The following is a 98,429-nucleotide window of genomic DNA, read 5'->3' on the forward strand; positions in this document are numbered from 1 at the left end:
AAAGACGTTGCTGAGTCCAAAGAAGACTTCTAAATCCCATAAGGGCTGCTACGGCAGCCCTTATTTGTTTCTGCCTTACTCCATTTTCTTTTAAACAGGTTATCCGCTATGCCTGCCGAATCTACTTCCCGCCGCAGTCCTTATTCCCGCTTATTAGACAAAGCCACTCGTATCCTGGCGATGCGCGATCACAGTGAACAAGAACTTCGCCGTAAACTCGCGACACAGCCTACGTTTCCCGGAAAACCAAGATCTGAAGAAGACCCATTCACACCTGAAGATATCGAAAAAGTCATTGCCTGGTGTTATGAACACCGCTGGTTGGACGATGCTCAATTTGCCTCACGTTTTATCGCAAGCCGCAGCCGCAAAGGTTATGGCCCGCAACGTATCCGCCAGGAATTGCAGGGCAAAGGTATCGCGCGTGATCTGAGCGAAGCCGCAATGGAAAATTGCGAAATAGACTGGCAAGAGATGGCTCGAGACATTGCCGAGCGAAAATTTGGCGAGCAACTTCCGACAGAATGGAAAGAGCGAGCTAAAGTGCAGCGTTATCTTCAGTATCGTGGCTTCTATATGGAAGACATCCAGGCTGTTTATTCTTGATATACCCTTCATACTTAAAGTTGCCTCGGCGTTAGCTTCACTCGTTCACCCGAATCACTTACTGGAGTAAGCTCATCGGGATTTTCTCGCTTGCCGCCTTGACGCAACTTTAATTATTTTGGGTATAAAAACCGAAATTTTTCCGATTAGGCATACACGGGATTTTACTTCCCTCATAAGAAAACTTATCTTATTCCCACTTTTTCCAGGTAAACAGGTCAAGACCAAAGCAACAAAATTGGCTATGACCGGTTTGCTAACTCCTCGTTAGCTTGATTTCAGGATAATTATGAGCAAGAGCACCGCTGAGATCCGTCAGGCGTTTCTCGATTTTTTCCATAGTAAAGGTCACCAGGTTGTAGCGAGTAGCTCCCTGGTTCCGAATAACGATCCTACTTTGCTGTTTACCAATGCCGGGATGAATCAGTTCAAGGATGTTTTCCTTGGTCTCGACAAGCGTAACTATTCCCGTGCAACAACGTCTCAACGTTGTGTCCGCGCCGGTGGTAAGCACAATGATCTGGAAAACGTCGGTTACACTGCCCGTCACCATACTTTCTTTGAAATGCTGGGTAACTTCAGCTTCGGTGATTACTTCAAACATGATGCCATTAACTTCGCATGGGAATTATTGACCGGCGAACAGTGGTTTAATCTGCCAAAAGATCGTCTTTGGGTCACTGTTTACGAGACTGACGACGAAGCGTTTGAAATCTGGGAAAAAGAAGTTGGTGTGCCACGCGAGCGCATTATTCGCATTGGCGATAATAAAGGTGCTGCATATGCATCTGACAACTTCTGGCAAATGGGTGATACCGGCCCATGCGGCCCATGTACCGAAATCTTTTTCGACCACGGCGACCATATTTGGGGCGGCCCTCCGGGCAGCCCGGAAGAAGATGGCGACCGCTATATCGAGATCTGGAACCTGGTCTTCATGCAGTTCAACCGTCAGCAGGATGGCACAATGCTGCCATTGCCTAAGCCGTCGGTTGATACCGGTATGGGTCTGGAGCGTATTGCTGCTGTTCTGCAACACGTTAACTCCAACTATGAAATCGACTTGTTCAGCAAGCTGATTCAGTCTGTTGCCAAAGTGACTGGTGCAACCGACCTGACCAGCAAATCGCTGCGTGTTATTGCTGACCATATTCGTTCTTGCGCATTCCTTGTTTCTGATGGCGTTACTCCGTCGAACGAAGGCCGTGGCTACGTGCTACGCCGCATCATTCGTCGTGCAATCCGTCATGGCAACATGTTGGGTGCGAAAGAAACCTTCTTCTACAAACTGGTTGGCCCATTAGTAGAAGTCATGGGTGCAGCGGGTGAAGAACTGCATCGTCAGCAAGCGCTGGTTGAACAAGTTCTGAAAACCGAAGAAGAGCAGTTTGCACGTACGCTTGAGCGTGGCCTGGCATTGCTGGATGAAGAACTGGCTAATCTGAAGGGTGATACTCTGGATGGCGAAACCGCTTTCCGTCTGTATGACACCTACGGTTTCCCGGTTGACCTGACGGCGGATGTTTGCCGTGAGCGTAACCTGAAAGTTGATGAAGCAGGCTTTGAAGCTGCGATGGAAGAACAACGCCGTCGTGCGCGTGAGTCCAGCGGTTTCAGCGCTGACTACAACAATATGATCCGCGTTGATTCAGCCACAGCGTTTAAAGGTTACGACCACACTGATTTAACTGCTAAAGTCACCGCGCTATTTGTTGATGGCAAAGCTGTTGAACAAATTACTGCCGGTCAAGAAGCTGTTGTGGTGCTCAATGAGACCCCATTCTATGCGGAGTCTGGCGGCCAGGTCGGTGATAAAGGCGCGATTAAGGGTAACGGCATAGACTTTGCTGTTAACGATACGCAGAAATATGGTCAGGCGATCGGTCATCTGGGCAAGCTCGTTTCTGGTGTTGTGAAAGTGGGCGATAGCGTAAAAGCTGAAGTTGATGAAGAGCGCCGTTCGCGTATTCGTCTGAACCACTCTGCAACTCACTTGCTGCACGCAGCACTGCGTCAGGTACTTGGCACGCATGTCGCGCAGAAAGGTTCTTTGGTTAACGATAAAGGCCTGCGTTTTGACTTCTCTCATTTTGAGGGAATGAAACCTGCAGAAGTGCGTGCGGTTGAAGATATCGTCAATGCGCAGATTCGTCGCAACCTGCCAATCGAAACCAACGTCATGGATCTGGAAGCTGCTAAAGCTAAAGGTGCAATGGCGCTGTTTGGTGAGAAATATGATGACCATGTGCGCGTGCTCAGCATGGGTGATTTCTCAACTGAACTGTGTGGTGGTATTCACGCAAATCGCACTGGTGATATTGGCCTGTTCCGTATTGTTGCGGAATCCGGTACTGCTGCGGGCGTACGTCGTATCGAAGCTGTGACAGGTGAAGGTGCGTTGGCAAACCTGCATGCGCAGAGCGAACAACTACAGGATATTGCTCAACTGCTTAAAGGTGACAGCCTGAACCTGAACGAGAAAGTGCGTTCGGTACTGGAGCGTACCCGTCAGCTTGAAAAAGAGTTGCAGCAGTTGAAAGAACAGCAGGCTGTGCAGGAAAGTGCAAACCTTTCCAGCAAAGCTGTCGATGTAAAAGGCGTGAAACTCCTCGTGAGTGAGCTCGCCAACGTCGAACCGAAGATGTTGCGTACTATGGTTGATGATCTGAAAAATCAGCTGGGTTCGGCAATCATCGTTCTGGCGACGGTATCAGAAGGTAAAGTTTCTCTGATTGTGGGTGTCTCTAAAGATGTGACCGACCGTGTGAAAGCGGGGGAGCTGATTGGGGTTATCGCTCAGCAAGTCGGAGGCAAAGGGGGCGGTCGTCCAGATATGGCTCAGGCAGGTGGTACAGACACGGCGGCATTGCCTGGTGCTCTGGCCGGTGTTGAAGCCTGGGTCGCGGCTAAGCTCTAAGTAAAAAAATAAAGTGCAGACAGACGCCATAACTCATTCAGGTTATGGCGTCTTCTTAATCTGCACACACTCAATAATGATAAAGTCAGGTTAAAGTTGCGTATATCGGCTAGACTTAGTCATAACAGAAGGTAATGTCGTGGTCATTGACAGTTTATGTGTTTGTCACCACTTACTTTTTGGCGTATATGATGGAGAATGCCGGGATACAGAGAGACCCGACTCTTTTAATCTTTCAAGGAGCAAAGAATGCTGATTCTAACTCGTCGAGTTGGTGAGACCCTCATGATTGGGGATGAGGTGACCGTGACAGTGCTTGGGGTAAAAGGTAACCAGGTTCGTATTGGTGTTAATGCCCCTAAGGAAGTTTCTGTTCACCGTGAAGAGATCTACCAACGTATCCAGGCTGAAAAATCGCAACAAACGAGTTACTAAAGTTACTGCGTCTCGCTAATCACTAGCGAGACGCTTCCTTTAGCGCACCATTTTCTTCGCTTTATCCCGCAATACTCCCTTCATTTCTCGTTATCACCATAATTTCTTATTCATCCCGAATGCTTTCATTTTGCTATTACCCTTATCCTGTCTGTTGATAAAACACTCTTTTTGCTGTCAATTCGGCCTGATTGTGCGTGAAGTGTGCAATTGATTATTAGTTGGGAAAAATTGTTTGACTTATAAGTGCAGGAAAGTAATATGTGCGCCACGCAGTGCCGATGAGCAGAAACAAGTTCAACGGTACACCTCGAAAGAGGCGTGTGGTGAGGTGGCCGAGAGGCTGAAGGCGCTCCCCTGCTAAGGGAGTATGCGGTCAAAAGCTGCATCCGGGGTTCGAATCCCCGCCTCACCGCCATTTTGCACCCATAGCTCAGCTGGATAGAGTACTCGGCTACGAACCGAGCGGTCGGAAGTTCGAATCTTCCTGGGTGCACCATTCTTCCTACTACCATTTTGCGACGGTAGTGTTCCAAAGAAAGTTAATTTCTTAAGGAGCGACAGGGAGAAAACGTTGCTTTAGCAACGGCCCGTTTGGGCAAGCACCGTGAGTAACTCTCCGGATGCACCATCTAGTTTGATGTTGTTTAGAACAACAAACAGCATTAAGTCAGCAGTAAAAGAAGTAATCCTGTGCACCCATAGCTCAGCTGGATAGAGTACTCGGCTACGAACCGAGCGGTCGGAAGTTCGAATCTTCCTGGGTGCACCATTCTTCTTCGATATTGTAGTAAGTTCAACGACATTGAATCAGCAGTAAAGTAATACCCCGATGCACCCATAGCTCAGCTGGATAGAGTACTCGGCTACGAACCGAGCGGTCGGAAGTTCGAATCTTCCTGGGTGCACCATTCTTCTTCGATGTTACGGCAAGTTCAGTAATATCGAGTCAGAAGTCAAAAGCAGTAACCCGATGCACCCATAGCTCAGCTGGATAGAGTACTCGGCTACGAACCGAGCGGTCGGAAGTTCGAATCTTCCTGGGTGCACCATATTTCCTCCAAATACCAGTAATGGTAGCGCTTCAGAGAAATTCGATTTCTCAGCAAGCACAAGGGAAGATAACGTTGCTTCAGCAACGGCCCGAAGGGTGAGCCTTCGGCGAGTAATCTTCCTGGGTGCACCATCTTTTCCAAGTTTTACCTCCTGAATTTCAAAAACAAAATCCCCTATAGCGCCATATTTACCCATTAGTCACCTTCTGAACTATCTCAATTACAAATAAGCGACAATATTATTGGTTTACGATAAAGTAACGCCTCAATATTGAGTGATGTGAGGGATGAGATGTACGAACGTTACGAAGGTCTAATTTTCGATATGGACGGAACCATCCTCGATACCGAACCTACACATCGCAAGGCGTGGCGTGAGACGCTGGCAGGCTATGGCATGCAATTCGATGAACAAGCAATGGTTGCGTTGAATGGTTCACCTACCTGGCGTATTGCACAGGCAATTATCGAACTCAATCGTGCAGATCTTGACCCTCATCGCCTGGCGCAAGAAAAGACGCAAGCCGTGAGAGCTATGCTTCTTGATACTGTGCGCCCACTTCCCCTCATTGATATTGTCAAATCCTGGCATGGGCGTCGCCCAATGGCTGTAGGTACGGGCAGTGAAAGCGATATCGCCGAAGCGCTGCTCAACCATTTAGGCTTACGGCAGTATTTCTCTGCTGTTGTTGCCGCAGACCATGTCAAAAATCACAAACCCGCTCCCGATACTTTTTTGCTGTGCGCTGAATTAATGGGCGTCGCACCAAATAAATGTGTGGTGTTTGAAGATGCAGATTTTGGCCTGGAAGCTGCAAGAGCGGCGGGAATGGATGGCGTGGACGTCCGTTTGCTGTGAGTGAAGGACTATCACTTTTTTCATTATTTACCAGTAGCTTTCTAAGCGCTACGTTATTGCCAGGAAGTTCCGAAGTGGTGCTGGTAGCACTATTAGTTGCAGGCTCTGGCCCAACCTGGCTACTCATCTTAATAGCAACAATGGGTAATAGCCTTGGCGGCTTAACTAACGTTATTCTGGGGCGCTTTTTTCCATTGCGGGAACAATCGCGCTGGTATGGGAAAGCAACTGGCTGGCTGGTACGTTTCGGCCCGGCAACATTATTACTCAGTTGGCTGCCTGTAGTAGGCGATCTACTGTGCCTGTTAGCTGGCTTATTACGAATGAACTGGGGACCGGTAATCTTTTTTTTATGCCTTGGTAAAGCGCTTCGCTATATCGTTGTAGCGGCTGCAACGGTACAGGGCATCGCGTGGTGGCACTAATTGCATGGACTGAAATACCCGTTATCTTTCAAGCTGCAGGTGTGTTGGCTGCAATCGCAAACCCAGTTACTTACTCAAGTAAGCTCCTGGGCATTTGCTCTCTTGCCGCCTTCCTGCAGCTCGAAATCTAAAGGGTATAATTATCATCGCCATTTAAAACAATTATGCTTAATAAAAATGAATTCGACAGGCGGGAGGTCAATTTGATCCCGAACGTATCACAGGCGCTGGCCTGGCTGGAACAGCATCCTCAGGCAGTTAAAGGTATTTGTCGTGGTCTTGAGCGTGAAACGCTGCGAGTCACACCAGATGGTCAGTTGGCAACAACAGGCCACCCGGAAAGCCTTGGTTCAGCGCTGACACACAAATGGATTACTACTGATTTCGCGGAAGCGCTACTGGAGTTTATTACTCCAGTTGATGGTGATATCGACCATATGCTGACATTCATGCGCGATCTCCATCGCCATACAGCCCGTGAACTGGGTGATGAGCGTATGTGGCCGCTTAGCATGCCGTGTTATATCAACGATGGTCAGAATATCGAACTGGCGCAGTATGGCTCGTCCAACAACGGGCGTTTTAAAACGTTATACCGTGAAGGTTTGAAAAACCGTTACGGTGCGTTGATGCAGACTATTTCGGGCGTGCACTACAACTTTTCGCTGCCGCTAGAGTTCTGGAAGGCGCGTCTGGGTGTTGAAGATGCTGAAAGCGGCAAGGAAGCGATTTCCGCCGGGTACTTCCGCCTGATTCGTAACTATTACCGTTTTGGTTGGGTTATCCCATATTTGTTCGGAGCATCGCCGGCGATTTGCTCCTCCTTCCTGCAAGGGAAAGAGAGTGCACTGCCATTTGAAAAGACCGAATGTGGCATGAATTACCTGCCATATGCGACTTCATTGCGACTGAGCGACCTGGGCTACACCAATAAATCCCAGAGTAACCTTGGTATTACGTTTAATAATCTGGAGACTTATGTCGCCGGGTTGAAGCGAGCGATTAAAACGCCATCGGAAGAGTATGCGCAGATGGGCGTTGAGAAAGATGGCAAGCGCCTTCAAATCAACACCAACGTGCTGCAAATTGAAAATGAACTCTATGCACCTATTCGCCCTAAACGCGTTACAGGGCCTGGCGAGTCGCCTTCTGATGCATTGATGCGCGGCGGGATTGAATATATTGAAGTGCGTTCACTTGATATCAATCCGTTCTCACCAATTGGTGTTGATGAGCAGCAGGTTCGTTTCCTCGACCTGTTCATGATTTGGTGTGTGCTGGCAGATGCGCCTGAAATGAGCAGCGACGAATTGCTTTGCACCCGCACAAACTGGAATCGTGTGATTCTGGAAGGGCGCAAACCGGGCCTGACGCTGGGTATCGGTTGTGAAACTGCTCAGCATCCGTTGGCTAAAGTGGGCAAAGATTTGTTCACAGATTTACGCCGTGTTGCCGAAACGCTCGATGGCATCGCCGGGAATAGTGAATATCAGGATGTGTGTGACCAACTGGTTGCCTGCTTCGACGATCCAGAATTAACGTACTCAGCACGTATTCTGCGGTCTATGATTGATAATGGTATCGGCGGTACAGGTCTTGCCCTTGCTGAGCAATATCGTCAGATTTTGGTACAAGAGCCGCTGGAGATTTTGACAGAAGACGTGTTGCAGAAAGAACATGATGCTTCCTGGCAACGCCAGCGTGATATCGAAGCGAGTGATACCGAGCCGTTTGATGTGTGGCTTGAGAAACACGCTTAGTAGAAAAGAAAAAGGCCACAATCAGTGTGGCCAAAATATACATCTCTGAATCAGGGATGATGATAACAAATGCGCGTCTTTCATATACTCAGAGTAGTGTGAGAAAGAATGGTTCATTTTATTTTTAAAAAAATCACTTATCGGAGGTGATCAGATGCCGTTGTTGGATAGCTTCACAGTTGACCATACCCGCATGGGCGCACCAGCAGTGCGTGTAGCGAAAACGATGAATACGCCTCATGGCGATACTATCACTGTATTTGATCTGCGTTTTTGCATCCCGAACAAGGAAGTGATGCCAGAAAAAGGGATTCATACTCTTGAACACCTGTTTGCTGGTTTTATGCGTGACCACCTGAATGGGAATGGCGTAGAGATTATTGATATTTCGCCAATGGGCTGCCGTACGGGCTTCTACATGAGCTTGATTGGTGTACCTGAAGAGACTCGCGTTGCTGATGCATGGAAAGCGGCAATGGAAGATGTGCTGAAGGTGAAAGAGCAAAACCAGATCCCTGAGCTGAATGTTTACCAGTGTGGCACTTACCACATGCACTCGCTGCAAGAAGCACAGGATATCGCACGTCATATCCTTGAGCATGGTGTGAGCGTAAACAGCAATGAAGAGCTGGCTCTGCCGAAAGAGACGCTCAAAGAGCTGCATATTTAGTCTTGCTGGACTGTGAGTTAAAAGTAAAAAGGGGCCAATCGGCCCCTTTAGTATTTCTGACTTAGTGCGCTCCGCCACCACCACCACCGGCACCAAACGGTGGTCTGGCAAACCAGATTAAACCCAGCAATAGAATAAATATTCCTGCAGAAACCCAGAAAATCTCATTGGCTGAGATAATCAGCCCCTGATTGGTAATCTGCTGCGCAATATAGCCAGAGGCTTGTTGCGGTGACATCCCCAGATTTTCCAGTTTTGAATACATCTCCTGCGCATTTGGGTTAAACGGTGAAACGGACTCCGTTAACTGCGCGTGGTGTAACGCCTCGCGGTTAGTCCAGAGCGTCGTGGTTATCGACGTACCAATCGAACCAGCAAGGGTTCGGGTAAAGTTCGACAAACTCGATGCAGCGGCCATACGCTCAGGCGGCAACCCGGAAAGCGTAATTGTCGTCAGTGGCATAAAGAAACATGCCACAGCGAAGCCCTGAATAAACTGCGGCCAGGCCGATGCGCCGAAATCCATTCCCGGCTCGAAGGTATATGCACGCCAGTAGAAACAGACGGCGTACATAATAAAGCTGAATGTCACCAGCCTTCGCATATCGAGCTTATGAGCAAAACGCCCGATAATCGGCGACAGCAGCACAGGAAGAAGCCCGACCGGTGCCGATGCCAGACCTGCCCAGGTTGCCGTGTAGCCATATACCTCCTGCAATAGCTGCGGCAGTAACACAATTGCGCCGAAGTAGAGCATGTAGGCGAGACTGATACACAAGCAACCAATGGTGAAGTTTCGCGACTTAAACAACGACAAGTCGACTATCGGGTTGTCGTCCGTTAGCTCCCAGACAATCAAGAAACTTATCGTCACCACCGCGACGATTGTCAGAACAACCACTTCTGTTGAGTTAAACCAATCCAGCTCTTTACCGCGGTCGAGCATGATTTGCAGGCTACCAATACCCACCACCAACAGCGCAAGGCCGATGGCATCAATACGGCGCTGCTCGGTTTTGGTTTCACGACCACGCAAGGTTTGCATCGTCAGCAGAACGACCAGCGCACCGATTGGCACGTTGATAAAGAAGATCCAACCCCAGTGGTAGTTATCACTGATAAAACCACCGAGAATTGGCCCACAAATCGGTGCCACGATGACTGTCATCGACCACAGCGCCAGCGCGATACTTCGCTTAGCAGGCGGGTAGTTATTGAGCAGCAGACTTTGCGACAGCGGAATCAACGGCCCGGCAACGATCCCCTGGATAACGCGGAAGAAGATCAGCATCTCCAGACTTTTGGACACGCCGCAAGCCCATGAAGCCAGCACGAACAGAATCGTCGACCACATAAACAACTTCACTTCACCAAAGCGCTTAGCAAGCCACCCGGTGATAGGAATTGAGATGGCGTTGGCCACCCCAAATGAAGTGATAACCCAGGTCCCCTGGCTCAGAGATGAGCCAAGGTTACCGGCAATGGTCGGAATGGCCACGTTGGCGATGGTAGAATCCAGCACCTGCATAAAGGTCGCCAATGACAAGGCGATGGTCATGATGACCAGCGGTGCCCCTTCTAGCGGTTTTTGTTGTGCCATACAACCTCCGCTTTGTTAACCCGCATTGGCCTGGATGATGTTATTAATCAGCTCATTAGCAGGTGCCAGGTTAAGTTCGCGTGCGTTACTTTCATACACCGGAGAGTGACGCGTCTCGTTAGCCAGAATACTGCCTTCACGGTTGCTGGTATCCACGGTAACTAATGTGGATAGGCCAATACGTAGTGGATGTTCTTGAAGTTGCTTCGCATCAAGCTCAATACGTACTGGCAGGCGCTGAACGACTTTGATCCAGTTGCCGGTAGCGTTTTGTGCCGGGAGCAGTGAAAACGCGCTGCCGGTGCCCATGTCCAGGCCTACGACCTTGCCAGTGTATTCAATTTTGTCGCCGTAAATATCACTGACAACCGTTGCAGGTTGGCCGATACGTATATGCGCAAGCTGCGTCTCTTTAAAGTTCGCATCTACCCACAAACCACTTGCTGGCACGATAGCCATCAGAGGAGTTGTTGGGCTAATTTGCGCACCAACCTGAACAACGCGGCGTGAAACATAGCCGGTCATTGGGCTGACAATTTTGGTGCGGGCTAGCGCCATCCATGCGTTACGCAACTCGGCAGCCGCTTGTTTAACACTTGGCTGTTCTTCGAGTTTGCTACCCAGAACCATGGCCTGGTTTGCATTGTATTGTTGAATGGCAACATCCAGTTGCGCTTGAGCCGTCGCGACGGCATCTCGGGCGTGTTGCAATTCTTCACGGCCAATCAGGTTTGCGTTACCTAAAGGTACGCGGCGATTAAGGTCGCTTTGAGCTTGAGCAAGCGAAGTCTTTTGCAGCGCAATATTGGCCTGCAACTGCTTACTGTTAATCATTAACTGACGTGTCTGGCGCACGCTTGAAGCCAACACGGTTTGTGCCTGCTCAAAAGCTTGCTCAGCGTCAGCCTGGTCTAACGTCACCAGAACATCGCCCTGTTTAACGAAGTCGGTATTTTCAGCCCAAACTTTGGTTACGCTTCCGGAAACCTGGGACATTATCTGTACCTGATTACCGGCCACATACGCATCATCCGTATTTTCGTAGTGACGTAACACCAAAAACCAATAAATCCCATATGCCACAGCAATAATTACAAACAGCAGGGTCAACACAAGTAAGGCACCTTTACGTTTGCCTTTCTTGTTACCCGGCTGTTGCGGGGTTTGAGTCTCCGCATGTGCGCTCATGCTTATCTCCACACTTTTTTATTATAGTGATCGGCTGAGCCGACCTGTTAGACCCAACAGGCCAGCAAGGTAAGTTGCTGGCCTGTCGGTATTCATCTTTTTTGGGGTATTACGATTTCACGCGATGACAGCACTTAGCGCACGGCTTCAAGTACAGTCTGGTTTTCGTCCATTTCATCAAGGCGGGTCAGCAGTTTGCGGGTAATATTTTCCAACTGCTCTTTCTCCGTACCGCTCAGCGCAGACCACAGCTCATGCAGGCAGTGGTGTTGCGGCGGTAACACCTGACGTATGAATTCCTGACCTTTTTCGGTCAAATGCAGATGCAGGCAGCGGCGATCGTTATCGCTTTCACGGCGTTCGATCCAGCCACGCTTTTCAAGCTCATCGGCAATACGGGTCGCATTGGTACGGGAAGAACCCAAAGCACAGCTCAATTCTGAAGGCTGAATACTGTGGCTTTCCTGTGATTCAAGAGTGATCAACGCCATAAATAGCGTCTCGTTAATGCCCTGAGCTTTCAGCATTTTATTGCGGTTTTCCAAAAGCTTGCCCTGCATGTGCATGCACAGGCGCGTCAGCAGAACTTCCTGATATGGGAATTCCTCGTAGCGTTTGGCGCGAAATTTTAGCATTTGTTCAATGGGCGTAAACGAACTATCCATTTTGGCATAACCTCATTAGTTGCGGTCGATATAATAACGATGGTGACAAATAAAGTAAATGTATTGTTTATACGTTTTTTATCGTCAGACGGTGATCACCATCATGAGTTTCCAGGTTAATCCATAACCCAGAGCACTTAATAACGTCGGGATAATAATGCTGCGAGTCTTGTAATAACTCAGCCCGAGAATGATAAAGCCCATTAACGTCGGGACCAGACGCTGCGCATCGTGCATGATCTCAGGCACACTTGAGACCACCAGCAGAGCGCAAATTGACGCGATACCAATGCTATCGAGCAGTACGCCAGTCGCACCACGTTTGGCTGGGCGTGTCGAATTTGCCCTAATACGCAGAGGTAAATAGCGGAATAGATAGTTGGCAAGCCCGACCAGCAGACCCAGCAAAAGTACTTGTGTACTCATCCCGGTTCTCCTTGATAAAACGCCTGAATCAGTGCAGCCAGACAGCCACAGACAATGCCTGCGAGAATGGCCGCTGGAATCGAAACCAGCGTGACGCCCAACAGCGCGCCAGCAAGCGATGCGGTAACAGTCCAGGATTGCTTACGCTGGAATGACGCCAGCAAGAAGCTCAGGAATAGGGCAGGCAGCATAAAGCCTAACGCTGCTTCTACCGCCGGAAATTTATCCAGCAAACCATTACCAGACCATGAACCTAACGCGGTGCCCAATATCCATGAAAACCACGAACTGAATGCGATGCCGATCATCCAGTTTTCGCTCCAGCGACGATTATCACGGACCAGTTTCGCTGTTGCAGCAGCAAACACTTCGTCGGTCAGGCCAAAGGCCCAAATCGCGGTTTTAGGTTTACTTAGCTGGCGAGTGATTCGTTGGCGCAGGGAAGGGCCGTATAAGACGTGGCGCACATCCATTGCCATTACTGTTAATGCTGCAACCCAGAGTGAGCTACCCGCAGCCAGTAATGCGGTAATAACAAACTGGCTAGCGCCTGCATAAATAATGCAGGAGAAAAATAGACTTTCGAATGGGGTAAATCCTAGCTTTGTGGCATTCAGCCCAAACGCAAATGCTACCGGGATATAACTGATGACAATCGGTAAACTGTCTTTCAGCCCTTCAGCCCAGGTAGCATCGTTTTGATTATTATTTAATGGAACTTCTGCAGGACTATCCATATTAACTATTTATCTATTTCTGACGTTAATGTCACTCGAATGAACAAACAGGGATAACCTTAACAGACTGGTACGACCCTTAATACCCTAAATTATTCAAGGGGAATGTAAAGGATTAGTGCCATCACGGCTGACGGTGATAGCCACGCCACCACACTACTAAATTTAGTAGGGCGATGATGGCACCTGCCGCGCAAACGCCATTCCATCCAGCATGTTGATAAGCACTGGCAGAAATAACTGAACCTGCGGCACCACCAATAAAGTAGCTAGTCATGTAACCGGCTGTCAGGCGATTTCGTGCATCCGGCATCATGCGATAAATAACGGTTTGATTAGTGATATGTACACCCTGAACCGTTAAATCCAGCACCAGAATCCCGACGATAAGTGCTATCACAGAGAACTGACCCATGGCGACAGCAATCCACGACAGCAGTAGCAGCACCAGGCCAATTGTGGTGGTGAGATGCGCTTTGCCTTTGTCGGCAAACCCGCCAGCTGGACGAGCGCCCAGCGCACCCGCGGCACCCGCCAGGCCGAACAGGCCAATCGTAGCTTCAGAGAAGTTAAACGGTGGCGAAGCCAATAAAAATGCCATCGACGTCCACAGAATGCTGAAGTTGGCAAACGTCAGGCAGCCCAACAGAGCACGCGTTCGCAGCAGCGGGTTTTTGATAAAAAGGCCGAATACGGAAGAGAGTAATTGGGGATAATTCAGATGCGTTTCAGTCTTCACTTTCGGCAAGCCGCGCCACAGGGCTAAAGCCATCAAAACCATGAGAACACTGGCAACCCAGTAAACGGTACGCCATCCGCCGAGACTCGCCAACAACCCTGCAATGGTTCGTGCCAGTAAGATGCCGAGCAGCAGCCCGCTCATAATCGTGCCGACGACTTTGCCGCGTTTTTCTGGCTCGGCGAGCGTGGCCGCCAACGGCACCAGAATTTGTGCGACCACCGAGAACAAACCGGTTAGCGCGGTGCCTAGAATCATCACCCACAACGTCTGGCTCAGTGCGGTGATCACCATGCCGCCTGCGGCAAGCAGCGTCATAAACACAATCAAACTGCGGCGTTCAAACATATCGCCCAGTGGCACCAAAAGCAGCAAGCCTGCCGCGTAGCCCAGCTGCGCGGCGGTAACAATAAATCCGGCCTGGTTAATCGACAGGGAAAACGCATTGGCGATGGTATCGAGCAGCGGTTGCGCGTAGTAGTTGCTGGCAACGGCCAGACCCGTGGCGATAGACATCAGGACGATGAGCGCGGGGCTGAGTCCGTGGTGAGTATTTTTCATTCTTATTCTTCGGTTGGTAATGACAGGTCGCGAATGATAGCGAAAATTGAGGCTAGCAGGGGTTAGATTGTGCGGTAGGAAATTGGCGGGTGATGTGCATCTCCCGCCATAACAAGTTTTACTTCGTCGCTAATGCTTCTTTCACCCAGCCATCAAACTGTGCCTGGTGCGCTTTAATCCAGCCATCAACGTGACCCTGAATATCCGCTTCTGAGGATTTACCGTTATGCATCATCGCATTCTCGGCATTGATATCCGCCAGCGGCAGTTTCATCAGGCTAAACAGTTTCGCCGCCTGCGGGTTTTTCTCGGCCCAGGCCTTGTTTGCCACGATATGCATGGTGTTCACCGGGAAACCATAGTTCGCGCCGTTCGGCAGCTTAGTGTCGATATTCTTTTGCTCACCCGGCAAGGACGAGAACGGCACCTGCAACCACACCACATCTTTCCCAGGTTTGAGCACATCGCTCACCCAGTATGGCGTCCAGGTGTAATACAGTACCGGTTTGCCTTCTTTGTAACGCGCAATGGTATCCGCCATCATCGCTGAATAATTACCGTGGCTAACCGTTACCGTATCGGCCAGCTTATAGGCTTCGTTCTGATGGTTAATCACCGCTTCACAACCCCAACCCGGCGTACAACCCATCATGTCGGCTTTGCCATCGTCGTTGCTGTCGAACAGTTTGGCAATCTTCGGATCTTTTAACTGCTCAACGTTGGTAATGTGGTATTTATCTGCGGTCTTTTTATCAATGAGATAACCCTGCGCCGCACCGGTCACATACGTGCCTTCGCGATAAAACTTGTTACTGCCACCCGCAGCGGCATACATATCGTCATGCAGTGGCTGCCAGTTCACTGCGGTAAATGTGGCATCGCCGGAAGCAATCGAGGTGTAACCCACGTTGTAATCCACTTCGCTTGCCGTGTTTACGGTGTAACCCAGTTTTTCAAGGGCACGGCTGACAAGCTGTGTCTGGAAGGATTCTTCAGAAATGGTGCTTTGAATTGGCTGAACCGTAATGCCTTTACCCGGCAAGTCAGCGGCAAAAGTGCTGGTGGTAACGAGTGTGGCAAGAGCTGTCGCGAAAAGAGTCGTGTGTCGCATCGTTATTCCTGTTTTGGTGGTGGGCGTGAGGCGGCACGAATGCCGCCATCATGTTTATTTGATGAAGGGACGGGTCAAAAGACCAATTGGGCCGGTATTGAACCAGCGGCGGTTGCCACGGCTGCGCGAATCGCGGCCAATGGACTGAGTTAAGCGGTCGAGAATAATGGCCAGTATAACGATGCCGACGCCACCGACGGTCGCAAGACCCATATCGAGGCGGCCAATACCGCGCAGAACCATCTGGCCCAGACCACCAACGGCAATCATCGAGGCGATAACCACCATCGAAAGTGCCAGCATCAGTGTCTGGTTAACGCCCGCCATAATGGTCGGCATCGCCAGCGGTAACTGAACCTTGAACAACATCTGGCGCGGGCTTGCGCCAAACGAACGCGAGGCTTCAATTAGATCTTCCGGCACCTGCTTAATACCCAGAATCGTCAGGCGCACAATTGGCGGTAGGGCAAAGATAATCGTCACCACCACGCCAGGCACGTTACCGATACCGAACAACATTACGATTGGCACCAGATAAACAAACGCTGGGGTGGTTTGCATCGCATCCAATAATGGGCGAATTATTTTTGCTGCCCGTTCGCTGCGTGCCAGCCAAATCCCCAGCGGCAGGCCGATTATCATGCAGAACATCAGGGCCGTCAGCACCAGCGCCAGCGTCACCATAGCTTGTGACCAGGCACCAATCGCGCCAATCGCCACCAGTGAAATCAACGTTGCGATACCCATACCCAGGCTCGACATCTGCCAGGCAATCAGCGCAAACAGGATGATGGCAACTGGTGCAGGCATCCCCAGCAAGAAGTGCTGGAAGCCACTGAGGATGTAATCCACCGGCACGCGAATCCCCTGGAACACCGGGCGGAAGTGCGTCACCACCCAGTCGATACCGTGAGTTACCCAGCTATCGAGCGGGATCAGCGTCTTATGAAACGGATCGAGAATATTAAAATGTTCAGGTGCTGGAGCAGGGGCTGAATTCAGCCAGTCTGCACTGCTACTTGCAGCAGGCGTGGATGCCGCCTGGCTTCCCCACGCATCAGCAGTTGCAGCGGCATGGTTGGTTGTTGTGTCGGCAGCCGCACTGCCGGTATCCCACGGATTTGCTTCACTCATTGACTTACCCCTTCACGATCTAACGCCTGGAGTAGCACCCCTTTTGAGATGATACCCACGTACTGACTCTCTTCCCCAATAACCGGAACCGCGCACGGAGCCTGGCCGACATGGGTGAGCAACTCGCTCAGAGATGTATCAGCGGAAACTGCCGCTGGCGTTTCGAGGTAAGCGGTGTCCAGACCCTCGCCCGCAGCGAGTGCGGCTTTAAGAGAGTCGGTCGAGACAATACCGAGGAATTTTTGCCCGCGTTCGATGACATAACCGAATTCACGGTCTTCATCTTGCAGCAATTTCAGCGCAGAACGAGGGCCAAAACCGGCGGTTTTACGCAACAGACCAGCAGGGCTTCGGCGCGCAATATCTTTAGCGCTAAATACCTGACTAATATCCACACCGCGGAAGAAGGTGCGTACATAATCATTTGCCGGATTATTGAGGATTTCATCCGGTGTACCGACCTGTATTACTTCACCACCTTGCATAATGGCAATTCGGTCACCAATACGCATTGCTTCATCTAAATCGTGGGAAATAAATACAATGGTACGTTGGTGTTTAGCCTGTAATTTAATTAATTCATCCTGCATTTCAGTACGAATTAATGGATCGAGTGCGGAGAAGGCTTCATCCATCAATAATATATCTGGATTAATTGCCAATGCACGGGCTAAACCAACACGTTGGCGCATACCGCCAGAAAGCTCATCAGGATAAGCGTGGGAATAATTTTCAAGCCCTACCTGACGCAACGCATCCAGCGCTTTTTCCTGACGCTCTTTCAACGGAATTCCCGCTAATTCCATGCCAAAGGAAGTGTTATTTAACACTGTCATATGAGGCATCAAAGCAAATGACTGGAATACCATGGAGATCTTACTTTTGCGAACCTCGCGGAGTTCTGATTCTGATATTTTGGCGATATCAACGCCATCAATCAGTACCTGCCCACGGGTTGGTTCAATCAGGCGATTGAGAAGGCGAACCATGGTGGATTTACCGGAACCCGATAACCCCATGATGACAAAAATCTCGCCTTCTTCAATTGCCAGACTGGCGTCTTTTACGCCAAGCGACAGCCCTGTTTTTTCCAGTAGTTCAGCTTTTGAAATACCCTTTTCAATATATTTAAATGCGCGCTGTGGGTGCTCACCAAATACCTTATATAAATTCTTCACTTCAAGTTTAATTGCCATGCAATAAAGTTATTCCTGTATTTATATATTTATACACAATTCCTGATGGAAATATTCACTGCATATACCCTAACATACTCAGAATCTGAGACAACCCTCGATTTTCGATATATCGAATATCCACGCGGCTTGGGTGGGCAGAATTTCCCATGAGTAAAGGGCTGAGGGCAAATCAGAGAAAGATGATATTTTTTGTAAGCGAAGGCGAAATTTGCCTGAATAGCACGATATTCAGGCAAAAATGTAAACAGCAATTTTGTAGTATTTAATTAAAATATCAACGCCAGAAATGTGCGGTTTATTTGGCATAAATTACGTTAAGAAACCAAAATAATTCGAGTTGAGGGAAGGCGACAAAGCCGCAAGTCCCCAGGAGCATAGATAACTATGTGACTGGGGTGCGCGGGTGCAGTCAACGCACCTGCGGCTCGAAGTATGAAGGTTTTAAAAATCCCAATCTTCATCGATTGTTTCCACCGCTTTCCCCATTACATACGATGAGCCAGAACCCGAGAAAAAGTCATGGTTCTCGTCCGCATTGGGGGAGAGTGCTGCCAGTATCGCTGGGTTCACCTCTGCCATTTCAGGCGGGAATAGCGCGTTGTAACCCAGGTTCATTAACGCCTTATTCGCGTTGTAGCAAAGAAAGGCTTTCACCTCTTCCTGCCAACCCACATCACCGTATAGCGCATCGGTATAAGCGACTTCGTTATCGTAAAGATCCATCAGCAAATCAAGGGCAAAGTTTTGCAGTTCGGTCTGGCGCTCAATGCTTTGCTGCGCCAGCACTTTCTGGAATTTGTAACCGATATAATAACCGTGCACCGCTTCGTCGCGAATAATCAGGCGAATCAGGTCAGCCGTGTTAGTTAATTTGCCACGGCTCGACCAGTACATTGGTAAATAAAAGCCAGAATAGAAGAGGAAAGACTCCAGAAATACGCTGGCGATTTTCTTCTTCAACGGATCATTGGCGTGGTAATGAGCGAGGATAATTTGCGCCTTACGTTGTAGCGGCGGGTTTTCTTCGCTCCACGCATACGCCGCATCAACATCTTTAGTCTGGCAAAGCGTTGAGAAAATCGAGCTATAGGAGCGGGCGTGCACCGCTTCCATAAAGCTCACGTTAGACAAAACGGCTTCTTCATGCGGCGTAATCGCATCATTCATTAATACCGGCGCACCAACTGTATTCTGAATAGTGTCCAGTAGCGTCAATCCGGTAAACACGCGGATAGTCAGTTGCTGTTCTTCATCGCTGAGCGATTGCCAGGCCGGAATATCATTCGACAGTGGGATTTTCTCCGGCAACCAGAAATTGCTGGTCAGGCGATTCCACACTTCGAGATCTTTCTCATCCTCGATATTGTTCCAGTTGATGGCACTTACGCGGGTTAACTGAGTCATGTTTTCTCCTTATAAAGCGCAGGACACACAGCCCTGCACCTCCGTTCCATCCAGTGCCATCTGGCGCAAGCGAATGTAGTAGAGCGTCTTGATGCCTTTTTTCCAGGCATAAATCTGCGCTTTATTAATGTCACGAGTGGTGGCGGTATCGCGGAAAAACAGCGTCAGCGATAAACCTTGATCAACGTGGCGAGTGGCTTGCGCATAGGTGTCGATAATTTTTTCCGGGCCGATATCGTACGCATCCTGGTAAAACTCCAGGTTGTCGTTAGTCATAAACGGAGCCGGATAATAAACGCGCCCGATTTTGCCTTCTTTGCGAATCTCAATACGCGACACTATCGGGTGGATGCTTGATGTTGCGTGGTTGATATAAGAGATCGAACCCGTCGGTGGGATAGCCTGCAAATTCTGGTTATACAGGCCGTATTCCATCACGTCGTCACGCAACTGTTGCCACTCTTCGCGGGTGGGAATAGCGACCCCAGCTTTGGCAAATAACGCGCGCACCTTCTCGGTTTTTGGCTGCCATGTTTCGTGCAGATACTGGCGGAAATATTCGCCATTCGCATAACGTGATTGCTCGAAACCAGCGAAGCGCTGTTTGCGTTCTCGTGCCAGTAAATTGGATGTGCGTACTGCATGCCAGGTCACGGTATAAAAATAGAAATTGGTAAAATCCAGACCTTCTGGCGAACCGTAAGCAATACCTTCGCGCGCCAGATAACCGTGCAGATTCATCTGCCCGAGGCCGATGGCATGTGACGCGGCGTTTCCTGCTTCAATCGACGGAACTGAGCGAATGTGGCTCATATCGGAAACCGCCGTCAGCCCGCGAATTGCGACTTCGATAGTCTGGCCAAAATCGGGGGAATCCATGGTATGGGCGATATTCAGTGAGCCGAGATTGCAGGAAATATCTTTGCCTGTTTGTTGGTAATCGAGGTTTTCGTCGTAAGTAGAAGGGCTATTAACCTGCAAGATTTCTGAACACAGGTTGCTCATATTAATACGCCCGGCAATCGGGTTTGCGCGATTTACCGTGTCTTCAAACATGATGTACGGGTAACCAGACTCAAACTGGATCTCGGCCAGTGTCTGGAAGAAATCACGCGCATTAATAAAGGTTTTGCGAATACGCTCGTCCGACAGCATTTCTTCGTAAAGTTCACTGACGGCAATATCACCAAATGGCTTGCCGTAAAGACGCTCGACATCATAAGGCGAGAACAACGCCATCGGCTGGTTATCTTTCGCCAACTGGAAAGTGATATCCGGGATCACCACGCCAAGCGAGAGCGATTTGATGCGAATTTTTTCATCAGCATTTTCGCGCTTGGTGTCGAGAAAACGCAAAATATCGGGATGATGGGCGTGAAGATAAACCGCCCCCGCGCCCTGGCGCGCACCGAGCTGGTTGGCGTACGAAAATGCATCTTCCAGCATTTTCATCACCGGAATAACACCGGACGACTGGTTTTCGATGCGTTTAATCGGCGCGCCAACTTCACGCAAATTCGACAGCAGGAAAGCTACACCTCCGCCACGTTTCGAAAGCTGCAATGCGGAATTTACCGCACGGCCAATCGACTCCATATTGTCTTCAATTCGCAGTAAGAAGCAGGACACCAGTTCGCCGCGCTGCATTTTCCCGCAGTTCAGAAAAGTGGGCGTGGCAGGCTGGAATCGGCCGCTGAGCATCTCATCCATCAATTGCGTGGCGAGGTTTTCGTTACCCTGTGCCAGTGTTAACGCCACCATGCACACACGGTCCGGGAAATGTTCCAGATATTCTTTACCGTCGTAAGATTTCAGTGTGTAGCTGGTGTAATACTTCCATGCGCCGAGGAACGTTTTGAACTGGAAACCGCTGTTGAGCGCCTTCTCAAACAACGTGACAACAAAACGGCTGTCATAGCGTTGTAGCACGGCATTGTCGTAATAACCTTCTGCCACCAGGTAGTCGAGGCGAGCTTGCTGGTGGGGAAACTGGCGCGAACGGGGTAGCACATGTTGTTTATGGAATTGCTCTACCGCCAGCTTATCTTTCTCAAACTGGATATGGCCTGCGGAATCATAAAGATTCAACATGGCGTTGAGTGCGTGATAATCCGCGCTTTCCGTCGCCATTACGCTGATAGCTTCTGTCGTTGCCAAAATTCTTTGACTCCCTTACGCACGTTTTCAATATCTTGCTCGGTGCCGAGTAACTCAAAACGATAGAGATACGGTACCTGGCATTTCTGGGCTATCACGTCACCCGCCCGGCAAAATCCGTCGCCGAAATTACGATTACCGCTGGCAATCACACCGCGCAGTAACGAGCGATTCGTCGGATTATTTAAAAATCGAATCACCTGGGCCGGTACGGCACCGGCAATTCCACCACCGCCATAGCTGGGCACTATCAAAATATAAGGTTCTGTCACTTCCAGCCGCTGTTTGAAATCCAGCGGAATGCGCAGCGCGGGTAATTCCAGGCGTTCGACAAAACGCAGAGTATTTTCCGAGGTGCTTGAGAAGTAGACGAGTTTGCTCATGCAGTGGCTCGTAAGCGCAGGCGGTTGATCATATCCGGCCGGAATCCGCTCCAGCTCTCTTGTTCAGTGACCACAACAGGCAACTGGCGAAAACCTTTTTCCCGTAAATCATCAGCGGCTTCCGGGTGTAAATCGAGGTTAATCAGCTCAAAATCAAACCCACGGCTTTCCATTGCCCGCTTAGTGGCATGGCACTGAACACAGTCATTTCGAGTGTATATGGTAATGCGCATGATTCTTATTCTCTCTGTTGTTGAGAATATGAATACTAGATGTGGGTAATAAAATAATCAACCATACAAGATATAGTATTTTTGAATAAGGATAGAAAAGGTGATGAGCGGGGCGGGTTGCGGGAAAAAAGAATTTTTAGGGTGGATTAGCGCTAGCGAATCCACCACTATGGTGCGGGCGTCGCTGCGCCAATCCGACCAGAAAAAACTACATACGCATACTGATCGCCAGGCGGTTGAACGCATTCATCAGACTTGCAGTGAAAGTAAGATCGCTAATCTCTTGTGCGGTGAAGAATTGCAGTAGTGGCTGATAAACCGCATCTTCCGCGCCTTCAGTGATAAGAGTGATGGCTTCGGCCCAGGCTAATGCCGCGCGCTCTTTTTCACTGAAGTGATTACTCACTTTCCAGCCCGCCAATGCATCTAGCTTGGCCTGGTCTACGCCATCTTTGCGCAGTGCTTTTGAGTGCATCTCGAGGCAATAGGCGCAGCCGTTAATTTGCGAGACGCGCAGGAAAACAAGTTCAATCAGGGTCGAGCCGAGTGAGCTCGACTCCAGACCTTTCAGTGCCTGAAGCATTGGCTTGAATACGGCTGGGGAAAGGTCGTAGTAAGGCTGGCGTAGTTCAATCATGGGGTAATCCTCGTGTTGGTGTGAGGGCAATTTAACACTATGATGGACTACTAAAGAGAGCCATAAATTAACTAATAAAGCAGGCCATAATGGCAAAGTCGATTGAACCCGTAGTGAGTGCTCACCATTCGATTCCGCGTTACCAGCAAATCGCGAGGCAGCTTAAGCAGGCTATCAGTGATGGTGAGCTGGTTGCCGGAAGCCGCTTGCCATCAAGTCGCACCATGGCGCTGGAACTTGGAGTGGCCCGGGCAACCGTGGAAAATGCCTACGGGGAGCTGGTTGCACAAGGGTGGCTGGAAAGACGCGGCCAGGCAGGGACCTTTGTCAGCTTGTCGGTGACGAAAGGCGCAAATAACCCCGAGACGACAACCAGCCAACCGCAAGGTACGCCACGTCCATTCCAGGTGGGTTTACCCGCGCTGGATGCATTCCCGCGCGCATTGTGGGCGCGAATTATGGGGCGGCGCTTACGTCTGCAAACACGCTACGATCTAGTGTTACCTGAAGCAAACGGGGAGTCGACATTACGCCAGGCCATTGCCGATTATTTACGTTTCTCACGCAGCATCGACTGCCAGCCGGAGCAGATTTTCATCACCGCCGGTTTTCAGGCTGCAATGAGACTGGTTGTGCATACACTTGCCAAACCTGGTGACGGAGTCTGGCTCGAAGATCCCGGTTATCGCTATGTGCGCCCGGTATTTTCAGAAGCGGGCATGGCATTACATCCGGTGCCGGTCGATGGTGAAGGGATGCAGATTGATTATGGTATTAACCATTTTCCAGATGCGCGTTTTGCACTATTGACCCCGGCTCATCAAAGCCCGCTGGGCGTGGCTTTATCACTAACTCGCCGTCGCCAGTTGCTTGACTGGGCTGCGACAAATCATAGCTGGATTGTTGAGGACGATTACGACAGTGAGTTCCGCTACCACGGAAAACCGCTGCCGCCGATAAAAAGCCTTGATGGTCCGCAGCGCGTTATCTATGCCGGAACGTTCAGCAAATCTTTGTTTCCCGCTTTACGCGTCGCCTGGCTGGTGGTGCCGCAACAGGAGGTCGAGGCATTTTCACAGCACACACATTTCCTGCCATGCACTGCCCCATTGTTGATTCAACAAACCATTGCAGATTTCCTGCGCGAAGGGCATTTCTGGCGGCATTTGAAAAAGATGCGTATGTGCTACAGCGAGCGAAGAGTATGGCTGGAGAATGCGCTGCAACAACAGGGGTTTGATGTCGTCCCGCAGGCGGGAGGCATTCAACTGGTGATGCGAGTAAAGGGTGATGACCGCGTACTGGTGGCTAAAGCCCGCGATGCAGGGCTTGCGGTACAAGCATTAAGTGACTGGCGAATGGTGGCAACAGGGGAAGGGGGAATATTGATGAGTTTTACTAATCTCACCTCACAAGCTATGGCGTTAAAAGCCGCGAAACAGCTACGCGATGCGATTAGCTGAAATCAAATAGCCAACAAAGACGCCGCCTGAGGAGTTAAGGATATAAAAAACCCCGGAAGTGGCTCCGGGGTTAGACGCATATTTATTATCACTACACTTTTCGGATTATCGACGGGAAGCTAATAGAGCCCCGATGAATATACCTACAGCGGCGCTGATACCCACGCTCTGCCATGGTTTATCTCGTACATATGTATCGGCACAACCTACCGCATCACAAGCGGCTTGTTTTACGCGGGTGCGACCATGAAGGCGGGCTCTTGTCTCTTTAAGCAGAGACTCCGCTTTTTTGCGGGCAGCTTCCCCTTCTTCTTTAACATCGCTACCGAACGATTTAAGAACCTCTTCCAGCGTGTCAGCCAGTTGGTTCACGTCACGGTTAATATCATCAACGCCTTCGTCTACATCATTTCGATTTACGCGGTTAAACATTGGTTTCTCCCTTTTTGCGATGTACTACTCAGTGTAGACCATAATTTTTAGTAATGAGTCAGTTCACTCTCTTTCACCGTCTTTATGGACTAATCTGAAAGCGTTGCTAATGCTGGTTATTGTAAGGTTGCGCTGCAATAGAAGATGACGAGGAAAAAATATGTATTTACGACCTGATGAGGTGGCCCGCGTTCTTGAAAAAGCCGGTTTTACCATGGATATAGTGACACCGAAAACCTACGGATACCGGCGTGGGGAAAACTACGTTTATGTAAATCGTGAGGCGCGGATGGGGCGAACAGCTTTGATCATTCACCCCACGTTAAAAGAACGAAGCCAGACTCTGGCAGAGCCTGCGACAGATGTAAAAACCTGCGATCATTATCAGCAATTTCCACTCTATCTGGCTGGTGAAACCCATCAGCATTACGGTATTCCGCATGGATTTAGTTCACGCGTCGCCCTGGAACGTTACTTGTCTGGCTTATTTGGCGAGCACTAATTCGAATGAGGCGTTGTTGGGTTCACACCTCAACGCTATCACACCTCTGCTTTTGCGCTTCGATAACCGCTGATACGGAATAAGCGACGGCAATAATCAAGAAAATAGCCATACGCAGCGCCCATAAGCATCGAGACGATGATATTTGAACTTACTGCCGCGACTATTTGATTCCAGTCTGCTCCGACCGACCACAAAATAGCGACGTACACAGGTGACTGGAAAGTCACGTAAGCCAGTACATCAGCGAGATTTTTCGCCCAACTGGCCTGGCTGTAGCGTTTGGTAAAACGCATAAATGCATCACGGTAAAAACCGTATGGCCAGGCAATCAGGATGTTTACAGGAATGGCGACCAGGCGCGAAGAGAGTGATTGCTCAAAACTCATGCCTGAGAGAAAGATTTCAATCATCATGTTCACAACCGAGCAATACACTACCATCGCAAAAGTATCTGCGACTGCATGGCGCAGGCGTGACTCAGGAGAAAACATTATTCCAACTCCGCATGATAATTAGCGATATACACTGCCATTTGGTGTAAATGGTAGTGCTAATAAATGATTTGTTTATGGTGGCTAGATTATATCCCTGCATGCAATTAGACAATTAGTGATAAATTTTTATTTAAAGGCATTTCGTCAATAAAATCCGCTAAATGAGACATCTCAGGCAGAGTTTCCTGATTTTGTCGTTCGGCTATTAATTTTTTATTTAAAATCAAATGGTTAATTTTTCATGCATTGCCTCAGTTTTAAGGCTACCCAGGGCCTGAAAAATCGTTATATAATTTGTTATATAGCGATATAATCAACAGGAGCATTCAAGTGGATAATCATTTTGGAAAGGGATTGATGGCAGGGCTGAAAGCCCGTGAAGCTGACAGTGTCACCAGAGTCACTCGTTTTTGCCCGGACTATAAACGCGGGTTTGTGCTGGGGTTTAGCCATCGTATTTCAGAACAAACTGGGGACCGCCAACGGGCTGCTTGGGAAGCAGGGGTCTTGACTCGTCGCTACAACCTCGACAAAGAACTGGTGGCTGATTTTTTCAAAGAAGTGAATGCTGATACTGCAGTGAAATGCTTTTTTGCAGGTTATGAAAGAGGTTACTGAGAATAGTTTTTCGGCGGGCAAAGCAAGACCCGCCTGAGATAAGCATTAGCAAACGCCAAAATCGTCATCTTCTTTATACAGCGCAACGTCTTCTGCCTTTAAGGTGACTGTTTCGCCTGTCAAAATGCTTCTGGGCGTACAGAACAGAGTATCTCCCTGAACATCCAGAACTTCATATTTTGGGCCGCCTTTTTTGGGCTGCACCAGATCGCCTGCTTTGAACATAGTTTTCCTCTTTCAACGAAGATAAATAAACAACGTCTATCGTTAACCATAGCCCAAAGCGGCAGGGTACATGTCGATTTAACCTAACGTTTGTTCCACGGCATTTTTTCTAGCAGACGTGCCATGCCACAAAAACCGCTTATGCCTGCAAAGAGCAAACCTGCACCCACAAATCCAGAAAGTAAGAAAAAACCCGGATGTCCTGCATAACCCAGCACTACGCCTGCAAGCACCAACGTACCCGCAGCAATTTGTACCTGGCGCATCAAAGGCAATGGTTGTGATTTATCCGCAAGAATTTCCTGCCCGTCTTTCTTCCAGGCATCCAACCCACCAGTGAGGATCAAAACTTTCGCCGGAGCCATAGCATCAGCCAGCTTTTGTGCATTTTGAGTCGTGCGCATTCCGGACTGACAATGAAAAATCACGGTATCGAAGGGGTCGAACGGGCCAAGACGGTCACCGTTTTCGATGGCCGAAAGAGAGAGCAAATGCGCCTCAGGGATATTCTCACGCGCATGTTCATCCCGCTCGCGGATATCAATCAACGCGGCTCCTTGGGCGACCAGAATTTTGGCCAGCGCCGGGGAAATAGTCTCGATAGTCATGTTGTTCCTATTGGCAATAGAGTGCTTTTACTGAGTTAAGGAGACGATAAAACAAAAAAGAATGCACGGTTTTTTAGAGGTTTTTGATCGGCAAATTTAAGAATTTGAGTTCATGAGTCGTTTTGTTCTGATGAAGTGTGAAGATCTGGCGTCAAGGCATCAGTATCAGGTTATGGCATTGTTAAGTGGATTTCAGACATGGAAGTTAATAAAAAGTCAAGCACAGTAAACAGTTTACTGACCGTATTATTTTTGGTGATGTTAATTCCTTTTATGATGGTTTCTATTTGGTCATTTGCTAATATACACAAGAATAATATAGAAGTTTTTGAAAATAATCTGACGCGATTTACACATAATACAGCAATGGAAAGTGTTAATCGCCAGTTAGAAGAGATTGATCTTGTGTTCCAGATTCTGAATGGCCAAATGACATATGCCGGCACTCAGGTTTTTATTAATGAAGAGAAAGGAATCCTTCATTCAATTATTGCATCTATTGTTAATACATTATCTTTTTTTGATGCGGCTATTATTTCCGATGTCAAGGATAATTACCGTTCATACCCAGAAATAAAACTAGATAGTTACATTCCAAGTAAACGCCCCTGGTATCCAAGTGTTAAAAACCAAAAAGGTATTCATTATTCTGAGCCTTATTCAGATGTCCTTGCTGAGTCTAATGATCCTGAAGTTCGTAGTATTACCGTGAGTATGAACCTGTTTGATGAAGAACTACAAAAATATGGAAACATAGGTTTTGACTTGGATATGGATACCATGAGTTCTGCCTTGATAAATGTGGTGGTTCCTTTTGAGGGGAAGTTTTTAGTCGCCTCAAAAGATGGCACTGTCATTATGAATGCAAATATTAAAGATATTTTTCGTCAAAAAGTGCCATTAAACTGGGTTGAAAAATCTATTGACTTAGAAGGCCATTTTTACGATGAAGAAACAAAGAAGCATATTTACTACCGCTCTTTTACCGATCCATATTGGTTAGCGTTTACGATTGTTGATGACGAAAAATATAATGAATTTATTAATGATGCTCCACAATCATTGATATACATCATTTCAGTATGCCTAATCATATATATTATTCTGCTTTGCTTATGCCGTGTATACATCAGAGAGATAGTTGGCCGTCTGTATATGGGCGTCAACGGCATTAGTTATGATGGCCAAACGCAGGATCTGGAAAAGATCTATACTAATATAAAAAATAGCCAGGTTGAACTTAAAGAAGTTCGCCGTATTTCGGGTGAAGATGCTTTAACCGGAATTGGAACCCGGCGTAAATTTGATGACCGAATGGCTGAGTTGATTGATTGCAATTCTACATTCTATCTGGCAATCCTGGATCTGGATAATTTTAAAAGTATCAATGATACGTTTGGTCACACTGTAGGTGATTCGGTGCTTAAATATGTCAGTAAGGTTGGTAAATCTATTATCGAGCCGGACTATGATATTTATCGTTTTGGTGGGGAAGAATTGGTCGTGCTGTTCCATGGCGGGGAATACGATGTCTACTTTGACTTGCTGGAAACCTGGCGCATGACCATATGCCAGCGGCAATGGCGAGAAACCACATTGAATGTAACCTTTAGCTGTGGTATCGCGCGTTGGCAGCCAGGTGAAAGTGCACAGGATATTATAACCAAAGCAGATAAAGCGTTATATGAGGCGAAGCACTCAGGGAAAAATGCGATTTACACTGCAAATGACTAAATAATGAGGTGAATTATGCAGGAATAGGCCGCTTAATAATTAGTCTCAATCATGGAAGGAAAATAAAATGATGGTTGATAATGAGGATGTCAGAAAGATACTGGCTAATATTTCTCAGGGAAATCCGGAGCAGTCCCTCGTCATTTATTTGCAGCCGACTATTAACATGGTTGATGGACAATGTGTGGGCGCTGAGGCGTTAGTGCGTGGGAGAGTTGAGAGCAAGCTTGTGTTCCCGGACCGCTTCATTGGTCTGCTGGAACAAAATAAAGATATTCGTAAGGTGGGCGTTCACGTACTGCAACGAGCCATACAGTTCAGTAAAGAACATGAGTTACATCTCCAGGATAACTTTAGTCTCAGTAGTAATTTTTCGCCTATCGAAATCAACGACCGAAGTGTCGTTGAGAAAATTAAAAGTATTACTGATGCAAAAGGGTATCCAAGCCACAAAGTGACCATTGAGATTACTGAAACAGATATTTCCCTTAGTTCACAAGGCCGGCAGAATGCCTGCTGGTTGCAGCAACAAGGTTTTGTGATTGCCTGGGATGATATTAGTCATCTCGATGATTTGAGCAAAAACAGCCGTGAATTTTGCAGCAATGTCATTAAGCTCGACCGTAGCCTGCTCAATGAAGAGTGTTTGCCCCTAGCACGTGAAATCATCTTGTTATGTAAGATCAAAAAATTACAGCTGGTTGCCGAGGGTGTGGAATATGCCTGGCAGCGAGATTGGTTGCTCGAACAAGGCGTTACTGCTTGTCAGGGATACTATTATTCCCCGCCTGTAAATAAACAAGTTTTTGCACAAAAATATATCTGTGCCTGAGCCCATTTTTCGCGCTGAGAGTCCACGTTTGTAGTTTGTCTCTGGCCCATATTATAAAGAGGTAATAACATGAGCGACATTGGCTCAAATTTTATTCTTAGAAAGATAACCCATAGCGATTTTTCTAACGTGGTGGACTTTTACGTCCAGCCAATTTTCAACTTGTCATCTTTCCAGTGTGTCGGTGCCGAGGTGCTATTACGTGGGATGCATCGGCACAACATCATTCAGCCCGCGCAATTTCTCCAGCAGCTTGAAGAAAATGACGGCATTATTAATGTCGGAAAATATATCATTGGTAAAGCCTTTGAGTTTTTACAACTTGAAGTGTTACCACAAAAGCCAGATTTCTTCCTCAGCATCAATCTTGCACCACATCAACTCAATGATGAAAGCTTTTCTGAAAGCATTATTGCGCTGCAATCCGCGTACGCCATTCCGCCAAAATCTGTGATTTTTGAGATAACGCAGTCTGCTGAAGAATTAGCGGAAAGTGGTGAGAAAAATATTCAGCAATTGCAAAATGCTGGGTTTTCTTTTGCTTGGGATGATGTGGGCAGTATTGATGATGTACAAAACAAGCTGGCCCAGTCGGCATGTGATTATATCAAATTGGATCGCAGCTGCCTTAAGAACGGTAACAGCGAGAAAACGCCTGAACTCATTCTGGAAGCGCATAAAAATAATGCCTCCATTATTGCAGAAGGGGTTGAAACAATGGCGCAAACGTCGATGTTGTTAAAACACAATGTTGAACTGGCTCAGGGGTATCTGTTTTCTCGCCCGCTGAAGAAAATAGATTTTGTAGAAGCTTATATTCGTAAATCAAATTAGCCCAACGCTTTGTTAAATTTAGCGCTGGGCTACCCATCAGGCCAGCGTCCCCACAATATTCAGATCCGCTTCATCAGGCACTTCGTTATAAGACAACACATGCAAACCAGAAGCAAACAGGCGGCCATAGCGAGAAATTAACGGGCGTAATTGTGGCGTTACCAGCAGCAGTGGCGCCATACCTTGCGCTTTCATATGCTCCTGAATCATTGGCATCGTGTTTTGTAATTGCGTCAGAATATTCGGGTCAACCGGGAAGTTATCCAGCCCAACTTTTCCACTTTGCTGTGCGTGATTGAGGGCGTTGAGCAGAATGTTTTCCAGTTCATTATCTAGTGTATAAGCCTGAAGGCTGCGCTTTTCTCCGTTGATATTATGGATAATGGCGCGGCGCAACGCGAAGCGCACATCCGAGGTTAATAGCACCGGATCTTTCGTCAATGCGGCACTTTCAAGCAGAGTCGCTGCAATGGTATTAATGTCTTTCAGTGAAATCTGCTCTAATAACAACTGGCGATAAACTCGCAGCAAAAGGCTGTAGTTAAGTTGGGCAATTAAATCCTCTGCCAACTTCGGCGCCTGCTGGCTCAAACGATGATGCAAATGCGTGATGTCGTCGTAATTAAACAATTCAGGCAAATAATTGCGCGCAATTTTATTGACGTGAGTTGCGACGACGCTTGCACAATCCACCACTTGATATCCCAGATTCAGCGCCTTCGCTTTTTGCTCCGGTAATATCCAGGTAATCGCCATGCCATAAGCGGGGTCTGTATCCAGCACCCCATCGATTTCGCCGTACAATTCCGCCCCTGGAATTGCCATTAACTTGTCGGCATGCACTTCACCGGTCGCAATGCGAATACCGTTGATATGAACTGCGTACTGAGAGGGCTTCAGGCGGAAGTTTTCTCGAATCCGTATTTCGGGCAACAGCACGCCGCAGGTTTCAGAAATCAGCTGGCGCACGCCACGAATACGTTGAGAAAGCGGGCTACCTCGAGTGGTATCCACCAGAGTCACCAGCTTATAGCCCAGATTCAAACCAATCGGTTCCACCTGGGGAATGCTGTCCCAGTCAATAACCGGTGGATTGTCGTGGGAAATTGCTTCATTGATGGCATCAATTTCAATGATCGGCTGTGGTGCTGCCACTTTTTTGCTCTGTTTCCATCCTGCAAAAATCAGCAGTGCGGTAAAACTCAGGAACGCGATGTGCGGCATACCCGGCACGATAGCTAGCACGAACATGACAAACGCGGCGGTATAGAGAATGGAAGGGCGCGCCAGCAACTGGTTGTTAATTTCGGTGCTGATGTCGTTACCGTCACCGACGCGGGTCACGATAATTGCCGCAGCAGTAGAAAGCAGCAGGGAAGGGATTTGCGCGACCAGTCCATCACCGATGGACAGCAAAACATACTGTTTGAATGAGTGGCCAACATCGAGATTATGGGCAAATACACCGATACAGATACCGCCGATAATGTTGATTATCAGGATCATAATCCCGGCAATCGCATCGCCGCGCACAAACTTCGATGCACCATCCATTGCACCATAGAAATCTGCTTCACCGGAGACATCCTGGCGGCGTTGTCGAGCCTGTTCCTGATTAATTAAGCCCGCGTTCAGGTCAGCATCAATCGCCATTTGCTTGCCTGGAAGCGCATCAAGCGTGAATCGTGCGGAGACTTCGGAAATACGCTCCGCACCTTTGGTGACCACCACGAAGTTGATGATCATCAGGATCACAAACACCACGAAGCCGACGACAAAGTTACCGCCGATAACCACCTGGCCAAAGGCTTCAATAACTTTACCTGCCGCACCTTCCCCTTCGTGACCATGTAATAACACCACACGAGTGGATGCGACATTCAGGGTCAGACGCATTAGCGTCGTAATCAGCAAAATGGTCGGGAAAATCGCAAAGTCGAGCGGGCGTTTACTGTTAACCGAAACCAGCAACACCATGACGGCCAGCACGATATTGAAGGTGAACAGAATATCGAGGATTAACGGCGACAGTGGCAGCATAACCATAGCCAGCACGCAAAGTAATAACAGAGGAATACTCACGTTACTTCGCCGAATCAGGTTGAAGTAACCCGTAAATTTACCGTTTGCCATCTGTTTTCATTACCTCTTTTGGGATGTCCATATGCTTGTTCAATTGCGGCTTTATATCGCTGCGTCCATTGCGCCACTCTTTAATCTGCATCACGTAGGTGAGCACATGTGCAATGGCGCGAAATAGCTGGGAAGGAATTTGCTGGTTTACGCGCGTGCTGTAATAAATGGCACGCGCGAGCGGTGGAAACTCAACGATTTCAATCTGGTTTTGAGTGGCGACTTCTCGAATATACAGGGCGATATCGTCCATCCCTTTGGCGAGAATATAAGGGGCCTGCGCCTTATTTGGGTCATATTTCAACGCGACGGCATAGTGGGTCGGGTTGGTTAAAATCACGTCAGCGGTCGGCACGACTTTATTAATCTGACCCTGTGCCATTTGCCGTTGCAACTGGCGAATTCGCCCTTTTACCTGTGGGTTGCCGTCGTTATTTTTATGTTCATCGCGCACTTCTTGTTTGGTCATGCGCATCTTTTTCATAAACATGAAAATGGATAATGGCACATCAATAAATGCGAAGATGATAATCACGCCGATCAACCACCAGAATGACTGGCGCAGAATCAGCAAACCTTCTTCAATTCCCTGGCGCAACCAGATGCGCTGCAAGCCCAGCAATTCAGGCAAATTATCCTGAATCAGCGACCATAAAACAGCCATCAACACGCTGCATTTCAGCAGCATTTTCAGCACGTCAACATAGTGGCTGGATGAAAACATACGTTTCAGACCACTGATTGGACTTATCTTTTTGAAGTCTGGAAGCAGTTTATTAGGTGTGAAAATCCAGCCACCGGGTACCAGCGTTGAAATGATGCAAACCAGCGGAATGGGTACTAACGTCAGAACGAATTTCAATAGCAACCAGACATGGTGCATCAGGAACTGTTCGAGAGCTGCATCGTCGTTGAGTTTTCCCGCCATGGTCGCAACGGAAAAAAAGGAGTCCTGAACCAGCTGGCGGTAGAACGGGAAAAAGATCATCAGAGTGATAAGCGATGTGACCAGACCTGCGGCCATCGTCAGATCTTTTGAACGCGCAATATCCCCTTTTTCACGCGCTTTACGAAGCTTACCGTGGGTAGCCTTTTCGCTTTTATCTCCCGAACCTGACATCAGTAAACCCGTACCGAATCAAGTTTGCTGAGAATGTAATTCGTCAGACTGAGATAGTGCTCAGGGATATTACTGACCATCAATGCAAGGCACAGCAGGCCAAACAGCATGCTGATAGGAAATCCTAACGAAAACAGGTTCAGCGTCGGTGAAATACGGTTCAGTAAGCCGAACGAGCCTTGCACCATTAGCATCACAAAACCGGTCGGTAGCGCGATTAATACGGATGAGGAAACAAGCCAGCCGAGACTTTGCACCAGGGTTTGCAGCGACAACGAAGTGATTGCTTGCCCTGGCGGCCAATAGGTAAAGCTTTTATAGATGATGGTTACGAGCAGCAGGTGCCCGTCCATGGTGAAAAAAAGCAGCACGCTGTAAACAAAAATTATTTGTGAAATCACGGTGGTGGAGTTGCCGTTGCTGGGGTCATTCATTACTGCCATACCGAGACCCATATTCATTGAAAGAATATGCCCGGCGGTTTGCAGAGCCACAAAAACCAACTGCAACATGGCACCAAACAGAAAGCCCCACAGGATCTGCTCACCAATCAGCACAACGCTGCGCATTGAAAGCAATTCAGTTAGCACCACAACTTGATGCAGCATGGGGGAAATGACCGCCGTAAGCGCAATAGCGAGGCCAATTTTGATGCGCCGGGAAATGGATCGTTGATCAAATACCGGGCTGAAATGGATAAACGACAAAATGCGCACAAACGGCAGAAAAGCGGCCATCAACGGGGCGATCAGTGTCGGAATGTCAAAGCCCATAATGATTTAGCCAACCAACCGTGCAGCCTGATGGAAAATTTCAATGGTGAAATCAGACAGTTTAATCAGCATCCATTTCCCCGCTACCACCAGAACCAGCAATGTAACAACCAGGCGCGGCAAAAAGCTGAGGGTTTGTTCGTTAATCTGCGTGGTCGCCTGGAAGATACTGACCACCAGGCCAACGAGGAGGCTGGGAACAATCGCTACCACAGAAATAATCAGCACCAGCAAGATGGCACCGGACATAATCTCCCCGGCGGTGTCCATGGTCATCATCCTGAAACCCCTTGTACGCTGGTGGTCAGCGTGCTGACAATCAAGTTCCAGCCGTCGCAAAGCACAAACAGCATCAGCTTAAATGGCAAGGAAACAATCAGCGGTGACAGCATCATCATCCCCATCGCCATCAAAATACTGGCGACAATCAGGTCGATAATCAGGAATGGGATGTAAATCATAAAGCCAATCTGGAAGGCAGTTTTCAGCTCGCTCAGCACGAAAGCCGGTACCACGATACTGAGATCCATTTCCATCGGATCGCCTTTCTCACCCGCAATCGACATGATTTGCGCCATCGAGGTTTTACTGGTTTGCGCCAGCATATATTTCTTAAGCGGTAGCTCGGCGGTGGTCAGTGCCTCTTTAAGCGAAATAGCATCATTCTGATAGGGAACAATGGCCTGGTCGTAAACTGTGGTCCAAACCGGGCGCATTACCAGCATGGTTAATGCGAGCGCGATCCCCGTCAGAATTTTATTCGGTGGGCTTTGTTGTAAGCCAAGTGCCTGGCGCAAAATCGCCAGCACAATAATAAAGCGTGTGAAGCAGGTCATCATCAGCACCATGATCGGCAAAAAGCCGAGCAGGGTCATCAGAATCAGAATTTCAACCTTAACGCTGTAATCCTGGCCGCTGCCGTTGCTGGTGGTGCTGAGCAGGGTAATATCCCCGTTCGCGGCTAACAGGTGAGGCGAAATAAGCAGCCCGGTTAACAATAATAAACCCAGGCCAGTGCTGCGAAAATTGCGACTCATTGCGTCAGTTTGCCTAGATCGTGGTTGCTAAATTCGATGATACGCAGGCCGTATTTATCATTAAGCACTACCACTTCGGCTTTACCGAACTGAATGCCATTCACCTTTAAATCCAGCGGTTCACCCGCCATCTTATCCAGCTCAATCACGCTGTCGTTGCTGATTGTCATCAGCTCAGCCAATGAAATACTCACCGAAGCAACTTCAAGTGTCAGGTTTACCGGAATACGGCTGAACAGCGCCATTTTACGTAGTTGTTCACTACGGCTTTCCGTTGCAGTCTTCTCCACAGATTTCGCGGCGGAAATATCTGCGTCATGCCCGGCAGTTTCCGGCAGGTCGATTTCGTCCAGATTAAAATCAATGGACAGGTCATTTTGATCACTCATACTTCATCTCTGGAGTTTTATCATTAAATTCAGAAAGATATAACCGTCCTCGTTCTTCCGCGACGACTGAGCTAAAAATCTGTTCATTTTCAATAAAAACCGGTAACGGTTCATTTAAGGAAACGGGAATGATGTCACCCGGTCCAATATTTAATAGTTGGGCAACGGTAAGATTAATGGATACCAGGCGACCGGTAAGGGTCAGCGGCATATTGGTAAACATATGTTCTATTTGTTCAGAAGAGAGATTCTTAGCCTGTGGCTCACTGCTTTCGCCATCTGCACGTGAAGTGGCAAGAAGTAAATCAACGTGATGCGCATCCAGCAAAATAGAAAAGCAATATTCATCATAACCTTCAAGCCAGAACCGAACCGAATAAGGCCATTGATGAATAATCGAGGTGTAATCATTCTTCAGTTCAAGCGTTTCATTTAATACTTCCTTGACCATGGTGAGCTGCAAAAGCTCCTGGCCAAGTTTTATTTTTAACCGGTCTTCAGTTTTGGTAACCGATTGGGTGAGATCTAAAGAGACGGTGTTGCCTTCTTTGCTCAGTCCGTAATAGGTATGCAAAATGCTCAGTAAAAACTTACGATTAATATCGAAGCCAATACTTCCATAAGCTGTTGAGAATATTTGTGCATTTTTGCAATGATAATCAATATCAAATGTCAGGTTGCTCAGTAGAGCATTGAGGCGATATTTTTTTAAAAAGAAAATACCTAACCTGGCTTCGATGCTGTCAAATTTAGCGCTGATTATTTTGGGTATCTTGTGATAGGCCCTGCCAAGTTTACTGACATCCAGTCGCGTGAGTTCAGGACAATCAGAAGCCTGATAAACACGAGTTCTATGCGATGCATTCTGCATGATGTGTCCATTATCATTCAGTGTGCTTACGTTAACGCTTCTTTAATATGCGGCGTTGTGCTGACGAGTAAATCAATAACCACGATGCGTGATGATTATTTTTTTGACGTGTTGCAGGTTACGTATGCAGCAATATATTACGGGCGTAAAGTATGTCGTTTGTACATGTTTAGTTCAAGTGTTAGCAGCTCATTAATACATTAATTATTTAAGTTTCTTGTTAATTAATCTGCATTAATTAATCTATAAGATATTGATTTTAAATGATTTTATTTTTGTTTCTGTTAATTGTTCTTTAATGGGGGTTAATGAGGGGACAAGCGTCGGCACTTAGGTATACTTCTGCTGGGAAAATTCTTATTAGGGTTTTGAAACCAACTTTTATTGAGAGCCTACGCATTATTGACCGGGATGGTTAGCTAGTCATTTAGACTCCCATTAATGCGATGAGATACTTGTGGATTTAGATATGGATAGTTTAACTCAGGATAGCATTGCAAACAGCCACGGGTTTATTGCTCATGCGCCTGCCAGTGTAAATGCTTTTAATTTGGCAAAAAGAGTAGCCGAATTTAATGTTGCAACCATTATTACCGGTGAAACAGGAACCGGTAAAGAATGTATCGCACGTACCATCCATCATTACAGCGTGGGTATGAATGCTCCGTATGTTGCGGTAAATTGTGCGGCAATTCCTGAGACGATGCTTGAATCCATTTTATTTGGTCACGTAAAAGGTGCTTTTACGGGGGCGCTCAGTAGCATGCCGGGGAAGTTTGAACTGGCAAATAATGGCGTACTATTGCTTGATGAAATTGGCGATATGCCTCTGAGTCTGCAAGCTAAATTATTACGGGTTTTGCAGGAGCAGGAAGTAGAGCGCCTGGGAAGCCATAAAAAGATCCCCCTCGATATTCGTGTCATCGCTTCTACAAATAAAGATTTACCCACTGAAATTGCTGAAGGGCGCTTTCGCCAGGATCTGTATTATCGTTTGGCTGTGGTTCCTATTCATGTTTCTCCTCTGCGTGAAAGACCAGAAGATATCATTCCGTTGGCATTGAATTTCATCAAGAAATATCAGTCGAGACATCTACAAAATAAAAAACTCAGTGATGATGCACGCTTTGCGTTATTAAAATATTCATGGCCAGGAAATATTCGCGAGTTGGAAAACGTTATTCAACGCGGATTGATTCTGAGCACCAGTGACGTGATTCAGGCACAGGACTTGTCATTGCCTGTATCGCACGAAAATACCCGTGCAAATAACACATGGGGTAGCGGTAGCCCGACTTTAGTCACTCCAGTTTGTGACGCGATTCGTGGTGTGAAAGTCCACGGACGGTTGGCGGAATATCAGTACATTATTGATTTACTTAAACAACACAACGGCAATAAATCACGTACAGCGCAGTCACTGGGCATTACACCGCGTGCATTACGTTATCGCCTGGCAACCATGCGTGGCGATGGAATTTACGCCTGACTGGGTTCTAAGCTTCACAGGAAGAAATAATAAATGGATAAAATTCAGTTGGTTGCTTTCTCATCCGCGCAGCAGGCAATGCTGCAACGAATGCAGCAAAACATGCTCACTACTTCACAAGGCATTATTGCTCCAGCGCAGCATATCGGCGGTGAATTTTCTGCCTCTTCCCTCTCTGGCTCATCCGCGGGTTCGTTCAGCCAAATGATGAACGAAGCCGTAAATCGTGTGGATGCCATACAGCACAGTGCGGCCGCGCAACAGATAGCCGTGGAAACAGGTATCAGCGACGATTTGACGGGCGCAATGGTCGAAAGCCAAAAAGCCAGTGTCGCGTTTTCGGCGATGGTGCAGGTGCGCAATAAGCTCACATCTGCCCTCGACGAAGTCATGAATATGGCTGTGTAAGGTTTTGATGTGATAGATAAAATAAAACAAAGATTCCCGATGACCTTTGAACATGGGCTCACGGGAAACAAAAAAAACATGCTGCTGGCTGCTGCGGGCTTGATGCTCGCCAGCGCTATCGTCACATCTCTGTGGATGACCAACCACAATTATGTGGCGCTGTTTGGCTCCCAGGAAAACGTGCCGGTGAAGCAGGTTGTTGATGTTCTGGGTAGCCAGACCATTGATTACCGTATCGACCCTGCCAGCGGCATCATTATGGTCGACAGCAGTAAACTGGCAAAAGCACGTATGGCGCTGGCGGAACAGGGTGTGACGGCCATTATGCCTGGCGGCTACGAATTAATGGATAAAGACGAATTGCTTGGCAGCAGCCAGTTTATTCAGAACGTCCGTTATAAGCGCAGTATTGAAGGTGAACTGGCACAAAGCATTATGGGGCTTGACCCGGTAGAGGCTGCGCGAGTGCATTTGGGATTGATGGAGTCCAGTTCGTTTGTACTCACTAACCAACCGCAAAGCAGCGCGTCCGTGATGGTGCGTTTACGTGCGGGGCAGCATCTTAACGACCAGCAAGTGGCATCGATTGTGCAACTGGTGGCTGGCAGCGTTCCTGGCTTAAACGCAGGGCAGGTGCGGGTTGTGGATCAAACCGGTAATCTTCTCTCTGAAGGTATCGAAACTGATAACGGCCAGATGGCAGGTATCACCAAAGTTCGTGACATCAGCCAGCAGATCAAAAGTGAAACCGAAAAGAACATCGCCAATTTGCTCAACTCTATCGTTGGGCAGGGGAATTTCCGTACTAGTGTCGTGCCGCAAGTTGATTTCAGCGCAATCGAAGAGACGCAAGAACGTTATGCGGGCGACCCACGAATCAGCGACGAAAGTATTAACCAGGAAAACGCCACCGATGAGTTAGCGATGGGCATTCCTGGTTCATTGAGTAACCGTGCACCCGCGGCGGCACCTGCACAACCACCGGCCACTGCTGCGGCAGCGACAACACCCGCCACACCCGCAACCACTAATCCTCAAGCACTCTCGAGTCGCAGCCAGACTCAGCGTAAATATGCCTATGACCGCGATGTACGCCATATCAAACATCCGGTCTACAAACTCGAAAAAATGTCCATTGCCGTGGTGTTGAATCAGTCGGCACCCGCACTGGAGAAATGGACGCCGGAACAATTCACCGCGCTCAATAAGCTTATTGAAGATGCGGCCGGGGTAGACAAGCAACGCGGGGATTCACTGACCCTCGACCGCCTGGTCTTCACGCCAGCGGGTTCCCTGGATATCCCATCAATGAAATGGTGGCAGGATCCGGATATTCGCGATTGGGGGCAGATGGGCGGTATTGGGTTCCTTGCTTTACTGCTACTGCTGCTTGGAGTTCGCCCACTGGCGCGACGCTTTACGCCAAATTCGCAGCAGCAGGTTGCCAACTTGCAGGATGAAAACAGCGGTGTGCTGTTGGAAGGCGAAACCTCAAGCGACGAAGAATCACTGGTACAGGCGTTGCCGAAGTCCTCCTTCCAGGTTGAGGATAATCTCCCGCCGCAAAGTTCAGGGCTTGAGACGAAAGTGGAATTCTTACAGACGCTAGCGCAAGGCGAAACCGAGCGCGTGGCTGAAGTGTTAAAACAATGGATAAATAGCAATGAGCGAAATAGCGCAGCCGCAACCGCAAACAAACAAGACTAATCGCACACCGGCGAGCGCAGCCAATAATGGGCGCAGCCGTCTGGAGCAAGCGGCTATTTTGCTGCTCAGTATTGGCGAAGAAGCCGCTGCGACAGTGATGGCGAAACTGAGCCGTGAAGAAGTGGTTCGCGTCAGTGAAACGATGGCGCGTTTACACGGCATCAAAGTGACGCATGCCCGGAATGCGATGAATAACTTCTTCCAGGATTACCGGGAGCAGAGCGGTATTAATGGCGCTTCCCGTAACTATCTGAAGAACATTCTTGATAAAGCGCTGGGTAGTGAGATTTCCCGTAGCGTGATTAATGGCATCTACGGCGATGAAGTGCGTTACCGCATGGCGCGGCTGCAATGGGTTGATACGCCGCAGCTCGCAAGCCTGATTGACCAGGAACACTTACAGCTACAAGCCGTTTTCCTTGCGTTCTTGCCACCGGATGTTGCGGCCAATGTATTGAGCTGCCTTGAAGAGTCGCGCCGTGATGAAATTATCTATCGTATTGCGCGGCTCGATGATGTTAACCGGGATGTGATTGACGAGCTGGATCGCATTATCGAACGCGGTGTGGCGGTGTTGTCTGAACACGGTTCAAAACTGGTGGGGATTAAACATGCGGCGGACATCGTCAACCGCATTCCGACTAACCAGCAGGAACTGCTAGAACAGTTGCGCATTCGCGATGAGGACGTGGTTAACGAACTCAAAGACCAAATGTACGAATTCTTCATTCTCAGCCGCCAGACCCCTGCGGTGCTGCAACGTCTGATAGATGAAATCCCGCTTGAAGAGTGGGCGGTTGCGCTAAAAGGCACCGAGCCAGTTCTGCGCCAGGCGATTTATAGCGCGATGCCAAAACGCCAGGTTCAGTTATTACAAAGTACCGGGACCCGTTTAGGCCCGGTTCCAGCAAGCCGTGTTGAGCAGGTGCGCAAAGAGATTATGGCAACTGTTCGTGAACTGGCAGAAGAGGGTGAGATTCAGGTTCGTCTCTTCTCTGAAGTGACGATGGAGTAACGGATGAGCCAGCCAACAAAATCGCTATTTGCCAAACCTCTTGCGGCAACCGCCCGGCCAAGAGTGCATAAATTTCCGCCGCTACACCGCAACCGCCAACTTGTCGATGGCGCGCTGGGCGACGCCGGGTTCAATGCGCCGTTCCTCGATAACGCCAGTCTGCAACAACAGCTTGCTGATGGCTTTCAGGAAGGCATGAAGCAAGGGTTTGAACAGGGCCTGGAAGAAGGGCGCGGCGAAGGTTATCAGGAAGGTGTGCGTTTGGGCTTTGACGAAGGTATGCGCAAAGGTCACGACGAAGGCAAAGTTGCCGGTCGGCAACTGTTTATTGAAGCATCCCAACCATTAGATAGCGTCACCGAACAGGTTAAGCAGTATCTGGCCGATTATGAAACACGGCGACGTAATGAGTTGCTGCAACTGGTGGAAAAAGTCACCCGCCAGGTGATTCGCTGTGAACTCACTTTGCACCCAACGCAACTGCTAACCCTGGTAGAAGAAGCCATCGGCAGCCTCGCCAAAACGCCGGAACAGTTGAAAGTTTGCCTGAATGCGGAAGAGTATCGCCGTATTAGCGAAGCGGAACCTGAACGTTCGAAAGAGTGGGGACTGTGTGCCGATCCGCACATGCAGCCGGGGGAGTGCCGGGTAGTAACCGAAACCACGGAAATGGACATTGGTTGCGAGCATCGCCTGGAACAATGCATGGACGTGCTAAAAGATACTCTCCTGCCGGAGACGCAGGATGCATAACATTGATTTCGAACAAGCGCTCAAATCGATTGAGAATATTAACCTCGCCCGTGTAGCGGGGCGCCTTGTTCGGGTCAATGGTTTGCTGCTGGAATGCGTCGGCTGTGTGCTGGCTATTGGTCAGCATTGCCGTATAGAAAGCCACGACGGCAGCATGATGGATGCTCAGGTTGTCGGTTTCGACCGTGAAATTACTCACCTGATGCCGTTTAAGCACCCGGTTGGCCTGATTGCCGGAGCCAAGGTTTACCCCGCCGAAAAAGAAGAATCGGTGATGGTGGGGATGCAATGGCTTGGGCGTGTGGTCAACGGCCTGGGTGAACCACTGGATCAAAAAGGTAAATTACAGGGTGATACCCCGTTACCCCGCCATATTGCGCAAATTCACCCACTGACCCGCCGCTCGGTTGATGAACCGCTTGATGTGGGTGTGCGGGCTATCAACGGTCTGCTGACCATCGGTAAAGGTCAGCGTGTTGGCCTGATGGCAGGCAGTGGCGTAGGCAAAAGTGTGCTGCTGGGCATGATCACTCGTTACACCCGCGCAGATGTGGTCGTGGTGGGGTTGATTGGCGAGCGTGGCCGCGAAGTTAAAGAGTTTATCGAACATTCGCTGGGTGAAAGTGGGCTGGCAAAATCAGTGGTTGTTGCTGCTCCGGCGGATGAATCACCACTGATGCGCCTGAAAGCGACTGAACTGTGCCACGCCATCGCCAGCTACTATCGCGATCGCGGTCTGGATGTGTTGCTGCTGGTCGATTCCCTGACGCGTTATGCGATGGCCCAGCGTGAAATTGCGCTCTCACTCGGTGAGCCTCCAGCCACAAAAGGCTATCCACCGTCTGCTTTTGGTCTGATCCCAAAACTGGTGGAAAGCGCCGGAAACAGTGAGGGGCAAGGCACGATGACGGCAATCTATACCGTGTTGGCTGAAGGTGACGATCAACAAGATCCGATCGTCGACTGCGCCCGTGCAGTTTTGGATGGGCACATTGTACTTTCAAGGCATCTGGCGGAAGCCGGGCACTATCCGGCTATCGATATTTCCCAGTCGATCAGTCGCTGTATGTCGCAGATCGTCACTACCGACCACCAACGCGCCGCGCGTACCTTAAAACAACTGTACGGCGAATACATGAATATCAAACCTATGTTGCCGCTTGGGGGATACGTTGCAGGCAGTGACCCACTGGTGGATCGTGCGGTCGGGATGGCTCCTGCTATCCACCACTATTTACAACAGGAAGTTGGCTTTGGTGCGACGCTTGAAAATACCATCGAGGATTTACAGTCGTTGGTTCAGCGTTAAATCGAGTGACAAAGAGGTAAAGGATGCCAAGAACCATCAGAACGCTTGAACACCTGGTACAGATGCGCGCCCGCACGGTGAAAGATCTCAGTGGAAAATTATCGTCCCAAAAGCAGCTGTGCCAGCGTTATGAAAACAATATCCAGGCGCTGAATAATCTGGCGGTGGTGCCCGTGGGGGCGGTAAATACCCATGCCGCCATGATGACCAATCAGGCGCATTATAAGAAAAACATCCAACGTATTATCAACTGGCAAAAGCAAGAGCAGACGCTTGCGGATATGAAAATGCAGGAGATCCAACAGAATTTACTGCATGAAGCGCGCCGTGAGCGCGGATATCAACTGGTGCTTGAGCAACGGCAGGATAAATTCGCCAGTGAAGAAGCGCGCAAAGATCAGAAAACTACAGATGCGATGTCGACCCAAAGCTGGATGCGACGCTTACGATCTTGATTTTCTCAGTAGAGCCAGTCTGCGGGCTGGCCTGCGTTAACCACATTTTCCATAACCTGCTGCTGCATATGCAACACCATGCCATTGCGTTCATTTAATTGTTGGCATAGCTGAGCGTGGCGTTGTAAATCTTCCCAAAGCGCACTGATTTTTCCCTGATGCTGCTCGGGTAACCGTTGAATAAATTGCCGCAACCCCGCTTTGTCCGCGCTAAAACCCAGTGTCTGTAATGACTGCTGGCGGCTCGTTGCGCTATCAGTAAGCTGCTGGTAAATCTGCATCAATTCCTGATTCACACGGCTGAGTTGCTCACTATTGCGCTCCAGCAACAACGTGCGTTGTTCTTCGAGTAAATTCTTCAGCATGATATAGCGCAGCCTGTCTTGCACCATATCCTGCAACAAAGCGGTCATCCGTTGGCCTGTTGTTATCATGTTGATTACCGTTGAAAGTATTTCTGAATAGAGAGCGTCAAATCATCAAGATTGACGTGCAACTGACCATTGCTAATCGCTTGCTTCATTTCCGCTACGCGGTCCATATCTACTTCCGGCAGGTTTTGCAGTGCTTTCTGAGCATCACCCAAAACAGGGTCAACGGATGCAATCGGTGCGCTGCGAAGCGGGGCTGACGCTTTCGTTTCACCTAATTCTTTGGTGGCCTGGCTGTTTTGCGTTGGCTGGATTTGCGCGTAGTGGTTTTGGTTAATTTTCATTTTTCTCTCCCGAGGTAAACCAGGTTCAGCTGCAAAGATTTTCTTCTGTCAGTATAAAGCGACGGAAATCTTCGAAAACTTTAATCCTTGAATAAAAAATGACGGTTATCGAGTAGCAACAAGAATATGCACCACACCAGGCGATACCACTATTGCATCAACGGTGCGCTGGCTGCTGATGTTCTTCACTCGAATCACATCCCCTTTACGCCCCTGTTTCATCGCTTCTCCCGAAGTACTGGCTTCGATTCCATTCTGGCGAGCCACCATCAACACGCTTTGCCCACGCTCCACCATTATCGGCTGCTCTAACTGAGCGGAATTCACAATTTGCGCAGATGTTATGCGGCGCTTGACCGTTTGGCCGATTGCTTCCTCTGTCGTGGTAAAGAACTGGGTATTGAGTGGCGCAATATCCTGAACACGCAGAACCACATCCTGTGCATCAATCACACGCCCGCGGTCCAGCGTTTGCATGGCAACAACGATAGGCAGATTGACCGCTGTTTTAACTGCCACCGTCTGCGTCCAGCCTTGTGCGTCTGGGCATGTGACATCGTAGCGAAGCCGGTACAACGTGCGTCTGGCGGTTGGCGTTGTCAGCAGATTTTTTTTACATACGGGCAGAGTTGATGCTTCGGCGGGAAGCACCGTTTCAAGCTGTAAGTCATATTTCCCCCAGCCTTGATTTTGCGCCATCTCTTTGACTTCTGCCTGCGCGCTTTTACTGGCGATTTTATCGAGCTGATGAGTCGCATCTGCGGCATTTGCTGCACTGCATACCAGACTCAGCCCGGCAAAAAACAGGGGGAAGAGGATTTTCCGCATTGGGGCGAGCGAAGATGCTATTTGTTTTGAAATCATGTCTTTATAAACCTGGCACGTAAATTGCTTTTAAAAGGATTCCTCTGAGAGAAATCTGTGCCAGGAGTACAGAGGACGCAGGACTGTAAGGAGTGACAGTGAGCATTAGTTTTGACAAGGCATTAGGCGTACATCCACAGGCATTGCAGCTCAGACTGACCAGGGCAGAGCTGTTATCCACCAATCTTGCCAACGTGGATACCCCTAATTTCAAGGCTAAAGATATTGATTTTGACGCGCAGATGCAACGTTCAAAACAGTCGTTGTTTTCGGGGGCGCAAACCGAGGTGAAATATCGCCTGCCATATCAACCCTCTGCGGATGGGAATACGGTGGCGCTGGATGTAGAACAGGCTGCATTCGCCAAGAACAGCATGGACTACCAAATGAGCCTGACGTTTCTGAAGATGAAATTTTCGGGATTGCGGGCTGCCATCGAAGGCAAATAATTCGTTCAGGAAGAAAGTATGGCTTTTACGGACATTTATCGAATTTCTAGTTCTGCGATGACGGCGCAAACCGTCAGGCTGAACACCATCGCCAGTAACATGGCTAACGCCGATGCTGCATCTGAAAGCGCGGACACGGTGTACAAAGCACGCCGCCCCGTTTTTGCGTCTGTCTACCAGAACAGCCAACTTGCCGGAAACAACGCCTTTGCAGGTGCCCGTGTGCAGATCATGGACGTGGTAGAAACCGGCCAGGCTGTTACCCGTTACGAGCCGCATCACCCGATGGCGAATAGCCAGGGTTATGTTTATTACCCGGATATCAACGTGGTGGAGGAGATGGCAGACATGATGTCGGCGTCTCGCGGTTTTGAAACCAGCGCTGAAGTTCTCAGCAATGTCAAAAGCATGCAGCAAAGTGTGCTGCGTCTTGGTGAGGTGTAATTGATGAATGTAACGGATACCTCCACTTTCGCGACGGATACCAGCGGAAGTTCTATTTCCGCTAATGGGCAATCGGCATCAGGCATGAACGATATGTTCCTGAAATTGCTGGTGGCACAGGTGCAAAACCAGGACCCACTCAATCCAACTGATGGCACGGAATATGTCGGGCAACTGGCACAGCTTTCTCAGGTGCAGTCGATGGAGAAGGTCGCCAGCCTGATGCAAAACAGCAGCATCATGATGGACAACTTGCAGACGCTCACCACCGCTAATCTGGTGGGGCAGAACGTGATGGTGCAAACCGACCGCGTGGAATTGCAGGGTGACTCGGTACTTAATGGCCGCCTGACGCTGGAACACCCCGCGTCATCGGTAACGGTGCATGTTAAAGACGCCAGCGGCAATGAGCACAAGGTTGATTTGGGCCGCCAACAAGCCGGACTGGTGGACTTTACTCTAGATGCTAAAAAACTGGGTTTACCGGAAGGTAAATACACGCTGAGTGCTGTCACCGATACCGCTGAGAAGTCCATTCCAATGGAAATTGGCGGCACAGTAAGCAACGTGCGTATCCCATTAAAAGGCGGCGTCACGATGCTGAAAATCGCCGGACTTGGAGAAGTCCCGTACAGCAGTATCAGTCAATTTGGTGGACAGGCTTCCGGCACGCGTCGGACGTAACAACTTTTGTAATCAGGATGAAATCATGAGTTTTAGCATCGCAACGTCAGGTCTTAACGCTATTAGCCAGCAGCTTGGGGCTATCAGTAACAATATCGCCAACACCGGGACGGTAGGATACAAGTCCGGCCGTGCGGAGTTTGCTGCTCTTTATGCACAGTCTCAGCCTTTGGGCGTGGGCGTGACTGGCGTCACGCAAAGTATTACCCGTGGCGGCAATATCATTAGCTCCAGCAACTCACTGGATTTAGCGATTTCCGGTAATGGCTTTTTTGTCGTTCGTGACAGCACTGGCACCACTTCCTACACCCGTGCCGGGTATTTCGGTACGGATAAAGACGGCAATCTGGTGAATAACCTGGGCATGAACATGCAAGGTTACCCGGTAGATGCCAACGGGAATTTGCAGGTGGGCACAGTCAGTAACCTGAGCATTATGAGCGGTTCTATTCCGGCAAAAGCGACATCTGGTGCGAGCTTCACGGCTAACTTTGACGCCAATGCGAAAATGCCAACCACGACGTTTGATCCCACCGACGACACTTCTTACAACAACACCTACACCACGCAGGTTTTTGACTCGTTAGGCCGGGAACATACCCTGACGCAGTACTTTGTTAAAACTGCCGATAACCAATGGGGCGTCCACTATTACATGGACGGCAACAGCATTGGCGATGAAACCTTAAACTTTGGTCCCAACGGCAATATGGCGAACTTCGCCAACAATTCTACCTCGAGAGATTTGACGTTTGCGCCTACCGGCGCGTCACCGATCAAAATCAAACTGAATTACGCCGGTACCACCCAATATGGCTCCGACTTTTCCGTCAGCCGTAACCAGGGTGATGGCTACGCCTCTGGTGAGTGTACCGGGCAGCAAGTCGATGAGAAAGGTAACGTTTATGCGACCTTCTCTAACGGCGAACGTATGTTGCAGGGCCAGCTTATCATCGCCAACTTTGCCAACCCGAACGGCCTACAATCACAAGATGGCACCACATGGGCACAAACCGGCTCCTCAGGTTCACCATTGACTGGCGCTCCGGGCAGCGGCCTTTTGGGTTACATCAAATCCAATGCGCTGGAAGAGTCCAACGTCGATTTGACCTCAGAACTGGTGGGGTTGATGAGTGCGCAGCGTAACTACCAGGCGAATACCAAAGTTATCAGCACCAATGACAACATGATGAACGCATTGATGCAGGCTGTGTAATGGATCATCTCATTTATACCGCGATGAGTGGTGCCAGCCGCAGCCTGCAGCAGCAGCAGGTTCACGCTAATAACCTCTCTAACGTCAACACCAGCGGCTTTCGTGGTGACCTGGATAAAGCGATGTCCACGAAGGTTGCGGGTAGCGGCTATGACTCTCGTCATATGGTGCAAAACGCCAGCGGCGGCGTGGATATGACATCAGGATCGCTTGATGAAACTGGGCGTGACCTGGATGTCGGTATTGTCGGTAACGGGCTGATTGCGCTGCAAATGGGCGGTCGTGAAGTGTTCACGCGTAACGGACATATTGATGTCAGTGAGGATGGCGATCTGACGATAAACGGCCAGCCGGTGATCGGCGAGGGTGGGCCGATTGTGCTGCCGCCGTTTGCCCAGGTTTCCATTGCTAACGACGGCACCATTTCCATCGTTCCGCAGGACGGGGATATCAACGCGCTGATGGATGTTGACCGTATCAAGCTGGTGGACGTGGCAACCAGCCAGCTCAGCAAAGATAACAACGGTTTTCTGGTCACCAACAACCGCGAGGAACCGCGTAGCGAAAACATCTCGCTTGCCAGCAAACATCTGGAAAGCAGCAACGTTTCCGCGATAAGCGAAATGATCTCCAGTCTGTCGCTGAACCGCAGTTTTGAAACGCAGATCAAAATGATGAAAGTGGCAGAAGATCTTGCCCAAGCCGGGAATCGCGTGATCCGCGCGACCTGATTTGACTATTAAGGGAATAAACAATGAATCCAGCATTATGGATCAGTAAAACCGGTCTGGCGGCGCAGGACGCCAAAATGAACGCGGTTTCCAATAACCTCGCCAACGTGAATACCACCGGGTTTAAGCGCGACCGCGTGGTCTTTGAAGACCTGTTTTATCAGAACATGCGTGCACCCGGCGTGCAGGCAAACCAGGACACCGCAACACCGGGCGGTATGCAGTACGGCAGCGGGGTAAAAGTGGTAGGCACGCAGAAGTCCTTTACCGTGGGCAGTATGCAAGTCACCAACCAGAAAATGGATGTGGCGATTGCCGGCCAGGGTTTCTTCCAGATTGAAATGTCCGATGGCACCGTGGGCTATACCCGTTCGGGCAATCTGCAAGTGAACAGTGAAGGTGTGGTTACCACGGCCCAAGGCCAGCCGCTGATCCCGCAGATCGAAATGCCGGTGAACACCAAAGAGGTGAACATCGCTAAAGACGGCACCGTTTCCGTGCTGGTGGCAGATGAAGTGGACCCGGTTGAACTGGGGCAAATCACGCTGGTTAACTTTGTCAATCCAGCCGGTCTTTCAGCCATTGGCGGCAATCTTTATCGTGAAACCGCAGCCAGCGGTGCGCCCGTTGAAGGTGTTCCAGGTGAAGAAGCATTAGGCCAACTTGAGCAGGGAACACTGGAAGGTTCCAACGTGCAAGTGGTGGAAGAGATGGTCGATATGATCACCGTCCAACGCGCCTACGAGATGAATGCCAAAATGGTTTCCGCGGCTGACGACATGCTGAAATTCGTCACGCAAACGCTATAAAACGCAGGGATTGCGATTAAGAAGTGAATGGAAATGAAAAAGAAAATGCTTGTTGGGCTGTTAGCCCTGGTTTTGGCGGGTTGTGAAAGCCCAGCTCTTTTCGTGAAAAAAGACGATGCAGCCTACGCACCACCGGAAGAACCGGCGACCGCCACACCCGCAATTTCGGGCGGTGGCCTGTATAACAGCGGTTACAGCTGGTCTTTAGTTCAGGATCGCCGCGCCTATCGCGTTGGGGACATTTTGACCGTCAACCTGGATGAATCCACTCAGTCCAGCAAGCAGGCCACCACCAATTTTGGCAAGGAAAACGACGTGACGATAGGCGTGCCGGAGGTGTTCGGCAAAACGCTGGATAAAGCCAGCGCCTCTATTAGTGGCGATCGTAACTTCAAAGGTGCGGCTAATTCTGCACAGCAAAATATGCTGCGCGGTGCCATCACCGTTGCGGTGCATAAAGTTTTGCCTAATGGCGTGATGGAAGTGCGCGGCGAAAAATGGCTGACCCTTAACCAGGGCGACGAATATATGCGCGTGTCGGGACTGGTCAGGCCGGAAGATGTCTCGCAATCGAACACGATTTCATCCCAGCGTATTGCTAACGCACGTATCTCGTATGCCGGGCGCGGTGCGCTTAGTGATGCGAACGCTGCAGGGTGGCTGACGCGCTTCTTTAACCATCCACTGTTCCCGATTTAACAGGAGAAACCCATGCGTAACGTGGTGTCAGGTTTTTTGCTCCTGCTGGTGTGTATCGGCCAGGTTCATGCCGAGCGGTTAGGGAATATCGTTGATATTCAGGGTGTGCGTGGCAACCAGCTGGTGGGATATAGCCTGGTGGTCGGGCTGGATGGGACAGGGGATAAAAACCAGGTCAAATTCACCAGCCAGTCGGTCACCAATATGCTGCGCCAGTTTGGCGTCCAGATGCCGGCCAAAATTGACCCGAAAGTGAAAAACGTGGCGGCGGTTGCCATCAGCGCCACGCTGCCGCCGATGTACGCCCGTGGGCAATCCATTGATATTACTGTCTCCTCGATTGGCGATGCGAAAAGCCTGCGTGGAGGCACGCTGTTATTGACTCAGTTGCGTGGTGCCGATGGCGAAGTTTACGCCCTGGCGCAAGGCAACGTCGTAGTCGGCGGCTTTAAGGCCGAAGGTGATAGCGGTTCAAGCATTACCATGAATACCCCAACCGTGGGTCGTGTGCCTAACGGTGCGAGTGTGGAGCGGGAAATCCCTACTGATTTTCAGGCCAACAGCCAGGTGGTGCTTAACCTGAAGCGACCAAGTTTTAAAACTGCCAACAATGTTGCTTTGGCAATAAACCAAGCGTTTGGCTCAATTGCGACCGCGCAAAGCGCCACCAACGTGATGGTACGTGCGCCGGAACAACCTGGCGCGCGCGTGGCGTTTATGTCCACCCTCGAAGATTTGCAAATCACCACCGGTAAGCAGCAGCCGCGTGTAGTGTTTAACGCCAGAACTGGCACGATTGTGATTGGCGATGGTGTGGTGGTTCGTGCGGCAGCCGTTTCTCATGGCAACCTGACCGTTTCGATTCAGGAAACACCGCAAGTCAGCCAGCCTGCGCCATTCGGCCAGGGAACGACAACTGTGACACCCAATTCGAATATTAATGTTAATCGCGAACGTGGACAGATGGTAGTGGTGCCTGCCGGAACCAGCCTGAGAAATATCGTCAACACGCTAAACAGCCTGGGGGCATCACCGGATGACACGATGGCGATTTTGCAGGCGCTGAGCGAGGCCGGTGCAATGGATGCAGAACTGGTAGTGATTTAAGGAAAGATAATGATCGACTCGCTGACTACAAGAACCCATACCATTCCGGGAGATTTTACCGGAACGCAAAAAGCGCAGAACCTCGAGCAGGCGGCGGAACAGTTTGAAGCGCTATTTTTACGATCCATGCTCAGCCAGATGCGTAAGGCTTCGGATGTGTTAACGGCAGGGGATAATCCGTTTTCCAGCAAGCAGGAAACGATGATGCGCGATTTTTATGATGACAAACTCGCCTCTTTGCTGGCTTCACAGCGTAGTAGTGGCATTGCGTCGCTCATCATAAAGCAGATGGGGCCGCAAGCAGCAGGCATGGAACGCGCGCTTAAGTTAACCGGGCCTGGGGTCGCTTTACCTGTTAAAGAGAAGGAATTGACTCCACCCATAACGCGCTCAGAGCAAGGATCATAATGAACATTATCAATATCGCTTTTTCGGGCGCGCAGGCTGCGCGGCAGGGCATGAGTACCACGTCAATGAACGTGGCAAACTACCTTACGCCGGGTTATAGCCGTCAGGGCATTATCCAAAGTGCCATCGGCACCAACGGCGACAGTTTCTCCGCCGGCAACGGGGTGCGTGTCGATAGCATTCGCCGTATCTCCGATCAGTATCTGGTCAATCAGGTCTGGCATAGCAACACGCGTGCGGAATATTACGACGCCGGGCAGAAATATTTAGGGGCGCTGGAAAGCGTCATTGGCACTGACAGCACTAGTCTGGGCGGTGGGCTGGACAAATTTTTCGCCGCACTGAATGCGTTAACCACGCAGCCAGATTCACCTGCGTTGCGCCAACAATTGCTTAATGAAGGCCAGTCTCTGGCGACGCGTTTTAACAACGTCGACAGTTTCATCAGCAGCCAGAAAGTGTCTATTAACACCCAGCGTGATGCGCTGGTTGGTAACGTCAATGTGCTCAGTAAAAACATCGCCAGTTACAACCAGCAAATCGCCGATCAGGAAGCGACGGGCGGCAATGCCAGCGTTTTGCGTGACCAGCGTGATGAACTGGTAAAAGAGCTGAGCAGCATGGTTAGCGTGAAAGTTTCTGAGGATGCATCCGGCCGCTACAACGTTTCTTTAAACGATGGCCAACCGTTGGTGAATGGTCGCAATTTCGGGCAGCTCAAATCCACCATGAACCAGCAAGGTGAGCCGGAAGTTTCGCTAGAATTTCTTAATACTACTTTCGGTGTTTCTTCGGCTATCGGCGGGCAGTTAGGTGCACTCAATGACTACGAGCACGGCACGCTGAAAACCATGCAAAGCGCGGTGCGTGATATGGCTGAGCAATTTGCTAAAGAGTTCAATGCACAGTTGGAGGACGGTTTTGACTTGAATGGTGTGGTGGGTAAGCCGCTGTTTGTCTTTGATCTCACCAGCGGTAAAGGCATGTTGCAGATGAGCGACCTGAAAGCGGATGAGCTGGCGCTGTCAGACAAAGCCGATGAAAGTGGCAATGGTAACAACCTGAAAGCGCTTATCGAGCTTAAGAACAAAAAAATTGCCATCGGCAATATGGGCAATATGAGCGTCAACGAAGCCGCTGCGGCGATTATCAGCACCGTGGGAATTGCCAGCCGCCAGAATAAAACTGAGCTGGAGGCGGCGACAACCGTCTCATATCAGGCGCAAACACAGCGCGATAATCTGAGTGCGGTTAACCAGGATGAAGAGGCCATGAACCTCCAGGTTTATATGCAGGCCTATCAGTCCAACCTGAAAGTGATCGCCACCGGCAACCAGATTTTCAGCGATTTGCTGATGCTGTTCTGATAACAGAAAAAGGAATTTATCATGCGTATCAGCAGTCTTTACCACTCGTCCGCCATGTTGCACCAGATGAATAACAACGGCGCGCGGCTGAGTAAATTAGTGGAACAAATGGCGACACAAAAGCGCGTCAATGTGCCTTCAGACGACCCCGTTGCCAGCAGCCGTCTGGTGCAATTAAACCGTGAGCAGTCGGCAATCGACCAGTATCAAAGCAACATCTCGCGTTTGTCTGGCAACCTGTCGATTCAGGAATCCCACGTCACCGCGATGAGTGACCAACTGCTGGCGTTGAGCGACAAACTGTTGGCGGCCAGCAATGACACCTATAGCGAAAAAGATATGGCAGGGTTTTCAGCTGAAATATCTCAAATGCTCGAATCGCTGGTGTCCTCGATGAATGCTAAAAATGAAGACGGGCACTACATTTTTGCAGGCACCAAAACCAATACCCATCCGGTGGTTTTTGATAGCACAACTGGGACTTACAGTTACGCCGGGAACGATGCAACGCGTTCAACTACGGTGGCAAATGGCATTGAGATTGCGGAAAACACCAGCATCAGCAAAGCTTTTTCTGGCAGCGACAACGATCTTAGCATGCTGAACTTGCTTAAAAGCGTGAGCGGCAAAATGGCAACGCCAGGCGTGGATTACAAGGACGATTTAAAGTTGTTGCTGGGTGAAACAAAAGCTGCCAGCGATAAGATAGCCGGGGTTTATACCGACTTGGGTGGCAAACAAAACCGCTTGTCGCTTATAGATGATGCTCATTCCGATATCAAAATTTCCCATGGACAGGTCATTCAGGAGCTATCGTCAGTTGATGCCGCTACCAGCTACGTCAATATTCAGCTCTACACGCAGGCGGTTCAGGCGTCGAACAAATCGTTCATGATGATAAGCCAACTTTCCCTCTTTAATCAGATGTAATCATTATGCAGGTTGGATTAAACCAGGCAGGACTTCCTTTAGCGACGCCTTCGAAAATGACTCCTTCGAACCTTGGGGGAGTGAAACAGAACGCGGCGGTGGCAAAGCAGGCACAGCCGCGTGCACGAAATACTGATAACCGGTTCCCGGAATCACCGCTCATTTCTACACGCCCGCTGCGTTATAACGTGCAGCTTAATCAGCAACTGACGTCAGTCCAGCAGGCGGATAATTATTTATCGCAGGTTGAAAGCCAACTCTTACAGCTGCGTTATGCGGTTGGCCATGGCTTACTGCGTGGGGATGCCACAAACGACGCTGCCCGTTCCCTTTCTGCACTCTTGAGTCAACGCCCGGATCTAACGGCGGGCACTGTCGACAGGCATCTGGAGGTTGACCCAGAGCAGACCGCGCAGGTGCATTTTACGCTGCCAGCGGCTGGGCGAATTTTGCAAAATGATGAAAGCGAAACGCTGATTTTCTCGCTTGCCGGACAGCGCAGAGAAATGGTGGCGGTATCCCTCGAGGCAGGTGCCACACCTCGTCAGAATGTGATGCGGTTAAACCAAGGGCTGGGGCGATTTGGTATTCATGCAAGCTTAGATAAGCAACAGTCGTTGGCATTTAGCGTGGATGAAAAAAACTGGCCGCAGGTCAGTAGCCAGTTAAGCGTGCGTGGGGAAGGAAAGCGCTTTTCCGCCAATGAATTCACTGCGCTGTTGGCTCGCCCGGAACCAGCCGTGACCGATACGCTCAGCCAGTTGGCACAACAACCTGCGCTGATGCGTGAGTATCAAGGGGAGGTTCAGCAAGCGCTGGAACAAGTCACTCAGCAGCGCGGCCAGTTGTACAACCACCAGGATAATGTGCGCCGAAGAATCAATGAGATGGCGACGCAATACCGCCCTACGGAAGCGTTGGAACATGCCCGCGCGCTGCGTGTGCATTTACAAAATAGTGACCAGGATTATGCCGCAACTGCCAGAGCGTTAGGCGCACAGGCAAATTTGCGACAGGGTACGGTCAGCAATTTACTGCGTTAATGAGTAATCAGGTCACTCAGCGGAAACAAAAACATCATCCCACTTTGCCCAATGACTAACGGTTTTTTGTTCACGGTCATTGGGTAAACCCACACCACGTTATGACGCAGGAAGTCGATAAAACTGAAAATCAGTTTGTGGTTTTCAGGGTTGCTATAACGAATCGGGACGTAATCGTAAAACACCCGCCCACGCTTACGTATAACTTCATCAAGCTTGCCACGCAGTACAAACATCGCATCATCTTTGCGCGTTAATGTGAACAGCAGTGCTTCATCCATATCCATAATCTGCGCCTGGTATACTTCGCGCTGATCGGACATTAAATCGTAAAAACCTATCTCCATCGTCCCTTTTATCGGGGTAATTTTGGCCTTCGCCGAGCTGGCATGAAGGTGTGATATTCCGCCAAAAAACAGGGCAATCAGGATTGCGACCAGGCTGAGATTAAGATTTTTTACACGGTGCAATTTCATTTAATTTTCGCTCGGTTTCGCCAAAAATGGTGTTAGTGAGTTTCTGGTTATCAACACGCCAGTGATAAAGCGTCATTGCCAGTTGCTGGTTTGCGCAGGTGGTTTCAATGGAGAAGGTATAATTAAGCACTTGCTCATCGGCCCGGTAATAAACAGTCATCCATGCATCGCGTGCAATAAGTTTTTGGTTCAGCATTTTCAGTGCGGAGTTGAATTTGAGGATGTCTTCATTGTTCATTTCATCCACGGCGGCGGCGATACGGAACACGCGGATATTGCTGTACTGATTTTTCTGTTGCTCTTGAGCGACCATCTCGTCGCAACTCTTATGGAAAAATATTAACCAAACACTGAGCGTGAACATGCAAATCAATAATAAAAATGACAGGATTTGCCATGGAGGCAAAGGGTAACGTCTGTGTTTCGCCACAGGTGCCGTAATATCTTCAGCCACTGGAATATTATTCGTTGGCGCTGTTTCTGCCATCTCCGACGGTATTAAGTATTTTGCTTCAGGTAAATTTGCTGTGTTTGAAACTGGTGTTGGCAAAGACGCAATGTCGGCTTCAGGTTCAATCAACTGGCAAAACTCAGAATCAAGCAAGTAGCCTTTTTTCGGAATCGTTTTGATTACCCGCTGCTGCTTACCGTCATCCTCAAGAGCTGCGCGCAAGGCATGGATAGCATTCGACAAGCTGTTATCGCCAATAACCCTGCGTTCCCAGACCAGGCTGGTCAGTTCATTGCGCGATAACGTTTGCCCTGCATGCTCAATCAGACAGTCCAATAACTTAAGCTGATATTCACCGAGTCGACGGATTTCCCCGGACTGACGATGGACAATGGCGCTCGATGTGTAATCCAGCAACCAATTATTAACAGAATAGCGAGGTTTACTCATAAGTTTTAAAATTTCAGGTGTGCTATATCAATTACAAATAGACAAAAAAACAGGTTTAATTACTTGTTTTTTTGGGATTGTTATAGTGGTTATGGCTGATGTATCTGATTTTATAATAGTAAAAATTTTCAATTATTTAGAATGGTGGTGCTTTTGTGTGGCTATTATATTTGATGTTGTAAAAATATGCATTAAAATAAAAATTCATTTAAATACAGTTGGTTGCATGTGAGGCTTGATGTAACGACTATCTGTTAAATAAAGTCGTCAAATTGGTATAATTTATACATTATTTTATTAATTAGGGTTTAAGTCTGCATGCAAATTTGTCGCATTGTTATATCTAATGCATTCTCATTAACAATGTCCATTTTTGCGGAAATTATTCTTTCGGTTTTCACTCATTCGCCGATCAGATGAAAAGATAAAATTTTCATATGAATATTTTTTCATTGGCGTTTAATTTCTCGATCAAACGTGTCGTTTTCTCTTAGTACACAGGCAAACACTGCCTAAAAACATAATCCTCAAGGAGAGAACAAATGGCACTTTCAATTTTCACCAGCGGCGCGGCAATGTCTTCCACCAACGCTCTGAACAAATCTAACAGCATCCTGTCCACAGCGATGGAACGTCTGGGTACCGGTAAACGCATTAACTCTGCGGCTGATGATGCGGCTGGTCTGCAAATTGCCACCCGTCTTCAGGGCCAGGTTAACGGTATGGGTGTTGCCCAGCGTAACGTGGCCGATGCGACCGCGATGCTGCAAACCGCTGAAGGCGCATTCGATGAAGTTAGCAACATTATGTATCGCATGAAAGACCTCGCCACTCAGGCCGCAAGTGATACAAACTCTGCAGAAGATCGCGAAGCGATGACAGCTGAGATGACAGAGTTAACAGCTGAACTGACAAGCATTATGGATAATACCCGCTTTGGTCAAAGGGAATTATTTGGTGCTGATGGTCTGGAAATCGCATTGACTTTCCAGATTGGTTCTAGTGCAGATGAGCAGTTAACTCTTGATATCTCAGGTGATCTTGGTACAGCTAAAACTGCTGCGACCACTGCGTATGACATAGATAGTGCGACTGCTGCGGCAACTTCAATTACATCACTTGAAACTGCGCTGGGTGATGTAGGTAAAGTTCGTTCTGCGCTGGGTGCCAATATTAACCGCTTAGGCCACACATCTGCCAACCTGTCTAACATGAAAGACAACACTACTCTGGCATTGGGCAATATCCGTGATGCAGACTTCGCCACCGAAGCGACTAATATGACCCGCAACCAGATGCTGGCGCAGACCAGTATGTCGATGCTCAAACAGGCGAACAGCATGTCCGGCATGGTAATGTCGCTGCTGGGTTAATCCCTTCTTGTGAAAAACACCGCCGCGGCGGTGTTTTTTTTCCGCTTCCGCTAAGGCGGAAGGTGATTTTCCCATCTGTTTATAACCTACTGAATTTAATTAATATAAAAGTTGGCATAACTATTGCTATTACTAGCCTCAGGACATAGCAGTATGCCAGGGAGGAAGGATGACCGATTTTAGCAGTATTGACCCGCAGTCAATGGCGACCCAGCTCGCCGGCTTTGACGTGCAGACCCTGCAAAGCCAGCTGAAAACGCAAAAAGCGCGTTTAACCGCGCAGCAAAATGCCCTCAAAGCGCTGAAAAGTGGCCTGACGGATTTTCGCACCTCGCTGACTAACCTCAATAAAACTACCAGTGGGATGCTGAAAACCAGCGCCAGCATGAGCGTTGAAAATATGGTTAAAGCGACCACCACCTCCGATGCGCGCAAAGGCACCTATAACCTGTTTATTGAGCGGCTGGCTTCTTCACATCAGCTGGCCTATGACGGACTTAAAGATAGTGACGTCAAAGATGCAACCGGCACCATGACCATTGGTGTTAACGGTAAGTCTATTGATATCGATATGGATGGTATTGATAGCCTGGCAGGCCTGGCTAAAGCGATTAACGGTATGGATGACAACCCGGGCGTTACTGCCTCGCTGGTCCGCACCGGCGGTGAAGTGCGCTTAATGCTCAGCAGTGATAAAAGCGGTGAGGAAAATGCGATTACGCTAAGTGGTGGCCCCTCCGCAATGAGTAGCGTTGTGAGAACCATATCGGCAGCTCAGGATGCCAAAGTCTGGCTCGGTGACCAGAACGGCGGGATGCTAATAACCAATAGCACCAATACGTTGACCGATTTGATAGACGGCGTGACCCTCGAATTAAATCAGACCCATAAAGCAGGCGACGCGCCACTGCGTATTAATGTCGGTGTTGATACCACCGAAACCCAGAACCAGGTTAATAGCTTCATTGAGGCTTACAATAAACTGATTGGAACGCTCGGCTCGTTAACCGCTTCTGGTTCCAGCAGTACTGAGCGCGGTGCCTTTGCTGGCGATGCCAGCATCAGCGGGTTGCGTCGCGAATTAAACGATATGCTACGCACCTCTATTGATGGCCTCGATATTACCCAGTTTGGCCTCACGGCAGATAAAGACGGCAAGCTCACGCTCGACAGCGACAAGCTTAAAGAAAAGCTGACTGACGACCCCGGCAAGCTTAATGCGCTGTTTAACGGTAGCAATGGTCTGTTGCGCAAAATGGATAAATCCATGGATAGGCTTCTTAGCTCGGCCACTGGCGATATCAAAAACCGTGAAGAGACCAACCGCCGCCGTGAAAACGAATTAAGCGATCGCAGCGACAAAATCAGTACCCGTTATGACACTGCCTATAACCGCTATTTGCAGCAGTTCACCCGGATGCAGAGCGTGTTACAGCAGATGAACAACACCGCCAGTATGTTTGGCTTAGTCTAAGGAAGGAGAAGGACATGTACGGAAACACCCAAGAAGGATATGGCGAGTATTACCAGTCTGATATGGCGGCACAGGTGGCTGCGGCAACGCCACATCAACTGGTGCTGATGCTCTTTAACGGCTTAACCGATGAGCTGGTGCGCGCCAAAAGCCATATCGAAGCAAAACGCTACGAGCGCAAAGCCCAAAGCATCAATAAATGCATCGATATTCTCAATGCCTTGACCAGCGCACTGGACTACGAGAAAGGCGGTGAGCTGGCAAAGAACCTCGCGAATTTGTACGACTACTGCGTTTATCGCTTATACGACGGTAGCAATAATCTCTCTGTTTCTGCCATTGAAGAAGTTGAAACCATCCTCGGCGAATTACGCGAAGGCTGGGAAGAAATGGGTAAACGCCATGGATGATTTGCAATTAATTGACTGGCAGACGCGAGCACTTGCGGCAGCAGGTAAGCGCCAGGATTGGGAAAAAATCCAGCAGCTCGATAGCGATATCGCAGCCCTGCTGTGCAGTTTGCATGGCCGTGAAATTAGCCAACATAAACGCGAAGCGCTAAACAAACTCCAGCAAGTTCATCAGCAGGTGCACCAATTAGTGCGCCAGAAACGCGATGAACTGAGTAAAGAAATGACCCAGCAGCGCAATCAGCGCGAAGGGGCACTTTCTTACGCACAGTTCATGGATAGAGAGTTGGATGAGGGGCTGGTCGTCAATGAGTGATTTTCTCGCATACACGGCATCGGACTCGAGCGGCTTACTCCCGCAGACTGCACACCCGCAGACGTTGCTGGCTCCGGCAACAGCTGCTTTGTTGGAAGTCGATGAGACGCAGGACGTTAATGCTGGCGAGATGTTATTTGAAGAACTGCTGTTAGCCACCAGTTCGGTTTCCATTGCCACGGACGAAGAAGTGGTTCAGCCGCAAGAAGCCAGCACGCTGGATGAGGTGCTGGCTGAATTACCGGATGAGCAAGTGGAGCAGATGGCTCAGCAATTTTTGGCGTCTTTGGTCAACCGCGAAGTGCCGATGCTGATGACTACGACAGCAGCCGTATTGCCAGTCGCCGCAGAACAACCAGTTGCTCGCCCGCTGAATGTCCAAATACAAACGGATAAAGCCGAGCCTGCTGCAATAGAAATGCAGCCTACGGCACACACGGCTGATGCACAAAACCGGCATGTTCGAGTTGCTTCGACGCAGCCTGCAGAAATTGTTTTGCCTAAAAAAGCCTTCTCCCCCGCAACGGCAGAAACGCTGCGCCTGGCGGGGCTGAATACGGCACCTGCGGCCAATATTCCGGTTATTTCAGCTGGGCAACCGCAGGCCCAGGTTAATGCACCGATGCGTGCTGATGGCAGTGGCCAGGCTTTGTCTGCGCAACTGCAACATGCGTTAGGCGAGCGCCTGAATCTGCAAATTAATAACCAGATTCAGCACGCGACAATTCGTCTTGATCCGCCTGACATGGGGCGCATCGAGATTGTGGTGCAGATTGAAGCCGGGAAAATTCAGGTGCAGATCAACGCCGGGCAAAGCGACGTTTATCGGGCACTACAGCAGGTGAGTAACGACCTGCGCCAGGCGTTGACGGAACAGCACTTTGTTGATGTTGACGTCCGTTTGTCGAACCAGAACCAGCAGCAAAACCCAGGCCAACGTCAGCACCATGCTGGTCGTGAAAATGAACTCATTCTGGCAAATGAACAACCCGATACCGCGCGCGAGACCCGAACGCGGGACGATAAATCTATTTTGATGACTGTATAAGAAACTGAATAACTCTATGACGATTAAAACTTTTTCGATGGGGCTAGCAATCGCCATTATCTCTTCTGTGCTGGCTGCGGTATTGGCAGTTATGGGGACTCAACACTTTGCTAAATCGGCTGTCGCCGACGAAATCGAAGTGCCAGCGACCCACTCAGTCTGGCAAAAATTCACCCATCTATTTTCTTCGGCAGAAGAGGAAACTCAGGTTCTGTTCGTTGAAATCAACAACATCGTCATCACCCTGAAAAGCGACGGTGGCAGAGAGCGCTACATGCTTCTCGAGCTGGCATTAACCGCGGCAACAGAAGATGCGGTTAAACAAACTGAAATGATGATCCCTGCTATTCGCGGGGCAACGGTCTCTCTATTAACCGAAAAAGATTACAGCTTGGTTCGCACATTAACTGTGAAAGACATACACGATGAATTGATGAGTGCTTATAAAGAACGCTTTAAGCAACTCAATTCGCGGATGCCATTTAATGACGTGATTATCAGCAAAATGTTGTTGCAGTAGAAACAGGGAAGGAACGCACAATGGAATGCAGCACCTTTATCTCCAGTGAAACGCTAACGCCTGCGGAAGAGTCGCGTTACGTTTCCCAATATCTGCCTCTGGTAAAGCGGGTCGTGAAACAGCTTTCATGGCAGGCGCAGAGCGTTATCGACAGCGAAGATATGCAGCAAATTGCCCTGATGGGTTTACTCAGTTCTTTGCGCCGCTACGGCAGGCCTGATGAGCAGTTTGCCGCTTTTGCGGCTCAGCGAGTACGCGGCGCGATACTTGATGAATTACGTGTGCTGGACTGGCGGCCTCGCCGGTTGCGCCAGAAAGCGCACAAGATTAATGACGCTATCAGAGAACTCAGCCGCAAGCTTGGTAAAGATGTTGATTTTGAAGAGATAAAGCAACATCTGGAGATTACTCCTGAAGAGTATCAGGAGTACTTATTGCTCGACAGCGCCAGCGCTATTCATAGCCTGGATGAGATGCTTTCCGCGGATTCCGACCTCAGCTTCAACAGCCGTAACCTAGAAGATGAAATCATTATCAGCGATTCATTGCGTGCGGCTCTGGCCGGGCTTGATGAGCGGGAACAACTGATTCTGAGTCTCTATTACCAACACGAAATGAGCCTGAAAGAAATCGCGCTGGTTCTGGATCTCACTGAGGCCAGGATTTGCCAGCTGAATAAGAAAATCACGCAAAAAATTAAAGATGCCGTAGCGCAGTGAGACCTTGATGCAAAAATTACTCGGAATAGTGATCATTTTTGGCTGTGTAGTGGGCGGCTTTATTGAATCTGGTGGACGGCTGGCCGCATTTTGGGTGCCGGGCGAGCTGATGATTATCATTGGCGCGGGGATCGGGGCCATGGTGCTCGCCAACCCGAAACCGGTGCTTATCGAAATGTGGCGGCAGGTCAAAAGCGCCATGCGTAAAAACAGTTACACCGCAGACTACCAACGCCAGTTGCTGATGTTGCTCTATGAACTGTTGGAACTGGTACAGGATGGCGGGTTAAAGGTGCTTGATGAACATATCGAATCTCCTGAAAAAAGTGACCTTTTTCAAAAGTATCCGTTAGTTCTGGAAGACCATGCGCTGATCACTTTTATCTCCGATAACTTCCGGTTAATGGCGATGGGCAAGATCAACGAGCATGAGCTGGAAGGCATTCTGGAGCAAGAGCTTGGCGCTATGGAAGAAGAGCTGCTCAGACCCTCTCGCTCAATGCAGCGCACCGCTGAAGCGATGCCTGGATTTGGTATCTGCGCGGCGGTACTTGGAATTATCATCACCATGCAATCCATCGACGGCTCAATTGCTGTGGTTGGCGTAAAAGTTGCGGCCGCGCTGGTGGGGACGTTCCTCGGCGTATTTATCTGTTACTGCCTGCTTGATCCATTAGCTAACGCCATGGAACAGCAGACTAAAAAACAGATGGCTGCCCTTGAATGTGTGCGCACGGTACTAGTGAACCAGGTCGCCGGGAAACCGACACTGCTGGCTGTGGATGCCGGGCGTAAAATGCTGCCAATGGATACTAAACCAACGTTTGCCACCCTTGATGGTTGGGTTAATGAACTGATTGGTGAAGGTTGATGCGTAGCAAGAAACAAGGCCACACCACGATAATCAAACGAGCTTCGCGTCGTGAACATCACGCACCACATGGTGGGGCGTGGAAAGTGGCGTTTGCCGACTTTACGCTCGCCATGATGGCCCTGTTTATGGTGCTGTGGATCATGAGTTCAGTCACCGAAGAAGAGCGAAAAGAGGTAGTGGCGACCCTTACTGGGGAATCCATTTTTGATGGCGTGGCGATGTCGCCGTTATCTTCCGGCGGCAAAGCGAAGAATGGCCCCAATATGATTATTCCTGGCAAACAGGGCGGCGCGCCGACAACCGAAGATTTTACCAAACAGATCGAGCAGATGGATCTGGCAAGCAAAGCTACGGAATCGCTGGAAGATGTGAATAAACGATCACAACAGGAAATGATCGAGCTCGCGCGGGTGATTACGGAAATCACCAAAGCCTTTGACGCGCAATCAAACCTCGAAATGGAGATCATTCCACAGGGATTACGCATTCTGATTCAGGATGATCAGAAGCGGGAAATGTTCCAGCGCAGCAGTGCGATTCTGACACCCTTCTTCCAGCGTTTACTGACTCAATTAGCACCGGTATTTAATAAAATTGATAACAAAGTGATCATCACCGGACATACGGACTCTTCTATGTACCGGGATCAGACGCGTTATAACAACTGGAACTTGTCTGGTGACCGCGCGTTGGCCGCACGAATAGCGTTAGAGCAGGGCGGCATGGCGGGGGACAAAGTGATTCAGGTGAATGCGATGGCGGACAAAATGCTGCTTAAACCGGACCAACCACTAAGTGCCGCAAACCGCCGCATTGAAATCATGGTGCTTACCCACGCGGCTGCGGACTCGCTTTATCAATTCTTTGGCACGCCAGGCGTGGATGTAGTGCAACCTGCGAGTAGTGCTAAAACCGCGCAATAATTTTTTTCCGGCGGAGTCAGGGACTCCGCCGGTGTATTTTGAGAGGAACTCATGTCGGTTATTGCCCAGTATTATTACCGTCAACAAGCAAAAAACACCCCTTCGCCCGTGGAAAAGCCTGTTGTTTCAGCTTCTACGGCAAATACCGACCCCGCTAAAAGTGTAAGCACGGCGTCTACCAGTACGGCATCTTTTCAGCAGGCGCTTTCGGCCTCACAAAAACTACAAGCGGAAAACGTAAAAGCGGCGGCAGCTCCGCCACGATCTGAAACGACTCGGCCAGTTCAAACAGCCAGCACCACGCCGACGCTTGAACAACTGGTGAAATTCGCCAAAAGCCAGGGGTGGAGTGAAAAGCAAATCTCCCTCATGAAGCGGTTGTCGGTGCGTAAAAATAGCCGCACCGGTAAACCCTGGAATGAAAGCGGGCAAACCGCTACACGCACAGCTTCGCGTGAAGTACGGGAGAAAGGCTTGTTGGCAAGGGCTGCAGATGCCGGGAACATTCGTGGAATTCGTAATAATAATCCCGGTAACCTCGAAGCCAGTGAGCTGTTCGAATGGCAGGGGCAAACGGGCAATGACGGGCGTTTCGCTACATTTTCATCCCCGGAACACGGCATTCGGGCGCTAGGGATGAACCTGCTTTCGTATCATCGCCGTGGGCTGGACACCATCAGCAAGGTTATTTCACGATGGGCACCCGCTTCAGACAATAACGACACTTCCAGCTATATCAGCAAAGTAAGCCAGGCGCTGGGGGTTTCTCCTCATCAACGGCTCGACCTTACCGCTCCGTCGGTATTAAGTGCGTTAAGCAAAGCAATTATTCGCCATGAAAATGGCACCATCCCGTTTGATGAAAACGTGATTAGTAGTGGGATATTTTCAGCATTGGGGCTTGAGAACCTTCCCGGAACAAAACAGACGCCTCAAACCATTGCTCAGGCGATACCGGGGAAGTCAGTTTTCCCTATGCAGGCAAGTTTAATGAACCCAATGGAATTAAAAGCGTTACGTCAGTCATTAAGTAAACAGCTGCAAGCAGTAAAAATTGTTATTCAGGCGGGTGGAGAGGCGACTAATATTCCCAGCAAAGCGGAGCTCGTTGCAGCATGGGGATATACAGAAGGATCTCGTCGCTTCGATGAGCTTAAAATGGTCTCTGCATCACATTCTCGTAAAGTGGGTGCCTAAGTAGTTCATATCACTCTTAATTTGTTCAGTTTTTGTGTCGTAGTTATTAATAGCTACCCATCAATTATCTGGATATTTCATAATGAAGATAGACTCGACGCCTTATCATTATGGCTCTGGCTTCAATGTTGACGGTTCACAGGAAACAACGGGCCGAAAACCATTAGGCTATCACCAATATAGCGGAACGCTTTGCCAACAAAGTGGAGTGTGGAGTGCCGCAGTCAATGCGGTAACTCAGGTTGTGAGTGTTGAGAAAGGAAACATCATGCCTTATCACTCTGGTCATACGATTAACTGGCAATTAATGGATTACAGTATCAGCGAAAATATTATACAAAAATCCCCAGCGGTTTAACTTCTCCCTCACATTTAATTTTACATTCAAGCCTCGATTTATTATCGGGGCTTTGTTTTTTTTATTTACTGACAATAATAAATTATATCGGGGTAGCTAATACATTAGCATTGCTTGCTATTTTAATGAGTTATACGATAATGGCTGCCCGAATAACTGGGTATTTATAATGTCTGGGAGTGTTAAAAAGTGATTGATTTGTTATTGGTTTAGAATGCAAAAGTTAAATTATAGACATCAAGTCTATTTAATGGTTATTATGTTGTGATGAGATGAAAGTATACATCATCTTTGCATAACAACTAAGAATTCCTCATCATGTTAACATTAACTTCAAAACGCGCTCTGGCAATAACAATTTCTGTTGTACTTGCACCGTTTTTATTAATTTCTATATATTCATTTTTTTACATTCGCATCAATACAGAAAATAATTTTGATGAAACCATGTTCAGGTTTACATCAAACAGCGCCCATAACTGCATTGAAAACCCAATACGAAAAATCAATGTCCTGTTTAGCTCCCTTTCGGGCATGATAGAGAAACATGACATAATCGAGTATATCTCACCTAATCACTCTGAGTTGAATCTGCTCATTCCATCCTTAGTTAATGCCAATGAAATGCTGGCGAGTGTCCTCATTTCTGACAATCAAGATAACTACAAAATTTATCCGCCTTTTGAATTAGAAAATTATAAACCAAGCTCACGCCCTTGGTATCACAGAGATGGCTTTAAAGATCAAGTGTTCTACTCTGAACCTTATATTTCGGCAAAAAAACCAACTCTGAACAAAAGAAAGAAAAATCGATAAGCGTGAGTATGAATCTTTTTGATAAACATTCTGAATTTATCGGTAATATTGCCTTTGATCTGAATTTTATTGCTATAAGTAATAATTTGCAGGGGCTTATCGTTCCCTATAATGGTCGCTTCAAGGTTGCAGCGATGGATGGCTCTGTGATTATGTCCTCAAATACTAAGGATATTTTCACCCGGACTGTACCGGCTTCATGGATTAGTGAAGCAAAGGACTCTACGGGTTATTTCAGGGATGAGATAAATAAAAAGATTGTTTTTTACCAGACGTATCAAAACCCTGACTGGATTGCCTTCACCTCAGTTGATATGAAAGAGTACAATAAATTATTAAATGACTCCTATATTGTCCTGGTGTACGTCATTCTAGCCTGTATATTCTGCTACTTTATTATGGCCTTGATTTGCAGAACATACTTTAAACAGTGGATAGATACACTGTATAAAAATATTAATGGTGATGATGCAAACGATTTACCACATAACTTCGCTGGGCTTTGCCAGGGGCTGGCTAAAAAAAATGAAACTCTGAAAGAGGCAGTACAAGCTGCAAGTACCGACACCCTTACGAAAATAGGTTCCCGCCGCAGGTTTGAAGAGGACTCCCTCAACCTGGTTCGTTCAAATACTCCTTTTCATCTGGCGATGATTGATTTAGATAACTTTAAAAAAATCAATGATACCTATGGTCACCCGACAGGGGATTTTGTTTTACAACATGTCAGTAAGGTTGGGCTTGAACGTTTAGGTGGTACACATTCTATTTATCGCTTTGGCGGTGAAGAGCTGGTCGCCATCTTTTGCGGAATCACATTTGCTGAATGCTATGAAATTGTTGATAGCTGGCGTTATACCGTCAGCCGCAGAAAATGGCGTGAGCAAAATCTAACGGTTACATTTAGCTGTGGAATAGCCAGTTCCGGGGATGGTAAAAAACTGGATGAAATTATTGCTTCAGCAGATAAGTCTTTATATGAAGCGAAGGAATCAGGAAAGAACTGTATTTATCCACCGTTAAGTTGAGGGGAGTTGCCCTTAACCGTCTGTCTTAAAAAGACAAAAATGCCCGCATAACTTCTGCTATGCGGGCGTTTTGATTCATCATTCGTACTGTTGGTCGCGTTCTTTGGCCGCCCGCTGACGATCGTAATACTCATCTTCCGCGGTAATGATTTCATCAATCAATGAATCCATATCCACGTCATGGATCTCTTCGACGAAAAGCCCGGTCAACGGTGTTTCTGGCGTTAATTTCCCGTCTTCATATAACGCCCAGATCTCTTTTGCATAGCGTGTCTTCAACAGATGCGGGGCGAACTGGCCGTAGTATTCAGTGATATTATTCACATCGCGCTCAAACATGGACTCTGCATGGTTGTTTGCAGCTGCGTCGACGGCTTGCGGCAAGTCGATAATGACAGGCCCTTGCGCATCAAGCAGCACGTTAAACTCTGACAAATCGCCATGCACAATGCCTGCACACAACATGCGCACGATGTTGCGGATCATGGTATTGAAATCAGCAATAGCGCTCTCTTCGTCCAGAGTTACATCACTCAGACGTGGAGCCACAGCGCCTTCAGCATCCGTGACCAGCTCCATCAATAGCACGCCGTCAAGACACATGTAAGGCTGCGGCACACGTACCCCGGCATTAGCAAGACGGAACAGCGCATCGACTTCCGCAGTGTGCCAGGTTTCCTCTTGTTGCTTGCGCCCGAATTTCGAGCCTTTTTGCATAGCACGGGTGCTGCGAGAGTTACGGACTTTTCGCCCTTCCTGGTACTGCACGGCCTGCTTAAAGCTACGCTGTGATGCTTCTTTGTAAACTTTGGCGCATTGGATATTGCCACCGCATAACACAGTGTAAACGTCGGCTTCTTTGCCGCTCTTCAGCCTTTGGAGCACATCGTCAACCAGGCCATCATCAACCAGCGGTTGGATTCGATTTGGAATTTTCATGCCGCTTTATACCTTATTTCATCCGCTTTTCGTACCAATAACACAGCCGATGATACGAGAAAAAGCGGGCGTAATCTGGAGAGATAACGTAAATGCATGTATTTAATTGTTTGTCTGCATGGCTGCATTAAATTGTACATATGTCATACAACGTGCTGTGTGTTTGAAAGTTGAAACCCGCTGCATCATGCTGCCCTAGCCGATAATTGTTATTCCCAGCCGCTCCATGATTTGGATCACCTGATAATTATCCAGTTTTACTCCTTGTAAGTCGATGCCGCGTACGTCCAATTCACCCAATTCTGAGTTGGTTAAATCGCAATGGGTAAAGTTTGCTGCGCGCCAGTCGAATGAAGAAAACTCTCCCCCGGAGAGATCGGAGCCACTAAAGGTCGCGCCAAGTATCTGAGCGCCATTCCAGCGGTTTTCCCACAACTCACATTTCTCAAGCACTACCTTCGTAAAGTTGGCGTAACTCAGGTTGGTTTTGGTTATGTATGCACTGCAAAACCAGGTGCGTGTTGTGATCATATTCATGAAGCTTGCACCTCGGAAGTCTGCGCCCTGGGCCCGACACTCGCGGATTTCAACGCCCAATGCGTTTGTGTTTCTGAAATCTGCCATCGATAAATCACAGCTCTTGAAGGCGGCATCCCTCAGTATTGCCCGGCTAAAATTACCACCTTGCTGGCTTTCCCTGTCGTAAAACTGGCAGCCAATAAACTCGGTACCCGTCAGGTCTGCCCCTGAAAAATCACAGTTATAGAAAGTGCTGTTTTCAATTTTCGCGCCGGTGAACTGATTACGACCAATCTTTTCGCCATTTAAAGCCAGATTCATAGCAATTAACCTGTTTATTTATACAGTCATTAATTGATTGTAACCCGAATTAAGGTGGTGGGAAATCGGTTTGCAGCACGTTTTTTGTGTAGGGCGTAGTAGGGCGTTAAGAGTGAGACAGAACCCACAATTCAGTAATCGTAAGGTGGATAAACATAGGATTTGGCGCATTGCCGATTCTGAATTTATGGCAGTAATACGTTGCCTGAAATTATAGCGGAAGGGCTGTGAACTCTAGCGCCAGACCAATGAGAGTCATATTTTGCACTGATGGTTCCGCCGTTGCTGCAATCAGCGTGCCCTGGAATTTAAGTTTTTTGAATGGCCCATTAATGATAAGCCTAGCGCGCAGACTGGGAAGCGCCTGAGAACTGACAGGGTAAACAATGCGACCTTTAATCGTGACAGGGATCTTACGTAATTCAATGCGCTGCAAGACGCCGATATCGGCGTAGAGCACAGCAACCGGGGTGACAGAAGCCAGCGGCTGCGCCGAGACACTAATAAAATCCAGTAGCAATTCAGGTTGCAGATAATGCAGCCCGCCATGCGTCACGGTAACGCCTGGGATTTCCGGCATGGGGAAAGACAGTGGAATGAGTGAAGATTCAGTCATTAATTCCTTCTCCATAAACAAGGTAGGTTCCGTATCAGCAGCTTGCGCCAGTCAGCAATCAAAACTTTGCGATATCTGATAAAGGTAGACCATCCTTCAGCAGGCATTCAATGAATGCCTGCGAAGAATAATTATTTAGAACAATATACTCGGGCTTCACGAGGTGTATAAATGCCAAGTGATACAACTCGCAGAAGTACGTCCATTCCTGATTCCTGTACTTCTGTGCGGATGACTTTATCAGCCCCACCACAAACAAGAGCGGCATCTATGGTCTGAGATTGCCCAAGACCTTGAACAAAGAATGTTTGTTTAGTTTCCTGAGAAGGTTTTTCAGCAATACCGTCATTAATCTTGAAGGTTTGTTGAGCGCAACCAGATAATGCCAAAGTTGTAATAGCTGCAATTAATAATTTTTTCATGGTAACCATTTTATAGTGAAGTTAAGGGTTTATATGTTCTTTCTTAAAGTACTTAAAAAATAAAAGTTCGCACACTTTATCTTCATAATAGTAAAGGGCGTTTAATTTATATTGATTTATGTTAAATGAAATGCGTGGAATTGTTTTAGCGATGATTGCGCTATGTTGAAAAGTGTTGGTGTAGAGGGCTTGAAATCATTCTCATTTTCAAGAAAGTAGGTTTGATGTATTGGCTCGTAAAGGTGACTGGCCACCTTTACGATTCATTGGTTATGTCAGCAACTGGGGGCATTATCTCTTTCTGTAAACTATATATTATTTGGATATTCGGTAGCAGTTTCTTCCATTATCCTTTGCCTCATAAAGAGCTTTGTCTGCACAATTTATAATATCATTGACATACTTTGCATCGTTACAAATAGCCGCACCTTGCGTGACTGAAATGCGCTGGTCTCCTATGGATTTCAAGCTACTTTCATTGATGGATTTCTTGATATGCTTACACAGCATCTCGATCTTTGCAGAGTTTGCATCATTGATGATAATAATAAATTCATCTCCACCATATCGAGAAACGCTTGATGCGAAAGGTTTAATACAACTTTTAATTTTATCGGCAACGGTGATAAGACAATCATCGCCAGCGACATGACCAAAGCTGTCATTTATCTTCTTAAAAAAATCAATATCAACAAGTATGATGGCAAAGGCCTTTTGTTGAATCACACATTTCGAAACCGCTTTTTTAAACTCGACCTCAAAACCACGGCGATTAAAAACACCTGTCAGATAATCTGTTTGGGCATAGTTATACGCATTAAATGCTTTTTTTTCTAAAATTAATGAAGTAGCAATTTCCTTATTTATTCTTCTTTTAATTAAAGAGTCGCTGGTTTTTATAATGAACCAAATCCCTGCTAGGATAATAGACATATACAGAGATTGAAGTAATCCATTTTTTAAAAAAGTTGCCAGTAATAATGAGCTGAAAATAGGTAGGCAATAAACAAAAATTAGCTTTAAGGGATAACCAGATACAACGCCACAAAACAATACAATCACGCAAAGAAAAACTGGCCCGAGAAGACGGTTTTCCATGATATAACAAAAAACAATGCCCCCCCATATGAGTCCATTAATAAAAATAAGCATTGATGCATTTCTCATCCAGTTTTTATCAAGATAAGAAGGATTTAATGTGCGAGCAATCCACAGCGTGGATATGAATAAAATATAAATGAAAGCAAGGTTTTTACTGTAACTATTTACTGTTAAATATTTATCATCGTCCAAGAAATAGGAATAAAATAAAACGAAAGCAGACAGTGTTAATGTCACAACAATAAACCATGCGCCACTGAGGGAGATCATTTTACGTCTCTCTTCATCAATAGCATCATCATAATTCATAATATCATTACTCTTTTTTTCATTTGCTGGTGTTTATTAACATTTGGAATATTTTTGTACAAAAACATTATTTATAATATCACAAGTTCCATTTGGGGTAAGGATTCTACCGGCTTAATATGGGGACTATTCTGATCACAGTCGTAAATCCAGCCAGAAAGTTTTCATCCCTTCTAATTACAGCGTCACCTGCGAAAGATTCAGGCAGATGACGCTAATTACTTATTTTGGATGACGGTTGCGCATTAGCCGGATGATCGGTTCGTTTGTTTGAGGATTAAAGTAGCGACTCGGCCAGATGATTTCGACGGGTACGTCAATCGCTTTGCTTATTATCAATTCACCTTTCGCCCATGGGCGTATCAGCGCATTGGCAAGAGTCGTCGCACTTAAGCCTGCTGCGCGGGACTCGGCAGCCAGCGAGGTGCCTTTTTTATGCAGCGCCGCGATGATATCGGCTTTGTGCCAGTCTGGTTGAAAAGGTAGGAAAGTGGGGCTGTGTGAAAGTGTCATTTACATCTCCTTGTAGTGGTAACGACTACCACCAGAGGTGCAAATCTCTTGGTGGTAGCCCAGACAGGGTTTGCACTACCGGCCTACAAGGACACCGGCCAATCCGAAGATTGCCCTGCCTGAGCCACCATTGAAGTTGTGAGTACAGTTTTTGAACTGTTCAAACAGCGGGTGTGCAGAGACATTGACACTCAATGCATAACATTAAGTGAATCCTTGTAGTTTCTGGCGGGGTGCAAATCCCGGCTGCGGATTTTGCCGCAGCGGCGCTGACTATAACGTAAATCGGAAGTGTTAACCAACCCGCTAACAGACGGAATGCGAGCTGTTTTCCAAAGAATTTTTATGAGTTTCATGAATTACAGACTATCCACGCGCTCCTTTTAACCCTTGATAATTTCCTTACACCAGGGCTGTCGCTGATCAAAGCCAATTTCAGTCTCAAAGGCGCAGACATATAACAAAAAGTTTAATTTTATTATGTGTGTAGGTTCATATAATCCGTTAACAAATCTACAACAGGTTAACGCAATGAAAATCTTAGCGGCTTCAATTCTCTCCTTGATCAGCTTCAGTGTACTTGCAGCACCAGAAGGCACTCTTAGTGTTCATATTCTCAATCAACAGACTGGTTTACCTTCCCAGGGCGTAGTCGTTGAATTGGACAAACAAGAAAGTTCTTCCTGGAAGCATCTCGCGACTTCAAAAACGGATACCGGCGGCAGAATCAAATCACTTTTCCCGGACAATGGTGATATGGAACCAGGCATCTATAAGGTGACCTTTAAAGTGGGGGATTATTTCAAGGCAAATAATCAGGAAACATTTTTCCCGTCAGTTCCTGTAATTTTCAACGTCACTAAGACGAATCAAAAGCTCCATATCCCTTTATTGTTGAGTCAATACGGTTACTCAACTTACCGGGGTAGTTAAGATCAATTATCGTTAATTGTTTTTGAGTTTATGTATGGCCACTGGCATTTGCTGGTGGCTTTTTGTTTTATGGGAAGGGTACAAAGCACAAATCACAGGCACAAAAAAAAACGCAAGGCTTGTGCCATGCGGGCTTCCAGGACTTCCACGGACGACTCTGGTAATCGTTGAGGGAGAATTTTGGTGGGCGGCGGGGCGTTATATTCGCTCTCATGAAGCGGTACAGCACACCAGTATTTGTCGTTCACTCGATGCATTTATGAAGTAAAACGGGGCAGCACTGATCAGTACGCTGGCACCGGAATTAATGGGGATTAATCAGCTTCAGGCTTTAGTCCGTGAGATGGCCATACGGCGAGCGACGCATTACGTCGGGGAAGCCCTGCGGGATTATCTGGCGACCGGCCCGGAAATTCATTACACAGCGGAAAACAGTGACATTTTGAAAGCCATCGGATTCAGGCCTGATAAGGCTTCGCGGGCTGATACTCAGCAGAAATATACACCGGCACAAAACCATGTTTACGCGCACCGGCAGGCAGAACTGAGCCAGCAACCACCCGCATAAAATCGACCTGAAAACCCGCCATTTAATTCAATTAAACCATGCATTACGGAGCATGGTTTTGTATGTAAAACCCCGTATTTTTCACACCTCATTACCCCAGAGCTGGCGCGGCTCGGGGTGTTCATGCACCTGCATTAAAACCCACCCATTAAGCGGGCAGGCGTGGCGGGGATAGCATTGCGCGCACGTGCTTATTACTTTTTTTCTATATTTTTGGTAGGAGATATCAAGTGGTAAATAGGAGTAAAGTAGATAACAAGTAAACCCTCAGAGTTCCTACTCAAATAAAATAAGTACTATCAACTTGTTAAGAAAAGGAGTCTTCTATGCAGCAAATAGGTTCGAAATGGTGGAAATTTGACTTCCACACGCACACTCCTGCGTCAATGGACTACGGTAAAGCTGATCACCAAATAAAACAAACCATGACCCCAAGGGGGTGGTTATTGGATTACATAAGCCATGGTATTGAATGTATAGCTGTCACTGACCATAATTCAGGAGGATGGGTTGATCTCTTGAAATCAGAGGCAGATAAATTAAGAGAGGAAGGATATTCGATTTATATATTCCCTAGCATAGAAATCACTGCTCATGGCAATATACATATATTAGGTATTTTTGACCCAGAGAAAACATCAAGCTATATATCACAACTTATTGGTGCTGTTGATTATACTGGTACAGAAGGAGACAGTGACGCGGTAACGGAAAGTAGCCCACAACAAGTTATAGACATAATAATTGACCGTGGCGGCGTAGCTATTCCAGCTCATATAGATAAAGCTAGTGGCCTTTGCTCCGTTCATTCATCAGGAGCAACATTAAAACAAATTTTAACAAATGCGTCTGCTGTTGAAATAATTAGAACTCATGATGAATATGAAACTATTCAGCCAGGTTCAAGTCCGCTACGAGGATATGTTTCACTGAGCACTAATTTACCAGAAATAATTGGCTCAGATTCTCATCACCCAAGCACAGTTGGTAGAGCTTTTACATGGATAAAAATGGGGATACCATCCATTGAAGGATTAAAACTTGCCTTATTTGATGGTATCGACTCTTTAAAAAGATCTGATCAATTCCCTGACTCACCAAATATCTTTGCGGAAAACCGAATTACATCAATTAAAGTTAATAAAACTAAGTACTGTGGCCGCAGCAATGAATTTTCAATACAATTTCATCCTTGGTTAAACTGTATCATCGGAGGTAGAGGTAGTGGTAAATCAACAGTTTTAGAGTTTATGAGAACTGCTTTAGGAAGAGAAAACGAGCTTGAACAACTATCTTCCAATAAAGAAATGTATAGCTCTTATCAAAAACTTGCCAAAAAAGCAAAAAATCGAGAGGATGATGGTGTTTTTCTCGATGAGAGTAGTATTCAAATAGAATATTTAAAAGGGGAAAATAGATATCGTTTAGATTGGACTTATGCTTGTCAGCAAGTATCCATAAATCGTATAGAGGATCATAATATAATCCCTGAGGAAGGGGATGTAATATCTAGGTTCCCTGTTAAAATCTTTAGTCAAAAACAAATATATGAAATTTCACGCTCCCCAAATTATCTTTTAAATCTTATTGATGAGTCTAGTATTGTAAATATAAATGACTGGCAATATACATGGGGAAATGAAGTAAACACACTCTCTCAGCTAAGAAGAGAGGTCAAAGATCTCAGAGCCAATATTTCTACTAAGACACACTTAACTGGACAGCTAAATGATGTTAATCAAAAGATAACCTCTATTGAGAGATCTAGCCATGCGAGCATTCTCGCGAACTATCAAAAAACTTTGAATCAAGAAAGTACTATTAACACCTTCACTTCAAAAAATATTGAATTCTTTGAAGGTCTAATAGAGCACATTACACAATCAAAGCCTAATTCTTTTAGTGCAAATCCATTACTCTTCAGCAATATAAATGAATTAGAAGTCCAAGGTAAAATTCTTGGAATACAACAAATAATTGAAGATACAATTCGAGCCGTTAATAGCGTAGTCGAAATAACAACGAAAGAAATTACAGACTTACTTGAGTGGTATAATTCTTGCGCACTTAAAAATGAGATCACTACTCATCAAAACCAATACTCTGCACTAATGGCTACATTACAAGTCAGCGGTGTTAATAATCCTAATGAATATGATTCTTTGATCACTACGAGAAAGCAACTTACCGAACGATTAGATAAGATAAGTGCTGATGAAAAAACCATTGAGAAAAAAAAGGGAGAAACAACTGAAAGTTACAAAAGGTTAGTAGAACTACGAAAAGAACTTACATCTCGCAGAAGGCAGTTCCTCATAGATATAAATAATAATAATGCTAACTTCAAAGTAAGTGTGGATTTTTGTGCAGATAATCAATTTCTCGAAAGTAGTTTCAGGAACTCAATTGACAAGAAAGATACAACATTTAGCAATGAAATCTTTAATGAGGATGAAAATGGTTTTTTGAACTTATTAAACTTTCAAATCAAAGAAATATCAGAGAACATGGATGGAATAATCCAAAAAATACAAAAGCTAAAAAATGGTTTTTTTGAAAAAAGCTCAAATACAATTCTTGATGTAAAGTTAAGCAAACGATTCTTTGATTTTAAAAATGAACTAACAGATGAAGTAATTACATCTCTTATCTGTTGGTTCCCTAGTGATGCAATTACTGTAAAATATAATGATGGAAGACGATTTAAGGATTTGTCACAAGGTTCTGCAGGCCAAAAAGCTGCAACTGTTTTAGCATTCTTACTCTCATATGGTGATGATCCAATAATTTTAGATCAACCTGAGGATGATTTAGACAATCAATTAGTTTATGATCTTATTGTAAAAAAATAAAAGAAAGTAAAAATAAAAGACAAATACTCATCATCACTCACAATCCTAACATTGTCGTTAATGGGGATTCTGAACTAGTCATTTCATTAAGTCAGCAATCTGGTACTACGGACTTCCTTTCTCTGGGGGGTCTACAAGACCGTGAAGTAAGAAAAACAATTTGTGATATTATGGAAGGAGGTAAAGACGCATTTAGCCAACGTTATAGAAGGATTATTACAGCTTAATGTATGGGTCCCCTCTTATTTCTAAGAGGGGACCCATAGGTAATACTTATACATTATGTGAATTGTTATTTCTTGCAAAATCATATGGTGTTCGTGTTTTCCACTGGCATCCACGACTTTAATTGGCGCTAAGAGATTGCTGGTTTTGAGTTTACGAATATCAGCAGAGCCAATATGTGGGAAAAGATACAGTTCCAGATAACGGAGCACACGCGAGCTATGGTATTCACCCCACAGCTTATTACTAGCGTGCCATTCGCGCGCAATAGTTTCAAAGGAATAGGCACCTGAGGTTTCGGCTTGGGCTTCCTTCTGTTCAGCTTTGGGATCTATCCCTTGAACCAGGAGTTTTATAGCTCCATCGCGTTTTGCTCGAGCTTCGGCAAGAGCGATAGTAGGCCAGAAACCAAAAGCTAATCTGTCTTCTTTCTTGTCCACTTGTCGCCGGTACTTCATGCGCCAGTAGTTAGATCTTTTGCTCGTCACCTCAAGATACAAACCGCCACTATCATGAAGGGTGAAGTCTTTCTCACGAGGTTTTGCTTTGAGTATTTCATTGTTAGTGAGGGGGCGGGTTAGTCGCGCCATGGCTGGATTCCTTCCATAATTGGTACACCTTGCTAGGCCTACAGCATGGCGTGTACCTAAACGTGTACCAATTCTCTCTGGATTCAGGCGGATCTTCTCGGATGGTTGCGGACAAATCATAGATACAAAAAAGCCCGCAGGGCTTACGCCATGCGGGCTTCCAGGACTTCATATCAGGCTCTGGTGACCATCAACAAAGAATTTTGGTGGAGCTGGGGGGAGTTGAACCCCCGTCCGAAATTACTACGCCGTCGGTACTACATGCTTAGTCTATCTTTACATTCGCCGGGCAACTGCGGGTAGACACGCCATTACCAAACTATCCTGATTAGTTTTAGTGCTTCAACCCCAGGCAAGGTTTACACACGATCTCTTTTGGGTTTGACTTCTCTTGATCCCCGTCTTAAGAGCGGAAGCTAGGGAGAGAAGGCTCTAAGCAGGGTATTAAGCTGCTAGTGCGTAGTTTTCGTCGTTTGCGACTATTTTTTTGCGGCTTTTTACGAGGCAAACCGCCCCTCGGCATGCACCTTGGGTTTCGCGAATCCCGTCGAATCCAGAATCAGCCCCACAAGTGTTTTGTAAGTATAACAGAGTTGTAGCTTCACTTACTACCCCTCATCCCTGTTAACGCTCGCGCAGTGCTTCCCGGGCGCGGTTAAATGGTTTAATCAGGTAATCAACGATGGTTTTTTGCCCGGTTTTGATATCGACAGTGGCAACCATACCTGGCGAAATTGAAAAATGGTGTCCGGCTTTGTTCACCAGGTAGTCCTGTTGGGTGCGTATAAATACCCGGTAGTAGACGATTTCAGGCTTAACTTTGTCCTGAATGGTATCCGGGGAGATAGTTTCCACTTCGCCTTCTAATCCGCCGTAAATGGCGTAATCGTAAGCGGTGACTTTCACCAGCGCGCGCTGGCCCGGGTGGATAAACGCGATATCGCGCGGCGAGAGGCGAGCCTCAATCAGTAGATGGTCATCAATCGGGACGATTTCCATCATTTCACCGTTGGGCGGGATAACGCCACCGATGGTGGTTACCTGGATATTTTTCACGATGCCGCGCATTGGCGAGCGCACCGTCATACGGCTAACCGAATCTTCCCGGCCTTTGATAATGGCAGAAAGCATGTCCACTTCAGCGTTTGCTTTGGAAAGCGCCTCGCGCGCTTGCACATAATATTGTGAGCGCAGGTCCGTGATTTTCAGTTGCAGGTCGCTTTTTTGCCGCTGCAAACGCAGCACTTCCACGTTACTGGCCGCGCCACTTTTCGCCAGCCGTTGGGTGATTCCCAGCTCTTTATTCACCGATACCAGCGCATCTTGTATATCCGCTGTAGAGTCATTGAGTTGTGCGCGGCGGCTTTTATACAGGCGCATTTCAGAAGCGGTGAGGTCCGGCCAGGCTTTGAGTGAATCAGGGAAGACCAGCGGGAGATCGCTCACTTCCGCATTAAGTCGCACGCTGGAGGCAAGCGATGCGCGATAACGTGCGGCACTTTCGCCAACATTTGACTCTGAACGGGTGGGGTCAAGCCGGGCAACAATTTGCCCAGCCTGAACTTTGTCGCCTTCATGCACTAACACTTCGGTGACGATACCGCCGTCGAGCGACTGGAGTATTTGTTCGCGTGAACTGGGGACGACTTTGCCTGTACCGGTCGAAACCTCATCAAGGGTGCCAAACCACGCCCAGACGCCGAGCAATATAAACAGTAAAACGCTGAGAGTGATAATGCGGCTTGCACCGGAAAACTCACTTTCCCGCTGAATATCGGGGTCGTCGATGGCGACATCACGCTGACTGGTTTTCATTTTTCCACTCCCGTCCGTTTGCTTGCCCGGTAGCGCGACTGTTACTCAGTGCCTGCGCTTTTGGTGCATCCATCACCAGTTGTCCTTCCTTCAGAACCAGTACACGTTCTACCAACTCCAGCATCGGCACCCGGTGTGTGGCGACTATCAATGTGCGATTACCGAGCCATTGCCCCAGGCGCTGAATAAATTCGCGTTCGGTATGGTCGTCAAGGGAAGCTGTGGGCTCATCGAGCAACACAATATTGGGTGAGCGTAATAACATGCGGGCCAACAGGATTGACTGACGCTGGCCGCCCGACAGCCCGGTGCCGCCTTCCATAATGGCGTGGTCGAGTCCTTTTGGCAGGTGTTTAACAAAGTTGCCTGCACCGCTAATTTCAAGCACCTCGAAGATGGCTTCATCGCTGGCATGAGGTGCACCAAGGGTAAGGTTTTCACGTAGTGTGCCGTAAAACAGCCGAGCGTTCTGGCTCAGGAAACCGATATTGCGCCGCAAATCAGCCATATCAATTTGCGTCATGCTCAGATTGTCGAGGCGCACGTCGCCGCTGACTAAATCGACACCGCCAGCTAAAGCCTGCAAGAGCGTGGATTTGCCCGCGCCGTTACGGCCCAATACTGCCACTCTTTCCCCTGGCTGAATCTCTAAACGAGTGATGCGTAGAGGAATGCGTTGGTCGTCGCTGTGGTAGCGAAACTGCGCGTTTTCAAACAGGTAATGGCCGTGAAAGATATCCTGGTGAACGAGGCTTTCGTCGCGCTGAGTTTCGACAGGCAACTGCATAATACTGTCCAGCCCTTGTTTCGCGGCTTTGACTTGTTGCCAGCGAGCGAGCACGCCGCACAGGTTTGCCATTGGCGCGATCATGCGTGACGCGAGCATAGAGGCAGCAACCATTGCACCGGTTGTCATATCGCCTTCAATGACCAGCGGCGCGCCAAACAGAATCACCGCCGCGTACACCAGGCTTTGAATGGTTATTCCCCAGCTAATCAAACCTTGTGAGAGTTGGCGAGTGCGCAGGCCAGATTCTGCCGTAATGCGGATGTAGCTGTTCCACTGCTGCAAAAAGCGGTTTTCAGCCTGCATTAGTTTTATATCTTCCAGCCCTTGCACGCTCTCTACCAATACCGCATTGCGTAAGGTGGATTCATGCGCCGACTGGTTGGCAAGCATGGCCAATTTTTTTTGCAGCAGAATACCTGGTAACACCATCAGAACCGCAGCGACGGGGGCTATCCACGCCAGTTGTGGCGCGATGATCGCAAGAACGATGATAAACATGAAAAAGAACGGTAAGTCGACGATCGTCGAGATCGTCGACGATGTGATCATTTCGCGGATCTGTTCTAGCTCGCGAAGCTGAGAAATAAAGCTGCCGGTGGAGCGGGGAACCGCGCTGTTACGCAGGCGCAACGCATGGCTGAAAACTCGGTCAGAAACGCGCATATCTGCACGTTTGCCGAGTACATCCATAATATGGCCACGTGCCACGCGCAGCAAAAAACCAAATACCACTGCCAGCATTACGCCGGAGGCGAGCACATAAAGGGTCGGATAAGATTGCGCGGGGATCACCCGGTCGTAGACCTGCATCGAGAAAATAATGCCCGAAAGCGACAACACGTTGACGAGGAACGCCGCGAACATCACCGGGCCGTAGGGCCGCCAATCTTGCATCACCAGTTGTTTTAGCCAGTCTGGGCTAAAGCGCGAAATATACGCATCTACACGGCTATCTTTTAATGCCGAGAGTGGGCGCAGGGCGGCAACAAAGCGGATTTGCGGCAAGAGTTCGCTGAGTGCCACCCGGTTGGTCTGGCGGTCGTTATCAATCACGCAGATATCAACAGTATCCTCACCGTCAAAATGTTCAATAACCGCCAATTGCCCATTTTTTAAGTCCACGATAACGGGCAGTCGCCATTGTGCGATAGCGAGTTCTGGGGCGCTTAATAGATGAAAAGAGAGCCCCGCCTGGCGTGATAATTGTGTCAGGGCCGAAAGCAGGCCCTTATCTTTAAACCACGGCGCGTTAGCCTGAATAGTGCCTGGCGAACATACGACGCGATAGTGTGCAGCAACATGGCTGATTGCGTGCGCCCAGTTGCTCAGTGCTTGTTCGGTAAGTCGTTCATCAACTGGTGGGGGTATGTTGCTCATGGCTGGATCTCCAGTGACTGGATGGTGCGATGTTCCAGACCAAATGCATTGCGCAACCGGCCGCTGTTATACAGACAGTTGAGCTGCAATTGATGAAGTTGACTGAGTGTCTGCTGCTGAGCGAAACGCGCCTGGAAGACTTCCTGTTCGGCATTGAGCACATCGAGCAATGGGCGTGAGCCTAAACCGAGATATTGCTGTTGGTACAACTCGCGCGTCTGCGCGCTCAACTCTTCCTGGCGTTGTAAAACCTGAATTGCCCCCATCAGGCCAAGAGCCTGGCTACGCGATTCCATAAGCTTCTGGCGAATATCAAGGCGTGCGCGCTGAACGCCGGATTGCGCCGCTTCTACCGCATGGCTTGCGGCGTTGCGCCGTGCCGTGAGTCCACCCCCCTGGTAAAGCGGCATTTCCACTTTGATAAAGGCGGAGTATTGGGTGCGGTCGAGCACTTCATGGCTGGCGTACTTATCATTCAGATAATGCTGAACCTGCGGTTCGAGCGAGATAGTTGGTGTCATCTGTGCATTAGCGTAATCGAGGTTAGCCTGTGCAACGCTTGCCTGTGCCCAGGACGCCAGAACAGCTGGCACCAGCCGGTCGTCCGGTTTGGCAACATCGCAGCTTTTGCTGAGTTTGTTCGGGAATTCGTTGCTGATACCGTTGAGGCTATTCCATCCCAGCCAGCTCATTAACGTGGCCTGGGAGCTGTCGAGGTTGGCCTGGTACTGAATCAGCTGCGAGCGGGCGGATTCAATACGCGCATTGGTTTGCACCACGTCTGACATTGACGTGGCCCCTTCATCATTACGCTGCTGGGTCAAATGGCCTATTGCACTCAAGGCATCTAACTGTTCTTTGGCAATATCGACCATTTGTTGCCACATCTGCACCTGAACCATGGCGACGGAGGTATCGTGTCCGACGTTATCAATGCTGACCAGCACGTTGGCTTGTTCCTGCGCAACGCCCGCGCTTTCGGCGCGCACCTGGCTTGAAACTTTGCCGAAGTCGTAAAGCATCTGCGAAACCGACAGCACCAGCGACGGGCTAAATCCGCTGTCGGTGTAGCCGTTGCTGTAGCCATTGTTCATGCCCGCCGTAACCTGCGGATAGTATTTTGATTTTGCGACGTTGACTTGTTCCGACTGCCCGGCGAGTTTGCCGATGGCTTCATGAATGCCTGGGTGCCAGTTCACCGCGCGATTAACCGCATCGTTGAGGGTGAGTGTGCCGGGCGCAGGGGCGTTTAGCGGCAGAGAAGAAGAGCCGTCAAGAGAGGGGAGTTCATGCTGTTGAGCAAGTCCCTCAGGCGTAATGAATTGTTGAGTATCATCGGCATACGTTTGGGCTACACACAGGCTGCATGCCAGCCATAAAGCGATAGGCTGTAATTTTCCCATAATTTATCCCTATTAAAAATATACCCTTCATACTTCAAGTTGTTGGTGCGTTGGCTGCTCGCCTTCGCCCCAGTCACATAGTTATCTATGCTCCTGGGGACTCACGCGCTTGCCGCCTGCCTACAACTCGAATTATTTTGGGTATAGCTATTGTTTTTTTGGTATGCCACGAACATTAATCCACCATTTTCCCGGGCGTCTTTGCGCCCGGGTTATTCTTGGCTATCAGGTAATAATGTGGTTCTGCTGCACCAGCTCATCAAGCGTGACGTGTGTGCTCTCCAGCGTGACCAGTTGGGTTGGGCTGTGCGTTGCACCTGTACCGTCGCGGTCGATAGAGATGATCGTACTGGTACCGTTGTAACTAACGCTCAAGTAGTTGGCGATGTTGGATGTTGCCGGGTTCCAGCCGGTAAGCAGGTCGTGGATATTGATTTTGTCGCCATCCGCCATATGGAAGTCCTTCCAGGTATCAGCACCATTGCCACCCGTCGAATTTGCGCTGTTTAGCAGGTGATAAACCAGGGTGTCGCCGTAGACCGAACCGTTAATCACATCGCTTTGCGCGGTGCTGACAAACTGCGGGTTCATGTTGATGGTTAACGTGGCGCTGTCGGTGTGGCCGTTCTGGTCATTCAAGCTGTAGGTGAACGTTTCTTTGGTCGTTATCGACGCCGGGTTAATCCCGCTGTTGAGCGTATAGGTATACGCCCCGTCGATGCCGATTTGCAGCGTGCCGTAATGCCCCTGAATCGTGGCGGTGGCGCTGCTGTTGGTCAGTGGATCAAGCGTAGTGGTGCTGCCGTTAATGTCGGTAATGCTCAGCAGTGTATGAACCGTTCCCAACTGGTCAATCGCGCCAGAGGAATCCGTTCCATCGTACAAGTTGCCGTGAATGGTACTGACGCCCTGCGTTAGATAATTATCCAGATCAATGGTGGTACCGGTGACGGTTGGGGTGATGGTGACCTGGCCTGCCGCCAGTGCCCCCATACTCCCGGTGTAGTTCAGCGTATAGGTGCCAGCCTGCAGATCCAGCCCGGCCAGGTTAATGTCCGCCACGCCGCCTAATAACAGACCGCCACTGAATGTGCCGCTTCTTATCACGGTTCCTGCGCTGTTGGTGATATTCCAGTCAACATTTAAACCGCCCAGTGACAACAGCGATTGCACGGTAAAGTGCAAAGCGGGGTTGTGCAGAACATCGTTGGCGCCGACGACGAAAGTCCCTGAGCCATTACCAGATGATGAAGCCAGCAGTTTTGCCTGCCACGACGCCGAACCTACCGTGGTATCGGAGTAGCTGGCGGTGGTTTGTGCGGTGTTGATGAGCATCGCCGTGCTGATATCGTCAATCGCATTAACCAGAGTCGGTGTCGCCGTGACGTTCAGCGATGCGGTGTCGGTGTCCCCATTTGGTGCGGTGACGGTGTAGACAAAACTGTCCGGTGTTTTAATGCTGTCAGCGCCGACACCCGCATTCAGTTTGTAGGTGTAGTTGCCGTTGGCATCAATGGTCAGTACTCCATATTCGCCATTAATCGTCGTGGTTCCACTGGCGGCAACGGAAACCCCATTCACTTGGGTGATATGGCTACCCACCGGGGAAATATCATCCTGCATGACGTTACCGGTCGTCGTGGCGCTTAGGCTTTCCACAGCATAGGTATGATCTTGCAGGATATTCAGCGTATAGCCCGTCAGCACCGACACGCCGCTGGCGTTATTGAGCAGGAACAGATATTCACCGCCCGGTAGCGTTAACGTTAATTGCCCCGATGTACCGCCCAGCAGCGGGGCAGTAAGCCAGGTTTTTTGTACCTGGTACTGCTCAAACTGCTGGGTGACGTCGTTGAATTTGTAGATATACAAATCGAAGGTAGACAGTAAAGCCACCCCGCCAACACTCGCCTGTATCGTCATGGTGCGTGTCGAACCTTCATCCACATCGAAGATTATCGGGTTGGTCATATTGGCGAGTAAATTCGCGTTCAACACATTGCCCACGCCAATGCTAAGCACTGACAAACCATTTTGCGATGATGCGCCGTGGTTTACAGCTTCCACATCGGTGCTGTAGGTCAGTGCCGCGGTGTTATCTGTTGCCGTTACGGTGCTGGCTGGCCCGCCATTACCGAGTGTGACCACCAATTGCGCGGTGTCGCTGATACCGTTTTGGGTGATGGTGTAGTTGAAGTTTTCGGTGTGCCCGAGTACTGCCGCCGTGGTGTTATTCAACGTGTAGGTGTAACTGCCGTTCTGGTTGATATGCAGAGTACCGTACAACCCATTGATATCAGCGCCACTCGCGCCAACAGCCAATACTTGCCCCTGTGCGTTAGTGACCGATGTGACAACGGTACCTGCCGGGGCGGTATCCTGCCCACCGCTCGGGTCGATATCTGTTATGACATTCCCCTGATGCGATGTTTCACCCGTCACAACACCCGGGCCAACTTGCTCAACGGCGACGTCGAGACTGGTTAGTGAACCGGTCGCCAGCAGATTCGTGTTGTAACTCAGCACGCGATAAGTGCCTTCAGGCAGGTTATCGATTTTGAACGTAATGCCGCTGGCCCCAATGGTTAACAGGTTGGCAAATTGAGCCTGCGATGAGTCGTAAACGGTGGTCCATGTACCGGTGCCGGAATCGAACCGTTGAACGGCCACTTCCAGCGAGTTGAGCAGCGTCAGCACTATGCCGGTTGCGGCAGCTTCAATCGTGATATTCCCAGTTCCTGCGCCAACGTTAAACTGGACCTGCGCCGTGTCACTGCCGAGCACCTGTACTGAGTTGCCCAGCGCACCGACTAACAGAACGCCATAGTCGTTGTAATGGACCGGTGGCGAGACAGTCGCAGTGCTGCTCAGTGCCAAATCGATAACGTTGTCATTGGCGGCCAGTGGCAGATCCGGCGCGGTCGCCGTAATGACCGGCGATACGTTGCCTGCTGCATCCGTGGCTTTGATGGAAAGAATTTCACCGTCAATCTGGCGCGTGGTGAGCGGAGCCGTCCAGGCACCGCTGCCGTTGGTGGTCGCCGTGATGGTGGTGACGCCGTCTGCCAGAGTGACAGTGACGGTGCTGTTGGGTTCGGCGGTGCCGCTTATCGTATTGCCATCGACACTGACGGTCGCGGTTGGTGCCAGCGGTGCGATGGTGTCAACGATGACGGTGACCTGGGCGGATGGGCTACCGGTGCCGTTAACGTTGGTCGCGGTGGCCGTGAAGTTGTGTGAACCTTCGGTCAGTGCAGATGGGGTATAGCTCCAGGTACCGTTAGTTGCCACGACGGTATCCATCAACACACCATTGTTATAGATACTGACGGTAGCACCTATGTCAGCCGTGCCGTTGAGCGTTGGCGTGGCATCGTTGGTACTTTGCCCGTTAGCCACGGTTCCGGTCACAGGGGCGAAGTCATCCATCACACTTGTAATGACAGGCACACCCGGTAGAGCGGTATTTGGTGCGGTAAATCCTACGGAAGCTCCGAGGTTACCTGCGCTGTCCTGAGCGAATGCAAGCAGGGCCTGTGAGTTGGTTTGCGCAGGCGTAATTGCCACGCTGAAGCTACCCGTACCGTCAGCTGTTGCTGTTCCGAGGACGGTTCCGCCGCTGGTGGTAATGGTCACCGTGCTCCCCGCTTCAGCAGTCCCAGTTACGGTCGTGCCTGTCGCGTTAACGGCTAATCCAGTTGGTGCACCTGGCGCTGTGGTATCAACCACAATCGATGAAGACTGCGAAAGGGCGCTGGTGTTGCCCGCGAGGTCAGTAGCGGTAACGGTAAATGAGTGGCTTCCTTCGGACAGGGGCTGCGTTGGGGTATAAGCCCATGCGCCGGTGCCGCTGGCGGTGACGTTGGTAACAAATACACCTTTGTCATAAATAGCGACGGTCGCACCTGCTTCAGCCGTACCGTTAAGTGTTGGCCTATTGTCATTGGTAGCCTGGTTGTTGGCGAGAGGGTTGTTAAATACCCCTCCTGCTACATCATCAACAATCGAAGTGATTACCGGTGTCGTTGGCGCGGTGGTATCGACCGTTATCGCAAATCCTGCTGATGCGGTACTGACGTTACCTGCCGCGTCCGTGGCGGTGATGGTGAACGTATGTAAGCCCGCGGTAAGCGGCGTGGTCGGCGTAAAGGTCCAACTGCCGCCAGCAGGAACCGTTACGGTGCCAATCGGTGTGCCGCCATCGAGGATGGTAATGGTCGTGCCCACTTCACCCGTGCCGCTGATCGCAGGGCGCGCATCGTTAGTGACTTGCCCATTTGTGAGGTTGGCGTTAAACACGCCGCCTGCCACATCGTCATACACAGTTGACAGCGCAGGTGTTACCGGTGTGCTGGTATCGATTGTCAGTGTGAAGCTGCCAGAGACTGCCCCGACGTTACCCGCCGCATCGGTGGAGGTTGCCGTAAAGATATGCTGACCATCGTTCCGGACTGGCGGTGTATAGCTCCAGGTGCCCGTCGCGCTGGCAGTAACTGTGGCGAGAAACACGCCATTGTCGGAAATACTCACTATCGAGTTGGCTTCTGCCGTCCCGCTCAGCAACGGCGTGTTGTCGTTGGTCGACTGCCCATTGACCAGTGCGCCGGTGACCGGGCCGACATCATCAAACGCCTGAATAACAATCGGTGCCGTTGGTGCAGCCGTATCGACGACGATATTGAAAGTATTAGACGGTGCGCTGACGTTGCCTGCGCTATCCGTTGCGGTCACGGTAAATGCGTGGTTGCCGTTAGTGAGTGGTGAACCCACTGGTGGCGTAAAGTTCCATGTGCCGTCTGTGGCGCTGGCGTTAACGGTGCCAATCAGTGCGCCGTTGTCGTAGATTTTTACGCTCGCGCCGTTTTCTGCCGTTCCGCTGATCAGTGGCAGGGTGTCATCAGTGGATTGGCCGTTGGTTAAATCACCTTTTTCAGTACCCACATCGTCTGCAATATTGGTAATAGCAGGAGTACCCGGTGCGGCCAAATCAACCACCACGTTAAAGATGGCCGATGGCGCACTTACGTTGCCTGCGGCATCTGTTGCGGTCACGGTCAGATTATGTGAACCGCTACTTAACGCTGTTGGTGGGGTAAAGCTCCAGGTGCCACCAGAGCCAACAGTTGCGGTGCCAAGTGGAGTAGGGTTACTGCCATCGTAAATTTTGATGGTGGAACCCACTTCTCCCGAACCGGTGATAGCAGGGCGCGTTTCGTTGGTCGGCTGGCCACTGGTGATCGGCCCAATATTTGGCGCGGTATTATCGGTGACGGTCACAATCAGCGGCGCGGTTGGGGCGATAGAATCCACGACGACCGTGAAGGTGGAAGATGGATTACTGATATTCCCGGCGGCGTCAGTGGCGGTGACGGTCAGGCTATGGCTGCCCTGGCCGAGTGCGTGACCACTGTCTGGTGTGAATGACCAGTCACCGGTTGGGCTTGCGGTGGTCGTGCCGAGGACGGTAGTGCCATCTTTGATCGTGATTATCGCGTTCGCTTCACTGGTGCCGCTGATGGCCGGTTGCGTGTCTTTGGTCAGTTGGCCGTTGGTCAGAGGGTTGTCGACACCTACTTGAGTCTGATCATCTACAACCAAAGTAATGGCAGGCACCACCGGAGCTGCCGTATCAATGACGGCATTAAAGGTGGTTGCCGTGCTGACGTTGCCCGCGGTATCCGTGGTGATAATGGTCAGATTGTGGCTGCCATCAGTTAGCGCTGGGTTCGGGGTGAAGTTCCAGTTACCTGTGCCATCAACCAGGGCAGTACCGATAACCTTACCGTTTTCACTAATGGTGATAGTGGAATTCGGCTCGGCTGTTCCGGTAAAGGTTGGTGTGTTGTCATTGGTCGGTACGCCAGAAATGACTGGGGCAAGTGTTCCTACGTTGTCAGTGACACTGCTGATCACAGGCGCTGTTGTGAGCGTATCAACGTTTACCGAGAAGCCAGCAGAAGGTGCACTGGCATTACCGGCCGCATCAGTTGAAGTGACGGTTATCGGATGCAAGCCCTGGCCCAAATCGGTGGTCGGCGTGAAGGTCCATGTGCCTCCAGTGCCGACTACGGCGGTGCCGATCGACGTGCCATTATCAAGGATCGTGATAGTTGACCCAACTTCACCGGTGCCTGTGATCGTTGGGCGAGGATCATTGGTGGCCTGACCGCTGTTAACGGTTCCAGTGATTGGGGCTACATCGTCAGTGACGGATGTGATAACCGGAACCGTCGGTGCGTCTGTATCTACGATGACAGTAAAGGCAGGCGACTTGCCGCTGGTATCAAGGAGTGTGTTCTGGCTGACGGCAAACGTATGCGAGCCTTGGGCCAGCGCTGCTGGGATCTGGTAGCTCCATGTGCCTGAAACAGTGGCAGTCACGGTGGCAACTTCTGCACCATCCACAAAGATATGAACAGTTGCGAGAGATGCAGCGTTTGAGCCATTCAGTGTCGGCGTGGTGTCGTCGGTTGTTTTTCCGTTGGTGATATCTCCGGTAACGGTACCTACGTTATCCACAACATGGTCAATGGTTGGTGGTTGAAGGGTGAGCGCGAGAGTTGTATCAAAGCCTGCTGATGGGCTTTGGTTTCCTGCAATATCCTGCGCTATCGCTATCAGCGATGTGCCTGGTAACTGGGCAGGCGACAGAGTGATAGCCCATTTTCCATCGGCATCAGCGATGCCACGGCCCAGCTCCGTTGTACTGTTACTGATGATGACAGTACTGCCAGCTTCGGCAGTGCCGCTGGCAACTGTGCCACCAGGGACTAAAACAATCGGAGCCAATGGCGCAACAGTATCAATGTGTAAAAGAATGGGGTTCGTTGATGCCACCGTATTCCCGACAGCATCGGTAGCACTAAAGGTAAACGTATGATCGCTTACGCCAGCCGGGAGCGCTGTCGTTGGCGTGAAGGTCCAGGTGCCATCTGTACCCACAATTGCGGTGCCAATTGCCGTGGTTCCACCATTGTCGTAAATAGAAACGGTGCTGCCAGCAGTGCCTGTACCGTTGAATGTCGGAGTCCTATCGTCGGTATAGCTGCCATTCACCAATGGCGTTTGAATCGTACCGACATTATCAACAATCTCTGTCACCACTGGGGCTGCGATCGGCGTGGTGTAGACGGTCAGTGTAAAATCGTCTGAAGACGCGCTGATGTTGCCCACAGCATCGGTTGCCGTTGCAGTAATTACCTGCTTACCGTCCTGAAGTGTTGTTGTTGTAATCGTCCATGTTCCTCCAGATACCGTTGTGGTCCCGATAACTGTGCTGCCGCTATACAACGTAATGGTATCGCCATCTACACCAGTGCCATGGAATGTCGGCGTGCTGTCGTCAGTGATCCCTCCGGTAGACAGCGAAGCCTGGACTGGGCCGACGTTATCGTCAGCAGAGACAATGGTTGGGGCAGCGGATGCTGCGGTATCCAGGGTGAAAGCAACCGAGCCAGACGGCTGGCTTTTGTTACCCGCAGCATCAGATTCGATAACGCTAATTGAATGGTTTTGCCCGGAGATAGGCGTTTGCGGCGTAAAGCTCCAGGAACCATCCGCCCTGACAGTCGTCGTGCCAATGTCTGAGCCATTATCGCGAATGGTGATGGTATCGCCCACACTCCCTGTTCCTGAGATGGTTGGTGTGGTGTCGTTGGTGCTGCCACCATTACTGATATTGCCCAGAACGGGAGCCTGGTCGTCAGTGACCACCGGGATGCCCGGAGTGGCTGGCACTGTTGAGTCAACTGTCAGTGTGAAGCCAGCTGAAGGCAGACCGACGTTGCCCGCAGGATCGGTCGCAACGGCGGTCAGGGTATGTGAGGTTTCGCTCAACGCTGGTGAAGGTGTAAATGTCCATGTGCCGCCAGCAGGAACAGTCACCACACCAATCGGCGTGGCACCACCGTTATCATAAATATTGATTGTTGCCCCTGGTTCGCCACTACCGGTGAGCGTTGGGGTTCCGTTTTGCGTGCTGCCCCCGTTGACCAGTGGCGCTGACTGATTAGCGACTTCACCTTGAGCGCTGATAATTAATGGCGCGCCAGGCGCAGTTGTATCCACAGTCAGGGTATAAGAGTCGGCAGGGCTTGCATTGCCAGCAGCATCGGTGGCGATAGCATTAAGCGTATGTGGCCCTTCGCTCAATGGCTGCGTCGGAGTGATGCTCCATTTCCCATCGGTTCCTATCGTCACGCTGCCGACAGGAGTCGTGCCATCGTACAGAGTGATAGTCGAACCCACATCTCCGGTGCCGCTCAATTGTGGGCGGGTGTCATCGGTTGCGTTATCTTGGGCCAGCTCCCCTTTGACCGTGCCGACATCATCCTGAACTGAATTAATGACAGGGGTAGCGGGTGGGGTAATGTCCACGTTAATGGTAAACCCGGCTGAAGGGATCGTGACATTACCTGTAGCATCTTCAGCAATGACGGTAAATGTATGGCTACCAACAGGTAATAATGTTGGGGTGTAACTCCATGTTCCTGACGAATCGACAGTCAGCGTGATGAGCGGTTGTGTGCCATCTAAAAGAGTGAGGATTGAACCGGGTTCACCGGTACCAGTGATCGTCGGAGTTTGATCGTTTGTCGAACCATTATTCAGGACCGGGCCGGTAATTGTTCCTGCATCATCGTTGACCAATGTAATAGTTGGGGCCTGCGGCGCGATAGTGTCGACAACCACGTTGAACGCGGCTGCGGGACTTGTGTTATTTCCAGCATCAGTTGCAGTAACTGTCAGGTTGTGTGAACCCTGGGAAAGTGCAGTTGTGGGGATAAAACTCCACACCCCCCCGGCACCTGCGGTTGTGCTACCCAACAATAAGCCGTTGTCATAGATCTTCACGGTCGTGCCTTCTTCGGCTGTGCCCTGAAGTTCTGGTTTGCTGTCGTTGGTTGTTTGGCCGCTGGTGAGATCACCCGTGTGATTGGCAAAATCATCAATAACGTGTGTGATAACCGGTACTAATGGTGCTGTTGTGTCCGGGGCATCAACAGGTGCTTTAGGACCGAGGTTACCCGCGTTATCTGTTGCTGAAACGCCGAGTATTTCGCCATTGGTTTGTGGTGGGGTAATCGATACGGTAAACGTGCCATCGCCTCCCGCAGTACCACTTCCCAATTCAACGTTGTTAGCATCGGTAACCTTAACGGTGCTGCCTGGTTCGGCACTCCCGGTGACGACTGTACCTTCTTCATTTACATGTAAATTTGTTGGGGCATCAGGTGCGGTGTGGTCTTGTGCCACGACGGTAGCACTTGGGCTGGTGTTATGAGCGGTATCAGTTGCAGTAACCAGCAGCGGTTGGCCGTTGAGTTGCGCAGGCATGAGCGGGGTAACGTCAAAGTCACCGTTGACATCAGCCGTGCCCGTACCCAATACCACGCCTTTACTGTCTTTGACGGTGACCGTGCTGCCAGGTTCAGCATTACCTGTGACATGTTCGCCATCGGCTGAAACCAATAAATTGGTTGGTGCGAGTGGAACGGTGTGATCTTCTGCAATAACCGTAGCATTAGGACTTTGATTTCCAGCAGCGTCAGTTGCGGTAGCGCCGAGTGTTTCCCCATTAAGCTGTGGCGGATCGATGGTAACGCTAAATTTGCCATCAGTGCCGGCTGTAGCACTACCAATAGGGTCACCGTTACTGTCAGTTATGGTGACAGTACTGCCAGCTTCTGCGCTACCGGTGACGACAGTGCCATCGGCCGAGACATCCATACCATTTGGCGCTAGTGGCGCCAGGGTATCAACAACAACGGTAAACGCAGAGGATACGCCACTGGTACCGCTGCTATTTGTCGCGGTTAAAGTAAAGACGTGTTGGCCGTCGAGTATTGCTGGTGGTGTGTAATTCCAGTGGCCAGTTCCGTCAACCGTCGCGGTTCCAGAGAAAATACCGTTGTCATAGATTGTTACGGTACTTCCTATTTCCGCCAACCCGCTTAGCGTCGGGGTTTTATCATCGGTTGATTGCCCGTTGTTTAACGTGCCGGTTATTGTTCCGGCATCGTCGGTAACGGTGTCCAGCTCCGGCACGGTTGGGAATTGAGAGTTAGAGGCAGTAAAAGGCGTATCAGGTCCGGCGTTACCTGCTGCGTCCTGAATATGGGCGCTCAGTGATTCACCGTGTGTCTGCGCAGGAGAGATATTGACAGTAAATGTACCGTCGGTGCCGACTAGTGCCGTACCCAGCAACGTATTACTTGCGTCAAAAATGGCGATTGTGCTGCCCGATTCGGCATGCCCGGTCACCGTTGTTCCGTTCTGGCTAACGCTATCGATAACTGCGGCTGTTGGTGGGGTGAGGTCAACCGTAAACGTTGGGCCGGTGACGAGCTGGCTTTTATTGCCTGCAGCATCGCTTTGCTGCACTGTCAGTGCATGCTTGCTCTCCGTCAGTGGCGTGCCTGGTGTGAAACTCCATTTACCATCATTGCCAACCGCAACCTGGCCAATTTGTACTCCTTTGTCGAAGATCGTAATGGTGTCGCCCGATTCCCCCGTACCGGTAAGCATTGGGCGGGTGTCATTGGTCACGCCATTATTGGCGATAGGTCCCGTAACTGTGCCTGCGTCATCCAATAGCTCGGTAATGATCGGGATGCTCGGCGCAGTGTGATCGGGTGCCGTGACGGAGCTTTGCCCGCTACTGTTGCCAGCAGGATCGGTAGCCGTTGCTTCCAGTGTTTCACCGTTGACCTGTGGTGGGTTGATGGTGACATTAAATTTGCCATCAGCGCCGGTTGTAGCGCTGCCAATAGGAGCACCATTGCTATCGGTTATGGTGACAGTACTGCCTGCTTCGGCACTACCAGTGACATGCGAGCCGTCGTCTGAAACAACCAGACCTGTTGGGGCTGTGGGGGCTGCTGTATCAATTGCAACGGTGAAACCAGTCGAGGTTCCGCTGGTGCCGCTGCTGTTGGTTGAGGTTAAGGTAAAGACGTGTTGGCCATCAGACAGCGCAGTTGGAGTGAATGTCCAGTGCCCCGAGCCGTCAGCCGTCGTGCTTCCTATCGATACACCTTTGTCATAGATGGTCACTGTTGTGCCAGCTTCAGCCGTTCCGCTTAGCGTCGGGGTTTTATCGTCTGTAGCCTGCCCGTTTGTTAGGTTGCCAGTAATTGTTCCGGCATCGTCAGCAACGGTAACCAGTACCGGCACGGTTGGGAAATGGGAGTTAGATGCATCAAAGTTGGTATCTGGCCCGACATTACCAGCGCGATCGTGAATGTTTGCCGTGAGTGTCTCACCGTGCGTCTGAGCAGGGGTGAGGGTAATAGTAAAGCTGCCATTGGCACCCACTACTGAGGTTCCAAGCACAACGTTATTGGCACCTGTGATAGTAACTGTTGTTCCAGGCTCGGCAGTTCCCGTTACTTTGGTGCCATCCTCGCTCACATTCGTGATTTTGGCAGCATCAGGAGGGGTGTGGTCGACGATAAATGTCGGACTGGTCGTTGTTTTACTGACGTTACCTGCAGGATCGGTTTGAATCAGAGTGATGGTGTGATTGCCGTCGGCGAGCGCTTGAGTTGGGGTGAAGCTCCATTTTCCATCACTGCCAACCGTGATCTGAGCGATCTGAATGCCGTTATCAAAGATGGTGACTTTGTCACCTGCCTCGCCGGTGCCGTGGATTATTGGCGCTGTTTCATCGGTATATGTACCGCTAACGATAGATCCTTTGATACTTCCGACATCATCTTGTAGCTGATCAACGGCGGGAGACTCGGGTGCTACGGTGTCGATGGTAATCGTGTAACTTGGCGAGTGAGTACTTTCACCCTTGGCATTGGTTGCCGTAACACTAAATGAGTGAGAGCCATCAGATAGCGCGGTGGTTGGGGTGTAGCTCCAGTTGCCGCTAGCATCAACGACTGCGGTGCCAATTTCTTTGTCGCCATCATAAATATGAACGGTTGTCCCGGCCTTGCCTGCGCCCTGAAGCGTTGGGGTATTATCGTTAGTAGATTGAGTTTTCGGGACGTTGCCTAGTACTGGTGCGACGTCATCCACCACATTGGTGAGTGTAGGTGCATCCGGTAATGGAATATTAGGTGCAATGACCGTGGCATCAGGGCCTGTGTTTCCGGAAGGATCGGTAGCATGAGCTGTCAGATCTTCACCGCTGATCTGTGGGTTTTTTAGCGGGATAGTGAAAGTGCCATCGCTGCCAGCGGTGCCTTTTCCGATAATTTGACCACTAGGATCTGTAATTGTCACCGTGCTGCCAGGTTCAGCTTTGCCTGTGATCGTTTTACCGTCTGCTGAAACATTTAAATTTGTTGGTGCAGCAGGGGGAGTGGTATCTGTCGGCGGCGGTGTTGGATTCGGTTCACCTTGATTGCCAGCACCGTCCGAGTTATCACTGCCACCACCGCCTCCGCCACCACCTGCGGCCAGAGCAATGCCCCCAGCAATGGCTACGCCACCTAAAACCCATGGCCAAATAGCGGCACCGCCATGGTTTTCTGCACCCGTGGCAACCATGAGATCATCAATACTGTTGATATGCTCGAAGTGAAAAGCCGAATCTGTATCCTGTACCCACCACAAAGCACCATGGCTGTCTTCGAGCACCAGTTGGTTGCCACCTTGATCGGCGTAAGCATAGAAATTTTTAACGGTAATGACTTCGCCGTCACGAAGAGTGATAACCATATCCTGGTTAGTTCGAGCGATGCTGGCGATATCAGAGCGTTCGGCTTTAAGTTCGACAATAGAAGGAGCTGTTAGCGTAATTTCAGAGGCTTCAACATTGTTCGTTACGCCAGTAAGTTTTGAGATGATTGATATTGAACGCATTGTTATCACTCCATTCGGTGTGAACAGGGGTAGTCTTTAGAAATGCTTAAGCTTGCAAATAATTTCCCCGAGACAAATTGTTATAGCAATCTCACGCATTTATAAAATTTAAAGCGAACGAATCCGGACATCAGAATATTGACGACTAACATTATTGGAATGTGTTTGCTTACTACCGGGCTATCACTTTATTTAAATGTAAAATTCATACTTTTGTATCATTTCCATTCGGGGATAATGAAGATATAGACAGGAAAACATGAAAGCGCAAATTAAGGGACGCTAAGTGAATGTTTTAGAGTTGGTTAATAAGATTTTTTTCCTAACGACTCGCCAGTGATCTATGAATTTTTGTTATAACTAAAAAAAGATGGCTATGGCTGTAGTTGTTTGATTGTAAGGTGTTTTTTTAAAGATTGGAGGGGGTGCTTGTCCATTTATAAATGTTCCATCATCAATTATATAATATCCATTGTATTGGTGTGGTTATTTGTGTGTGGGTAATTAATTGTTTTCTTTGGCGAAGTAAAACATGTTCGTGGAAACGGATTTTTTATAATTTATATATTAGTCTGAAAGGGAAAATATGAAATATATACTGAGGTTTTTTCTGAGTAGCACATTTTTAATAAGATCGAAAAATCTATTTTTTAAAATGATTGCTTGCCGGAACTAATTTCTTTCGGAGAAGATGTATTTTAAATGAATTATTAAGGAAGCATTAGTAGGGGTTAACAGTACTGGCCCTGTGCTGCAAGGACCAGTAAAGATTTCTGAGAGTTATAGACGTGATTATCGACCAGCATGTTTCATAATGCGCGCTTTATCCACCGCCCATTCTTTGTCTTTCACATCATTACGCTTGTCGTGTTGTTTTTTACCTTTTGCGACGCCGATTTTCACTTTGCACCAGGCGTTTTTCCAGTACATCGACAGCGCCACAACGGTATAACCATCTCGGTTAATACGGCCGTAAAGATTATCCAGCTCACGTTGGTTAAGCAGGAGTTTACGGGTACGCGTAGGGTCACAGACCACATGGCTTGATGCCACGTTTAACGGGGTAAAGTTTGCGCCAAACAGGAACGCTTCGCCATCGACCAAAATGACGTAGCTGTCACCGATGTTGGCTTTCCCTGCACGTAGCGATTTTACTTCCCAGCCTTGTAGCACGAGGCCCGCTTCAAACTCATCTTCGATAAAGTATTCATGGCGGGCGCGTTTGTTTTGCGCAATGGTGGCTGAACCTGGTTTGAATGCTTTTTTCTTTGTCATAGTGCTGCTCAGTATAAGTAATCCAGGAGTTCAAATACACCCCGCTTCGCTGCGAGGATGAAGGCATATCTTAGCACGGCTCTAGCCTAAGAGTTTTTCTTTGCGTGATGATAAATGTTATTATTTGCCCGTTTTGTGACTCTCAGGAAATGCTATGCCTCAGATTACCCGTACTGCGCTAGTGCCTTACAGCGCGGAGCAGATGTATCAATTAGTGAACGATGTGAAATCTTACCCAGATTTTTTACCAGGTTGCACAGGCAGCCGGGTGATTGACGCGTCGCATGATCAGATGACGGCGGCGGTAGATGTTTCTAAGGCGGGTATCAGCAAGACCTTCACTACGCGCAATACGCTTACAAGCAATCAAAGCATTCTAATGCATCTTGTCGATGGCCCATTCAAGTCATTGATGGGGGGCTGGAAGTTTACGCCGCTGAGCGCTGAAGCATGCCGTATCGAGTTCCAGCTTGATTTTGAATTTACTAACAAACTAATCGAACTGGCGTTTGGCCGTATCTTCAAGGAACTTGCGGGGAATATGGTTCAGGCGTTTACCGTTCGTGCCAAAGAGGTCTACAGTGTCGCCTGAAATTAAGGTCGAAGTCGTTTACGCGCTACCGGAAAAGCAGTACTTGCTCAAGGTACGACTGGCGCAAGGCAGCACTGTTGAACAGGCTATTGCCGCATCGGGAATTTTCGAACTGCGCACGGATATCGATTTGGCAAAGAACAAAGTAGGTGTTTTTAGCCGACCGGTAAAACTCACCGATACGGTTAATGATGGCGACAGGGTGGAAATTTATCGACCTCTGATCGCTGATCCGAAAGAGCTCAGACGCCAGAGAGCTGAAAAAGCTGCTCAGAAGTAGCCAAAAAAAAGGTGCCGATTGGCACCTTTTTTATTGGTTATGACCCGTCCTAAATAGCGTTGACACATTTAACTCGTACTATGAGGAAAATGTGATGAACCAGTACGTTAAACGCACGCAACGCGATTACCCTCTATCCTTTAAATTGGCCGTTGTCGAACAAGTC

Annotated in this window: 89 protein-coding genes, 5 tRNA genes, 1 other RNA gene and 4 pseudogenes (1 of these 99 only partly in view); 56 read left to right on the forward strand and 43 right to left on the reverse strand. The window is 48.9% G+C overall.

Translation table 11 applies throughout. From position 1 onward, the window contains the following. The 13 genes from recA to luxS form a co-directional block, all read left to right on the forward strand. Window positions 1-33: the 3' portion of a recombinase RecA gene (gene recA / locus GC128_RS15490; protein ID WP_064513292.1), read on the forward strand. It extends 1,032 nt beyond the left edge of the window; only the last 33 of its 1,065 coding nucleotides appear in the window; the start codon falls outside the window, past its left edge; the stop codon is at window positions 31-33. A 75-nt stretch (window positions 34-108) separates the two neighbouring features. Further along, window positions 109-606, forward strand: coding sequence for a regulatory protein RecX (locus GC128_RS15495; RefSeq protein WP_151995068.1), 498 nt, complete (start codon window positions 109-111; stop codon window positions 604-606). A gap of 289 nt (window positions 607-895) precedes the next feature. Further along, window positions 896-3,523: an alanine--tRNA ligase gene (gene alaS / locus GC128_RS15500; RefSeq protein WP_151995069.1), complete on the forward strand. Its 2,628-nt coding sequence runs from the start codon at window positions 896-898 to the stop codon at window positions 3,521-3,523. A gap of 249 nt (window positions 3,524-3,772) precedes the next feature. After that, window positions 3,773-3,958 (forward strand): carbon storage regulator CsrA, encoded by a 186-nt coding sequence (gene csrA / locus GC128_RS15505; protein WP_013574027.1) that lies wholly within the window; start codon window positions 3,773-3,775, stop codon window positions 3,956-3,958. A 325-nt stretch (window positions 3,959-4,283) separates the two neighbouring features. Then, window positions 4,284-4,376: transfer RNA gene (locus GC128_RS15510), tRNA-Ser, on the forward strand. 4 nt (window positions 4,377-4,380) lie between these two features. Beyond that, window positions 4,381-4,457, forward strand: a tRNA-Arg gene (locus tag GC128_RS15515). Window positions 4,458-4,653: 196 nt separating this feature from the next. Beyond that, window positions 4,654-4,730 (forward strand) — tRNA-Arg (locus tag GC128_RS15520). A gap of 62 nt (window positions 4,731-4,792) precedes the next feature. After that, window positions 4,793-4,869, forward strand: a tRNA-Arg gene (locus GC128_RS15525). A 64-nt stretch (window positions 4,870-4,933) separates the two neighbouring features. Next, window positions 4,934-5,010, forward strand: a tRNA-Arg gene (locus tag GC128_RS15530). A 295-nt stretch (window positions 5,011-5,305) separates the two neighbouring features. Then, window positions 5,306-5,872 (forward strand): fructose-1-phosphate/6-phosphogluconate phosphatase, encoded by a 567-nt coding sequence (gene yqaB / locus GC128_RS15535; protein WP_151995070.1) that lies wholly within the window; start codon window positions 5,306-5,308, stop codon window positions 5,870-5,872. Next, entirely contained in the window at window positions 5,869-6,297 is a 429-nt protein-coding gene (locus GC128_RS15540; protein WP_151995071.1) for a YqaA family protein, read from the forward strand. Before yqaB ends, GC128_RS15540 begins: the two co-directional genes overlap by 4 nt. 203 nt (window positions 6,298-6,500) lie before the next feature. Next, window positions 6,501-8,057 (forward strand): glutamate--cysteine ligase, encoded by a 1,557-nt coding sequence (gene gshA, locus GC128_RS15545; RefSeq protein ID WP_151995072.1) that lies wholly within the window; start codon window positions 6,501-6,503, stop codon window positions 8,055-8,057. Window positions 8,058-8,211: 154 nt separating this feature from the next. Beyond that, window positions 8,212-8,727 carry an S-ribosylhomocysteine lyase gene (luxS, locus tag GC128_RS15550; protein ID WP_151995073.1) on the forward strand — a complete coding sequence of 172 codons (516 nt, stop codon included), beginning with the start codon at window positions 8,212-8,214 and terminating at the stop codon, window positions 8,725-8,727. Between the two features lie 61 nt (window positions 8,728-8,788). Here the strand turns inward: luxS and emrB are convergent, their stop codons facing one another. From emrB to GC128_RS15620, 14 genes are all read right to left on the reverse strand, one after another. After that, a complete protein-coding gene (gene emrB / locus GC128_RS15555; protein ID WP_064543974.1) occupies window positions 8,789-10,327 on the reverse strand; it encodes a multidrug efflux MFS transporter permease subunit EmrB in 1,539 nt (512 codons plus the stop codon). Window positions 10,328-10,342: 15 nt separating this feature from the next. Further along, on the reverse strand, window positions 10,343-11,515 hold the full coding sequence (gene emrA, locus GC128_RS15560; RefSeq protein WP_151995074.1) for a multidrug efflux MFS transporter periplasmic adaptor subunit EmrA: 1,173 nt from the start codon (window positions 11,513-11,515) through the stop codon (window positions 10,343-10,345). Window positions 11,516-11,649: 134 nt separating this feature from the next. Beyond that, entirely contained in the window at window positions 11,650-12,180 is a 531-nt protein-coding gene (gene mprA / locus GC128_RS15565) for a transcriptional repressor MprA (protein ID WP_151995075.1), read from the reverse strand. 84 nt (window positions 12,181-12,264) lie between these two features. Continuing rightward, window positions 12,265-12,606: an L-valine transporter subunit YgaH gene (ygaH, locus tag GC128_RS15570; RefSeq protein ID WP_151995076.1), complete on the reverse strand. Its 342-nt coding sequence runs from the start codon at window positions 12,604-12,606 to the stop codon at window positions 12,265-12,267. After that, window positions 12,603-13,343, reverse strand: a complete 741-nt coding sequence (locus GC128_RS15575) for an AzlC family ABC transporter permease (RefSeq protein ID WP_151995077.1) — start codon at window positions 13,341-13,343, stop codon at window positions 12,603-12,605. The genes ygaH and GC128_RS15575 overlap by 4 nt, the downstream gene beginning before the upstream one ends. A 124-nt stretch (window positions 13,344-13,467) precedes the next feature. Beyond that, complete coding sequence (locus tag GC128_RS15580) at window positions 13,468-14,643, reverse strand: MFS transporter (protein ID WP_151995078.1); 1,176 nt, start codon at window positions 14,641-14,643, stop codon at window positions 13,468-13,470. A gap of 118 nt (window positions 14,644-14,761) precedes the next feature. Further along, entirely contained in the window at window positions 14,762-15,754 is a 993-nt protein-coding gene (proX, locus tag GC128_RS15585) for a glycine betaine/L-proline ABC transporter substrate-binding protein ProX (RefSeq protein ID WP_151995079.1), read from the reverse strand. A gap of 54 nt (window positions 15,755-15,808) precedes the next feature. Further along, a complete protein-coding gene (gene proW / locus GC128_RS15590; protein ID WP_151995080.1) occupies window positions 15,809-16,888 on the reverse strand; it encodes a glycine betaine/L-proline ABC transporter permease ProW in 1,080 nt (359 codons plus the stop codon). Continuing rightward, window positions 16,885-18,084 (reverse strand): glycine betaine/L-proline ABC transporter ATP-binding protein ProV, encoded by a 1,200-nt coding sequence (gene proV / locus GC128_RS15595; RefSeq protein WP_151995081.1) that lies wholly within the window; start codon window positions 18,082-18,084, stop codon window positions 16,885-16,887. The genes proW and proV overlap by 4 nt, the downstream gene beginning before the upstream one ends. Window positions 18,085-18,528: 444 nt before the next feature. Continuing rightward, the gene (nrdF, locus tag GC128_RS15600) at window positions 18,529-19,491 is read right to left on the reverse strand and encodes a class 1b ribonucleoside-diphosphate reductase subunit beta (protein WP_151995082.1); all 963 of its coding nucleotides are present in this window, start codon (window positions 19,489-19,491) and stop codon (window positions 18,529-18,531) included. A gap of 9 nt (window positions 19,492-19,500) precedes the next feature. Continuing rightward, window positions 19,501-21,648 carry a class 1b ribonucleoside-diphosphate reductase subunit alpha gene (gene nrdE, locus GC128_RS15605; RefSeq protein ID WP_151995083.1) on the reverse strand — a complete coding sequence of 716 codons (2,148 nt, stop codon included), beginning with the start codon at window positions 21,646-21,648 and terminating at the stop codon, window positions 19,501-19,503. After that, window positions 21,621-22,031: a class Ib ribonucleoside-diphosphate reductase assembly flavoprotein NrdI gene (nrdI, locus tag GC128_RS15610; protein ID WP_151995084.1), complete on the reverse strand. Its 411-nt coding sequence runs from the start codon at window positions 22,029-22,031 to the stop codon at window positions 21,621-21,623. The genes nrdE and nrdI overlap by 28 nt, the downstream gene beginning before the upstream one ends. Continuing rightward, a complete protein-coding gene (gene nrdH, locus GC128_RS15615; protein ID WP_151995085.1) occupies window positions 22,028-22,264 on the reverse strand; it encodes a glutaredoxin-like protein NrdH in 237 nt (78 codons plus the stop codon). The genes nrdI and nrdH overlap by 4 nt, the downstream gene beginning before the upstream one ends. Window positions 22,265-22,472: 208 nt before the next feature. Further along, on the reverse strand, window positions 22,473-22,901 hold the full coding sequence (locus tag GC128_RS15620; protein ID WP_151995086.1) for a carboxymuconolactone decarboxylase family protein: 429 nt from the start codon (window positions 22,899-22,901) through the stop codon (window positions 22,473-22,475). 131 nt (window positions 22,902-23,032) lie between these two features. Here GC128_RS15620 and pdxR point away from each other — a divergent pair, with 131 nt between their 5' ends. After that, window positions 23,033-24,364, forward strand: a complete 1,332-nt coding sequence (pdxR, locus tag GC128_RS15625; protein WP_151995151.1) for a MocR-like pyridoxine biosynthesis transcription factor PdxR — start codon at window positions 23,033-23,035, stop codon at window positions 24,362-24,364. A 105-nt stretch (window positions 24,365-24,469) separates the two neighbouring features. Here the strand turns inward: pdxR and GC128_RS15630 are convergent, their stop codons facing one another. Then, on the reverse strand, window positions 24,470-24,796 hold the full coding sequence (locus GC128_RS15630; protein WP_034457412.1) for a DUF883 domain-containing protein: 327 nt from the start codon (window positions 24,794-24,796) through the stop codon (window positions 24,470-24,472). Window positions 24,797-24,956: 160 nt separating this feature from the next. On the opposite strand from GC128_RS15630, the gene GC128_RS15635 reads away from it, so the two are divergent. After that, on the forward strand, window positions 24,957-25,298 hold the full coding sequence (locus GC128_RS15635) for a DUF2002 family protein (protein ID WP_064513255.1): 342 nt from the start codon (window positions 24,957-24,959) through the stop codon (window positions 25,296-25,298). A 38-nt stretch (window positions 25,299-25,336) separates the two neighbouring features. Here GC128_RS15635 and alaE read toward each other — a convergent pair whose 3' ends face one another. Continuing rightward, on the reverse strand, window positions 25,337-25,792 hold the full coding sequence (gene alaE / locus GC128_RS15640) for an L-alanine exporter AlaE (protein WP_064513254.1): 456 nt from the start codon (window positions 25,790-25,792) through the stop codon (window positions 25,337-25,339). A gap of 333 nt (window positions 25,793-26,125) precedes the next feature. Here alaE and GC128_RS15645 point away from each other — a divergent pair, with 333 nt between their 5' ends. Then, window positions 26,126-26,413 (forward strand): DUF2623 family protein, encoded by a 288-nt coding sequence (locus tag GC128_RS15645; protein ID WP_151995087.1) that lies wholly within the window; start codon window positions 26,126-26,128, stop codon window positions 26,411-26,413. A gap of 45 nt (window positions 26,414-26,458) precedes the next feature. Here GC128_RS15645 and GC128_RS15650 read toward each other — a convergent pair whose 3' ends face one another. Next, window positions 26,459-26,638: a hypothetical protein gene (locus tag GC128_RS15650; protein ID WP_134184349.1), complete on the reverse strand. Its 180-nt coding sequence runs from the start codon at window positions 26,636-26,638 to the stop codon at window positions 26,459-26,461. A gap of 83 nt (window positions 26,639-26,721) precedes the next feature. Continuing rightward, entirely contained in the window at window positions 26,722-27,246 is a 525-nt protein-coding gene (locus tag GC128_RS15655; protein ID WP_151995088.1) for a rhodanese family protein, read from the reverse strand. A 198-nt stretch (window positions 27,247-27,444) separates the two neighbouring features. Here GC128_RS15655 and GC128_RS15660 point away from each other — a divergent pair, with 198 nt between their 5' ends. The 3 genes from GC128_RS15660 to GC128_RS15670 all read left to right on the forward strand — a co-directional run bounded on the left by GC128_RS15660 (window position 27,445) and on the right by GC128_RS15670 (window position 30,646). Then, entirely contained in the window at window positions 27,445-28,980 is a 1,536-nt protein-coding gene (locus GC128_RS15660; RefSeq protein ID WP_151995089.1) for a sensor domain-containing diguanylate cyclase, read from the forward strand. A gap of 67 nt (window positions 28,981-29,047) precedes the next feature. After that, window positions 29,048-29,812 (forward strand): EAL domain-containing protein, encoded by a 765-nt coding sequence (locus GC128_RS15665; protein WP_151995090.1) that lies wholly within the window; start codon window positions 29,048-29,050, stop codon window positions 29,810-29,812. 69 nt (window positions 29,813-29,881) lie between these two features. Continuing rightward, the gene (locus GC128_RS15670; RefSeq protein WP_151995091.1) at window positions 29,882-30,646 is read left to right on the forward strand and encodes an EAL domain-containing protein; all 765 of its coding nucleotides are present in this window, start codon (window positions 29,882-29,884) and stop codon (window positions 30,644-30,646) included. Between the two features lie 36 nt (window positions 30,647-30,682). Here GC128_RS15670 and GC128_RS15675 read toward each other — a convergent pair whose 3' ends face one another. Genes GC128_RS15675 through GC128_RS15705 form a run of 7 tightly spaced genes read right to left on the reverse strand, consistent with a single transcriptional unit; the run spans window position 30,683 to window position 36,969 of the window. Next, window positions 30,683-32,779, reverse strand: coding sequence for a flagellar biosynthesis protein FlhA (locus tag GC128_RS15675; RefSeq protein WP_151995092.1), 2,097 nt, complete (start codon window positions 32,777-32,779; stop codon window positions 30,683-30,685). Continuing rightward, on the reverse strand, window positions 32,766-33,902 hold the full coding sequence (gene flhB, locus GC128_RS15680) for a flagellar biosynthesis protein FlhB (protein WP_151995093.1): 1,137 nt from the start codon (window positions 33,900-33,902) through the stop codon (window positions 32,766-32,768). The genes GC128_RS15675 and flhB overlap by 14 nt, the downstream gene beginning before the upstream one ends. Then, window positions 33,899-34,672 (reverse strand): flagellar biosynthetic protein FliR, encoded by a 774-nt coding sequence (gene fliR / locus GC128_RS15685; protein WP_151995094.1) that lies wholly within the window; start codon window positions 34,670-34,672, stop codon window positions 33,899-33,901. Before fliR ends, flhB begins: the two co-directional genes overlap by 4 nt. 6 nt (window positions 34,673-34,678) lie before the next feature. Then, window positions 34,679-34,951 carry a flagellar biosynthesis protein FliQ gene (gene fliQ, locus GC128_RS15690; RefSeq protein WP_166671967.1) on the reverse strand — a complete coding sequence of 91 codons (273 nt, stop codon included), beginning with the start codon at window positions 34,949-34,951 and terminating at the stop codon, window positions 34,679-34,681. Continuing rightward, entirely contained in the window at window positions 34,948-35,709 is a 762-nt protein-coding gene (gene fliP / locus GC128_RS15695) for a flagellar type III secretion system pore protein FliP (protein WP_151995095.1), read from the reverse strand. Before fliP ends, fliQ begins: the two co-directional genes overlap by 4 nt. Further along, window positions 35,706-36,098: a FliM/FliN family flagellar motor switch protein gene (locus tag GC128_RS15700; RefSeq protein ID WP_151995096.1), complete on the reverse strand. Its 393-nt coding sequence runs from the start codon at window positions 36,096-36,098 to the stop codon at window positions 35,706-35,708. Before GC128_RS15700 ends, fliP begins: the two co-directional genes overlap by 4 nt. Continuing rightward, window positions 36,091-36,969 (reverse strand): flagellar motor switch protein FliM, encoded by an 879-nt coding sequence (locus GC128_RS15705; protein WP_151995097.1) that lies wholly within the window; start codon window positions 36,967-36,969, stop codon window positions 36,091-36,093. The genes GC128_RS15700 and GC128_RS15705 overlap by 8 nt, the downstream gene beginning before the upstream one ends. 469 nt (window positions 36,970-37,438) lie before the next feature. On the opposite strand from GC128_RS15705, the gene GC128_RS15710 reads away from it, so the two are divergent. Genes GC128_RS15710 through fliJ form a run of 7 tightly spaced genes read left to right on the forward strand, consistent with a single transcriptional unit; the run spans window position 37,439 to window position 44,105 of the window. Then, window positions 37,439-38,458: a sigma-54 interaction domain-containing protein gene (locus GC128_RS15710; RefSeq protein ID WP_151995098.1), complete on the forward strand. Its 1,020-nt coding sequence runs from the start codon at window positions 37,439-37,441 to the stop codon at window positions 38,456-38,458. 33 nt (window positions 38,459-38,491) lie between these two features. Beyond that, window positions 38,492-38,866 carry a flagellar hook-basal body complex protein FliE gene (locus GC128_RS15715; RefSeq protein ID WP_151995099.1) on the forward strand — a complete coding sequence of 125 codons (375 nt, stop codon included), beginning with the start codon at window positions 38,492-38,494 and terminating at the stop codon, window positions 38,864-38,866. Between the two features lie 9 nt (window positions 38,867-38,875). Further along, window positions 38,876-40,573, forward strand: a complete 1,698-nt coding sequence (gene fliF / locus GC128_RS15720; protein ID WP_151995100.1) for a flagellar basal-body MS-ring/collar protein FliF — start codon at window positions 38,876-38,878, stop codon at window positions 40,571-40,573. After that, window positions 40,530-41,588: a flagellar motor switch protein FliG gene (locus GC128_RS15725; RefSeq protein ID WP_151995101.1), complete on the forward strand. Its 1,059-nt coding sequence runs from the start codon at window positions 40,530-40,532 to the stop codon at window positions 41,586-41,588. The genes fliF and GC128_RS15725 overlap by 44 nt, the downstream gene beginning before the upstream one ends. A gap of 3 nt (window positions 41,589-41,591) precedes the next feature. Next, window positions 41,592-42,341, forward strand: a complete 750-nt coding sequence (fliH, locus tag GC128_RS15730) for a flagellar assembly protein FliH (protein WP_151995102.1) — start codon at window positions 41,592-41,594, stop codon at window positions 42,339-42,341. Further along, complete coding sequence (fliI, locus tag GC128_RS15735) at window positions 42,334-43,650, forward strand: flagellar protein export ATPase FliI (protein ID WP_134184316.1); 1,317 nt, start codon at window positions 42,334-42,336, stop codon at window positions 43,648-43,650. Before fliH ends, fliI begins: the two co-directional genes overlap by 8 nt. Before the next feature lie 23 nt (window positions 43,651-43,673). Beyond that, on the forward strand, window positions 43,674-44,105 hold the full coding sequence (gene fliJ, locus GC128_RS15740) for a flagellar export protein FliJ (protein WP_151995103.1): 432 nt from the start codon (window positions 43,674-43,676) through the stop codon (window positions 44,103-44,105). Between the two features lie 5 nt (window positions 44,106-44,110). Here fliJ and flgN read toward each other — a convergent pair whose 3' ends face one another. From flgN to flgA, 3 genes are all read right to left on the reverse strand, one after another. Continuing rightward, window positions 44,111-44,539: a flagellar protein FlgN gene (flgN, locus tag GC128_RS15745; RefSeq protein WP_151995104.1), complete on the reverse strand. Its 429-nt coding sequence runs from the start codon at window positions 44,537-44,539 to the stop codon at window positions 44,111-44,113. A gap of 5 nt (window positions 44,540-44,544) precedes the next feature. Continuing rightward, complete coding sequence (flgM, locus tag GC128_RS15750; protein ID WP_151995105.1) at window positions 44,545-44,820, reverse strand: flagellar biosynthesis anti-sigma factor FlgM; 276 nt, start codon at window positions 44,818-44,820, stop codon at window positions 44,545-44,547. Between the two features lie 105 nt (window positions 44,821-44,925). Continuing rightward, window positions 44,926-45,684: a flagellar basal body P-ring formation chaperone FlgA gene (flgA, locus tag GC128_RS15755; protein ID WP_151995106.1), complete on the reverse strand. Its 759-nt coding sequence runs from the start codon at window positions 45,682-45,684 to the stop codon at window positions 44,926-44,928. Between the two features lie 98 nt (window positions 45,685-45,782). Between flgA and GC128_RS15760 the strand changes: the two genes are divergently transcribed. From GC128_RS15760 to GC128_RS15815, 12 genes and pseudogenes are all read left to right on the forward strand, one after another. Continuing rightward, window positions 45,783-46,133, forward strand: coding sequence for a flagellar basal body protein (locus GC128_RS15760; RefSeq protein ID WP_151995107.1), 351 nt, complete (start codon window positions 45,783-45,785; stop codon window positions 46,131-46,133). Window positions 46,134-46,151: 18 nt separating this feature from the next. Continuing rightward, entirely contained in the window at window positions 46,152-46,577 is a 426-nt protein-coding gene (flgC, locus tag GC128_RS15765) for a flagellar basal body rod protein FlgC (RefSeq protein WP_151995108.1), read from the forward strand. A 3-nt stretch (window positions 46,578-46,580) separates the two neighbouring features. Next, window positions 46,581-47,261 carry a flagellar hook assembly protein FlgD gene (gene flgD / locus GC128_RS15770; protein ID WP_151995109.1) on the forward strand — a complete coding sequence of 227 codons (681 nt, stop codon included), beginning with the start codon at window positions 46,581-46,583 and terminating at the stop codon, window positions 47,259-47,261. Window positions 47,262-47,286: 25 nt separating this feature from the next. Further along, a complete protein-coding gene (gene flgE / locus GC128_RS15775; RefSeq protein ID WP_151995110.1) occupies window positions 47,287-48,477 on the forward strand; it encodes a flagellar hook protein FlgE in 1,191 nt (396 codons plus the stop codon). Beyond that, window positions 48,477-49,208, forward strand: coding sequence for a flagellar basal body rod protein FlgF (locus GC128_RS15780; protein WP_151995111.1), 732 nt, complete (start codon window positions 48,477-48,479; stop codon window positions 49,206-49,208). The genes flgE and GC128_RS15780 overlap by 1 nt, the downstream gene beginning before the upstream one ends. Window positions 49,209-49,231: 23 nt before the next feature. Further along, window positions 49,232-50,017: a flagellar basal-body rod protein FlgG gene (gene flgG / locus GC128_RS15785; protein ID WP_151995112.1), complete on the forward strand. Its 786-nt coding sequence runs from the start codon at window positions 49,232-49,234 to the stop codon at window positions 50,015-50,017. A 33-nt stretch (window positions 50,018-50,050) separates the two neighbouring features. After that, entirely contained in the window at window positions 50,051-50,716 is a 666-nt protein-coding gene (flgH, locus tag GC128_RS15790) for a flagellar basal body L-ring protein FlgH (RefSeq protein WP_151995113.1), read from the forward strand. 12 nt (window positions 50,717-50,728) lie between these two features. Continuing rightward, entirely contained in the window at window positions 50,729-51,823 is a 1,095-nt protein-coding gene (locus GC128_RS15795) for a flagellar basal body P-ring protein FlgI (RefSeq protein WP_151995114.1), read from the forward strand. 9 nt (window positions 51,824-51,832) lie between these two features. Beyond that, window positions 51,833-52,123: pseudogene (locus tag GC128_RS15800) on the forward strand (rod-binding protein); the annotation flags it as partial. A gap of 107 nt (window positions 52,124-52,230) precedes the next feature. Beyond that, window positions 52,231-53,598 (forward strand): flagellar hook-associated protein FlgK, encoded by a 1,368-nt coding sequence (gene flgK / locus GC128_RS15805; protein ID WP_151995116.1) that lies wholly within the window; start codon window positions 52,231-52,233, stop codon window positions 53,596-53,598. 21 nt (window positions 53,599-53,619) lie between these two features. Next, window positions 53,620-54,528: a flagellar hook-associated protein FlgL gene (gene flgL, locus GC128_RS15810; protein WP_151995117.1), complete on the forward strand. Its 909-nt coding sequence runs from the start codon at window positions 53,620-53,622 to the stop codon at window positions 54,526-54,528. A gap of 5 nt (window positions 54,529-54,533) precedes the next feature. Continuing rightward, on the forward strand, window positions 54,534-55,571 hold the full coding sequence (locus GC128_RS15815) for a hypothetical protein (RefSeq protein WP_151995118.1): 1,038 nt from the start codon (window positions 54,534-54,536) through the stop codon (window positions 55,569-55,571). On the opposite strand, the gene GC128_RS15820 is transcribed toward GC128_RS15815, so the two are convergent. Further along, a complete protein-coding gene (locus tag GC128_RS15820) occupies window positions 55,568-56,047 on the reverse strand; it encodes a hypothetical protein (RefSeq protein WP_151995119.1) in 480 nt (159 codons plus the stop codon). The two genes, GC128_RS15815 and GC128_RS15820, sit on opposite strands and share 4 nt — an antisense overlap. Next, window positions 56,019-56,948: a winged helix-turn-helix domain-containing protein gene (locus GC128_RS15825; RefSeq protein ID WP_151995120.1), complete on the reverse strand. Its 930-nt coding sequence runs from the start codon at window positions 56,946-56,948 to the stop codon at window positions 56,019-56,021. Before GC128_RS15825 ends, GC128_RS15820 begins: the two co-directional genes overlap by 29 nt. A gap of 542 nt (window positions 56,949-57,490) precedes the next feature. On the opposite strand from GC128_RS15825, the gene GC128_RS15830 reads away from it, so the two are divergent. From GC128_RS15830 to GC128_RS15890, 13 genes are all read left to right on the forward strand, one after another. Further along, window positions 57,491-58,321, forward strand: coding sequence for a flagellin N-terminal helical domain-containing protein (locus GC128_RS15830; protein ID WP_151995121.1), 831 nt, complete (start codon window positions 57,491-57,493; stop codon window positions 58,319-58,321). A gap of 169 nt (window positions 58,322-58,490) precedes the next feature. Further along, entirely contained in the window at window positions 58,491-59,795 is a 1,305-nt protein-coding gene (gene fliD, locus GC128_RS15835) for a flagellar filament capping protein FliD (RefSeq protein WP_151995122.1), read from the forward strand. Window positions 59,796-59,809: 14 nt separating this feature from the next. Further along, complete coding sequence (fliS, locus tag GC128_RS15840) at window positions 59,810-60,205, forward strand: flagellar export chaperone FliS (protein WP_151995123.1); 396 nt, start codon at window positions 59,810-59,812, stop codon at window positions 60,203-60,205. Then, window positions 60,198-60,521: a flagellar protein FliT gene (gene fliT / locus GC128_RS15845; RefSeq protein ID WP_151995124.1), complete on the forward strand. Its 324-nt coding sequence runs from the start codon at window positions 60,198-60,200 to the stop codon at window positions 60,519-60,521. The genes fliS and fliT overlap by 8 nt, the downstream gene beginning before the upstream one ends. After that, window positions 60,514-61,569 carry a flagellar hook-length control protein FliK gene (locus GC128_RS15850; RefSeq protein ID WP_226812140.1) on the forward strand — a complete coding sequence of 352 codons (1,056 nt, stop codon included), beginning with the start codon at window positions 60,514-60,516 and terminating at the stop codon, window positions 61,567-61,569. The genes fliT and GC128_RS15850 overlap by 8 nt, the downstream gene beginning before the upstream one ends. A gap of 16 nt (window positions 61,570-61,585) precedes the next feature. After that, the gene (locus tag GC128_RS15855) at window positions 61,586-62,089 is read left to right on the forward strand and encodes a flagellar basal body-associated FliL family protein (RefSeq protein ID WP_151995126.1); all 504 of its coding nucleotides are present in this window, start codon (window positions 61,586-61,588) and stop codon (window positions 62,087-62,089) included. Between the two features lie 20 nt (window positions 62,090-62,109). Further along, complete coding sequence (locus GC128_RS15860; RefSeq protein ID WP_151995127.1) at window positions 62,110-62,808, forward strand: FliA/WhiG family RNA polymerase sigma factor; 699 nt, start codon at window positions 62,110-62,112, stop codon at window positions 62,806-62,808. Window positions 62,809-62,815: 7 nt separating this feature from the next. Next, window positions 62,816-63,679, forward strand: a complete 864-nt coding sequence (gene motA, locus GC128_RS15865; protein ID WP_151995128.1) for a flagellar motor stator protein MotA — start codon at window positions 62,816-62,818, stop codon at window positions 63,677-63,679. Beyond that, complete coding sequence (lafU, locus tag GC128_RS15870) at window positions 63,679-64,605, forward strand: putative lateral flagellar export/assembly protein LafU (RefSeq protein ID WP_151995129.1); 927 nt, start codon at window positions 63,679-63,681, stop codon at window positions 64,603-64,605. Before motA ends, lafU begins: the two co-directional genes overlap by 1 nt. Window positions 64,606-64,656: 51 nt before the next feature. Then, window positions 64,657-65,802, forward strand: a complete 1,146-nt coding sequence (locus GC128_RS15875; protein WP_151995130.1) for a hypothetical protein — start codon at window positions 64,657-64,659, stop codon at window positions 65,800-65,802. Between the two features lie 82 nt (window positions 65,803-65,884). After that, entirely contained in the window at window positions 65,885-66,160 is a 276-nt protein-coding gene (locus GC128_RS15880) for a hypothetical protein (protein ID WP_151995131.1), read from the forward strand. A gap of 318 nt (window positions 66,161-66,478) precedes the next feature. Then, entirely contained in the window at window positions 66,479-66,976 is a 498-nt protein-coding gene (locus tag GC128_RS15885) for a PDC sensor domain-containing protein (protein WP_151995132.1), read from the forward strand. Window positions 66,977-66,984: 8 nt separating this feature from the next. Beyond that, window positions 66,985-68,004, forward strand: a complete 1,020-nt coding sequence (locus tag GC128_RS15890; RefSeq protein WP_226812142.1) for a sensor domain-containing diguanylate cyclase — start codon at window positions 66,985-66,987, stop codon at window positions 68,002-68,004. Window positions 68,005-68,082: 78 nt separating this feature from the next. Here GC128_RS15890 and GC128_RS15895 read toward each other — a convergent pair whose 3' ends face one another. The 6 genes from GC128_RS15895 to GC128_RS15920 form a co-directional block, all read right to left on the reverse strand. Further along, window positions 68,083-68,943 (reverse strand): PA4780 family RIO1-like protein kinase, encoded by an 861-nt coding sequence (locus tag GC128_RS15895; protein WP_151995134.1) that lies wholly within the window; start codon window positions 68,941-68,943, stop codon window positions 68,083-68,085. A 195-nt stretch (window positions 68,944-69,138) separates the two neighbouring features. Further along, window positions 69,139-69,783 carry a Qnr family pentapeptide repeat protein gene (locus GC128_RS15900; protein ID WP_151995135.1) on the reverse strand — a complete coding sequence of 215 codons (645 nt, stop codon included), beginning with the start codon at window positions 69,781-69,783 and terminating at the stop codon, window positions 69,139-69,141. A 211-nt stretch (window positions 69,784-69,994) separates the two neighbouring features. Beyond that, entirely contained in the window at window positions 69,995-70,399 is a 405-nt protein-coding gene (locus tag GC128_RS15905) for a dTDP-glucose pyrophosphorylase (protein ID WP_151995136.1), read from the reverse strand. A 131-nt stretch (window positions 70,400-70,530) separates the two neighbouring features. Then, window positions 70,531-70,821 carry a Bor family protein gene (locus GC128_RS15910; protein WP_151995137.1) on the reverse strand — a complete coding sequence of 97 codons (291 nt, stop codon included), beginning with the start codon at window positions 70,819-70,821 and terminating at the stop codon, window positions 70,531-70,533. A gap of 315 nt (window positions 70,822-71,136) precedes the next feature. Further along, on the reverse strand, window positions 71,137-72,231 hold the full coding sequence (locus GC128_RS15915) for a GGDEF domain-containing protein (protein WP_151995138.1): 1,095 nt from the start codon (window positions 72,229-72,231) through the stop codon (window positions 71,137-71,139). 222 nt (window positions 72,232-72,453) lie between these two features. After that, window positions 72,454-72,744, reverse strand: coding sequence for a helix-turn-helix domain-containing protein (locus GC128_RS15920; RefSeq protein WP_151995139.1), 291 nt, complete (start codon window positions 72,742-72,744; stop codon window positions 72,454-72,456). Between the two features lie 531 nt (window positions 72,745-73,275). Between GC128_RS15920 and uraH the strand changes: the two genes are divergently transcribed. The 3 genes and pseudogenes from uraH (at window position 73,276) to GC128_RS15940 (ending at window position 77,324) form a co-directional block, all read left to right on the forward strand. Beyond that, window positions 73,276-73,677 (forward strand): hydroxyisourate hydrolase, encoded by a 402-nt coding sequence (uraH, locus tag GC128_RS15930; protein ID WP_151995141.1) that lies wholly within the window; start codon window positions 73,276-73,278, stop codon window positions 73,675-73,677. A 34-nt stretch (window positions 73,678-73,711) separates the two neighbouring features. Next, window positions 73,712-74,245, forward strand: a pseudogene (locus GC128_RS23375) (phage polarity suppression protein). A gap of 326 nt (window positions 74,246-74,571) precedes the next feature. Beyond that, a pseudogene (locus tag GC128_RS15940) lies at window positions 74,572-77,324 on the forward strand (TrlF family AAA-like ATPase). 51 nt (window positions 77,325-77,375) lie between these two features. Here the strand turns inward: GC128_RS15940 and GC128_RS15945 are convergent. From GC128_RS15945 to smpB, 7 genes and pseudogenes are all read right to left on the reverse strand, one after another. After that, window positions 77,376-77,912, reverse strand: a pseudogene (locus GC128_RS15945) (integrase arm-type DNA-binding domain-containing protein); the annotation flags it as partial. A 204-nt stretch (window positions 77,913-78,116) separates the two neighbouring features. Further along, window positions 78,117-78,479, reverse strand: a transfer-messenger RNA (tmRNA) gene (ssrA, locus tag GC128_RS15950). A gap of 57 nt (window positions 78,480-78,536) precedes the next feature. Then, window positions 78,537-79,700, reverse strand: a complete 1,164-nt coding sequence (locus GC128_RS15955) for an HlyD family type I secretion periplasmic adaptor subunit (protein WP_151995152.1) — start codon at window positions 79,698-79,700, stop codon at window positions 78,537-78,539. A 7-nt stretch (window positions 79,701-79,707) separates the two neighbouring features. Beyond that, window positions 79,708-81,894, reverse strand: coding sequence for a type I secretion system permease/ATPase (locus tag GC128_RS15960; RefSeq protein ID WP_151995145.1), 2,187 nt, complete (start codon window positions 81,892-81,894; stop codon window positions 79,708-79,710). Continuing rightward, window positions 81,891-83,297 carry a TolC family outer membrane protein gene (locus GC128_RS15965; RefSeq protein ID WP_151995146.1) on the reverse strand — a complete coding sequence of 469 codons (1,407 nt, stop codon included), beginning with the start codon at window positions 83,295-83,297 and terminating at the stop codon, window positions 81,891-81,893. The genes GC128_RS15960 and GC128_RS15965 overlap by 4 nt, the downstream gene beginning before the upstream one ends. Window positions 83,298-83,522: 225 nt before the next feature. Continuing rightward, window positions 83,523-96,116, reverse strand: a complete 12,594-nt coding sequence (locus GC128_RS15970; protein ID WP_151995147.1) for a BapA/Bap/LapF family large adhesin — start codon at window positions 96,114-96,116, stop codon at window positions 83,523-83,525. Between the two features lie 792 nt (window positions 96,117-96,908). After that, complete coding sequence (gene smpB, locus GC128_RS15975; protein ID WP_151995148.1) at window positions 96,909-97,391, reverse strand: SsrA-binding protein SmpB; 483 nt, start codon at window positions 97,389-97,391, stop codon at window positions 96,909-96,911. Between the two features lie 154 nt (window positions 97,392-97,545). Between smpB and GC128_RS15980 the strand changes: the two genes are divergently transcribed. Both GC128_RS15980 and GC128_RS15985 read left to right on the forward strand, forming a co-directional pair. Then, window positions 97,546-97,983, forward strand: coding sequence for a type II toxin-antitoxin system RatA family toxin (locus GC128_RS15980; protein ID WP_034457334.1), 438 nt, complete (start codon window positions 97,546-97,548; stop codon window positions 97,981-97,983). Further along, window positions 97,973-98,263, forward strand: coding sequence for an RnfH family protein (locus GC128_RS15985; RefSeq protein ID WP_151995149.1), 291 nt, complete (start codon window positions 97,973-97,975; stop codon window positions 98,261-98,263). Before GC128_RS15980 ends, GC128_RS15985 begins: the two co-directional genes overlap by 11 nt. The last annotated feature ends 166 nt before the right edge of the window (window positions 98,264-98,429 follow it).

The organism is Buttiauxella massiliensis, from assembly GCF_902500225.1.
Classification (GTDB): domain Bacteria; phylum Pseudomonadota; class Gammaproteobacteria; order Enterobacterales; family Enterobacteriaceae; genus Buttiauxella; species Buttiauxella massiliensis.

Bases quoted from the DNA above. Each gene is read 5' to 3' on its own strand.
- GC128_RS15495 (WP_151995068.1), top strand. From the start codon at position 109: ATGCCTGCCGAATCTACTTCCCGCCGCAGTCCTTATTCCCGCTTATTA.
- alaS (WP_151995069.1), top strand. From the start codon at position 896: ATGAGCAAGAGCACCGCTGAGATCCGTCAGGCGTTTCTCGATTTTTTC.
- csrA (WP_013574027.1), top strand. From the start codon at position 3,773: ATGCTGATTCTAACTCGTCGAGTTGGTGAGACCCTCATGATTGGGGAT.
- yqaB (WP_151995070.1), top strand. From the start codon at position 5,306: ATGTACGAACGTTACGAAGGTCTAATTTTCGATATGGACGGAACCATC.
- luxS (WP_151995073.1), top strand. From the start codon at position 8,212: ATGCCGTTGTTGGATAGCTTCACAGTTGACCATACCCGCATGGGCGCA.
- emrB (WP_064543974.1), bottom strand. From the start codon at position 10,327: ATGGCACAACAAAAACCGCTAGAAGGGGCACCGCTGGTCATCATGACC.
- emrA (WP_151995074.1), bottom strand. From the start codon at position 11,515: ATGAGCGCACATGCGGAGACTCAAACCCCGCAACAGCCGGGTAACAAG.
- mprA (WP_151995075.1), bottom strand. From the start codon at position 12,180: ATGGATAGTTCGTTTACGCCCATTGAACAAATGCTAAAATTTCGCGCC.
- ygaH (WP_151995076.1), bottom strand. From the start codon at position 12,606: ATGAGTACACAAGTACTTTTGCTGGGTCTGCTGGTCGGGCTTGCCAAC.
- GC128_RS15575 (WP_151995077.1), bottom strand. From the start codon at position 13,343: ATGGATAGTCCTGCAGAAGTTCCATTAAATAATAATCAAAACGATGCT.
- GC128_RS15580 (WP_151995078.1), bottom strand. From the start codon at position 14,643: ATGAAAAATACTCACCACGGACTCAGCCCCGCGCTCATCGTCCTGATG.
- proX (WP_151995079.1), bottom strand. From the start codon at position 15,754: ATGCGACACACGACTCTTTTCGCGACAGCTCTTGCCACACTCGTTACC.
- proW (WP_151995080.1), bottom strand. From the start codon at position 16,888: ATGAGTGAAGCAAATCCGTGGGATACCGGCAGTGCGGCTGCCGACACA.
- proV (WP_151995081.1), bottom strand. From the start codon at position 18,084: ATGGCAATTAAACTTGAAGTGAAGAATTTATATAAGGTATTTGGTGAG.
- nrdF (WP_151995082.1), bottom strand. From the start codon at position 19,491: ATGACTCAGTTAACCCGCGTAAGTGCCATCAACTGGAACAATATCGAG.
- nrdI (WP_151995084.1), bottom strand. From the start codon at position 22,031: ATGAGCAAACTCGTCTACTTCTCAAGCACCTCGGAAAATACTCTGCGT.
- nrdH (WP_151995085.1), bottom strand. From the start codon at position 22,264: ATGCGCATTACCATATACACTCGAAATGACTGTGTTCAGTGCCATGCC.
- GC128_RS15620 (WP_151995086.1), bottom strand. From the start codon at position 22,901: ATGATTGAACTACGCCAGCCTTACTACGACCTTTCCCCAGCCGTATTC.
- GC128_RS15630 (WP_034457412.1), bottom strand. From the start codon at position 24,796: ATGTTTAACCGCGTAAATCGAAATGATGTAGACGAAGGCGTTGATGAT.
- GC128_RS15635 (WP_064513255.1), top strand. From the start codon at position 24,957: ATGTATTTACGACCTGATGAGGTGGCCCGCGTTCTTGAAAAAGCCGGT.
- alaE (WP_064513254.1), bottom strand. From the start codon at position 25,792: ATGTTTTCTCCTGAGTCACGCCTGCGCCATGCAGTCGCAGATACTTTT.
- GC128_RS15650 (WP_134184349.1), bottom strand. From the start codon at position 26,638: ATGTTCAAAGCAGGCGATCTGGTGCAGCCCAAAAAAGGCGGCCCAAAA.
- GC128_RS15655 (WP_151995088.1), bottom strand. From the start codon at position 27,246: ATGACTATCGAGACTATTTCCCCGGCGCTGGCCAAAATTCTGGTCGCC.
- GC128_RS15660 (WP_151995089.1), top strand. From the start codon at position 27,445: ATGGAAGTTAATAAAAAGTCAAGCACAGTAAACAGTTTACTGACCGTA.
- GC128_RS15665 (WP_151995090.1), top strand. From the start codon at position 29,048: ATGATGGTTGATAATGAGGATGTCAGAAAGATACTGGCTAATATTTCT.
- GC128_RS15670 (WP_151995091.1), top strand. From the start codon at position 29,882: ATGAGCGACATTGGCTCAAATTTTATTCTTAGAAAGATAACCCATAGC.
- GC128_RS15675 (WP_151995092.1), bottom strand. From the start codon at position 32,779: ATGGCAAACGGTAAATTTACGGGTTACTTCAACCTGATTCGGCGAAGT.
- fliR (WP_151995094.1), bottom strand. From the start codon at position 34,672: ATGGGCTTTGACATTCCGACACTGATCGCCCCGTTGATGGCCGCTTTT.
- fliQ (WP_166671967.1), bottom strand. From the start codon at position 34,951: ATGATGACCATGGACACCGCCGGGGAGATTATGTCCGGTGCCATCTTG.
- fliP (WP_151995095.1), bottom strand. From the start codon at position 35,709: ATGAGTCGCAATTTTCGCAGCACTGGCCTGGGTTTATTATTGTTAACC.
- GC128_RS15700 (WP_151995096.1), bottom strand. From the start codon at position 36,098: ATGAGTGATCAAAATGACCTGTCCATTGATTTTAATCTGGACGAAATC.
- GC128_RS15705 (WP_151995097.1), bottom strand. From the start codon at position 36,969: ATGCAGAATGCATCGCATAGAACTCGTGTTTATCAGGCTTCTGATTGT.
- GC128_RS15710 (WP_151995098.1), top strand. From the start codon at position 37,439: ATGGATAGTTTAACTCAGGATAGCATTGCAAACAGCCACGGGTTTATT.
- GC128_RS15715 (WP_151995099.1), top strand. From the start codon at position 38,492: ATGGATAAAATTCAGTTGGTTGCTTTCTCATCCGCGCAGCAGGCAATG.
- GC128_RS15725 (WP_151995101.1), top strand. From the start codon at position 40,530: ATGAGCGAAATAGCGCAGCCGCAACCGCAAACAAACAAGACTAATCGC.
- fliH (WP_151995102.1), top strand. From the start codon at position 41,592: ATGAGCCAGCCAACAAAATCGCTATTTGCCAAACCTCTTGCGGCAACC.
- fliI (WP_134184316.1), top strand. From the start codon at position 42,334: ATGCATAACATTGATTTCGAACAAGCGCTCAAATCGATTGAGAATATT.
- fliJ (WP_151995103.1), top strand. From the start codon at position 43,674: ATGCCAAGAACCATCAGAACGCTTGAACACCTGGTACAGATGCGCGCC.
- flgN (WP_151995104.1), bottom strand. From the start codon at position 44,539: ATGATAACAACAGGCCAACGGATGACCGCTTTGTTGCAGGATATGGTG.
- flgM (WP_151995105.1), bottom strand. From the start codon at position 44,820: ATGAAAATTAACCAAAACCACTACGCGCAAATCCAGCCAACGCAAAAC.
- flgA (WP_151995106.1), bottom strand. From the start codon at position 45,684: ATGATTTCAAAACAAATAGCATCTTCGCTCGCCCCAATGCGGAAAATC.
- flgC (WP_151995108.1), top strand. From the start codon at position 46,152: ATGGCTTTTACGGACATTTATCGAATTTCTAGTTCTGCGATGACGGCG.
- flgD (WP_151995109.1), top strand. From the start codon at position 46,581: ATGAATGTAACGGATACCTCCACTTTCGCGACGGATACCAGCGGAAGT.
- flgE (WP_151995110.1), top strand. From the start codon at position 47,287: ATGAGTTTTAGCATCGCAACGTCAGGTCTTAACGCTATTAGCCAGCAG.
- GC128_RS15780 (WP_151995111.1), top strand. From the start codon at position 48,477: ATGGATCATCTCATTTATACCGCGATGAGTGGTGCCAGCCGCAGCCTG.
- flgG (WP_151995112.1), top strand. From the start codon at position 49,232: ATGAATCCAGCATTATGGATCAGTAAAACCGGTCTGGCGGCGCAGGAC.
- flgH (WP_151995113.1), top strand. From the start codon at position 50,051: ATGAAAAAGAAAATGCTTGTTGGGCTGTTAGCCCTGGTTTTGGCGGGT.
- GC128_RS15795 (WP_151995114.1), top strand. From the start codon at position 50,729: ATGCGTAACGTGGTGTCAGGTTTTTTGCTCCTGCTGGTGTGTATCGGC.
- flgK (WP_151995116.1), top strand. From the start codon at position 52,231: ATGAACATTATCAATATCGCTTTTTCGGGCGCGCAGGCTGCGCGGCAG.
- flgL (WP_151995117.1), top strand. From the start codon at position 53,620: ATGCGTATCAGCAGTCTTTACCACTCGTCCGCCATGTTGCACCAGATG.
- GC128_RS15815 (WP_151995118.1), top strand. From the start codon at position 54,534: ATGCAGGTTGGATTAAACCAGGCAGGACTTCCTTTAGCGACGCCTTCG.
- GC128_RS15820 (WP_151995119.1), bottom strand. From the start codon at position 56,047: ATGAAATTGCACCGTGTAAAAAATCTTAATCTCAGCCTGGTCGCAATC.
- GC128_RS15825 (WP_151995120.1), bottom strand. From the start codon at position 56,948: ATGAGTAAACCTCGCTATTCTGTTAATAATTGGTTGCTGGATTACACA.
- GC128_RS15830 (WP_151995121.1), top strand. From the start codon at position 57,491: ATGGCACTTTCAATTTTCACCAGCGGCGCGGCAATGTCTTCCACCAAC.
- fliD (WP_151995122.1), top strand. From the start codon at position 58,491: ATGACCGATTTTAGCAGTATTGACCCGCAGTCAATGGCGACCCAGCTC.
- fliS (WP_151995123.1), top strand. From the start codon at position 59,810: ATGTACGGAAACACCCAAGAAGGATATGGCGAGTATTACCAGTCTGAT.
- fliT (WP_151995124.1), top strand. From the start codon at position 60,198: ATGGATGATTTGCAATTAATTGACTGGCAGACGCGAGCACTTGCGGCA.
- GC128_RS15850 (WP_226812140.1), top strand. From the start codon at position 60,514: ATGAGTGATTTTCTCGCATACACGGCATCGGACTCGAGCGGCTTACTC.
- GC128_RS15855 (WP_151995126.1), top strand. From the start codon at position 61,586: ATGACGATTAAAACTTTTTCGATGGGGCTAGCAATCGCCATTATCTCT.
- GC128_RS15860 (WP_151995127.1), top strand. From the start codon at position 62,110: ATGGAATGCAGCACCTTTATCTCCAGTGAAACGCTAACGCCTGCGGAA.
- motA (WP_151995128.1), top strand. From the start codon at position 62,816: ATGCAAAAATTACTCGGAATAGTGATCATTTTTGGCTGTGTAGTGGGC.
- lafU (WP_151995129.1), top strand. From the start codon at position 63,679: ATGCGTAGCAAGAAACAAGGCCACACCACGATAATCAAACGAGCTTCG.
- GC128_RS15875 (WP_151995130.1), top strand. From the start codon at position 64,657: ATGTCGGTTATTGCCCAGTATTATTACCGTCAACAAGCAAAAAACACC.
- GC128_RS15880 (WP_151995131.1), top strand. From the start codon at position 65,885: ATGAAGATAGACTCGACGCCTTATCATTATGGCTCTGGCTTCAATGTT.
- GC128_RS15885 (WP_151995132.1), top strand. From the start codon at position 66,479: ATGTTAACATTAACTTCAAAACGCGCTCTGGCAATAACAATTTCTGTT.
- GC128_RS15890 (WP_226812142.1), top strand. From the start codon at position 66,985: ATGAATCTTTTTGATAAACATTCTGAATTTATCGGTAATATTGCCTTT.
- GC128_RS15895 (WP_151995134.1), bottom strand. From the start codon at position 68,943: ATGAAAATTCCAAATCGAATCCAACCGCTGGTTGATGATGGCCTGGTT.
- GC128_RS15900 (WP_151995135.1), bottom strand. From the start codon at position 69,783: ATGAATCTGGCTTTAAATGGCGAAAAGATTGGTCGTAATCAGTTCACC.
- GC128_RS15905 (WP_151995136.1), bottom strand. From the start codon at position 70,399: ATGACTGAATCTTCACTCATTCCACTGTCTTTCCCCATGCCGGAAATC.
- GC128_RS15910 (WP_151995137.1), bottom strand. From the start codon at position 70,821: ATGAAAAAATTATTAATTGCAGCTATTACAACTTTGGCATTATCTGGT.
- GC128_RS15915 (WP_151995138.1), bottom strand. From the start codon at position 72,231: ATGAATTATGATGATGCTATTGATGAAGAGAGACGTAAAATGATCTCC.
- GC128_RS15920 (WP_151995139.1), bottom strand. From the start codon at position 72,744: ATGACACTTTCACACAGCCCCACTTTCCTACCTTTTCAACCAGACTGG.
- uraH (WP_151995141.1), top strand. From the start codon at position 73,276: ATGAAAATCTTAGCGGCTTCAATTCTCTCCTTGATCAGCTTCAGTGTA.
- GC128_RS15960 (WP_151995145.1), bottom strand. From the start codon at position 81,894: ATGAGCAACATACCCCCACCAGTTGATGAACGACTTACCGAACAAGCA.
- GC128_RS15965 (WP_151995146.1), bottom strand. From the start codon at position 83,297: ATGGGAAAATTACAGCCTATCGCTTTATGGCTGGCATGCAGCCTGTGT.
- GC128_RS15970 (WP_151995147.1), bottom strand. From the start codon at position 96,116: ATGCGTTCAATATCAATCATCTCAAAACTTACTGGCGTAACGAACAAT.
- smpB (WP_151995148.1), bottom strand. From the start codon at position 97,391: ATGACAAAGAAAAAAGCATTCAAACCAGGTTCAGCCACCATTGCGCAA.
- GC128_RS15980 (WP_034457334.1), top strand. From the start codon at position 97,546: ATGCCTCAGATTACCCGTACTGCGCTAGTGCCTTACAGCGCGGAGCAG.